Raw genomic sequence first — 113,201 nt, 5'->3', positions numbered from 1 at the left:
AGCGCGGCCCATAGCGGCACGCACCGACTTTACGCCGGCGCGGCCCCAAGCCTTGCGGCCTACCGGGCCGGCGGCCTTCTTGCCCGGGGCACCGCCGATTTCATCCGCCAGTGCCTTGGCCTGCGCATGAATATCAGCATCACGCTCGAGCTCCTTGTACTGCTTCAGCCCGTCCTCCGCGGACTTCATGGCCGCATCATAGGCGAACCGCTCCGAGGCGGTCAGATCCCGCTTTTCGTCGCCGGCCTTGGTTGCAATGCCCTTAGCCTCCTGCGCGCTCTTCAACGCTGCTGCCTTCAGCTTCTCTAGCTTTTCCTTGTGCATCGTTTTTCCTAACGATTAGCGCCGTCCACAAATGGGGATAGCTCACCCATGGGAACGGCAAAAAATGAATGTGAATACGGCCCGGTATGGAATAGCGGCCCCGGTGCAAGACAGGGCGGCGGACCTATAGCAGGGCCTAAAACGTCGGTACCTAGCGGCGCGGATTGAATACCGGCGGCTGGAAAGTCCTAGCGCGTCGCCTTCAGCCAACGGCGGGGGCTCCTTGAACTTGTCCCGTGCCCGGGATCCTCGTTCTTGGCCTTGGCCAGCTGCTGAACTAGTCGCGCTAGGACCAAGACTAGCTCGAACGTCGCGATTCTTTAGCCATGGCCGACAGGTACCCGGTCAGCTCCGCAGCGGACAGGCCGGCCAAATCTTCCGAGGCCCCGAACTCGTCCAGCTCGTGATCCGGGACGTTCAGGGATCCGAACCGCACTCCGGCCCGATATGCAGCACGCCAAGCCATTGGCACCATACCGGCGAGCGCCAGTGTTAGCGCTTGTAGCTCTTTGGGATCCATGGCAGACAGTAGCCCGGCCACGCCGGCCCCGTCGTTGGACTGCATGGCGCGCACTAGCCCGGCCGCGTCGCCGGCTGCCACACGCAGCTCGAGCGCGTTCTCGTTTGTGTTGCTCATCTTTTGTTTTCCTTGTCTAATCGCTGTGCGCCCGTCTCCGGGCCTCATTCCGTTTTTGTGGCCAGTCATCCGGCCGGGGGCCTGCTAATCCGTGTCCTTGTGCCACGCCCCGTCTCGTTGCGCAGTTTCGGCGCGCTCCGCAGCGTCCACCAGCATGTTCGCCAGCGCATAGGCTTTTTCCGGGCTTAGCCAAGCGTGTTTGTCCTCGATACGTAATCGGACACCGGGGACGACCTCGCTGCCGTTGTGCAGCGTCCACACGCCGGCACGCGCCCGCCGGCTGCTCGCCGGCTTCGCTTCATAACGTTTTTCGCTCACTTGCTGCCTACCTGCCGTTCTCGTTGTGCGTTCTCCGCGTAGGTGTCCTGCTCTTGTGCGGCCTTGGCCCGCTCCGCCACTGTGACCAGCCGGGCCGCCAGCTGCAGCGCCTTGTCCGGGCTCAGCACCGCTTGCATTTCCTCGATGCTCAGCCGCACCCCGTATGTGCGCCCCGTGTCTGCCTGCTCCTGCATCCATAAAGCGGCCTGCGCTCGCCGGCGCTGCCTAGCACGGCCGTGAAAATCCGGATCCTTCACTTGCTTGCCTCCTGCCGTTTACGCCAAGCGGCCGAGTTAGCCCGCGCCCGCACCTTGTTCTCAGGCCGCGCCCGATACTCCGCCGCCTTGACCCGAATATCTGCCCGATTACGCGCCCGCCAAATCGCGCTAACCTCAGCAACACACACCCGGCACCGACTTTTCCGGCCGTCCCGCGTTCCGCCCTGCCGCTGATACCCCTCGAGCGGCTTATCCTCACCGCAGCCACTACAGAACTTCCACGCGCCAGCCTCGAAGAATTGGCGCTCGCCGGTTGTACCAGTCATCGTTTGTAACCTCGTTTCAGATAGGGCCTGCAGATGTAGCAGGGGATCACGTCGCCGCGCTCGTTTTCACCGCGCCAGCCGTTATCGCAGATATGCGGCACTGGGCCGGGGGAACTCGGGGGCTCAGCCGGGGCCGGCGACAGGCCGAGGTCCGTAGGGTCCCGTTCCTCACGCATCACGGCCTCCGAGCTCTTGCCCGTGCGGCTCGCAGTACTGGCCATAGGTGCGCCGCGTGTATGGGGTCACCGGCGACGCGCAGCCGAACACGGTGCAGCGCATCTCCGCGGCCATTGTGTCCCGCCATGGATCCGAGCTGCCAACGGTCCCGCAGGCAGTGCAGCCGTTGGACGTGCCCCGGCCTACGCAGCTGCTGCAAGTGTTTCCGTGTTTTTTTGGTTGGTTGTCATCAAAAGAATTACTGTTCCGGACCGGTCCGTTCCGCTCCGTTCCGTTCCGTTCCGGGTCACGCGTATTGTCACGGCGTGACACAGCCACGGTGTCACGCCGTGACTCACTCAGTGACTCACCGCGTGACGCTTCAGACAACGCCGGCGGCATGTCCTTGCCAAGCCCACGGGCGGCCAGCTCCGCCTCGATCGCGTCATCTGTGAGCCCTTGGGCCTTCAATGCCTGCCGCTCACGAGCTCGACGCTGCCGGCGTGCATCATTGGCCCGTTTGTTGGTCAGATAGGCCGCCGAAGGCTGCTCCTGCATATGGTGAACGATCCGCAGATCATCCGGTCCGGTCCGCAGCCATAGGCCGGCCGCCAGCAACTCAGCCACGGCCGCGCCCGGATCCGCAGTCTCAGCGAACCGCCGAACGTCGCGCCGGTCCAATGTGCCGTCCGTTTCCCGGTCAACTGCATAGGCCAACCCTTCAACGTGGGTACGAAACGCAGCATCAGACAAGCGCGCTCGAGCCGCCTCTTTGGTGAACTCTTCACCGAGCTTTAGCCACGTCACGACAGACCACCACCGGCGAGCGCTGCTATTTGCGCGCTGCTGCCGAATACCGGGGGCTCGGGGATGAACTCGGGGGCCCGCTCAGGTATCGTGGAAAGCGTCGCCAAGACATGATTTATTAGTTGATTGCGGCCCCTGCCCTTCCCGGTGGGGGCCGTTTCCATGCGCGGGGTCATTTGGACGCGCCGCCAGCGAATGGGCGCAGCATACCGGCCAGTCTGTCCAGCTGCTCAGCAGTTAGCGGGGGAGCGGCCGCGAGGTTCTTCTCGATACAGGCCGCGATATTGGCCGCGGATAGGTTCCGGCGTGCGTTGCCGATGTTCTCGGGGTCGCCTTGACGCGTTGCATTGCCAAGGGCCGCTCGAGCTTGCAGTACTTCGGACATGAAAAAACTCCCGGGTGAGGGCACAACAAATGTGCCTACTTCACCGGGAGCTATCGCGCTACTTCTCCGATTGGAGCCCTGTACTGTCCGGATCTAAGGTGCCCGGGGACCTGCAAACAGATTACCTTAACCCTAAGCGTTTAGGCTTTAGGCCAAACGAAGCGCGGGAACGGACCGGGCGATTTATTCGGATCCAGCCAACGGCCCAGAGCCTCCAGCGTCATTTCTAAGAGCCTATGAACCGCTAGTCCCTGCCCTTCGGCACCACAATCCAGACACAGAACGCGCAGCGGCGGCGGGGTCTCCGGGTCAATCTCAGAAAGTTCTTCAGCTACATCGTCATCAACAGCTGTGAATATCTCCCCGCCGCGCGGCTCCAGCTTCAGTCCCTCACCTGCCAGCGCCAGACGGACGCGGGCTCTAGTGTCGTGGCCACCAGAACACTGCACATGCACCGGGACTGTGCGACGGCCACCGGCCGGCCGAGCAGTAGCGCTCACAAGTACCTGAATCTCAGTGGCTAAGGGGCCGGCCCATTCCGCACCGTCCCAGCTCATACCGCGCCGTCCTTCCACTCAATCTTCAGGGAGTCGGGGTCAAAGCCCTTACGGCCCCTAACGCCCGGGCAGACGGTAACAGTCATTAGTGCGGCGATAACTCCACGCCGGACCATCAGAGGGGCCGCGTCATAGGCTGCCACCGGATCCTCAGCCCGCAGAATATGGCTCAGAGATACGCTAGAACTACGGCGCGCCAGCCGGCCATTCAGTTGGTCCAGCTCAGCCCGGGCCTTATCTGCTGCCGTTTTGAATCGCTGCCCATCAATGAGTCCGTTATCGTAATCAGCCTCGAACGTTGCAAGACGTGCGCGGACCTCCAAAATTTCCGCAGCCAGCCTTTCGCCTTCAGGGTCATTCTTGACCAACCGGTCCCCAAAGTCTGCCCGTGCCAGCACCCTCCGAACCAGCTCCACCACCACTTCATCAATGGCCGGCATAGTCCGCGAGAAGCCGCAGACACGGCATCGATACCGGGCTTGGCTGAATGACTGCATGAAGCCGCCGCACTTGCTGCACAAGAACAAACCGGATCCGAGGTGCTGCCTGTCCGTGCCCTGCTGCAATCGGCGGCGGGGATCCGACAATCGCGCCTGTATCGCCTCGAAAGCATCCTCAGAAACTAACGGCTCCCAGCTACCGCGCTGCCCGGTCCGTTCACCTCGATAAATCGCATGGCCGGCGTAGCGCGGATTAGTGAGGATGCCCCGGACAGTTCGGGGGTGCCATGGGTTGCCGTGACGTGTTGGCACGTTATCGGCTGCAAGCGCCGCGGTAATTCCCCGCAGTGAGTCACCATGGGCGAACTGCTCAAAGATCCGCCGCACCACGGCCGCTTCATCCTCCACAAGTTCGCCACGCGACGTATAGCCCATCAGACGGACTCCCAAGGGCGGGCGGCCCTTCTCCGAGCGCTGCCGGGCGGCCCGGGCCTGCCTAGCGCTTTTCCGGTCCATCTCCTGCCGAGCCACGGCCGCCTTGATACGCGCAAACATGCGGCCGGCATCAGTCAGCAAATCAGCCTCACCATTAGCAGTGACCAAGGCCAGCCCTTGACCTTCGGCCGCGTCGATCCAGTCCTCCAGCTGCCGAGGCTGCCGCGTTAGCCGGTCCAAGTCGTAGCAGATCAGGGCATCGAACGCGCCCGCGTTGAAATCAGCGACCAGCCGCTCATACTCGGGGCGTTTTCGGCTCACGTTATAGGCACTAATCGAGTTGTCTACGTATTCACCAACGACCCGCCAGCCGCGAGACTCAGCAATGCGCAGGCAGTCCTCGCGCTGCCGCTCAACGGCTAATCCTTCGCCCGTAAAATCGCGGGAAACTCGCATATACAGGGCCGCTCGATAATTTGGAGTTGCACTCATGCCTTCTATTGTTGCATGATTGACGCATCCGGTGGAATTCCGCTTCAACGTCTAGGAGCTCGTGTTTCTGATGCGGCCCCACTTGTTTCGACAAGCGGGGCCGTTTCTGCGTTTGCCCGAGAACAACGGATGCCCGGTGGCTCTTCACATTCCGCCGGGGGAACCGCGCCCGTTGGAAGCATTGGTATGGAGGCAGTTCGGCAACTTGATCGGCTTCGCCGCTCGCCGGCCAGTAGCCGTCTCTTAGAACAGCGGCCAGGGTACCGCCGACATCTCACCACTCGGAGCCGGAAACCGACCTGCCGAGCGCAACCGGTCGCAGCGCGCGGCGAGCGATGCGATTTCTTCGGCGCTGAGCAAGTCCGCCAGGTTTCGGCCCAGATCCCCGTGCAGTCCTTCGCTGACGCGATCTATGCCGTCTACTTCGTCGGCGGTCAGGGCGTCTCCCAGCCATCCCCACAGCACCGTGCGCAGCTTGTGGTCACGGTGAAAGGTGAGCCCGTGGTCCACGCCGTGCCGGTGTCCGTCAGTCATGGCAAGGATGTGGTCGCCTTTGCGGTCGGCGTTGTTGACGATGACGTCGAACACCGCCATGCGTCTGAGCGCCGGCGAGTCTTCGTGAACGAGGGCGACCATCCGTCCGTCCTCATCTCGTCCCTGGAGAACGTGTTTCCAACCAGTCTCCGGCATGTGGTCCGCCGCGATCAGGTTCACGGCGTTTTGGGCGGGATCCTGCTCCTGCCAGAGCTGCACCATTCCTTCGCCCAGCGGACCATCGCGCAGCCAGGTGTGGGGCACGACGCCCCAGCCGAAGGCCTGAGAGACCAGGTAGGCGGCCACCTCCCGGTGGGCAAGCGTTCCCCGGGGAAAATCCCACAGCGGACTTTCGCCTGCCATCGGCTTATAGACGACCGCCACGTCGCCGATGCTGCCGAGAAACGTGGCGTTTGAAGCCGTCGTGATACGGCCGGTGAGCGTCAGCTCGGCGGCCACTAGGTCAGGTGTTGGCATCAGACTTCGGGAAGGGTGCAGGTGTGTCCATCAGCGTCCACGGGATATCCGCAGAGCGGGCACATGGGACGCCCAGCACCCACGATCTCGCGGGTGCGCTTGGCGAATGCGCGGGCGGTGCCGACCGGCATTCGCACGCGCAGCATTTCGGTCTCGTTGCCCCCGTCCTCCTGAAGCGCTTCGTCGTTGTCATCGGCATCGGGACCGTCATCGGTGATGGGGTGGGCCTCAATGACGATCTGGGCCGTGGTTGGGTCCCATCCCAAGCTCATGGCCCCGGTGCGAAACTGCTCCGCAACGGCCTCGAGCGGGTCGTTGTCGACAAGTTCAACGGGAGTACCCGTGGGAACGCTGAAGCGGTTGCCCTCGACGGTGATGAGCTGGTCGAGAATTTCGTCGATCTTCTCCGCGAGCAATGCGGACTGCTGTTTCTCCATGGCAATACTCACGACCTGCTTCCGTGCGCGCACCTGCAGGTAGAACGTACGCGCCCCCGGCACGCCAATGGCGCCAACGACGACCCGATCAGGCCAGAAAAAATCGTGAACACTTGTGGGCATATCAGTCATTCTAGGCCCATGAGCCTCATGGCGCCTTGTGCCCTGCGCCGCCGCCCACCGGCGCATCGCCAGAGCGGATGCCGTTCGACAACCATGACAGATCACCCGCATCGGTGTTTGTCGCGTAGACACTCGGCCGACTAGCGCCGTAGCGCACGATCGATATGGAGGCGGGACCCACGTTGATACGCTGAAACAGGTCAAGGTGCATGCCGAGCGCGTCAGCAAGGATCGACTTGATGATGTCACCGTGACTCACTGCCGCCCACACGGCCCCTGGCCCGTGCTCGGCTTCGAATGCTGCATCGTGGCGTCGAATCGCTGCCACTGACCTGGCCTGCATCGCGGCCAGGGATTCACCGCCCGGAAAGACGACGGAGGACGGCTGCGACTGGACAGCCGGCCACAAATCCTCGGTCTCGAGATCACTGAGCATACGGCCCTGCCACTGGCCGTAGTCGCACTCTGTGAGATCGAGGTCGACTGGCGCGTACGGCTCGCCGGTCTGGCGATCAAGGATGAACTGGGCGGTCTGCCGACAACGCTCAAGAGGGCTCGACACCACCCCAACCAATGGCACGGGTGCGAGCCGTTCTCCGGTCAGGGTCGCCTGGTCCCGCCCGATCTGGTCCAAGCCGACGCCGACTGCCCGACCTGCCAGCAGTCCGGTCGCGTTGGCGGTGGAGCGGCCGTGCCGCACGAGAATAACTGTCGCCATTTACCCAGCCTATCCACCCGCCGTCGACGAACCCAGCCCAGAAGCAGAGTGTCACCAACTTGGTGGCCAGCTGCAGCTATTCCGTTCAGATGTAGGCCCTTGATGTCGTCACGTTTTCGCGCGTCCTGCGCCAAGGTATCTCGCGACCTCGGGATCCGAGTCGAGCTCCGAAAACGTTGATCAGTTTTTCGGCCGGTGGGTAACACTGCGGGGAGGGGGCCCAGCATTCGGAACTTCAACAATTTCGGGGATACTGCTCCATTGCAGTGAGGCCGCACGCGGGCGTGGCAATTGACCTGCCCGTGCATTGAGTGCCTCGGTCCATGTGGAGCTTTCCACGGAACGGAGCAGGTTTATTGCGGGCGTGGGGTCCTTGGATCAAGAGAACTTGTCGGGTGGCCGGCGGATGGCAAATTCCGATTCAAAAAACACTCGATTCGTCACGGTCTGGATACCGCAAGCAGCATCTGCTGCGTGCGGTGCCTCCAATTATGGCGATTCCGCATCACTGATCGCTTGGACCCGCTAAAACCGCAGCGACCCCGGTGCAATCATTGGTTGTTTTAGTGCCACCAAGCATGTTTCCTATAGTCAGAACACTAATCGGAAAGGACAGCGGTTCTCAGGTACATTTCCACCAAGTGAAGGATTTCTCATGAACATGGAAAGTTTCGATTGGGCGGGTATGGCGCAGAAGGTCGCCATCGCCGTAATAATCCTGCTGGTGACTTGGCTATTGGCCAAGTTGGTCAAGTGGGTCATTGGAAAACTCGTGGGGCGGGTAAAGGGGTTGCAACGTCAGGGGAATGACGGGCAACAACTTGGGGAATCACTGGGCAAGGTTGCGGGACTGATCATCTGGCTCTTTGGACTGGTCGCCATCTTGCAGGTCTTCGCCCTTACCGAGGTCCTGTCGCCGGTTCAAGATCTGCTGGGCAAGGTCATGGCCTTCATCCCGAACCTCATCGGTGCGGGCATCATCTTCTTCATCGGCTACATGATCGCCAAGATTGTGCGGCAGCTGGTGACCACGGCTTTGGGCGCTGTTGATTTCAGCAGGCTGACTGCCAGGTTCAAGAAGGGACAGCCTGAAGTCGATCCCGTTGCCACTCATCAACAGAACGCCAAGATCATTTCCATCATCGGAAACCTGCTTTTCGCGATCATCATCATTGTGGTGGGCATCAGCGCGCTGCAGGTGCTGGGCATCGCCGCAATCTCCGATCCGGCCCAGCAGATGCTGACCATGATCATGAGCGCGATCCCGCAAATCATCGCCGCGCTGATCCTGCTGGCCATTGGTTACGTCATCGCAAAGTTTGTCGGCACGATCCTGGAAAGCACGTTGCAGGGAATCGGCACCGATTCGGTTGTGCACAAGTGGGGGATCGTTCCCGCCGACAAGAGCGCCTCGGGCATCATCGCGCTACTGGTGAAGATCGCCATCATGCTGTTCTTCGGCATCATGGCGGCACGTCAGCTGAACTTCCCCGAAGTCACCAACATCCTCAACGACATTTTGGCACTTGGCGGCAACGTGCTCTTCGGCGCTCTGATCATCGCCGCAGGATTCCTGATCGCCAACATCGTCGTCTCGATCGTCGGTCCGGGAACGGCGGCGACAGTGATCCGGTGGGCAACGATTGCGCTCTTCATCGCCATGGGCCTGAAGTACATGGGCATTGCGGATTCCATCATCAACATGGCCTTTGGCGCAGTGGTGATCGGCGGCGCACTGGCCGCGGCCCTCGCATTCGGCCTGGGTGGACGCAATGCGGCAGCTAAGGCACTGGAGAAGTTGGAACACAAGCAGCCGCCTCCGGCACCGCCGGCACATGCCGGGCCGGTGAACCCGCTGGGTTAGGCGCCGACAACTACTAACAGCGACGCCGGTACGCGGTGTTGCGAACGGCAGGGCGGTCCTGGGTATCCACGGGACCGCCCTTCTTGTTGCCGGGGGACACCCCCGCATCGCGCGTTGCCGCAGGACCGATATTCCGGTGGGATCAGGCGTGAATCTTTGCTGCGTGGACGCTGTGGGCGGGGAGCTCCCGGCGCCCCGCCAGCAAGTGTTCATGCGTGAGATAAGGCACGTTTAACACCAGGTTTCCCATTAGGACTAGAATGGTTAATTGGGTCAGTCGTGGCCCCGACCCCCGAGACCCAAATTCTCTAGAAGAAGTGAGCCTTTTCGCATGTCAGATACCACCATCATCGCTCGTGAAGACCTGCGCAACGTAGCCATCGTTGCGCACGTTGACCACGGCAAGACCACCTTGGTCAACGCAATGCTCCAGCAGACCGGTGCATTCGACAGCCACGGTGAAACCGAAGACCGCGTGATGGACTCTGGCGAGCTGGAACGCGAAAAGGGCATCACCATCCTGGCCAAGAACACCACCGTGTTCTACGACGGTCCGGCCGCCAACGGCCACAAGATGACCATGAACATCATCGACACCCCCGGCCACGCCGACTTCGGTGGCGAGGTCGAGCGCGGCCTGTCGATGGTTGACGGCGTCGTCCTTTTGGTCGATGCTTCCGAGGGTCCGCTGCCGCAGACCCGCTTCGTGCTGCGTAAGGCACTCGTTGCCAACCTGCCCGTCATCATCGTGGTCAACAAGACCGACCGTCCCGATGCACGCATCGACGGCGTCGTCTCCGATTCCATGGACCTGCTCCTGGGCCTGGCCTCCGACCTGGCAGACGAAGCTCCGGACCTGGACCTGGACAAGATCCTCAACGTCCCGGTCGTCTTCGCCTCGGGCAAGGCCGGTTTCGCCTCGGTGAACCAGCCCGCCGACGGCACCATGCCGGACAACGAGGACCTCGAGCCGCTGTTCGAGACCATCATCAAGCACGTTCCGGCCCCGACCTACACCGAGGGCGAAGTCCTTCAGGCACACGTCACCAACCTTGACGCCTCCCCGTTCCTGGGTCGCCTGGCGCTGATGCGCATCTTCAACGGCACCCTGCGCAAGGGCCAGCAGGTTGCCTGGGCCCGCCAGGACGGCGAGCTCAAGACCGTGAAGATCACCGAACTGCTGGCCACCAAGGGCCTGACCCGCGTCCCGGCGGAGTCCGCTGGACCGGGCGAGATCGTCGCAGTTGCCGGCATCGAAGACATCATGATCGGCGAGACCCTCACCGACATCGAAAACCCGAAGCCGCTGCCGCTGATCACCGTGGACCCGCCGGCAATCTCGATGACCATCGGTATCAACACCTCGCCGCTGGCCGGCAAGGTCAAGGGTGCCAAGGTCACCGCGCGCCAGGTCAAGGACCGTCTTGACAAGGAACTGATCGGCAACGTTTCGCTGAACATCCTTCCGACCGAGCGCCCGGATGCCTGGGAAGTCCAGGGCCGTGGCGAATTGGCACTGGCCATTCTCGTTGAGCAGATGCGTCGTGAAGGCTTCGAGCTGACCGTCGGCAAGCCGCAGGTTGTTACCAAGATGATCGACGGCAAGCTGCACGAGCCGATGGAGCACATGACCATCGACGTACCCGAGGAATACCTCGGCGCCGTGACCCAGCTGATGGCAGCCCGCAAGGGCCGCATGACCAACATGGCCAACCACGGTACCGGCTGGTGCCGCATGGAGTTCATGGTTCCGGCACGTGGCCTGATTGGCTTCCGCACCCGCTTCCTCACCGACACCCGCGGTGCAGGCATTGCCGCTTCGTTGGCCGAGGGCTACGAGCCGTGGGCCGGTCCGATCGAATACCGCATCAACGGTTCGATCGTGGCTGACCGTTCCGGCGTCGTCACCCCGTTCGCGATGATCAAGCTGCAGGAACGCATGTCCTTCTTCGTGCAGCCGACCTCCGAGGTCTACGAGGGCATGATCGTTGGCGAGAACTCACGCGCCGATGACATGGACGTGAACATCACCAAGGAAAAGCAGCTCACCAACATGCGTGCAGCTTCCTCGGATACCTTCGAGAACATGACCCCGCCGCGCAACCTGACTCTGGAAGAGTCCCTCGAATTCGCCCGTGAGGACGAATGCGTTGAGGTTACCCCGGATGCGATCCGTATCCGCAAGCTCATCCTGAACGCCGGCGACCGCGCGAAGTCTAACCGTGCCCGGGCAAAGTCCTAACAAGGCACCAGGGCTAACCGCCTCCACCTTGGGCAGCGTCCTGGCCGCTTTGGCGGCCGGGGCGCTTGCCGCCGTGGTGGGAACCATCCTTCATGCCTCGTTGGGCTATGCGGGAGACGTGCCGATTCCCTGGGGCGCCGCATTGGCCCTGCTGCTGACGGGCGCCCTGGTCTACTGGGTGGGCCTGCTGCGCGGCAAGCTGTGGGTCAGTGCGCTGGCCGGGCTGGCGACCTACGTGTTCGTGGCATTGATCTCGACCGACACGAACAACCAGATGATCGTCTCGACCCAGTTCTTCAAGATGCTTCCGGGCCCGGCATTGGCCGGCGGCATGTGGGTGTACGGCATCATCGTCCCGGTCATCGTGGCGATCCTGCTGGTCTCCCGGCAATTGCGCGCCGCAACACGTACCCGCGGCTGATCCCGGGTGCTGGCCGATAAGGCCGTCACCCAACGCAACACCAAGCCATATATGACAGGACCCCGCAGAGCACGCTCTGCGGGGTCCTGTCATTGGTTGGCGCGGGGGTTAGGCCGCGCCGGTGGTCTTCTTGGCGGACTTCACATCCAGGTGGTGTGCCAGGAACAACGAGGTGGCCACACCGTCGGTATCCGAGTCGCGCATGGCGTAGTCCTCGATCACTGCATGGATGCGTGACATCATTTCCTTCTGGGTGCTTTCGCTGAGCTTCAGGCCCACGCGCAGGACCTGGATTTCCTGCGGAGCCAGTCCGTCGATTTCCTGCAGGAACGTGTCGACGAGCAGCGGAGCGGCATCCGGCAGCTTGGTGCCCCACGACAGCTTGGTGCTTCGGTACGGCACTTCCTTGGCGCCGCGGTTGCCGCGGCGCGTCTCCTCGGCGGCGAGGAATCCGTTGGAGAGCAGCGTGCGCACATGGTGCAGCGACGTCGCCGGATTGATGTCCAGCATGTCGGCTATTTCCTTGTTGGTGCGCGATTCGTGCAAGCAAAGTCGCAGGATGCGAAGGCGGAGCGGGGAGCTCAACGCCCTGGCACGGGCCTGTACTTCTTCATCTGTGGCCATGGTTTAAGCATACGGGAAATCACGCCACTGATTGAATGTTTCAAATCGCTCGGCGTGTGTGTTTCGGGGGGCGCTGTCAACGGCGCTGCCGCCGGTCAGGCGGGGGAGGAACCGTCTTGGCGTGGGTAATCCGGGCGCGTTCGATGGACACCGGACCGCCGCGGGTCTCGAGGACCACATGGGTCTCGGTCACCGACTGCACGTTTCCCAGGGCATCGGACAGCCGCTCGCCGGCGCTTCCCTGCTCGTCGGGTGCCAGGCGATAGCGAATGACCACGCGGGTGCCCGAGGGAATCGTGGCGAAGAGATCCGGATCCATGTCTTGAGTCTAGGCCGGGGCGTAACATGACACCGTGAGTCAGGGATGGATGTGTGCGAGGCCACATTCATGGCGGGGGTGCCGTTCGACCGGGCAAAGCGGCCCCAACGGGACTAAGCTATTGGAGAGCATGCATAGCCGCGTGCCGCATGACCAGACAGTTCATGATCCGTTGTAAAGGAAGGCCCCGGGTACCGTGACCTACATCATCGCCCAGCCGTGCGTCGACGTCAAAGACAAGGCGTGCATCGAGGAATGCCCCGTGGATTGCATCTACGAAGGCGAACGCTCGCTGTACATCCACCCCGATGAATGCGTTGACTGCGGCGCCTGCGAACCGGTATGCCCGGTGGAGGCCATTTACTACGAGGACGATGTCCCCGACCAGTGGGCCGAGTACTACAAGGCCAACGTGGAGTTCTTCGACGAGGTCGGTTCCCCGGGCGGCGCGGCCAAGCTGGGCAACATGGGCATCGACCACCCCATCATTTCCGTCCTTCCGCCCCAGGCCCAGGACTGAACGCCACCACCATGCTGACGCTCCCTGACTACCCGTGGAACGCCCTTGCCCCCTACGCGGCCCGCGCCGCCGAGCACGAGGGCGGTGCCGTGAACCTTTCCATCGGCACCCCCGTGGACCCCACACCCGAAATCATCATCCGGGCACTGCGCGAGAGCGCGAACGCCCCGGGATACCCCACCACCCACGGCACGCCGGAGCTGCGCGAGGCCATCGTGAATTGGTTCGGGCGCCGCCGCGACGTGCGTGGCCTGGCCACGGACGACGTCATGCCCACCGTCGGCTCCAAGGAACTGGTGGCCTGGCTGCCGCTGCTCCTGGGCCTGGGGGCGGGCGACCTGGTGGTCCGCCCGCTGGTTGCCTACCCGACGTACGACATCGGTGCGCAATTGGCCGGCGCCGACTCCATCGCGGCCGATTCGCTGGCGGGGCTCTCTGAGGACGACCGTGCGCGCGTGAAGCTCGTGTGGGTGAATTCCCCGGGCAACCCCACCGGCATCGTCCGCGGCGCTGCCGAACTCAAGGCGCTGGTGGATGACGCCCGCTCGCTGGGCGCTGTCGTGGCCTCGGACGAATGTTACGCCGAGCTTGGCTGGGGCGAGCACGAGGACGGGGTGCCGAGCATCCTCCACGACTCGGTCTCCGGTGGCGACATGAGCGACCTGCTGTGCGTCTACTCGCTGTCCAAGCAGTCGAACCTCGCCGGATACCGTGCTGCCTTCGTGGCCGGGGCACCGAACCTGATGCCCGCACTGCTCAACAACCGCAAGCACGCGGGGATGATCGTGCCGGCCCCGGTCCAGGCTGCCATGGTCGCCGCCCTGAACGACGACGAGCACGTCAAGGTGCAAAAAGATCTGTACCGTGCACGCCGTGACCTCCTGGTTCCGGCCCTCGGCGCCTTCGGCTTGCGCATCGTGGACTCGGTAGGCGGGCTCTATCTGTGGTGCACCGCGGACGAGGACTGCTGGACCACCCTGGGACGGCTCGCGGACCAGGGCATCGTGGCAGGACCCGGCGCGTTCTACGGGACGGCCGGGGAGAAATTTGTCAGGATCGCGCTCACCGCCAGCGACGAACGGATCCACAGCGCCGTTGAACGGCTTAATGCGGCAGCCTGAACGGCAAACGTGACCAACCAATTAGTGTCAAGAGCCTACTAAACGGTAGCGTGACAGTGATTACTGACCATCGGATTCATCTGCATTCCGGTTAGGAGAGACAATGACGGAAAACAATTCTGCTCAGCTCAGCTTCGGCGGCAACAGCATCGAACTCCCTGTTGTGCCCGCGGTAGAAGGCAACAATGGCTTTAACATCGCCCCCCTGTTGAAGGCGACAGGCGGCGTGACGTACGACCCGGGCTTCATGAACACTGCGGCAACCAAGTCCGCGATCACCTTCATCGATGGCGATGCGGGGATCCTGCGCTACCGCGGTTACCCGATCGAACAGCTGGCCGAGAAGTCCAGCTTCCTGGAGACCAGCTACCTGCTGATCTACGGCAACCTGCCCTCGGCCACCGAACTGGAGGAATTCGACCAGAAGATCCGCCGGCACACGCTGCTGCACGAAGAGCTCAAGGGCTTCTTCGGCGGCTTCCCGCGCGACGCGCACCCGATGCCGGTGCTCTCCTCGGCCGTTTCCGCCCTCTCCACCTGGTACCAGGATTCGTTGGATCCGTTCAACGAGGAACAGGTCGAGCTCTCGACCATCCGCCTGCTGGCCAAGATGCCGGTGCTTGCCGCCTACGCGCACAAGAAGTCCATCGGGCAGGCACTGCTCTACCCGGACAACTCGATGAACCTGGTCGAGAACTTCATGCGCTTGAGCTTCGGCCTCGCCGCCGAGCCGTATGACTTGGATCCGGTCATGGTCAAGGCCCTTGACCAGCTGCTGGTCCTGCACGCGGACCACGAGCAGAACTGCTCCACCTCCACGGTGCGCCTGGTCGGTTCCTCGAACGCGAACATGTTCGCATCGGTCTCCGCCGGAATCAACGCACTCTTCGGCCCCGCCCACGGCGGCGCCAACGAGGCAGTGCTGAAGATGCTGCGCCAGATCCAGTCCGAGGGCCTGAAGCCCGCCGACTTCATGGAGAAGGTCAAGAACAAGGAAGACGGCGTCCGCCTCATGGGCTTCGGACACCGCGTCTACAAGAACTACGATCCGCGCGCCAAGATCATCAAGAACACGGCCCACGAGATCCTCGGGAAGCTCGGCGGCAACGACGAGCTGCTGGACATCGCGATGTCCCTCGAAGAGCGCGCGCTCAACGACGACTACTTCATCTCGCGCAAGCTCTACCCGAACGTCGACTTCTACACCGGCCTGATCTACAAGGCCATGGGTTTCCCGGAGAAGATGTTCACCGTGCTGTTCGCCATCGGACGTCTGCCGGGCTGGATCGCGCAGTGGCGTGAAATGATCCAGGATCCGGAAATGAAGATCGGGCGCCCGCGCCAGCTCTACATCGGCGAGTCGGAGCGCACCTACCCGAACCGCTAAGTCGGTCCGGAGCCGCAGCGGGGAAGGGATCCCGCCGCGCGAACCGCGGCAATGCAAGCCCAGGGGGCCGGCATCGTTGAAGGAGATGTATCCTTCAGCGGTGCCGGCCCCCTTTGCCGTGAACGGCCGGCTGCACGCTGATCCCCGGACTTGCGGGGCTTTTGTGCCATTTCGGGCTTATCCTAGATTTAGGCAGGGGATTTAACGGAAACGGGTGTGCACATATGGTGCTGGAGTCTGGTTCGGGTTGGAAGGTTTCGGCCGATATCGACAAGGAGATGTTGCTGGCGCTATATTTCCGGGATTTGGCGGCCATCGAGCCGATGGGGGCAATGTCCCTCGCGCCGCTGAGTCCCAGGGTCAAGCCGGCTGCCGCGCGGGAGCTGTCCGAGAATGCCGCCGGAGAACTGCGCCAGGAATGGCAAAGCTGGTGGGAGCAGATCCTGGCCAACGGCCAACCGACCATCGACATCCACGCGGAACCCGACTTTCCGGGCTTCTCCGATTCACCGAGCCTGCAACACCTCTTGCGTGCCCACTACGGCAACGCCTACACCTGGACGCAGAACAGGGTGGGGGAGTACCGGGATTACTGCGTCGACAACACCAAGGAGCGGCTCCAGCTCTTGGCGCATCTCTTCGCCGAACGGGAGCTGGAGGGCAAGAACCTCGATGACCTGCATCTGAAGCTGGTCGAGCTGCCGCTGGCCGAGCGTCGCGCCTGGTTCGTTGAACCGGACACGGTGATCCTGAGCCAGGAACTGATGCGGGATGCGACGCTTTTCCGCAGCTACCTGCAGCCCATTATCGACCTGATGACCTAGGCGCAGGGTTTCGGCGTTATTTCGCGGAACCTGCCAGGGAGATGATGACGTAGCCGTCCGTGGTCGCCGCCGGCACCCAGCGGCCCTCGGAGCGGTTCCACACCAGTCCCGCGTAGGAGACCGACTCGGTTTGGTGCTTCTGCGCGTTGGCCACGGCCCACTGGGCGATGGCCCAGCCCTGGTCGCCGCGTACGGCGATGCGCACGCGGTTTCCGGCCAGGTCGTCGGTCTTCTGGCCCGTGGCCGCCAACAGGTCGGCCGCCACCGTCGTGGCCGAGCCGGCACCATCCGTCGGGCGCAGCGTGCAATTGAGCGTCGAGGGGGAGGCCCCGGTGAGCGCCGAGGCAAAGGCGCTGGCCTCTTCCTCATGCTTGGCGTAGGCCTGCGGGTAGGCGGAGCGCTGCACCTTTTGCGCCGCGTCGGTCAGGGCCATCGACTCGTAGTCAAAGGTCTCCAGCTCCTGGAAGAAGCGGTTGGCGGCATAGACCGGATCCTGGACCTGCTCCTCGGTGCCCCAGCCCATGGACGGGCGTTGCTGGAACAGGCCGCGCGAATCCGGGCCGGCGTTGTCGCCGTAGTCGATGTTGGTGAGCTTGGATTCCTGCATCGAGGTGGCGATCCCGATGGTGGCTGCACGCGTGGGCATCTTCCGCTTGGTGGCCGCAGCGGCGATCACCGCGGCGTTCGAGGCCTGGTCCGGGGTCAAGGTGTGCAGCGTCGAACCCACCAGGGCGGTGCATTTCTGGCGTACCACCGTGGCATCGATCCCGATGAAGTTCACCGCGGCGTAGAGCCCACCGCCGATGAGCCCCATGGCAAGCACCAGGGCCAAAAAGGTGCGGCCCCAGCGTCGGGGCCCGCGGTGCCGACCATGATGCCGGTCGGCATGCCGCGAGCCCAACGAGAGCACGCGTTGGTGTGCGTCAGTTGGCATGCAGGACGCTGTTCAATTCCACATGTTGGCCGGCCCGCGGCAGCGCCTCCACGGCACCGGTGAGCGAGTTGCGGCGGAAGAGCAGGTTCGGAACTCCGGAAAGTTCAACGGCCTTGACCACGGTGTTCCCGAGCTGGACGCGGGTTCCGGCGGTGACGTAGAGGCCGGCTTCGACGACCGAGTCGTCCCCGATGGAAATGCCCACGCCGGAGTTAGCGCCAAGCAGCACGCGTTCGCCGATGACGATCCGTTCCTTGCCTCCGCCGGAGAGGGTCCCCATGATGGAGGCACCGCCGCCAACATCCGAACCGTTGCCCACCACGACCGAGGCGGAGATCCGGCCCTCGACCATCGAGGCGCCCAGGGTGCCGGCATTGAAGTTCACGAAGCCCTCGTGCATGACGGTGGTGCCCGATGCCAGGTGCGCACCCAGGCGGACGCGGCCGCCGTCGGCAATGCGGACCCCTGCGGGAACGACGTAATCGAGCATCCGGGGGAACTTGTCGACCCCGTAGACGGTCAGGGCACCGCGCGGGCGCAGGCGCAGGCGGGTGCGTTCGAAGTCTGCTACTGCGCAGGGTCCGAAGTTCGTCCACACGACGTTTTGGAGCAGGCCGAAGGCCCCGTCGAGGTTGACGTTGTTGGGGGTCACCAGTCGGTGGGAGAGCAGGTGCAGGCGCAACCAGACATCCGCGGTGTCAGCGGGGGCAACGTCGAGGTTGATTTCAAGGGCGATCACGGCCTGCGTGGTGCCACGCCCGTCATCGTCCCGGGCGGCGGCAGCCAGGTCCCCGGAAATCTGCGCGGCGTCTTCCAGGACACCGACGACGGGATTGGGGAACCACGCGTCCAGCACCGAGCCGTCGGCGGCATAGGTGGCCAGGCCGTGGGCCGAGGCGATCCTGAGGTCGTGTGTGGAGGCGTGCGTGGATGGGGTGTCTACCGGAGTCATGAATCAATCCTAGCGCGGCCCCGGGTACTAATCTTGGATTGTGCACAGCAAACCCAGCCCCGCAAACCCCGCCGCCCCCGCCACGCCCATTGACCTGGACCTGCGCGAAGACGTGGCGGACCTGACCGCCCGGCTGATGGACATCGAGTCCGTCTCCGGGAACGAGACCGCCCTGGCGGACGCCCTTGAAGCGGCCCTGCGCCGGATCCCGGGCCTGTCGCTGCACCGCGACGGGGACTCGATCGTGGCCCGCACGACGCTGGGCCGGGCGGAGCGGGTGATCCTGGCCGGCCACCTTGACACCGTGCCGCTGCCCACGACCCCCGGTGCCCGGGGGACAGTGCCGGTGAGCTGGGAGGGGGAGACCCTCTACGGCCGCGGCGCGACCGACATGAAGGGCGGGGTGGCGGTGCAGCTTGCCCTGGCTGCCACGCTGCAGGACCCGAACCGGGACGTCACCTACATCTTCTACGACCACGAGGAAGTCGAGGGCTCCAAGTCGGGCCTGGGCCGGCTCTTCCGCAACTGCCCGGAACTGCTCGGCGGCGATTTCGCCATCCTGCTTGAACCCACCGACGGCACCGTGGAGGGCGGCTGCAACGGCACCAGCCGCTACAAGGTGCGCACCCGCGGCGTCGCCGCCCACTCGGCCCGCGCCTGGATGGGCGAAAACGCCATCCACGCCGCCGCACCCATCCTGGCGATCCTGGCCGGCTACACGCCCCAGACCGTGGAGGTCGACGGACTGGAATTCCGCGAGTCGCTCAATGCAGTCCGCATCAACGGCGGCATCGCCGGCAACGTGATTCCTGACTACTGCGAGGTCGAGGTCAACTACCGCTTCGCCCCCGACAAGGACGTGGAGGCCGCCGAGGCCCACGTGTTCGAGCTCTTTGAGGGATTCGAGATCGTCCGCACCGATGGTGCCGGCGGTGCCCGGCCCGGGCTGCGGCATCCTGCAGCAGCCTCCTTCGTTGAAGCGGTGGGCCAGATCCCGAAGCCGAAGTTCGGGTGGACCGATGTCGCCCGCTTCTCGGCGCTGGGCATTCCCGCGGTCAACTTCGGTCCGGGCGATGCCCTGCTGGCGCATTCGGACGACGAACATGTCACCCGCACCGCCATCCACGACTGCCTGGCCGCACTGCGCCGCTGGCTAGGCGAAGCCCCCTCCGCCTAGCACCCCCCGGATCCCGGCGCGCCGCCGGGATCCATCACCGGCGCAAAAGGGCCGGGCGACATTCGACGTCTCGTGGATCACGAGACCGACTGCCGCCCGGCCCTTTTCGCCGTGCTGTGACCTGTCCGGGTTGGCCTAGGTGGCCGGACCTCCGGGAACCTTGGTGCTCAGGTCGGCGACCACCACCGGCACTGCCGGGTCCATGGGCTTGCCCGCGCTGATGCCGCGGCTGCTGAGCCGGCCCGCGACCACGGAGGCCAGCTTCGAGAGAGCGAAGTTGATCAGGATGAAGATGGCTGCCACCACCACGAGTGCCTGAAGCACGTTGGCGTTGCCCGTGCCGATGAGCCTGCCGTTGAAGAGCAACTCGTTGAAGTTGATGATGTACCCCAGCGCGGAGTCCTTCAGGATGACCACGAACTGGCCGATCAGCGCCGGCAGCATCGCGATGAGTGCCTGCGGGATCTCAACGTTGCGCAGCGACTGCCCGCGGGTCAGGCCAATGGCGATGCCCGCCTCGCGCTGGCCCTTGGGCAGGCCGAAGACGCCCGAGCGAATCAACTCGGCAACGATCGATCCGTTGTACAGCGTCAGGCCCACGACCACCGCGACGAACGGCGAGTCGCTGGGGGCCACGATCCCGGAGCGAGCCAGGATGATCCAGAGGAAGATCATCATCAGCAGCACCGGCACCGCACGGAAGAACTCCACGACAATGGAGCTGATCCAGTTGACCACCTTGTTGGTGGACAGGCGCCCGATGCCAAAGATGAACCCGAATATCAAGGACGTGACGATGGCAACTGCCGCGGCGCGCAGGGTGTTCAGCAGGCCGGGGACGATGTAGTTCTCCCAGATGGAGCCCTCACCGAACACCGACCACTTCTCGGCAGTCAACTGACCGGCATCGTTCAGGACCTTATACAGGTAGTAGACCAGAAGGATAGCCAGCAGCACGCCGATGACGTTGATGACGAGGACGCGGCGCCGGGCCTTGGGCCCGGGCGCGTCGAACAGAACGGATTCGGAGACTTTCATCGTGCCACCGCCAACTTCTTGGATAGGTACGTGGTGAGCAAGCCAACGGGGATCACGACGATCACGAAGAACACGGCGATGGTGAGGAAGATCAGGATCCCGACATCGGCGCGGAACTCAAGCATGGTCTTCATGAGGCCCGAGATCTCGGCCACCGAACCTGCCACGGCGACCGTCGTGTTCTTGATCAACGCGATCAGCACGTTGCCCAGCGGGGCAATGGCCCCGCGGAAGGCCTGCGGCAGGATGACCAGGCGTGCGGCGGGCAAGAAGCTCAGCCCGATGGCGCGGGCCGCCTCGGCCTGGCCCAGCGGCACGGTGTTGACGCCTGAACGAATGGCCTCACACACAAAGGCGGAGTGGTAGATCGTCAAACCGAGAATGGCGATCTGGAAGAAGTTGAGATTGAAATCCGAGCTGAACTGGACCCTGAACACGCCAAAGAGAACCAACACGCCAAAGGCCATGATGATGGTCAGCGGGGTGTTTCGGAAGATGTTCACGTAAGAGGTTCCGAAGGCGCGGAAGCTTGGTACCGGCGAAATACGCATCAATGCCAAGAGTGTGCCCAGGACCAACGACCCGATGGCTGCCCAAAATGTCAGCTGCAGGTTGCCCCAGAAGGCGGACATCATTTGTCCGCCGTATTCATCCCATAGGGAAAGGTAGCCTTGCATGGCTTACTCCTTTAGGGTGCGATTGAGGTAGGTCCCATCCGGCGCGGATCGCGCGCCGGATGGGACCTGTGATAACGATCAGTGTCTAGGCGCAGGCTTCGGGCTTCGGAGGGTTCATTTCGGCGTTGGGCGTGTAGCCGGTGCCCTCTGTGTTGGCCTGAAGCGCCTTTTCCCATTCGCCGGATTCGATCATCTTGGTGATGGCGGTGTTGATGTCGGCGCAGGTGGTGGCGTCCTTGCTCAGGCCTACACCGTACTTCTCCTCGGAGAAGGTGTTGCCCACAACCTTGAACTTGCCCTTGTTGGCCTCGGTGGCAGCAAGGCCGGCCAGGATGATGTCATCGGTGGTGACTGCGTCGATGCCACCGGTTTCCAGCAGTCCGAGGCAGTCGGCGTAGCCGCCCTGTTCAACCAGCGCCACGCCGGGGTAGGAGTCGGAGACCTTCTGTGCCGAAGTCGAACCCGTCACCGAGCAAAGCTTCTTGCCGGTCAAGGTCTCCGGGCCGGTGATGGAGGAGTCGTCCTGGCGGACCAAGAGGTCCTGGCCGGCGACGAAGTAGGGGCCGGCGAAGGCCACGCGCTCCTTGCGGGTGTCGGTGATCGAGTAGGTCGCGAAGATCATGTCGAGCTGCTTGGTTTCCAGCAGGGTTTCGCGGTTTGCAGACGGGGCGGAGACCCATTCGATCTTGTCTTCCGCGAAGCCAAGTTCATTGGCAACGTACTTGGCGACATCGACGTCGAAACCTGTGTAGGCCTCGCCGTCCTTGAAGCCGAGACCTGGCTGGTCGAACTTGATGCCGATCTTGATAGTGTCACCATCGGCGGTTTCGCCGCCGGATCCGCCACAACCGGTCAGGGCCAAGGCCCCGGCTGCTGCCATGGCTGCTACTGCTGAAATGCGAGACTTACGCATCGTTTCTCCTTGTTGTGATCAAGGATGAGAGCGAGTTTCCCATCCATCGAAGTAAGAGTGTCGTTGAACGTCTTTAGTTGGTGATGAGCTTGCCGAGGAAATCCTTGGCCCGCGCACTCTCCGGATTGGTGAAGAACTTATCGGGGGTGGATTCCTCGACGATCAGGCCATCGGCCATGAAAATCACGCGGTCGGCGGCCTTTCGGGCGAATCCCATCTCATGGGTCACCACGATCATCGTCATGCCTTCCTTGGCGAGGCCAATCATCGTGTCAAGGACTTCGTTGATCATTTCGGGGTCCAAGGCAGACGTCGGCTCGTCAAAGAGCATGACCTTCGGACGCATGGCGAGTGCGCGGGCAATGGCCACGCGTTGCTGCTGGCCACCGGAAAGCTGTGCGGGGAGCTTGTCTTTCTGGTTGGCAACACCGACGCGTTCAAGCAGGGACATCGCGAGCTTGTCGGCATCCGACTTCTTCATCCCCTTGGCCTTGATCGGGCCCAAGGTGACATTCTCCAGAATGGTTTTGTGTGCAAAGAGATTAAATGACTGGAACACCATGCCGACGTCTGCACGCAGCTTGGCCAGCATTTTGCCTTCTTCGGGCAACACCTTGCCATCGATTTCGATGGATCCGGTATCGATGGTTTCGAGTCGATTGATGGTGCGGCATAGGGTCGACTTCCCCGAACCGGATGGGCCCAGTACGACGACGACTTCTCCCTTGCTGACTTCAAGGTTGATGTTCTGTAGAACATGGAGGTGGCCATAGTGCTTGTTTACCCCGGAGAGCCTGACGATGGGAGTCAGGTCCGGGTTAGCGCTATTCGAGTGGGAATCAGTGCTCATGACAAGAACACTATCCGAAGTGACGCGCTTCACGACCATCATTTGGCCAGTCGATGCCAAATCTTTGCCTAAAGCGGCCGTGACGCGGCCGGTCGGACCGGGAATTGCCATTACAGTGGAGGGCATGCATCGCCAGAATTCGCAATCGAAGAGCTTTGATTCCCTGCCCGATCCGGCACGCCGAAAGGGTTCGGTGGTGTTGCGTCGCTCGCAAGCCAAAACCGAGCAGTCGGATGCCTATCTTCTTGATACGCGCGAGGATCAGGATTTCACCCACTCCGATCCGTGGCGAGTTTTGCGCATCCAGAGTGAATTCGTTGAAGGATTCGGCGCCCTTGCCGGTTTGGGGCCGGCGATCAGCGTCTTCGGCTCCGCCCGCACTCCGCGTGGGTCGGAGCGCTACAACCAAGCCGAGAAAATCGGCGAGCTCATTGCGGCCGCCGGGGTGGCAGTGATAACCGGTGGCGGCCCCGGGGCCATGGAGGCAGCAAACAAGGGTGCGGTTGCCGCCGGCGGCATTTCGGTCGGCCTGGGTATTGAGCTGCCCTTCGAAACCGGACTCAACGAGTGGGTCGACCTCGGAATCAACTTCCGCTACTTCTTCGCAAGAAAAACAATGTTCGTCAAGTACTCACAAGGGTTCATCGTCTTGCCTGGCGGTTATGGAACATTGGATGAACTCTTTGAGGCGCTGACCTTGGTGCAAACCGAAAAGGTGACCGGATTCCCCATTGTTTTGGTCGGCATCGCATATTGGAGCCCGCTTTTGGAATGGCTGCGAAACACCGTTGCGGTGGAAGGCGCTATTTCCGTTTCAGACCTTGACTTGGTTCACATCACCGACGACGTCGAAGAAGCTGTGGATATTGTTGTTAATTCGGCCAGGCCCAATGGCTTTGTCGCAGGGGACTAAGACCCGACGGCCGATCGCAAACTACTGAGGAGCGCAAGTTGGTTTACATGCTGCTGGTGGTCGCCATCGTCATACTCGGTGCCGCAGTGTTGATTGGTGTTGGAGTCCGGCGGACCCGCGCGGGCCAGGACGGGCGACGGTTTGAGCCCTTCAACGTCCCGATCCAAGGGCTGGTCGAGCCGGTGGCCAGTCTGCCGCCGGTGCTTCTTCCCGAGCGGCCGAGCGCCGAGGATGTCGAGAACGTGAGCTTTTCGCTGGGGCTCCGCGGATATCGATGCGATCAGGTTGATGAGGTCCTCGATGTCCTTTCGGCCGAGATTTCTCGGTTGCATGAGGTCATCGCGGCACACGGAAAAGGGCTTGTGATTAGCAACACGAGCCATTCTTCGGAATAATGGAACGTAGCAAGTTGAAAGCGGATCAAGAATTTCCGGGTTCGCCGATTAACTCACCATCGGGTGAAGGCCCAAAAAAATCCTTTACCTCAAATGAAAGGGAACAGCGCTAATGGCTGCGATGAAACCACGTACCGGGGATGGTCCGATGGAGGTCACGAAGGAAGGCCGTAGCCTGATCATGCGCGTACCGATTGACGGTGGCGGACGTCTGGTTGTTGAGCTCAATGCCGACGAGGCCGCCGAGCTGCGCGATTGCTTGGTAGGTGCCACCGAGTAGGACTTGGTGTCGGAATGCTGCGGGGCGGGGACTTGGCCGATACGGCCGGTTCCCGCCCCTTGGTGTGTCGGGCTGCGGTCGAAACCAAGGGGCGGGACTCCCTGTGGCACTTCGCGGGCTCCCGTGGTGCGGGGTGCTCGCTAGCCGATGCGGGCGGCGAGCTGGAGGCCGAGCCCGGTGGGGACCAGGGAGCTGACAAAGCGCTCATCCTCACGCAGTACGCGGGTCGCATTGCGCGTGGCCACGGTGCTGGGCTGGCGCACGGCCGGCTTGGGAACGCGATGCTGGTCGAAGGCGTCGTGCACGATGACCAGGCCGCCGACCTTGACCAAGCGGATGCCCTGGTTGACGTACTCCATGAGGTGCGTCTTGTCCGCATCGATGAACACCAGGTCGTAGGCGCCGTCGGTGAGCCGAGGCAGCACTGCCTGGGCACGGCCCGATATGGCGCGGGTGCGTGACCCGTCGACCCCCGCGTCGTGGAAGGCGGCGCGGGCGGCGGCCAGATGGTCGACATCGATGTCAATCGTCGTCAGCGCGGAATGCTTCCCCGCTCCGCGCAGCAGGCTGGTGCCCGAGACCCCGACGCCGGTGCCGATTTCCACCATGTTCCTGGCGCCGGAGATGGCGGCCAGGACGGAGAGGAAATTGGCCGTGGCCGCTCCCACGGACTCAACACCCAGCTCGCGGCCGCGCTCGCGGGCCCGCTCCAGCACCGCATCTTCCTGGGTCTGGGCCTGCGCGTATGTCCAGCTGCTAAAGATGTCCAGGTTCATGGTTGTGCGGCAAATCCTTCGAGTGGTGCGTTGCGGGCTGGTGGCCTTGCCCCGACCCGGAGGCGACAGTGGCAAGGGACGGCATCCCAGCTGACACCGCCAGCCCCCATCCTATCCTTGTGCCGGGCCCTGTCAGGGGCGAAACCGAAACATTGAAGCGGCACAGGTTGCTTTCAGCTTCCGCTCAGGAGCCTGCGCGAGACTTGTGGACGTGAACGCATCGAATTTCTCCTTGGCCAGCGACGTACGCTCCCTCGACGAGCCTGCCGAACTCGAAGTGCCGACGTGGGATGAAATCGTCAAGGACCACTCGCCGCGCGTCTACCGCCTGGCATACCGCCTGACGGGCAACCGGCAGGACGCAGAGGACCTGGCGCAGGAAACCTTCGTGAGGGTCTTCCGCTCGCTGCACACCTTCACCCCGGGAACCATCGGGGGCTGGCTGCACCGCATCACCACGAACTTGTTCCTGGACCAGGCGCGGCGCAAGTCCCGCATCCGCTTTGACGGGCTTGCCGAGGACGCCGAGGCCAAGATCCCCGGGACCGCACCCGGACCGGAACGCAGCTTTGAATACAACAACCTGGATATTGACGTCCAGGCCGCACTCGACGGGCTGAGTCCCGAATTCCGGGCGGCAGTGGTCCTGTGCGACCTCGAGGGTCTGTCCTACGAAGAAGTCTCCGAGGCGCTGAACGTCAAGCTCGGCACCGTTCGCTCCCGCATCCACCGTGGCCGTGGGATGCTGCGCGAAAAACTGGCGCACCGCAATCCGGCCACCAGGCCCGCAGCCACCAGGGCCTTGCCCAAGATCCGGCGGACGATCCCGGGAGTGCGCTAGGGCATGCATCGGTATGAACGCTGGATGGGCGACTACGTGGGCGGCCGGCTGAACGGTCGTCGCGCCAAGGCCCTGGAGAAGCACGTCCCGGGTTGCGCCGCGTGCTCGGCTGCGTTGAACACCTGGCAGCGCGGCCCTGTTTCCGCGCCGAAGTCCGCCGAAAGTCCCGCCGTGCCGCTGAACGCCCAGACCCTGCTCGGTGCCCACTACGCGCTACCCCACGAGCGCGGTGCGCGAGGTTCCCGGACGAACGGATTCGTGCCCATGGTGGTGTTGTTGCTGGTCTTCGCCCTGGTGGGCACGATCGCGGCGATGTCCTGGGTCCTGGGTGCACAGGCCGCGCAGGGTGCCTCCAAGGGCGATCCGGCGGAGTCCTGGAACGCCTCGGCCCGCACCCTGGATACGGATACCATCACCCAATTGCGCCAGGCCGGTTGGACCTGCCCGGTCATTGAAGCTGCGGGGTTCACCCTTACCTCCGCCAGCGGGGTGCTGGTGGGCGGCGAGGCGACGGTGACGCTGGTGCTCAGCGACGAGGAACACACCGTGGAGCTGGCCGAGACGCGCACCCTGGCCAGTGCCGTGAAGGCGCCGCTACAGACCACGAAGGCCGCTTCGACCAGCACCGATCCGACCTCCGGCATGCTGACCGAGCTGGGCCGTCGCCTGGGTGCCAAGGCGGCTGCCGCCGTCACGTATGCTGGGGGAACCGCCACACTGAACATGGAAGACGTGAGGTACGAAGTCTCCTCCGACATGTCCAAGGCCGACGTGGAACAGGTCCTGCAGCGGCTGGTGGTCGGTGAACATACGCGCATCGTGTCGCTGGATCCCTCCACCGAGAAATTATCGCAACGCCTGCTGCGGGGCTTCTCCCGCCTCATGGTTTTGGACTTCAAATAGGCAATGGCCTCATCGCAGCTCGAAAGCAGGTAGTCTACAAGGGTGTTTTTGGGAATCAATGGCAGTGAACTGCTGGTGCTTGCGGTGCTCGCGGTGGTTATTCTGGGACCCGAGAAACTGCCGGAGTATGCCGCGCAACTGGCGCGCCTGGTCAAGGAACTGCGCCGCATGGCCACCGGTGCCAAGGAGCAGTTGCGCGAGGAAGTCGGCGACGACATCGCCGACATGGACTGGCGCAAGCTTGACCCGCGCCAATACGACCCGCGCAGGATCATCAAGGACGCGCTACTCGAGGACTTCGAGGACGCGGTGTCGGCCGTGAAGGAAGCCCCGGTCGCGCGGCAGCGTTCGGTGACCACTGCGAAGGTTGCCCCGCTGGCCCCGCACGAGCCGGCGCCCTTTGACAGCGAGGCAACGTAGCCCAAGCCCGGTAGCGTAACCACGGCAGGCACTCCAGGCGGCATCCTTCGGGGGAGGCCGCCTTTTGTGTTGTCCGGGACCTGTCCGGGAACTGTCCGGGCCTGTCGTGGAACTGTCCGGGCCTCTAGGCCGGCAGGAAGCGTCGGGCAGGGCATGCGATCACGCCGGGGTGCTGAGTGTCCGGCTGCGGCTGCCAAGGGCCGGTCGTGGGGACCGGGGCTCCTAGCGCGGGGTGACGCCCAGCTTCAGTCCTGCCAGGCCGCGTGGGCGGTGCGTGAGGCCGCGGGCCATCTCGATGATCTGTGCGGCGGCGGGGGAGTCCGGGTGGGAAAGCACCAGTGGCACACCGGTATCGCCCCCGACGCGCAGCAGCGGGTCAAGTGCGACTTGCCCCAGCAGCGGGACCTCGGTGTCCAGCACCAGCGACAGGCGCTGCGCGAGTTCCGCCCCGCCGCCGGAACCGAAGATCTCCAGAAGCGACCCGTCGGGCAGCACCATGGCGCTCATGTTCTCGATGACGCCCACGACCTTCTGTCCGGTCTGGACGGCGATCGACCCGGCGCGCTCGGCGACCTGGGCCGCCGCCGCCTGCGGGGTGGTGACCACCACCAGCTCGGAACCGGGCAGAAGCTGGGAAACGGAGATGGCGATGTCCCCGGTGCCCGGGGGCAGGTCCAACAGCAGCACGTCCAGGTCCCCGAAGTGCACATCGGTCAGGAATTGCTCCAGCGCGCGGTGCAGCATCGGGCCGCGCCAGATCACGGGCTTGTTGTCGTCGATGAACATGCCGATGGAAATGACCTTCACCCCGTGGGCCACCGGCGGCAGGATCATCTCATCCACGCGGGTCGGCTTGGCCCCGGGGATGCCCAGCAGCCCGGGGATGGAAAAGCCGTGCACGTCGGCGTCGATGAGCCCGACGCGCAGCCCGTCGGCGGCCATGGCGCAGGCCAGGTTGGCGGTCAGCGAGGACTTGCCGACCCCGCCCTTGCCGCTGGCGATCGCGATCACGCGGGTCAACGAGGCCGGGTCGGAGAACGGGACGGAGCGGCTTTTGAGCGACTCGCGCAGGGCCGCGCGCTGCTCGGGGCTCATGACCCCAAGGGCGACCTCGACGCGGCCGACGCCGGGCACCGCGGACAGGGCGGCCGCGACGTCGTTTTCAATGGTGGAGCGCATCGGGCAGCCGGCGATGGTCAGCAGCACCGTGACCCGTGCGGTGCCCTCGGACAGGATGGCGGATTCGACCATGCCGAGCTCGGTGATGGGCCGGCGCAGTTCGGGGTCCTGGACGGCGGAGAGTGCTTCAAGGAGCCGGGGCTCGAGGGTCATGGCGTGTCGTTCCTCCGGGGGCGCGACCGGCGGCTAGGCGCCCGCGGGGGCACCTGCGGGATGAGGCCGGTGTTGGTCGAGCTGCGGTCGCGCCGCTTGGTGGTCTTGGCGCGGAGGTTCAGTTCCTCGCCGTCGGTGGTTTCCAGCAGGTCCTCGAGGGCCGAGCGCAATTCGGAGCGAACGTAGTCGCGGGTTGCCACGTCGCGCAGGGCGATGCGCAGGGCGGCGAGTTCCCGGGTGAGGTACTCGGTGTCTGAGAGGTTGCGTTCGGCCCGCCCGCGGTCCTCGGTCAGCGATACCCGGTCGCGGTCGTCCTGCCGGTTCTGCGCCAGCAGCAGCAGCGGGGCGGCGTAGGAGGCCTGCAGCGAGAGCATCAGCGTGAGCGCCGTGAAGCCCAGTGCCGCGGAGTCGAAGCGCCAGCCCTCCGGTGCCAGCGTGTTCCAGATCAGCCAGAACACGCAGAAGATGGTCATGTAGAACAGGAACTGCGGGGTGCCCATGAAACGCGCGAATTTCTCGGTGCTGGACCCAAACCTGTCGGGGTTGGGGGCAAAGCGCGGGAAGAAGCGGTTGCGGGCGGACATGGGGGTGTCGAGGCCTGTCGAGGCCTGGCGCTTCTCAGCCATGGGAACCTCCGTTCAGGGGTGGTAGGTCGGTGCCGATGGACGGTGCCGGGGCATCGGGTGCGGCGTCGTCGGGATGGTCGTCGTGGGTGCGCCAGTCATCGGGCAGCAGGTGGTCAAGCACGTCATCGACGGTCACCGCGCCGACCAGGCGCCCGTCGTCGTTCACCACGGCCAGCGAGGTGAGGTTGTAGCTGGCCAGGGTGCGGGCGACGTCGGCGACCCCCGCCTGGTCGTCGATGGGTTCGACGTCGGAGTCCAGGATGTTGCCCAGGGACTCCGGCGGCGGGGTGCGCAGCAGCGCCTGGATGTGCACGGCGCCCAGGTAGCGGCCGGTGGGCGTCTCCAGCGGGGGCCGGGTGACGAAGACGGTGGAGGCCAGGGCGGGGCTCAGCTCCTCGCGGCGCACCGAGGCCAGGGCCTCGGCGACGGTGGCCTCGGGGGAGAGGATCACCGGGACCGGGGTCATCATCGACCCGGCGGTGCCCTCGGCGTACTCGAGCAGGCGGCGCACGTCGCGCGCCTCCTCGGGCTCCATCAATTCCAGCAGTGCGTGCTTGGTGTCCTCGGAGAGCTCGCCCAACAGGTCGGCGGCGTCGTCGGGGTCCATTTCCTCCAGCACGTCGGCGGCGCGTTCCATGTCCAGGGCGGAAATGATCTGCACCTGTTCGTCGTCCGGCATCTCCTGCAGCACGTCGGCCAGCCGCTCGTCCTGGAGTTCGGAGGCGACCTCGACGCGGCGCTTTTGGTTCATCTCGTGCAGCGCGTCGGCGAAGTCGGCGGGCTTCATCTCGTCGTGGGCCGCGACATAGGTACTGGCTGCCTGCGGTTCGTGCAGCGCGGTGTGCACGATCGCGTCCCAGGGCACCAGCAGCCGCTCGCCGCGCGCCCGGCGCAGGCCCAGCAGACCGCCGGCGGGGTCTCCGCGGCGCACGTAGTAGTCGGAGATGATCCAGTCGCCGTTGCGTTCCCGGGCCAGGCCGATGTCCTCGACCACCGCGTTGCCGGAGCCGTCGGCGAACACCACGCGCCTGTCGAAGAGCTCCGCAGCCACCAGGATCTCCGCGCCGCGCTGCTGGAAGCGGCGCATGTTCACCAGGCCGGAACAGATGATCTGCCCCGACTCCATGGCCTGGATGCGGGTCATGGGCACGAAGACGCGTCGTTTGCCGGGCACCTCGACGACCACGCCGACGCACTGGGCGGGCTTGGTGGCCAGGCGGGAAACGACCACGACGTCGCGCAACCGGCCCAAGCGGTCGCCCAGCGGGTCGAAGACGTCCAGGCCCAGCAGGCGTGCGATGAAGACCTTCGTAGAATTGCTGCTCACGCTCTCTAGGCTACTGCCTGACGTGCACCCTTTGGCGGTTTGGTGCATGTGTTGAGCGCGACGTGGTGAAACCGCGGTTGTGGGCGGCATCGCTTTCACCTTCAGCGATCAAGCCAGGTGTTCGGGTGCGGCAGCATGCACAATGGATATATGTCATCCCCACTTGGTGCATCCCCGTCCAACCCGAACCTGCCCGGCTTGCCGCGCGGCGAGCTCTTGGGCCGCTACAGCACGTACCTGGATGCGCAGAAGGTGGTTGACTACCTGGCCGACCACGACTTCCCCGTCGCCAACCTCACCATCGTGGGCAATGACCTCAAGTCGGTGGAGCGGGTCACCGCGAAGCTCAGCTACCCGAAGGTTGCCGCCGCCGGCGCCGCCCAGGGCGCGATGTTCGGCGTCTTCGTGGGGCTGGTGCTGACGATCTTCAGCCCGGGGTCCAACGCGCTGGCGCAGATCCTGTCCTCGGTGGGCATCGGCATGGCCATCTGGATGCTGGTGGGCGTGGTGAGCTACTCGTTCCGGCGCGGCAAGCGCGACTTCGCCTCGCAGTCCCAGGTGCTGGCCACCAGCTACGACGTGGTGGTGGCTTTCTCGCACGCACATGCTGCCCGTGCCATGGCGGCCAACCTGCCCATGAGCCGCATGGCTGCGGACAACGGCGTGGGCGCGCACACCCCGCCGGCGCAGCCGCAGCCCCAGGTCCAGCCCCCGGTCCAGGCCGGAGCTCCCGCGGCGCCCGCTGAGCCGGGCGCCAGCGCCCCGACGTCGGGCAGCTACTCGGACTTGCCCGACGGGCGCCCGCAATTCGGCATCCGGATCCAGGACAACCAGCCGCCGGCCGCGGCCCCGGTGGCCCCGGTGGCCGAGGCCCCGGCGGCGCCTGCAGCCGACACGCCGGCAGCCGCGCCCGCTGCCGAGGAAACCGAATCGACAGATGTCACCGGGGACGCGGATCGCGAAACCGGTGCCGGTAGTGCAAGCGGGGAATCCACGCCGGAGGATGCGAAACACCCGGAACACGGCAAGCATCTCTAGGGCAAGCACCTCTAGCCGGCGGCCCCGCACCCGGGGCACGGACCCGGGCGGCAAGCCCAACAAGCACGAAACGCGAAGGCGGCCTTCAATCCAACGAGGATGAGGGCCGCCTTCGCGTTATGTGACAGGTTGGCCAGATCAGCCCTTCCGGACCTGTGCCATCCATTCCTCGACCTCGGCCGGGGTGCGCGGCAGTGCCGCGGAGAGGTTCACGCAGCCGTCGGCGGTGATGAGCACATCGTCCTCGATGCGCACGCCGATGCCGCGGTATTCCTCCGGCACGGCCAGGTCCTCGTTCTTGAAGTACAGGCCGGGCTCGATGGTGAAGACCATGCCCTCCTCGAGGATTCCGTCCAGGTATAGCTCGGCCTTGGCCTGTGCGCAGTCGTGCACGTCCAGGCCCAGGTGGTGGCTGGTGCCGTGGGGCATCCAGCGGCGGTGTTGCTGGCCCTCGGGGGAGAGCGCCTCCTCGAGCGTCACCGGCAGCAGGCCCCAGGCGTCGAGGTTCTGCGCCAGCACCGTCACTGCGGCAGTGTGCAGGTCGCGGAAACGGGTGCCCGGCTTGGCCACGGCGAATGCGGCGTCGGCGGCGTCGAGCACCGCCTGGTAGATCTTGCGCTGCACCTCGGTGTAGCTGCCGTTGACCGGCAGGGTGCGGGTCACATCGGCGGTGTACAGCGACTCGGCCTCGACGCCGGCATCCAGCAGCAGCAGGTCCCCGTCGTTGACGGCGCCGTTGTTGTTGATCCAGTGCAGCACCGTGGCGTTGTTTCCCGCGGCGGCGATGGTGTCGTACCCCAGGTCGTTGCCCTCCTCGCGGGCCCGGGCGAAGAACGCACCCTCGACCACGCGCTCGCCGCGTTCGTGGCCCATGGCGCGGTCCAGCGAGCGGACGACGTCGTGGAAGCCGTTGACCGTGGCTGCCACCGACTTCTTCATTTCAGCGATTTCCCACTCGTCCTTGACCAGGCGGATCTCGCTCAGTGCCTCGGAGAGTTCGCCGTCGAGGGAGTCAGAGACTTCCAGGTCCACTCCGGTGTTGATGCGGGAGGTGTCGACGAGCGCGTCGCAGTTCATGTCCACCTCGCGCAGCAGGCGGATGCGCATGCCGCCGAATTCCACGACGCCGGCGTCCTTGGTAATGGCAACCTCGAGGCCGGTCAGGTCCGCGGTTGGCAGACCCAGGCGCGCCTGCAGCAGCGGCAGGGTAGGGCGGGGTCCGATCCAGAACTCGCCGGTGCGGGCGTTGGAGTAGAACTCCTCCGAATCGCGCCCCGCCATCGGGGAGAAGTAGAGCGTGGAAACGTGGTTCGAGCCGTTGTCGCCCGCGCCCGTCTCGGTGGGTTCCAGCACCAGGACGGCTTCCGGCTCGTGGTCAAGGCCCAGCCCGGTGAGGTGGGCGAAGCCTGAATGCGGACGGAAGCGGTAGTCGGTGTCATTGGACCTGACCTTGTGCGGCCCGGCGGGAATGACCAGGCGTTCGCCGGGGAACTTGGCCGAGATCGCTGCGCGGCGGGCGGCCGCATACGGAGCGACCTTATCCGCGCCCGGAAGCGTGGAGTTTTCGGGGGCCCATGATGAGGCCATGAACTTCTTGAATGCCTCGGAGTTGGGGCGCTGGGAACGGTTGTTCACGCGCTCTTCGAGGGGCTGGTCGCTGCCGGTGGTGGTGGTTGCATCAGTGCTCATTGTCCAATCGTCTCAAAGGCCGGACACTTACGCCAAGACGCCCGGAGAACAACGAGGTGCCGGTGCCGGGGACTGGTTGTGTTGCTGGCGCGAACCGCACGCTTTCGCGGTGGACGGCCGCTGCCCATCGAGGTGCCGGGCGGCATCGGGTGTTCGTTGTCGGAAGAACACCGTGGGGCACTGCCGACGCTGTCCTGCCAAGGGGCTACCCTGAAAGACATGCGGATCGACCTTCATGCTCATTCACATGTTTCCGACGGGACGGAGCACCCCGCCGAATTGGTGGCCGCGGCCAAGGCCGCCGGCCTTGACGTGCTGGCGCTGACCGACCACGACCAGACGTCGGGGTGGGCAGCGGCCGGGGAAGCCGCACTTGAAATCGGCGTGGGGTTGGTCCCGGGCATGGAGATCTCCTGCAAGACCGAGGCCGGCGTCAGCGTCCACCTGCTCTGCTACTTGCACGACCCCGCGCATGCGGGACTGATCGAGGAAATCGAAAAGGCCCGCGACGCGCGCATTACCCGTGCGCGGCGAATGGTGGAGTTGCTCGCCGAGGATTATCCGGTGGATTGGGACCTGATCGCCCGCCACTCGATCCCCGGCGGGACGATAGGCCGACCCCACATTGCCGATGCACTGGTTACGGCCGGTGTGGTCCGCACCCGTACCGAGGCGTTCGCTGAGGTGCTGACAGCCCGGTCGCGCTACTACGTGGGCCACTACGCCATGGATCCGGTGACCGCGGTCAAACTGGTGCGCGATGCCGGTGGGGTGCCGGTCTTTGCGCACCCGGTTGCCTCCGCTCGCGGCCGGGTGGTGGGGGAGGAGACCTTCGAGCAGATGATCGAGGCTGGTTTGTTGGGCCTGGAAATCGAGCACCGGGACAACCCCGAAGAGGGGCGCAAATACCTGCGTGCGCTTGCGCTGGAACACGACTTGATCGTCACCGGGTCTTCGGACTACCACGGCACCGGCAAACCGAACCGACTGGGCGAAAACACCACCAGCCCCGAGATGCTGCAGCGGATTCTGGAAGCCGGGACCGGCTCCGCACCGGTCGGAATGCCCGATCTGTTCTAGCCATCCCCATCATGCGCACCGCTGCCGTTCCGGAGGGGACGCTGGCGGTGCGCCTTTTTGATCCCCGGTGAGGGATTTCCTGAGCTGCCGATGTGGTGGTCAGACGCGTACTTTTTCTCGTTCTGCGGTGTTGATTAGTTTTGAGCTTGGCGGATGGACAATAGCTATTCGGTAAGTGGTCATCCAGTCGCAAAGACATTACGAGTTCCACTATTCATAATTCGGCTGATGGTCGTAACGGCTCGAGTGAACGCACGGATATTGCGGAGTTGGAATCGGTCCGTAATCGTCCTCCGGGGTGGGCTTCCCCGGACACCTGCTACTATCGTTGTAGTTGCTTCACAGTTTGAAATGTTTTTGTTGAGCCTAGTTCCAACGTTTCACGAAGCAACTCGCAACCACGACGGTATGAACTTAGCCGTCATTTGGATGTAAATCGGTGTCGTGCACTGGTGAGGAACACCTCCCTGCGACCATAGTCCGATGTCCAAGTATCCGGCATGAAGACCGGGTGGTTATGCGCGCTCAGAATGCGTCCACGCCGGATGTCTGCTCGATTCGTGTATGCGAATTCGATTAATTGTGCCTTGTAGGCCAGCGCGCAATTTAGGAATTGTTGCCGGCGGCATTCCTACGAAGAGAGGATGGATATGGATCTCGAAAACGGGGATTATCAGCTTCTCGCAGGATGGGTTGTCCTGGGGTTGTTGGTGCTGTTTTACGGGGGGACATTTGTTATGTCCCTTATGATTGGCAAAAAGAAAGAAAACGCCGACGGTTATATGACAGCCGGAAACAAAATTGGTTTCGGCGTTTCCGCGGCGAGCATGACCGCCACATGGATCTGGGCATCCTCGATGTACGCCTCCGCGACATCGGGCTATACCTATGGCATTTCCGGGCCGATTCACTACGGTCTTTGGGGAGCATTGATGATTCTATTCATCTACCCCTTCGGCCGGAGGATCCGTGCGGTAGCGCCAAAGGCACACACCCTTGCCGAGGTCATGTATGCCCGCCATGGTCGTTCCAGCCAACTCATGCTGGCCGGATCCAACATCCTCGGTAGCGTCATTTCGCTGACCTCCAACTTCATTGCCGGTGGCGCACTCATCGCGTTGCTCTCTCCCTTTAGTTTCCGCCAGGGCATCATCGCGGTGGCTGCAGGGATCCTGCTTTACACCCTGTGGTCCGGGTTCAGGGCATCGGTGCTCACCGATTTTGCCCAAGTCGTGGCGATGCTCGGTGCCGTGGTGATCATTATTCCGGTGATCTTCTTCGCCGCCGGAGGCCCGGGTCTCTTTGAAACAGGCGCCTCAAACCTCACGGCTCAGCAGAGCGACTTCTTCTCTTCCGATGCGTTCATGAACCAGGGTGCGCCGTACATCGCGGCCGTGTTGGCGTACGCTATCGGTAACCAGACGATCGCCCAGCGTCTCTTCGCAGTTCGTGAAGACCTGATCAAGCCGACCTTCATCACGGCGACGATTGGCTACGGTGCAACCATTATCGGATTCGGCATGCTCGGTGTCATCGCCCTGTACGCAGGCGTCACCCCGATTGACGGGGACACCAACAACCTTATTCCGCAGATGGCCGTTACCTACCTTGGCCCGGTCCTGTTGTGTGTTTTCTTCATCATGATCCTGGGATCGCTTTCCTCCACGGCTGATTCCGACCTGGCTGCTCTTTCGTCAATCGCAATGGCCGACATCTACGGCCAGTCCGTTGGCAAGAAGAAGGCCAATCCGAAGACGATGCTGCTGGTCGGCCGGATAACGATGATTCTGGCCACCGCAGCCGGCTTATTCTTTGCGAGCGGGAAGATGAACATCCTTGATCTCTTGGTCTTCGTCGGCGCGCTGTGGGGTGCGCTGGTGTTCCCGGTCATTGCGAGCTTCTACTGGAAGAAGGTCACCAACATGGCCTTCACCGTCTCCTCACTGACTGCCCTGGCCATTTTCCTGCCGGTGCGCTTCGAATGGATCTCGATGTCCGGTCTGACCGGCTACGTCGTGGACGTCGTTTCCATCGTCGGAGTTGGCGTGGTCCTGGGACTGATGAGTTTCGGATTCTTCGGGCTGAAAATTGCCCGGATCATTGGTATCGCAGCAATCGTCATCGTCGCGCCGTTTGCCTTCGGTGTCCTGCACGAATACGCCGTGCTCAGCGGCTCGCTGGTCGCCTATTCGGTCTCGACGGTTGTCTGCTACCTCATGTCGGTGCGTTCCAAGCAGGAGTTCGACTTCAGCACCATCAAGGACCGTGTCGGTGACTTCGACCCCGTCGAGACGATCACGAACGATTCCGACCACCTAACCACTTCGAAGTAGAGGCAAGGAAAGAGGAGACTGTCATGAGTTTTTTTTGGTTGACCGTATATGTCTTGATCTGGCCCCTGGTCGTTGGCGGAACGCTTTTCGTCATCGTGCGGGCGTTCTACCGGGAATGGCGCCAGGCGCGCGCTGAGGGTCGAGGCATGGTTTAGGGCAGCGGGAGACAACGTCGGTCCAAGGACCAGCTGCGTTTCCAGCTAGTTCAAGTGCGGGGAGTCTGTCAGGATCACTGGCAGACTCCCCACTTACTCCCGTTAACATTCGTGTGCGGATACAAAATTCAATGTGCGTGATGGTTTGAGCTGCCCGGAATTTCGCCCCTAGGGACACATTAAACGTCTCCTGCTTGCGCTAGGGTCAGCATTCTCGGGTTACCACTGACCATACTTCTAGCGATCAGGTACAGCCACAGAGATGGAGAGACGGAGTTTGCTGGGGGTTGTCTGTCTGGCGGCTAGTCATCGAAGAGGGAACCACAGCCCGGTGCGGTGGAACCGTCGTTGCAGTTCTCCGCGACAAGAATCTTTTTCGTCCGCCAAACGCTCATCGTCAGTGGTGCACTGGGTACGTTTGCGACACCGGGGATCGGAGTCCATGGACCCCCTTCGGTCGAGTATTCGCCGCGGAACCGGGTGCTAAGTCCCACTCCAAAGTCTCCCGTTTCCCTATAAACATGGCTAGTGGTGGTCGGCTCATCAAAGCCGCGCTGAGCGACGGCGACGCCGGGAAAGCTTAGCCGCCGTGATATCCCATCTCCGTAGGACCAACCGTAGGAAATTGGGATTGCTCTGATTCGCACGTTCTGGTCAAATATTGCCACAGCGAAGCTCTGGGTTTTTGACTCCGCATACATGTGGGCGTGGCCATTACGCAGGGAAAAGCTCTTCGGCTGACTGATGATCGTCGATGCAAGGATTGGTAATTCTCGAAATCGCTCTGGAGTGACCTTTGCGATATCTAATTCGGCGCCTGGTATCTCAATGTTTGGCTCTCGGCTACAGTAGGAATCCGTTCCCACCAGCTGCCCTTTGCGTGGACCATTTACGGCATAGATGAATCTGAGTAATGGGTAGCTCCCATCAGTACACGGGGGATCCGGGTTCGCATCGCACCCCAAAGCTTGCATCAATGCAGGCTCACATTGGCGGAAGTACTCAACGCGATATTTTAGCTTCGGCCCATAGCTTACCTGCTTGGATTTCGTCTTATCTTTATAGAAGGAGCTCGGTGGCTTATTTGTCTCGCCCCCGCCTTCGCATCCGTCTTCATGCGTATGCGCGCTGTCCCCTCCGAATGACATTTCCGATTCGCATGCTGGATCCGCAATAGTTCCTAGTCCAAGGTCTGCGGCGATCGCCGTAGGTATCTGGAGACAGGCTAGTAGCAAAGCGGATGCTGAAATGCTTAGAATCACGGAGGTTAGCCGCAACATTATGGCTACTTTCCGTCTGGGTCGATGAACTCGACGTCCACCACAGACCACCCATTATTAAATACCAGATTGAAAGTTCCAGCTCTGGGAGAAGTTATAGCCGGGATCGTACTTTGGAGCTCTCCATTTGCCGAGTACACCAGGGTTCTCTCACGAAGAAACGTGAATCCGGATACGGAATTTCCTTTGGTGTTCCGGGCGAACGTTACGGACACATCTGTTCTTCCGCCAGCATGCCAACCGCCACGCCCGCGGTTTCCATCTGCTGGGTCAATTATCTGTGTCGCACAGAGGTAGCAGGTGCGTTCAGTGACAAGTTTGAGTGGCTTCGTGTCATAGGTAAGAACCGCGTAATCGACCAGCTCGAAATAGTGCTCCGTGAAGGCAACGATGCCTTCCTTGGAATTTTCCTTTGCAGCCTCGGGCATCTTGGGAAGAGGCCAGTTCTTCGCTGGCCCCTTGGAGCTGGCGGGAATGGGCTTGGGCGTTGGTTTCGCTGTGGGACTCGGTGATGGCGTCGGAGACGAACTCGTTGCCGTGGCAGTGGAAACTGAGGACGAGCTCGTGGGCTCGGCGGGGACGGCATTACCTGTGCATCCCGCTGCTGCCAGCAGTAGTGCACCCGAGGAGAAAGCGACGATGACTTGCTTGGTTTTCGTAAACATGCCTGAGGCCTACGATTCGGTCGGAGTCAATTAGCAGACAGCCTAGCCCGTTCGCGAGGGTTTCGGAGCGTTTTCCACAGGGTTCTATCGGCTTCGTGCCTGTTCGGGTGGCGATTGGACTAGTGACAGATGCCCCGGGACGTCGGAAGGCAAGGGTGGATCGGTGCGCGTGTCAGACGACCGAAACCGAGGTTTGATGCGTACTGGAGTGCTGACCGACCAGGATCGCATCCGGACAGGCTGAGGAACCCAACTCAGTCGATGTCATGACTCGCGGACAGCACTAAGCCCCGTACCACTTCGGAATTCGAGGTGTTACGGGGCTTGATGCCGTAAGAGTTTCAGTTTGCGGCCGATTGGAGCTGAACCGAGCAGCAGGACCGCGTGGATAGGTTAGTCCTCCAGGACCTGAAGCAGCGTGGCCTTCGGGATGCGTTTGCTCATCACGGAGATCGACTGGGGGTTTTCGTCCACGCAGACGAAGCGGCGGCCCAGTGCCTGCGCGACGGAACCGGTCGTGCCGGAGCCCGCGAAGAAGTCCAGGACCCAGTCACCCTCGCGAGAACTCGCGTTGATGATCCGGCGCAGGATGCCCTCGGGCTTCTGCGTCGGGTACCCGGTCTTTTCCTTGCCAGTCGGCGAGACGATGGTGTGCCACCAGACATCGGTGGGCAGCTTGCCGCGCTCGCGCTTTTCGGCGGTGACCAGGCCGGGGGCCATGTAGGGCTCGCGGTCGACCTCGGCGTTGTCGAAGTGGTACGTCTTCGGGTTCTTGACATACACGAGGATGTTGTCGTGCTTGGCCGGCCAGCGGGACTTGGCCCGTGCTCCGTAGTCGTAGGCCCAGATGATCTCATTCAGGAAGGACTCGCGCCCGAAGATCGAGTCGAGCATGACCTTGGCGTAGTGGACCTCGCGGTAGTCGAGGTGCACATACAGCGTGCCGTCGTCGGCCAACAGCCGCCAGGCCTCGCGCAGGCGCGGTTCCAGGAAGGACCAGTAGTCGTCGAACGCGTCGTCGTAACTGTGCAGGTCCCCGCGCAGGGTGGAGTAGCTCCGGCCCTGGAAGCCGACGCGGTCGCCCTCGCCGGCGGCAGCACGGACCGACGTCATGACCTGGCGCTTTTGCGTCCGGCCGGTGTTGAACGGCGGATCGACGTAGATCAGGGTGAAGGACTCGTCGGGCAGGGTGGGCAGGAACGTCGCGTTTTCGGCATGGACGATCAGGTTGGGTCCCGCCGGATCCCAGGCGGGGACGGGGGATGCCGCGGCGGGCCCATCGGCGTCCGGTGAAGGATCGGCGATGGGCCCGTCGGGAATGCTGGTCAACGTCATCTAGTTGCTTGGCGTCAATCTACTCGGCGTCGGTGCGGTTCACGACTTCGCCCTCGCGGCGGCGGGTGCGGCTGCGGTTGGGGCGGGTGCGTGCCGGGCGCTCGGCCTGCGGTGCGCCCTGGTCCGAAGACTCGGTGGTGCCGGCGTTCTCGGAGGCGGGGGCCGACTCGCGGTGGCGTTCGCCCTCGCGGGCCGGGCGGTCGGATCGGCCGCGGGAATGGCCGTGGCGTCCGCCGCGCTCCGAGCTGTTGCCGCCGCGCTCGCCGCCGCGCTCCGAGCGACGTCCACCGTCGGAGGAACGCGGGGAGTTCTTCTTGCCGGTCTCGCCCAGGTCCTCGAGCTTCTCCCCGGCCAGGCCCTCAAGCTTGCGCGCGTGGCGCGGCAGACGGCCCTTGGTCCCTGCCGGGATGTGCAGGTCGGTGAAGAGGTGGGCCGAGGAGGAGTAGGTTTCCACCGGTTCGGTGACGTTCAGGCCCAGGGCCTTGTTGATCAAGCCCCAGCGCGGGACGTCTTCCCAGTCAACGAAGGTCACCGCGGTGCCCTTGTTGCCGGCGCGGCCGGTGCGTCCGACGCGGTGCAAGTAGGTCTTCTCGTCCTCCGGGCACTGCAGGTTGATCACGTGGGTGACGTCGTCGACGTCGATGCCGCGGGCCGCGACGTCGGTGGCCACCAGCACGTCGACCTTGTTGTTGCGGAAGGCGCGCAGTGCCTGCTCGCGGGCGCCCTGGCCCAGGTCCCCGTGCATGGCGCCGGCGGCGAAGCCGCGATCGATCAGTTCGTCGGTCAGCTTGGCTGCCGAGCGCTTGGTCTTGGTGAAGATGATGGTGCGTCCGCGGCCCTCGGCCTGCAGGATGCGGGCCACGACCTCGTCCTTGTCCAACTGGTGGGCGCGGTAGACGACCTGGCGGATGTCCTTCTTGGTGATCGAGTCGTCGTCCGGGTCAGCGGCGCGAATGTGCGTCGGCTTGGTCATGTAGCGGCGGGCCATGGCGATGACCGGGCCGGGCATGGTGGCCGAGAAGAGCATGGTCTGGCGGGTCGCCGGGGTGGCGGCGAGCAGCGTCTCGACATCGGGCAGGAAGCCCAGGTCCAGCATCTCGTCGGCCTCGTCGAGGACCACAAGGCGCACGTTCTTTAGGTTCAGGTGGCGCTGGCGGTGCAGGTCGATCAGGCGCCCGGGGGTGCCCACGACGATCTCGACGCCGTTGTTCAGCTGCTCGATCTGCGGCTCGTAGGCACGGCCGCCGTAGATCGTGGCGATGCGGGCGTTGCGCTTGGTCGAGGCCTTTTCGATGTCGGCGGCGACCTGCACGGCAAGCTCGCGGGTCGGGGCGACGATCAGGGCCTGCGGGGCGCCGGGGGCCGGGAGCTTGTCGTAGCCCTCGTCGGTGGGGCCGACCACGCGCTGCAGCGCGGGGATGCCGAAGCCGAAGGTCTTGCCGGTGCCGGTCTTGGCCTGGCCAATGATGTCGTGTCCGCCCAGGGCGACAGGGAGGGTCATCGACTGGATGGGGAAGGGGTGCAGGATGCCGGCGTCGGTCAGGGACTCGACGATGTCGGCGCGGACGCCGAAGTCGGCGAAGGTCAGCTGGGGGAGTTCGTGCGGGGTTTCATCCGTGGACAGGGATTCTTCGATGTCCACTGCCTCGGACGCCGAGTCGGCGGTCAGCAGGTGTTCTGTATTCGACACAGGGGGTCTCATTCGTTTAGGCGCCTGGGACCGGGGTGCTCGACGACCGTCCCCGGCAAGGCCGGGGAAGTGGGGTCGGAGGTCCACCACAATCAGAGGTGCTTCCAGCGGAGCCGATCGCAGGCTTAGCTAGTGGTCAAGTGGGTCTGACCACGTGGGGCGCGGAAGTCGCTGGGTAATCCCGCATGAATTCTTTTCAAGGTACGCGACCGGGCATCCTTGTATACCGTTCAAGCATATCGTGAGTCCGGTCAATTCCGCGTATTGCCCCCGGAGGTCCGGGCTGCAGGGCCGTCCGTGGCCCGCTGCGCCGGGGACCCGCCGCACCGGGCCACGGCGCAGTTCTCAGGGGCCGACGATCCGGAAGAGCACCTTGCGGCTGGCCATGTCCGCGTGCACCAGCTCGGCCTCGACCTGCATCCCCGCCTCCGCCGTCCCCTCAAAGCGCGCCATGACAGCCGGGTCCTTCACCTGAAGGGTGCCGCCGGTGCGGTGGTTGCCGTTGCCCGAATCCTCGGTTCCGGTGATCGTCACCGCCGCGAAGCGTTCTCCCACCCGGTGGGCCAGCGAGGCGGCCTCCACGGTGTCCACGGCGGCGCGTTCGACGTTGTTGACGATGCGGTTCGAGGTGTTCATCAGGTCCGGAAGCTGGGGCAGCACCTCGCGCACTCCGGCCGGAACCTCCTGGCCGTGGACGGCGTAGGAGCAGATGAGCAGCGCGAAGCGGTCCACGAGCCGGCGCAACGGCGCGGTGGTGTGCGCATAGGGCGCGGCGATGGCTGCCTGGACAATGTCCTCGGGCACCTCGCCGTCCAGCACGGTGTAGGTGGCACCGCGGAACAGGCTCGTGGCCTGGTGCATGAGGGCCAGCTGGCGCGGGTCGGCCAGGTCCAGGGAGCGCAGGAACTCGCCATAGGGCTGCTCAGGCTCCCAGACCGTCCCCAGCGCCTTGGCCTGGAGCCGGAAGATCCTGATGTCCTTTTCCGCCGGCGGCGGCATGGTGCGCAACAGGCCCACCTTGGCCTGGAGCATGATGCGGGCGGCCTCCATCCCGGTCATCAGCGAGATCTGGGCGTTCCAGTCCTCCACCGGCAGCGGGGCGTCGGCCACGATGACATAGGTGCCGTCGACGCATTCGACCTCCTGGGAGGGGATGCGCAGCGACGCGCCGCCGCGGGCCCGTTCCAACTCGATGCGCTTGAGCCCGATCTCGCGCAGCAGCTGCAGCATCGCACTGGCGGTCCCGTCGTCAAGGGCAGCCTGGACATCGACATAGTTGAGCTTTTCGCGGCTGCGGACAATGGCCCGCTCCAGGGCGGTGTGGGTGACGGAGCCGCCGGCATCGAGGGTGAAGGCCCAGAGGTAGGCGCTGCGGTCCTGGCCCGGCAGCAGCGAACCAGCGTCCTCGCTGATGGACTCGGGGTGCAGCGAGATCCGTCGGTGCGGCAGGTAGACCGTCTGGCCCCGCAGTCGGGTCTCGGCATCGAGGCTGCCGCCCAGGGCGACGAATCCGGGCACGTCGGCGATCGCATAGTGCACCATGTAGCCGTCGCCGTTGCGGGCCAGGTGCACCGCCTGGTCCAGGTCGGTGGAGGTTGCCGGGTCGATGGTGACCAGTTCGATCTCGCGCCGGTCGATGGCCGGGCGCTCGAAGTCGGCGATGGCGCGCCGGGCCTCGGCGAGCACCTCGGGCGGGAACTCGCTGCGCAGGGCGAACTCGGTTTCCAGTGCCTGAAGGGCCTGGGCAAGTGCTGTGCTTCGTGCCTCGGGCGTGAGGGCGATAGATTGGTGGATCACATCGACAGCATAACCACCACGCCGGTGCCGGGTCGCGGTTGTGTCGCGCGTGTTGGGCCCCGAGTACGCTGAAGGCATGACCAAATCACCTTTGACCTTTGGTTCGGCCGCCGCTGCGGAAGACGCGGAACTGGCCCTGCTGGGGCTGATCGCGTACCAGGAACTCACGTCCTTCGAACACCTGTCCTCCGATGCGCGCCTGTCGCCGACACTGGTGGACAGGGAAACCCTGGGCCGTTTTGCGGTGACCGAGTTCGGGCATTTCGAGATGGTGCGCGAACTCATCGCCGATCGCGGCCTGGATCCGCAGGAAGTCATCGAGCCGTTCATGGCGTCGCTGGATGAGATGCACCGGCGGACCAAGCCGGGGGACTGGTACGAGTCCCTGACCAAGGCGTATGTGATCGACGGGGTCGCCGCCGACTTCTATGCGCTGATAGCCTCGGGCCTGGAGCCGGCGGCCCGCTCCCTGGTCGAAGAGGTCAAGACCGCGCAGGGAATCACCGACTGGCTGCGCGAGCGGCTGCAGCTGGCCATCGCGGACCATCCCGAGCGCGCCTCGCGCCTGGCCCTGTGGGGTCGTCGGTTGCTGGGGGAGGCGTTGACCCAGGCCCGCGAGATCGGCGAGACCTACGACTTCTGGGGTGCCTTGCAGGCCGAGGGCCGCAACGACCGCGGTCAGGAAATGACGGCGCTTTTTGCCCGGCTGGTGGAGAACCATTCGCGGCGCATGCGCCAACTGGGCATGACCGCCTGAGGCGTACCGGCGATCGCCACCACGGAACCGAGAGAAACGAGGAGAACCATGGACCTGGACAAGAACTCACCCACCCGTGTGCTGAGCACCTACGAGGTCGCCAGGGCGCTGAAGGAACTGCCGTCCTGGCGCGAACGCCACGGCGCGCTGGTGTGTGCGTGGGAGTTCCCGGATTCGCGCAAGGCCGTGGACTTCCTGGCCATCGTGGCGGAGGCCGCCGAACGCCAGGGGCACCATCCCGACGTGGATTGGCGGTGGAACACCATCTTCCTGAGCACCACCTCGCACGATGTGGGCAGCGAAATCACCCTGCGCGACGTGGCCCTGGCCACGCTGCTCGAATTCGCCGCCGCAGACTCCGCCGCCGTTGCGGCCCCGCAGCGCCACCAAGACGTGCACCTGGGCATCGACACCCGGGATCCGGCACGGCTGGAGGACTTCTGGATCGATGTCATGGGTTACCGCAAGGGCCGCGACGGGGACCTGGTCGACCCCGCGGGACGCAATCCGCGGATCTGGTTCCAGGAAACGGAAACGCCGAACCCCAACCGCATGCACATCGACAAGTACATTTCCCGCTCCGGGCTGGAGCATGCCCAGGCGGAGCTGGAAGCGAGCGCCGGCACGGGGGACAGGACGCACGAGCCAAGCTGGACCATCTACACCGATGCCGACGGCAACCGGGTCTGCCTGTGCACCTCGGATGGGGAACAACCGCCCGCCCTGGACCAACCCGCCCTGGACTAAGGGGCCGGGCCCAAGCCCGCGACGGCGCAGGCTTGGGCAACGCGGACTTAAACAACTCGAGGAGGACGGGTGCCCGTCCTCCTCGAGTCATCGAACGAAAGTGTCCTAGTGGGCGAAGCCCACGCGGCGAGCTTCCTCGACACCGATCTCCACATAAGCGATGCCCGAAACCGGGACCAGCATGAGGCGGCCCTTGGAGTCGGTGAGGCGAAGTTCCCCGCCCGATGCCAAGGCGTCGGACACGCGCTTGGCCAACTCCTCGGCGTTCTCGTCGGATTCGATTACGATCTCGCGGGCAACATTCTGAATTCCAATGCGAACGTCCATGGTGGCCTTCCTGGTTTGTTGCATGTGCCGGCGCCCGGTGGCGCCGACCAACATCTAGTGTTGAATTTACGTCAGGATTCCTTGGGGAATCGACCGATTCCGCGCCAAGCTAAACGCGACACCAAATCACTGGCCTCTTCCATGGGCACCTCATCGGCCATGTCAACCCAGTAACGGGCCGAAACCTGTGCCATCCCGGCCATGGCGCGGCCCATGAGCAGGGCCTGGGCCGGTGCGAGGTTCGTGTCTTCGGCAATGACATCGGCGATGCGACCGGCGAACTCGGCGTTGAACGCCTCGATGCGCCCGCCGATCTCCCGGTCGTTGAGCAGGTCGGACTCGAAGATGAGCCTGAACCCCTGGGAATCGCGGGCGATGTACTCGTAGTAGGCGCGAATCGTCGCGGTGACGCGCAGCTTGTTGTCGGTGGTGGAATTGATCGCGGCCTCCAGCAGGGAGCTGAACTCGTCCATGTGCGTATCCAGCAATGCGACGTACAGTTCCCGCTTGCCCGGGAAGTGCTGGTAGAGCACCGGCTTGGACACCTCGGCAACCTCGGCGATCTCGTCCATCGACGCCCCGTGGAAACCATGGGCGACAAAGACCTGGTGTGCCGCCTGAAGCAGCTGGCGGCGGCGGGCCGCACGCGGCATCCGGGCGGTCCTTGGGGGCCGATCGCCGAGGCTGGGGGGTATGGTCACGTCGGCCCTTTCGCGAAAGCTGGCCGCCCGGCGGCACCGGGCGACATTTCGCACAAGTCTACTCTTGGGTAACGACGGATCCCGGACCTGACGCATCGTGCCGCACAAGACTATGGTGAATACATGGATTCCAGCAGCGAGACCCGAACCCGGAACCGGAACGACTCCACGGGCAGGCCCCCGGCCCTCGTGGCGCCCGGGGACGAGCTCCTGCCCGAGGAGCTGATGCGCTATTCGCGCCAAATCATCATCCCGGAGATCGGGATGGCCGGGCAACGCCGGCTCAAGAACGCGAGCGTCCTGGTCATCGGCGCCGGGGGACTGGGCTCCCCGGCACTGCTCTACCTGGCCGCGGCGGGCGTGGGGACCCTGGGCATCATCGACGACGACGTGGTGGACCTGAGCAACCTGCAGCGCCAGGTCATCCACTCCACGGCAGCCGTGGGGGAGCTGAAGACCGAATCCGCGGCCAGGCGCATCCGCGAGTTGAACCCGCTGGTCGCCGTGAAGCTGCACAACCAGCGGCTGGACACCGCCAACGCCGTGGAGCTCTTCGGCCAATACGACGTGATCCTGGACGGCACCGACAACTTCGCCACCCGCTACCTGGTCAATGACGCAGCGGCGCTCGCCGGCAAGCCGTACGTTTGGGGTTCGATCCTGCGCTTCGACGGGCAGGTATCGGTTTTCTGGGACGAGTACGGGCCGAACTACCGCGACCTGTACCCGACACCGCCGCCGCCGGGCACCGTGCCCTCCTGCTCCGAGGGCGGGGTCTTCGGGGTGCTGTGCTCGCAGGTCGGCTCCGTCATGGTGGCCGAGGCCATCAAGCTCATCACCGGGGTGGGCCGCACGCTGCTGGGTAGGCTGCTGATCCTGGATTCCCTGGACATGACCTGGCGCGAGGTCTCGCTGCGCCCGGACCCACAGGTTGAACCGATCACCGAGCTGCTGGCCAGCTACGACGACTTCTGTTCCACCCCGACGCTGGACGCGGACGGGCTGCGGCTCACCGCGGCGCACAGCATCACGGCCTCCGGGCTGGCGGGGCTCTTGGAGGCGCGCGCCCTAGGGAAGGAAGACTTCCTGCTCATCGACGTACGCGAGCGCGGGGAGGCGGAGATCGTGTCGATCCCCGGTGCCATCCTGGCACCGCGCGGGGCGGTCCTGGCCGGAGAGATCGAATTGCCGCGCGACAAGGAACTGATCCTGCACTGCAAGTCGGGCGGACGTTCCTCCGAAGTCATGCGCTACCTGCTGCGCAACGACTACACCCGGGTGCGCCACGTCGCCGGCGGCATCATGGACTGGATCAGCGACGTGGATCCGAGCCTGCCGAGCTATTGAGCCCGGCGGCCGTCTAAGGGAAACGGCGGGCACGAAAAAGGCGCCGTCGGCAATCCTCAGGGGGCTTGTCGGCGGCGCCTTCGCGCGTTGTCCGGGGCTCTAGACGGCCCGGCTCAGCTGCACGAGGTCCGGGGTCCGGGCCTCGGCGGCGGGGGCGGGGGCGGCGTCGTCCGCCGCGGACCCGGTGACCGGGCAGCGCGAGTCGTTCTTCACCGACGGTGCGCTCGGCGACTCGACCTCGAGGCCGTAGAGCGTCTGCAGGGCCTCGATGTAGTCCCCGGCGCGTCCGGCTGCTGCCAGCTCGCGGGCACGGACCGTGGGCACGTGCAGCAGTTGGCGCATCATCCGGCGCATGGCGAATTCGACTTCCTCGGCCGCGGCGGTGCAGCCGTGCTGGGCACGGACCTTCTCCACCTCGGTCTCGAGCACCTGCTGGGTGTGCTTGCGCAGCGCGACGATGGCGGCGTCGGCGGCGCGCTCGCGCTGTTCCGCGGCGAAGGCCTCGGAGGCATCGAGCACGATGCTTCGGGCCTGGCGCAGCGACTGGGCCTGCTCCTCGGGCGCTGCCATGCGCACCGATTCGAGGTTGATCAAGTCCACGCCCTCCAAGGCTCCGAGTTCCGGGTCGAAGTCATGGGTCAGTGCCAGGTCGATGGCTACCAACGGGCGGGTGCCCCGCTCCAGGGCGGCGATGTCCGCTGCCATCAGGCGGTGGTCCGAGCCGCTGCAGCCGATGATGACATCGGCCTGCTCGAGGGCAGCCTCGAGGGTGGACTCGTCAAGGGCGGTTCCGCCGCGTTTGGCGACGAAGGCCTCGGCGCGACCGGAGGCGGAAAACACCGAGACGTGGTGGGCCGCGCGTTCGCGCAGCAGCGACAGGGTGGCCCCGGCGTAGGCGCCGGTCCCGAAGATCACGACGTTCTTGGTGGACCAGTCGGGGTCGCGGCTCAGGTCTGTGGCCAGCTCCAGGGCGACCGACACGACGGAGAGGCCGCGCGAACCCAGGGAGGTGCGCGATCCGACGTCCTTGGCGGTGCGCGAGGCGGCCTGGAAGAGTCGCACCAGCGAACCGGTCGCGGTTCCCGCTGCCTGCGCCTCATTGAGCGCACGGCGCACCTGTCCGGCGATCTCGCGTTCGCCGATGACGGCGGAGTCGAGTCCCGCGCCGACGGAGAAGAGATGCTCGATGACCTCGGTCTCGGTCTTGGAGACCAGCGCGGTGGAAATGACATCCTGGCTGAGCCCGGTGCTGGCAGCGATCTGGGAGATCACCTCCGACCGGGCGGCGGCCACGTCCTCGGACTGCGGGACTTCGCAGTAGATTTCGTAGCGGTTGCAGGTGGCCAGGGTGATGGCGCCGGCAACCGGGCTCGCCGAAGCGAGCACGACGGAAGCGACCTGGGAGGCGTCGGCACTAATCTTTGCCACGGTCTCGAGGTCGATGTCTGAATGAGAGGCAACGAGAGATAGTAAAACCACAGTGTGTCCAATCATAGCGCTTCTACGTCACGTAGAGCATCGCATGTGACAGGTTCGACCATCCCCCAGGCTGAATCAACAGCGTCCCCAATGAACAGTTCCCCCAAGTACCGCTTCCCCAATGAATCGGTTTCCCCATGATAGCCCCGTTATGTGCCGTGAGGCACTGGTTTCGTACCGGTTTTTTCCCCCCAAATCATGGTGCGTGTTCGCTGGGGGCGTGCGGATTACGATTCGGCGCAACATGTTGGCAGAATCAATGCCATGACGTTGAGCCAGAACCACCCGCTGATGGACGGTCGTACCGCCAATTCCCCGTTGATTTCCGCCTACCGCGGCCAGAAGCCCAGCCGCAGACCCGTGTGGTTCATGCGCCAGGCAGGCCGTTCGCTGCCCGAATACCGCAAGCTGCGCGAGGGCACCGAGATGCTCGAATCGTGCTTGCGTCCGGACATGGCCTCCGAAATCACCTTGCAGCCGGTGCGCCGCCACGACGTGGATGCCGGGATCTTCTTCTCCGACATCGTCATCCCGCTTAAGCTCGCCGGCATCGACGTGGACATCGTTCCGGGCGTCGGCCCGGTGCTGGGCGCCCCGGTGCGCACCGCGGCCGATGTGCGCGCGCTGCCCAAGATGGACGACGCGGCCCTGGACCCGATCCGCGAGGCCGTCGCGATGACCGTGGAGCAACTGGGCAACACCCCGCTGATCGGTTTCGCCGGCGCCCCGTTCACGGTGGCCGCCTACATGGTGGAGGGACGCCCGTCCCGCGACCACATGGGCCCGCGCACCATGATGCACGCGCAGCCCGGCGTCTGGGAGGAACTGGCCAACTGGGCAGCCGATGCTTCCGGCGCGTTCCTGCGCGCCCAGATTGAGGCCGGCGCCTCCGCCGGACAACTCTTCGACTCCTGGGCCGGGTCGCTCTCGCTGGGGGACTACACCAACTTCGTGGCACCCGCCTCGGCGCGTGCCCTGGACCTCGTGCGCGACACCGGCGTCCCGCTGGTGCACTTCGGCACCGGCACCTCCGAACTGCTCGGCGCGATGCGCAACGTGGGCGTCGACGTCATGGGCGTTGACTACCGCCTGCCGCTGGACGAGGCCAACCGCCGCCTGGGCGGGGACATCCCGCTGCAGGGCAACATCGACCCGGCCCTGTTGACCGCACCGTGGGAGGTCCTCGAGGCCCACGTGCGCGAGGTGCTGGCCGCCGGCGACACCGCGCCGGCGCACGTGGCGAACCTGGGCCACGGCGTGCCGCCGGAAACCAACCCGGAGACCCTCACCCGCGTGGTCGAGCTGATTCACTCGATCCCGGTGGCAGGGCGTTAAGCTAGAACCACCAGCAGTACCGCCGGGGTGCGGTGCGCGGGCCTCCGCGCGAAGGCCACGCGCAGCGCACCCCGGACCCGTCAGTTACACCTTCGTTTTCCCGGAAAAGAGTTGATGGTGCCAAACGTCCCAGAGCAGCCCCGCAGCGGCTCGGCCGACGAGGTCGGCGCAACCAGCCACGGGCGCGTGCGCCAGGAACCGGCCGACGCCGGGACGCCGGCGAAAGTATCCGGCCGGGATGTCGACGGCGACCAGGCGCCCGCCGCAGGGCAGGCGCCCGCCGCAGGGCAGGCGCCCGCCAAGGCCAGGCCCACCCAGGTCGCCTCCACTGCGGCTGCCCACGCCCTGCGCCTGCTGAACCGGGCCCGCGGCACCGAGGCCCACCCACCGGCACCAAGTGTTCCCGACGCCCCGTTGGCAGTGGTCGTCGGCGGCGGGATCTCCGGGCTGGTGGCCGCCCGGGAACTGGCGGCCAGCGGCCACCGCGTCCAGCTGCACGAGGCAGGACCCGTCTTCGGCGGCTGCGTGGGACTCCACGAGGTCGCCGGGCTGGCACTGGATGCCGGCGCCGAATCCTTCGCCACCCGCTCCACCGCCGTCGCCGACCTGCTGGGCGAACTGGGCCTGGGTGATGACATCGTCACGCCCGAACCCGGGGGAGCCTGGCTCTACCTCAAGCGCGGGGCGGAGAACGTGGTCCTGCCGCTTCCCGCCACCGGCATCCTGGGCATCCCCGGGGACCCGTGGGCCGAGGAGGTGCGCCGCGCCGTGGGCCGTGCCGGCGCGCTGCGTGCCGCCGCCGACTTGATCACCCCGGTCTCCAAGAAGATCCTCGAGGGCGACATGTCCCTCGGCGCCCTGGTCCGCTCCCGCATGGGCTCGGCGGTGCTGGAGAACCTGGTGACCCCCGTGGTCTCCGGGGTGCACTCGGCGGACCCCGACACCCTTGACGTGGACGCCATCGCGCCGGGGCTGCGCGCGGCCGTGCACAAACACGGCTCGCTGGCCCGCGCCGTCGCAGCCATGCGTGCAGCGGCCCCTGCCGGATCCGCCGTCGCATCCGTCTCCGGGGGCATGAACCGCCTCGCCGCGGCGCTGGTCGCCGACCTCCAGGCCGCGGGCGTCCAGCTGCACGCCAACAGCCCGGTGGCAGGCATCGCGCCGGGCGCCGGGGGCACCGGCTTCCGCATTGAGCTGGCCCCGCGGGCCGCCGCCGCCTCCGCGGCCAAGGACGCCAAGCACGAAAAGGAATCGCGGCACGAACGCCACGAGCGCCAGGCCCACGAGGCCGGGGCCGGGGCCGCCGGGGCCGGACAGCGGCGCGAAGTGCTTGCCGACCGCCTCGTCATGGCCACCGGCGGCGAAACCGCCGTCGATCTTTTGCGCGGCATCGACGCCGGGTTCGCCGAGCACCGCCCGGCTCCGGGTGCCGGCATTTCCCTGGTCACCCTGGTGGTCGACAAGCCCGAACTCGACGACGCCCCGCGCGGCACCGGACTGCTGGTGGCCCCCACCGTCGATGACGTCGGGGCCAAGGCGCTGACCCACGCCACCGCCAAGTGGCACTGGCTCGGGGACGAATCGGGCCCCGGCTCCCATGTGCTGCGCCTGTCCTACGGACGACTCAACGACGTGGCCTCCGCCCTGGTGAACGCCGATGACTCCTCGCTGCGCAACGCGGCGCTGAAGGACGCCTCGGTGCTGCTGGGAATCGAGATCACCGCCGGGGACATCCTGGGCTTCGACGTGGTGCGCTATTCCGGAGCGCTGCCCTTCGCCACCACCGGCCATGCCAAGCGCGTTGCCCTGATCCGCGAACTCGCCGCCACCCACCAGGGGCTGGACATCGTCGGGGCCTGGCTGGCTGGCACCGGCCTGGCCTCCGTCATCGCCGACACCCGCAAACGGCTGCGCATCACCGTCAGCTGAGCCTTCCACCCAGAGATTCGTTTCACTTACGATTACCGCTTCGCCCCCACGGGCGGAGCACCGCCAAGAAAGCAGGAGATCCAAACCATGAGTGCAGTGGAATCCAACTCACCCGTCATCCGCGACCGCGAAGCAGCGGGTTCCGACGCGACCATGTACTACACCCTGTGGACCGTCTTCAAGCGCGATTCGGACCTGGACCGCCACGAGGGCGTCGAGGCGTTTGACGCGCTCATCGCCGAGCTCGCCGCCGAGGGAGTGACCCTGCGCGGCACCTACGACGTCTCCGCCATGCGCGAGGACGCCGACGTGATGACCTGGGTCCACGGCCCGACCGCCGAGTCCCTGCAGGCAGCGGTGCGCAAGATCCGCCGCTCCTACCTCTTCGCCGAGACCTCCATCGTCTACTCGACCATGGGCGTGCACCGCGAGGCCGAGTTCGCCAAGGACCACTCGCCGGCCTTCGCCCGCGGCGTGGCCCCGGAGACCTGGATGACCGTCTACCCGTTCGTGCGCTCCAACGACTGGTACCTGCTGGACCCCAAGGAGCGCGGCAAGATGCTGCGCGACCACGGCATCCTGGGCCGCGAGTTCCCCGAGGTGCTGGCCAACACCGTCGCCGCCTTCTCCTTCAGCGACTACGAATGGCAGATCTGCCTCGAGGCCCCGGACATGATCGACCTCGTCGACATGATGCGCCACCTGCGCTACACCGAGGCCCGCAACCACGTGCGCGAGGAAACCCCGTTCTACACCGGTCGCCGCATTTCCACCGCCGAGGTCGCCGAGGTCCTGCGATGAGCCAGGATTTCGATCCTCGCACCGGATACGACGCCAACGGCGTGATGGAACCCAAGGCGTACGACGCGATCCTGCTGGCGTCCTTCGGCGGCCCCGAGGGCCAGGAGGACGTGATCCCGTTCCTGCGCAATGTCACGGCCGGCCGCGGCATCCCCGACGAGCGCCTCGAGGAGGTCGCCACCCACTACCGGGCCAACGGCGGCGTCTCCCCGATCAACGCGCAGAACCGCGCGTTGAAGGCGGCCCTGGAGGCCGAGTTGGCCGCCCGCGGCATCAACGTGCCGGTCTACTGGGGCAACCGCAACTGGGCGCCGTATGTCGCGGAAACCATCGAGCAGATCCATGCCGAGGGGCACCGCACGGTGCTGATGCTCTCCACCAGCGCCTACTCCGGCTACTCCTCCTGCCGCCAGTACCGCGAGGACCTGGGCGTCGCCCTGCGCGAGACCGGGCTGGAGGGCAAGCTCGAGGTGGACAAGGTGCGCCAGTACTTCGACACCCCCGCGTTCGTGAACCCGTTCATGGACGGGCTGCGCGACTCGCTGGCCAACGTCCGGGCGCAGCTGGCGACGGCCGGCAACCCGGAGGGCGAGATCAGAATCGTCTTTGTCACCCACTCCATCCCGACCTCCGACGCCCAGGCCGCCGGCCCGCGCGAGATGGTCGCGCAGTTGGACACCGACCTGTACTCGGCCCAGCACCTGGCGGTGGCCGACGCGATCCTGGCCGGGGTGCCCGAGGCCGCCGGCCTGGAGCACTCCCTGGTCTTCCAGTCCCGCTCCGGCGCCCCGCACGTGCCGTGGCTGGAACCGGACATCAACGATGCGCTCACGCAGTACCTGGCCGCCGGCGTCGCCGGGGTCGTGGTGATGCCCATCGGCTTCGTCTCGGACCACATGGAGGTCCTCTGGGACCTGGACACCGAGGCGAAGGAAACCTGCGCCGAACTCGGCCTGGCCTTCCACCGCGCCCCGACCCCCGGGACCCACGCCACGTTCGTCTCCGGCATGGTCGACCTGGTGGCCGAGCGCCTGGCCGGCCCCGACGGAAGCGCGCTGAAGCCCGGACGCGCCTCGGTCGCCGAGCTCGGCCCGTGGTTCGATGTGTGCCGCCCCAACTGCTGCGTGAAGGTGATGCGCGACGGGAGCACCAAACCGACCATCGCCGCCGTCGACTCCGAGGTCGGGGTGCCTGCATCATGAGCGCCGAACGCTTCACCATCGGCACCCGCGGCTCTGCGCTGGCCACCACGCAGACCGGGAACGTCGCCGCGCAACTGCACGAGATCTCCCAGGTCCCCTACGACACCGTGCTGGTCAAGACCGAGGGGGACGTGACCACCGGTCCGCTGTCCCAGCTCGGCGGCACCGGCGTGTTCGCCGCCGCCCTGCGCCAGGCGCTCTACGAGGGCAACTGCGACCTTGCGGTGCACTCGCTCAAGGACCTGCCCACCACGCAGCCCGAGGGCCTGGTCATTGCCGCCACGCCGAAGCGAGCGGACGTTCGCGACGCCTTGTGCGCCCGCGACGGGCTTTTCCTGGCCGAATTGCCCGAGGGAGCCACCGTCGGCACCGGATCCCCGCGCCGCGCCGCCCAGGTGCTGGCCTTCCGGCCGGATCTGAAGATCGTGGACATCCGCGGCAACGTCGGCACCCGGCTGGGCCGGGTCAAGGGCTCGCCGGCGCAAAAGGACGACGGGGGAGTGGGGCGCACCGCCCAGGGCGACCTGGACGCGGTCATCCTGGCCGCCGCCGGCCTGGAGCGCCTGGGCCTGGAATCGCACATCACCGAGTACCTGGACCCGGAGATCATGCTCCCGGCCCCCGGCCAGGGCTCCCTGGCCGTGGAGGTGCGGACCGGCGGCAGCGGACACCCGTCCGTCGACGCGGCCTTGGAAACCATGGACGACGGCGACACGCGCCTGGCCATCACCGCCGAGCGCGCGCTGCTGGCCCGCCTCGAGGCCGGCTGCGCCGCGCCCATCGGCGCGCTGGCCACGGTGCACGGCGAAGTCCTGGTACTCGACTCGGTGGCTTGCCGTCCGGACGGCACCGACACCATGCGCCGCTCCGCCACCACGCAAACGCTCACCGTCGACGGCGCCCACGCCCTGGGCGTGGCGCTGGCCGAGCAATTGCTGCGCGAGGGCGCTGCCGACCTGGCGGGACTCTAGTCGCCACCATGAACGCTGATTCAGTGCTCGCCGGCCGCACCGCCCTGCTGCTGCGCGACCCCGCGCGGGCCGCGGAAACGGTGGCGCGGCTGGCGGCGCGCGGCGCGTCCGCGGCCGTGTGCAGGCTCATCGACTTCGAGCTGCCCGCCGACACCGGCGTGCTGGATGCCGGGGTGCGCCGGCTGCTGGACGGCGAGTTCGACTGGCTGGTGCTCACCTCGGTGAATACGGCCAGGGCCCTTGAACTCCGCGCCCGGGCCCTGGGCCTGGAACTGCGCATTCCGCGAAACACGCGGGTTGCGGTGGTCGGCGAGGCGACGGCGCGCGCCGTGAAGGCGCTGGGCGCGTCCGTGGACTTCATGCCGGAGCACGACCATTCGGCGCGCGGCATGCTCGCCGAGTGGGAGGAACTCAGCTCCCCGCCCCCGGCCGGCAAGGCGCACACCGCATTCATGCCGCAGGCTGACATCGCCTCCCCGACGTTGCGCGACGGCTTCACCGCCAGCGGCTGGGACGCACATATCGTCATCGCCTACCGCACCGTCCCGGCCCCCGCAGATCCCGAATTGGCCCTGCAGCCCCCGCTGCCGGACCCCGACCTGCCCCACGGCAGCCACACCCTGGCCCGGGACCAGCTGCCCGCCGCCGTGGACCGGCTGGATGCGGTGTTCTTCACCTCTCCGAGCACCGTGGACCAGTTCCTGTCCCTGGTCCCGGCACCCGGGGCGAACCTGGCGCTGGTGGCAATCGGCGACAGCACCGCTGCCCGCCTGCGCGCCCACGGGCTGGAGCCGACCGCCACCGCCGGTTTCCCGACCCCCGAGGGCCTCATCAACGCCTGGGAGCAATCCCTGCAGCCCGCGCAAGAACCCCCGACCTAGGGGGGATCCCGCGGCGCCGGCCCGAAGTCGGCGCCGCACACCCCCCAGCTTTCGAACCACCGCCAGCCTTCGAACCACCCCCGCCTTCAAACCCCCAGTCACGAGCTTCACAAGGAGCCAGAATGTCATTCCCCGCCCGCAGGCCCCGTCGCCTGCGCACCACCCCAGCGATGCGCCGGCTTTCGGCCGAGCTCGTGATGGCCCCGCAGCAGCTGATCCTGCCCGCGTTCGTGCGCGAGGGGCTCACCGAACCGAACCCGATCACCTCCATGCCGGGGGTTGTCCAGCACACCATGGACACGCTTAAGGCAGCCGCCGCCGAGGCCGTCACGCTGGGCCTGGGAGGTATCATGCTCTTCGGCATCCCGGAGACCCGCGACGCCACCGGCAGTGCGGGCGTGGACCCGGCCGGCATCCTGAACCGCGGGATCGAGGCAGTGCGCGCCGAGGTCGGCGACGAGCTGGTCATCATGTCCGATGTCTGCCTGGACGAATTCACCGACCACGGCCACTGCGGCGTGCTCGATGCGGCGGGCAATGTCGACAACGACGCCACGCTCGAAATCTACGGCCGCATGGCCGTCGCGCAGGCCGAGGCCGGAGCGCACATGCTCGGCCCTTCGGGCATGATGGACGGCCAGGTAGCGGTGATCCGCCAGGCGCTGGACGACGCCGGTCACCAGGATGTCTCCATCCTCGCCTACGCCGCGAAGTACGCCAGTGCGTTCTACGGCCCGTTCCGCGAGGCCGTCGATTCCCAGTTGAAGGGCGATCGCCGAACCTACCAGATGGATGCCTCCAACCGCCGCGAGGCGATGATCGAGGTCGAGCTGGACCTGGCCGAGGGCGCCGACATGGTCATGGTCAAGCCGGCCATGAGCTACCTGGACGTGCTGGCCGACGTGGCCGCCATGTCCCCGGTGCCGGTCTCCGCCTACCAGATCTCCGGCGAGTACGCGATGATCGAGGCCGCCGCCGCCAACGGCTGGATCGACCGCCGCGCCGCCATCACCGAATCCGTGCTGGGCATCCGCCGCGCCGGGGCCGACACCGTGTTGACCTACTGGGCCAGCGAGCTCGCCCAGTGGCTGAAAGAAGGAAAATAATGACCAGCTCCGCAGAACTCTTCGCCACCGCCCAGCAGCTCATGCCCGGCGGGGTGAACTCCCCGGTGCGCGCCTTCGGCTCGGTCGGCGGGGTTCCCCCGTTCATGGTCGGTGCCAAGGGCGCCTACCTGACCGACGCCGATGGCAACTCCTACGTCGACCTGGTCTGCTCCTGGGGACCGGCGTTGCTGGGCCACGCCCACCCCGCCATCCAGGATGCGGTCCACGCGGCGGTCGACCGCGGCCTGTCCTTCGGCGCCTCCACGCCCGACGAGGGCAAGCTGGCCCGCCTGGTGATGGATCGCTTCGGCGGCGTCGAGCGCATGCGCATGGTCTCCACCGGCACCGAGGCCACCATGACCGCGGTGCGCCTGGCCCGCGGCTACACCGGCCGCGACCTGATCGTGAAGTTCGCCGGCTGCTACCACGGCCACCTCGACGGACTGCTGGCCGCCGCCGGCTCCGGCCTGGCGACCCTGGCACTGCCCGGCTCAGCAGGAGTCACCGCGGCCACCGCCGCCGAAACCCTGGTGCTGCCGTACAATGACCGCGAGGCCATCACCACCGCGTTCGCCGAGCACGGGGAACGGATCGCGGCGGTCATCACCGAATCGGCACCCTGCAACATGGGTGTTGTCACCCCGGAAGCCGGCTTCAACAAGTTCCTGGCCGAGACCACTCGCGCCAACGGCGCGCTGCTGATCTTGGATGAGGTGCTCACCGGGTTCCGCGCCTCGGACGCCGGCTACTGGGGACTGACGGGCCGCACCGAGGGCTGGACCCCGGATCTCTACACCTTCGGCAAGGTCATCGGCGGCGGCCTGCCCACAGCTGCCCTGGGCGGCCGCGCGGAGGTCATGGACTACCTGGCCCCGCTGGGCCCGGTGTACCAGGCCGGCACGCTCTCGGGCAACCCGGTGGCCATGGCCGCCGGCATTGCCCAGCTGACCAACGCCACCGCCGAGGTCTACGCGCACATCGACGAGAAGTCCCTGCAGCTGCAGGCGGCCCTCACCGAGGCACTGGGTGCCGCCGGTGTCGACCACTCGATCCAGCGTGCCGGCAACCTGTTCTCGGTCGCCTTCGGCACCTCGGAACACGGGGTGCACAACTACGAACAGGCCCAGGCGCAGGAAGCATACCGCTACGCACCGTTCTTCCACTCGATGCTGGAAGCGGGAATCTACCTGCCGCCGAGCGTATTCGAGGCCTGGTTCCTGTCCTCGGCGCACGACGATGACGCCATGGAAAAGATCTTCGCTGCGCTTCCGGCTGCCGCACGCGCGGCGGCATCGGCGGTTCCCACCGTCTAGCCCCAACAAGTGCTGTGAAAGCCCCCGGATGCTGCCGTGTCAATCGCTTGATGCAGCAGTTTCCGGGGGTATTTTCATTTGTTCGGGTACTTCACGCCGCGTTGAGAATAAAATTTGGTGAGGTCTAGGCCACTTTCCCCTCCGGCTTTTCTGCGGGGCCGCGGCCTGTGGGGGAAAGCGGCACAGCCGTCTACGGGAATGCAGGGAACAGTAAAACGGTACGTCAGATATCGATTGTTTGACCTGTTCGGGTGTGGGGGCGGGTGCTCTGATTCCCGGCGCAGGGACGCACCCGGGGCGATCGGTTCGCCAGGGCGTATTGGCGACGCGGCTACGCTTGTCCGGTTAGTTTTCGCGTTTCGTTGCCGCCGAGGAATTCAGTGAGCCTTTTTCGTACCAAACCCGTGGAGAGTTTCCTGGCAGACGCCGCGGAACCGGGACGACAGCTCAAGCGGTCCCTGAACACTTGGGATCTGATGATCATGGGTGTCGCAGTGTCGGTGGGCGCCGGAATCTTCTCCGTGGGCGCACGGGCCGCAGCAAGCTTTTCCGGTCCCGCAGTCACGCTGTCATTCGTGATCGCCGCACTGACCTGCGCCATGGCCATCATGTGCTACGCGGAATTCGCGACGGCGATCCCCGTCGCGGGTTCGGCTTATGTGTTCTCCTACGCCACCATGGGCGAGTTCGTCGCGTGGATCATCGGTTGGAACCTGATCCTCGAACTTTTCACGGCGACTGCGGTGATCGCCAAGTATTGGGGTATCTACCTCACCGAAGTTTTCCAGCTCGTGGGAGTACACCTCTCACCCACCATTGACCTAGGCATCGTCACCATGAGCTGGGGACCATTGCTGATCGTTGCGCTGTTCACGCTGTTGCTCGTCATGGGCACCAAGCTGTCAGCCACGGTCGGGAATGTGTTCACCATCATCAAGATCGCCGTCGTGCTCTTTGTCATCGTCGCCGGTCTGTTCTACATCAAGGCGGAGAACTTCACTCCGTTCATCCCGGAAGCCATTCCGGCCACGGGGGATGGCACCACCGACGTGCTCAAGCAGTCGCTCTTCGCCTTTGCCACGGGTGCCGCTCCGGCACAGTACGGCATGATGGGTGTGCTGGCCGGAGCCGCGCTGGTCTTCTTCGCGTTCGTCGGCTTCGACGTCGTGGCAACCAGCGCCGAAGAGGTCACCAACCCGAACAAGACGCTGCCCCGCGGCATCTTCGCCGGCCTTGCCCTGACCACGCTGCTGTACGTGGGTGTCTCATTCGCACTGACGGGCATGGTGTCCTACAAGGATCTGGCAGCGGTCGAAACCCCGACGCTGGCCACCGCGTTCTCGCTGGTAGGCAACGACGGGGCAGCATCGGTCATCGCCGTCGGCTCGCTCATCGGCCTAACCACAGTGGTCATGGTGCTGCTGATGGGGCTCTCGCGAGTGGTGCTGGCCATCAGCCGCGACGGGCTGCTGCCGCACTCCCTGTCCAAGACCAGTGCCAAACGCGGCACCCCGGTGCGCATCACCGTAATTTGCGGTTCCCTGGTTGCCCTGGTGGCCGGGTTCACCCGAGTGGACGTGCTCGAGGAAATGATCAATATCGGCACGCTTTCGGCGTTCGTGATGGTCAGCCTGGGCATCATCGTGTTGCGCCGCAAGCGCCCGGATCTCAAGCCGGCCTTCCGGGTACCGTTCGGTCCGGTCATCCCAATTGTCTCGGCCCTGCTGTGCACCTATCTGATGCTCAACCTGGCCGTCGAGACGTGGATCTACTTTGTTGTGTGGTTGGTTCTCGGCGTGCTGATCTACTTCGGCTACGGACGCAGCCACTCTCGCCTTGACGAAAAGCATGCGGATCAGGTGGCGGCGATGGAAGAGATTGCTGAGCCGGAGCTTGCGGCCAAGTAGGACGTAAGAGCGGCTGGCTGCCTGGCTAGCCAGTTGCGGTAGCGGTTAATCTGTGACCGACGGTGTATTAAGTCTCTCTGATTCAGAGGCAGGCGCCGGCGCCGTTGATATCTTCGCGCAGCACCGGGGTATTGGCCCGGGGCACGCACTCCGATCAGGGCTTCGGCCTTCAACTTAGTCGCATTTGACGAAGGCAAGCATTGCACCGGAAGGGAACTCGCTGGCCTGCGTCATGCCGAGCGACTCGTAGAACGCCTTCTGCCCGGGCTCATCGTCGGTCAACAGGACTTTCTGCCGAACGCCTGGATATTGCGCGAAGATCAGCTCGGCAAGCCCGCGGCCAATCCCTGCCCGGTGGTGATCCGGGTGGACAAGAATATCCTGCAGGTAGCAGATCGAAGCGCCATCGGAAATGCTCCGGGCCAAGCCGACCAGCTGGTTGCCGACGTGGACAACAGCTACCGTGTGCGATCCTTGAATCGCGGCCAACAGGGTATCGGGGGAGTTCGTGTAGGCGCTCCAGCCGACTGCGTTGTACAAACCGATCAGCTCGATGGCCTCGATCTGCTTAGTGAGTGAATACGCAATGTTCTCCATTCCCGTTGTTCTATCACACCGCGCATATGACAGTAGGGAGGCGTTGGCCGCGTGCCGCGACTGGGTCAGTGGACCACGGTGACCTACGCGATGAATGGAGAAGATCAGGCAGCTGCGGTTTCCGGATGGAAGACCCAGTTCCGCCTGGGTAATCGCAGCGGATCCCGCGATGCGGGCAGCACCACATGGGGGATTTGGGCGATCACAACGACCTCAAAATGCCCCGCATGGTAGGCAGTGTGGCAGCGGATGCACAATAACAACCCGTTGGACACATTGGTCTTCCCACCTTCGGAAAACGCCTTGATGTGGTGGACTTCAGTGCGGTGCACCGGCATCGAACAACCGGGATTTGCACAGCCGCGGTCGCGGGCGGCGATGGCCCGCTTCTGCGCCTTGGTGAAGTAACGAATTTTCCTGCCAAGATCCAGCGGCTGGCTGTTGCCGCCCATGACCAGCGGCAGGATTCCAGCATTGCAGGCCAGCCGACGCGCTGTTGCAGCGGAAACGAGTTCTCCGTGCTGGGTGAAGCCGGGTTCGGTGGTGATCCCGGCCAGGGCATCGTAGGTAATCGTCACCAGGATGTCTATGCGGGAGCCCATCGGCATCCACACGTCCTCGGGTGTTTGCGGGTCGATCAATCTGGTGATTGCGTCGAACACCACCTGGTAGAGCCTGCGTGCGCGCAACCTGGCGTTTGTTTCCTTGGCGGTCTCCCCGGGGAGCGGTGCTTCCTCGGGAGAGATGACAATCGGGTGGCCAACGTCGTTGAAGCCCGCGCGTGGGCGTTGGTCGACCGGCGTGTCGGGGTTTGCCGCCCAATCGGGGATGGGGAGGAAGTCCTGGTCGAAGGGGGTGCCGAGTGTACCGGGAGTGCCCGATGCGGTGAATCGGACACCAGCGGTGGAAGGATTGTCGTCCGTGGACATGTCCGTGGCATCCTCCGAGGAGCCGCTGCCGTCGGCGTCGTCCTCGGGGGAGCTCGCGGTATCGGCGTCGGCGGTAGTGGGGATGCAGTCCATGGCCTCGTCCTCGCCGGGCTCATCGGCATTGCCACGATCGGTGGGGACGGGGAGCTGGCCGGAGGAAGTGCGGGGGTTGTTCTGATCGTCGGCCAAGCTCATCAGTTGTTCGTGGCCCACGGCGTCGGTGGTCAACTCCCAGACATAGCCGGTGGGCCGTTTGCCCTTGAAACGCAGGTTGAGGTTGCGCTCCATGATGGCTTCCTCGCGGTCGAGAACACTGCGGTCAAGGTCGACGGATGCCCGCTTGATCAACTTTTCGACGGTCTTCTGTCCGGCGGTGGCCAAGGTGCCTGCTACCAGGGCCTCGAGCTTGGTGCGAACGTCGTGGGGATCCGGTTGGATTTCGATGGAGGGCTCGAGTGCCGCGAGCTTGGCCGCGGCGCTGGCAATGGCGCGCGGATCGACTGAACCCGACGCCAGGATACTGCCCAATTGTGGGTAACTGGCCGGGGCACTCTGCCCGTCGGCATCGAGATGCGGCAGCAGCCGATCGTGGGATTTCACGCGGTGCTCGGCAGTGAAGTAGTCGAGATTGAACTGGGACTCCAGAAACTCTGGGGTGCCTTTGTGCAGCGGTTTGCGATCGGCGGCGCTCACGGCGTCGGCAGGAAGCTGCGTATCTCCGTGGGCGAAGGGCTCCGGTGCGGCCAACACTCGGTTGAGCTCGGCCAGCGCGCCGTCGGTCAACGTATTGACCTCGGTCATGTCGCACGAGCCCGCGGCGATGATTTGCGCGTGGCTGCCCGCATGGGCGAAGCGCTCGGATAGTCGCGCAAAGGCCGCGGCGCGGACCGGAGAGCCACCGATGGACCGATCCGCAGCATCAACGGTCCGGCGCAGCAGGAGTTCGAGCGCTGCAAGGGTTCGCAACGGGTCGATGGGCGTGCCGGCATTCGGGGTTGGGCCGGTGGTCCCGGTTCCCAGTGCCCCGTTGAGCGCGGTCAGTGCCGCGTCGATGATGCCGGTGGCTGTGCCCATGTCTCCCATGATGCGCCTGGCGCCACGCGTGTGGGTGGCACGTGGCGGGGTTGTGGATAAGCGCCGGGTGCACTCGGGCGTTGCCGGCAGCGGAGACGGAGGGGAGCAACGCCTGTGGCGACCAACGTCGGGCACCAGGCAGGATGCGCCGGGCCTGCGGTGGGAAATGAGGCGATTCAGAGACAAAGAACGCGCTGTTCCCCCCTCCAGCCGCAAGGCAGAAGCAGGGGGAACAGCGCGTTCTCGGGTTCACTGCCCGGCCGCGATTGCCGCCGGGAGTGGGGTGGGGCCTAGAAGGCGGGGATGACGCTTCCGTCGGTCCAGGTCTTCTTGATGTAGTCTCCAACCTCGGCCGAGTGGAGAAGCTCTTCGAGCTTGGCGATGGCCGCGGTCTTTTCGCCTTCACGCCAGGTGAGGAAGTTGGCGTTCGGGTTGTCGATGGCCGATTCCTGGGCAACGACCTCGTCCAGGTTCAGCTTCGCCTGGGCGATGTAGTTGCCGTTGATGATGGACAGGCCGATGGTCGGATCCTCGGCGTAGAACTTGGGAACCTGTTCGGAGTTGACTTCCTTGAACGTCAGCTTCTTCGGGTTCTTGGCTTCGTCGCCCTCAAGGGTCAGTGCCGAGTCGGTGTCCTCGAGGCCGGTGAGCACGCCGGCGGTTTCCAGGACGCGCAGGCCGCGCAGCTGGTTCACCGGGTCGTTGTTCAGCAGCACGGTGGAGCCCTCGGTGACCTCGGCGATGTCCTTGAACTTCTTGGAGAAGACGGTCAGCGGCTCGACGTGGATGCCCGCGCCGTGCTCGAACTTGTATCCCTTGGACTTCACCTGGTCTGCGAGGTATGCCTCGGTCTGGAAGTAGTTGGCATCCAGGGTCTTGTCGGCCAGTGCGATGTTCGGCGTCTGGTAGTCGTCGATTTCGGTGATTTCCAGGTCGATGCCCGCATCCTTGGCCAGGTTCTCATCGATGTACTGGAGGATCTGGGCATGCGGGATCGGGCTGGAGCCGACCTTCACAATGGTCGGGTTGGCCGGGTCGAGGGTTGCTTCCGCGCTGGGGGTGGTGGCAGTGCCGCCTCCGCAAGCCGTCAGTGCGAACAACGTGGCGACACCGGTCAGGGCAAGTGCGAGTTTCTTACGCATGGGATGCGCTTCCTTTTCATCAAGTTCCGGTGTCGGCGACAGCGGAAAACAAACGCAGCTAGCGGCTACTGGCTGCGCGCCGGCGGGATGAGCCGTCGGAATTCTTTGGTGCCGGGGCAGGGCCCCGACGGTTTAGCGGTGGTCGACGAGGCGGGCCAGCCGGTCGCCGAGGATCTGGACCAGCTGGACCAGGAGAACCATGATCACGATGGTCACGATCATCACGGTGCCGTCATAGCGCTGGAAACCGTAGTTGTAGGCCAGACGGCCCAGGCCGCCACCGCCGACCAGACCGGCCATCGCGGAGTACCCGATGAGCGTGACGACGGTGGTGGTGGTTGCCGCGATGATCCCCGGCAGTGCTTCCGGGACCAGGACCTTGCGGGTGACCTGCATCTTCGTCGAACCCATGACCAGGGCCGCATCGATCTTTCCGGTGGAGACGTCGCGCAGCGCGGATTCCACCAGGCGGGCGAAGAACGGGATGGTGCCGATCGTCAGCGACACCGAGGCGGCGACCGGGCCCAGCGAGACGCCGACCAGCAGGGTGGCGAACGGGATCAGGGACAGCATCAGGATGGCAAAGGGGATGGAACGGGTGATGTTGGTGATGACGCCGGAAAGCAGCAGATTCAACCAAGGAATCGGGGTCAACCCGCTCTTGGCGGTGTTCAGCAGGAGAACGCCCAGCGGCAGGCCCACCAAGACTGTGAAGAAGCCGGAGATGCCCGTCATTTGCAGGGTCTCGAGGAACGCCGGCCACATGGCCTTGGTGATGCCGGGGTTGGTCATCAGGTCATTGAAGAAGTCCATTGCTTACTTGCCCTCCTTCACGGTGACTGCGACGCCGTTGGCGAGCAGGTGGTTGGTGATGCCGGTGATGTCTGCTCCCTCGGGAAGCTGGATGCGAATGTGCGCGAATTGGTGTTCGCCGAGATGCTCGACGGAGCCGGCCAGGACGTTTACGTCGGTGTTGAACGTACGGGCAATCGAGGAGATTACCGGCTCGGTTGCCTGGGTGCCGGAGTACAGAAGGTCCAGGACGGTTCCGGCGGGAAGGCTGTCCGGCAATTCACCGGGCATCGGCAACAACGCCTGGGAGAGACGGCCGGCCGGGTCGGCGACGACCTTTTCGATGTCCCCGTGCTCGACGATGCGGCCGGCTTCCAGCAGCGAGACCGAGTCACAGGCCTGCTTCACGACGTTCATTTCGTGCGTGATGATCAGAACCGTGAGGTTCAGGCGGTCGCGGACCGACTTGATGAGCTCGAGGATCTCGTTGGTGGTCTTGGGATCCAGGGCGCTGGTTGGCTCATCACAAAGCAATACGTCGGGATCCGACGACAGGGCGCGGGCGATGCCCACGCGCTGGCGCTGGCCGCCCGAGAGCTGGGCAGGGTAGGCGTCTGCAAACTGGGTCAGACCGACGAGCTCAAGCAGGGCGGTGACCTTTTCGGTGATCTTGGCCTTGGGTGTGCCGATCAACTCCAGCGGGAAAGCCACATTCTGCGCCGTGGTGCGCGAATCCATGAGATTGGCGTGCTGGAAGACCATGCCGATGCGTCGCCGTGCGGTGCGCAAATCGGCATCGGACACGTTGGCCAGTTCCTTGTTGTTAACGGCGACCGACCCGGAGGTGGGTCGGTCCAGCAGGGTGAGGCAACGGACGAGCGTTGATTTTCCTGCTCCGGAATGGCCGATGATGCCGTGGATTTGGCCGGCGTCGACGTGCAAGGAGACACCATCCAGGGCGACGACTTCGCGTCCGCCCTGCCGGTAGACCTTGCGCAGGTCGGTGACTGTGATCAAAAGGGGTGTCCTTAGCAATCAAAAAGAAAAGGGGTACTGGCCATTCAACCACTATCGAATGAATGCGGCGCAATCATGGACATAGTTGGCCATATTTTGCAACCGTTGTCCATAAATGCGGGATCATTCGTCTGATTCACGTGGAATCCAGGCCATTCTCGAAGAAATCGCCGATTGCCCGCGGCAAAAACGCTACGAGGGGTTACCCGATCGTAGGGTGATCTGTGTCACGAGCGTTCTGCGCCTGGGAAATGTTGCCTTCTGTTGCGCCGAAGGCCCGGCATCTGAGACTCCGATGGTCGGACTCCCGGTGCCGTTGATGCCTTTCCCGGCGCTCTTCCGCAGCGAGGACGGAAGGTGCCTTTGCCCACCGAAAACGCCAAAGGCGACCCCATGCAGGGTCGCCTTCAGACTCATTCGCAACGTGGGGGGGCTAGGCCTTGACCGGCCACTGCCCGTCGACGACGGCAGCTGGGTCCTTGCGGCGGAAGAACTCCTGCAGGCTAGCTGCTTGCTCCTTAGCCCAGTCGACCTGGAAATCGTGCAAGTCCGCAGCATCAATCTGCAGGTTCGGGTACTTGGCGGCCTGCGCATCGGCAATCCCGATGGTGGCTGCGGCATCGGCTGCCGACGTGTGTGCGTTCACCAGCTGAACGCCATAGAACTCGCTCATCACCGAGAGGTTTCGCTTGCCGCGGCGGTACTTGTCCACCTGCTTGTCCAGGACGTACGGGTCGATGACCGGCGAGGCGACAAGCGGGTCCAGCAGGTGGCGCTTGGCCTCTCGGTCAAGAACCGTGAAGTCATACGCGGCGTTGAAGGCCATGACAGGCATGGTCTGGAACAGATCGGCAAGGAAGGCCGAGATCTCGGCAACGGCCGTGGCGGAGTCCATTCCCTCTGCCTGGGCCTTGGCGGTGGTGATGCCGTGGATCGCCGCTGCCTCTTCAGGAATCGCCACGCCGGGGTCGACGAGCCATTCCCTGGTCTGCAGGATTTCCGAGCGCCCGTTGACCACGACGATGGAAGCGGTGACGATGCGGGCGTCGAGTGGATCGCGACCAGTGGTTTCCAGGTCGAATGCAGCGCGGGGGAGATTGTGCCAAGAATTCATGAAACCAACGCTACCGGGAACCAGAGACACTTTGGCCCACCGCAGCACGAGCGTGGATGAACACCCTGCGAGAGACCGGATAATGGAGTGATACGTGTGGGGAAAGGGAAAGGGGACAATCGTTGACTCAACCAGGCCAAGAGCCGCTGCGGGACCAAACCGGCCAAGCTGACGGCGGTACTGCCGGGTTGGACTATGACGAAGCCGTCTTTGCCCTCGTTGCGCTGATTCCCTCCGGGAAGGTCCTTTCCTACGGCGACATTGCGGAGCTGCTCGGTTCCGGCGGCCCGCGCCAGGTCGGCAAGACGATGGGCCGCGGCGGAGACGATGTCACCTGGTGGCGGGTCATCCGCTCCAACGGGACCCTTCCGGCGGACTTGCAGTCGATCGCCAACGTGCACTGGGACCGGGAATCCACGCCCCGCACCGCCTCCGGTGTCCGTATGGCGAAGGCCCGCTGGCAACCCTCCGAGGCAGACCACGCGCGCATTGACCGCGTGGCCGAACTGCTGCCGATTCCAAAACGTCACCCGCGAATGATCTGATGGAGCACATGGACACCCTCGCATCCACCCGCGATATCGCGCTTACCGCCGCGGACCACGCCTTGGTCGCCGATGCCGCGCAGCAGGAATTGCTGGAGCTCGAACCCGGCCACGGACCGGTGTTGGTGTTGGGCGGACCCGGGACCGGGAAGACCACGACGCTGCTGCGAGTGCTCACGGCGCGGCTGGACACCGGGCTTGATCCGCAGCACGTGCTGGTGCTTTCCCCTACACGCTCCGCCGCAGCCACGCTCCGCGACGACCTCTCCGCCGGCACCGACAAGACGTTCTCCGAACCTGCCGTGCGCACCTGGTCTGCCTACGCGTTCGACCTGATCCGCAGGGCCCGGCTGGACGGGCTGCTGCCGGCATTGCAACGGCCACCCCGGCTGCTTTCGGGACCCGAGCAGGACACCTTGATCGGGCACCTGCTCGAGGGCCATGCCCTGGGAATCACGACAGGCCCGGAGTGGCCCGAATCCCTGGGTGAGGCGATCGGCACCCGGGGATTCCGCAAGGAGCTGCGTGAACTCTTCGACAGGATTTCCGAGCACGGGCTCGAAGCCGGGGCCCTGCAGGACCTTGGCGAGTCCCTGGGCCGCCCCGAATGGATCGCCGCCGCCCAGTTCTACCAGGAGTACCGCGACCTCTTGGACCTGGGCAGTGCCGAGGCCTTCGACCCGGCCGGACTGCTGGCTGCCGCCGCCGGCATCCTGGAATACAACCCGGAGTTCCTGGCCGCCGAGCATGAACGCCTGCACCTGGTGATGGTCGATGACCTGCAGGAAGCCAACCCGGCGCAGCATCGCCTGCTGTCGCTGCTGGCCCGCGGGCGCGACTTGGTGGCCTTTGCCGCACCAGACAATGTCGTGCAGGGATTCCGTGGCGCACGCCCGGACATGCTGGGCGAATTCGGTGCCCGCCTGGGTACCGAAAACTATCCGGCGCGCACGATCGAGCTGACGACTTCCTATCGCCTGAACGAGGAGCTCGCGTTCGCCTGGGGCCGAGTGGCCAGACGGATTCCCGTCGCGGCCGGCGGCGCCGGGAGGATCCTTGATGTGCCCGAGGACGGGAACACGGATCACTCCTCCGCAAGCCAAGTGGCCGAAGCCGGAGCGCGAGGCGTGTCGGACAGCGAACCCGACGCGCCGGAGGTGCCCGCGCCGGGCAACCTCGAGGTGCTGCTGGTGGACTCGCCCATCCACGAACAGCGCCTCGTCGCCCAGCGGCTGCTGGAAGAACACCTGATCCACCACCGGCCGTTGGACACCATGGCGGTGATCCTTCGCAACGGGTCACAGGTCCGCTCCATGGCCAAGTACCTGGCCGGGACCGGCATCGCGGTGAACACCCCGCCCGCGGAAACCCCGCTGCGCGAGGAACCCGCGGTGCGTCCGCTGCTGGACTTGATGCAACTGGCACTGGCACCGGAGGCGCCGCAGGATCCGTTGTTGCTACAGGAACTCTTGATGTCCCGCTACGCCAACGCCTCGGCACTGGACGTGCGGCGGTTGCGCCAAGGACTGCGCCGCCACGAGGTCGCGGCCGGAGGCAACCGCTCCAGCGCCGAACTGCTCACCGGGATGCTGGACCAGCTGGAGCTGCTCGAGACCATGGGCCGCGAGGCAGCAGGGGCCAGGCGCCTGGCCAGGATGTACCAGGCGCTCCGCACCGAACTGGCGAGCAACGACGTCAACGCCGAGACCGCTCTCTGGTCGTTGTGGGCGGCAAGCGGCATGGCCCAGAAATGGACCGATGCTGCGCTGGCCGGCGGCATCCTGGGAACGCGTGCCGACCACGACCTCGATGCCATGCTGGCCATCTTCCAATCCGCCGAACGCTTCGTTGACCAGCTGCCCGGTTCCTCCGTGGCGCAGTTCGTGGAGCACGTGCTGGGCCAGGAGCTGCCCATGGACACCCTGGCCAACAGGGGCGGGTCCGCCGCCTCCGTCCAGGTTCTCACCACTGCGGCGGCCGCCGGGCGCGAATGGGACCTGGTGCTGGTGCCGGGCATGCAGGAAGGCATCTGGCCCAACACCAAGCTCCGCGGCGAGCTGCTGGGCGGGGGAGCGCTCAGCGACGTGATCGAACACGGCCCGCAGATTCTCCCCGTCCGCAATGTCGCCTCCCTCATCCGCGAGACCCGCGCCGACGAACTGCGCACCTTCGCCAATGCGATCTCGCGCGCAAAGTCCAAGGTCCTGGCCATCGCCGTGGCCTCCGAGGACACCGCGCCCTCGTCCTTCCTGGACATCGTGGACCCCGACGGGGCGATCCAGGGCCGCCGGACGATCTTCGTCCCGCGACCCCGGACCCTCGGCGCCCTGGTGGCGGAGCTGCGCCAGGCCGCCGAAGCCACGGCCCTGGACGAAGCCAGGGCGCCGCTGCACCACGACGCCACCACCGTGCTTGGAACCCTGGTCGCCGCACCGCACCCGGTCCGCGGGGCGCATCCCGCCGGCTGGTGGGGACTGGCCGAATCAACCTCCAGCGGACCCGTGGTCCCGCCCGGTGACCCGGTCAAGGTTTCCCCCTCGAAGGTCGAGGCCGTGATGAACTCACCGCTCAACTGGTTCGTCCAGGCAGCCGGGGGAGAGGCAGCAACCGACTTTGCCCGCTCGCTGGGCACCCTGGTGCACTCCATCGCCGAGGAACACCCCGAGGCCAGCGGAGGCGAATACCTGCGAGTGCTCGAGGAGCGCTGGGGCGAACTGGAAATGCCGGGGAACTGGGAAGGCGCCCGGGACAGGGAACGCGCCGAATCGATGCTCAAGAAGCTGGCACAGTACAACGTCATGATGCGCACGGAAAACCGGCGACTCATCGGCCGGGAGATCCCCTTCGAAGTCACGATCCCCGCACCTCCCGCCATCGAGGCTCCTGCCACCGACACTTCGACGCCGGCCGATCCCAGCGCACCGCGCGCGGCCTTGCTGCGCGGGGTCGTGGACCGCGTGGAGGCCGACGCGGACGGCAACCCGTGGGTCGTTGACCTGAAGACCGGTAAATCCCAGCCCAGCGGCAAGGACGTGGAAAAACATCCGCAGCTTGGCGCCTACCAGGCCGCCGTCATCAACGGTGCGCTGGACGGGAAGACCGCCGAGGAACTCACGCGCGTTCCGGCCGGTGCGTCGCTGGTGCAATTGGGAACCGGCACCAAGTCCCCGCGTGAACAGGCCCAGCCCGCCATCACCGACGAGGACTGGGCCACCCCGATGGTTTTGTCCGCTGCCCAGTTGATGGGGGATGCAGACTTCCTCTCCCGCCACGACCCGGCCCGCGGAGGACGCAGCGGCAGCAACTGCCGGTTGCCGGGAATTTGTCCATTGTGTTCTGAAGGAAGGCAGGTCACCGAGCCGTGAGCCGCACCGAAGCAGCAACGTCGCCGGCCGATGAGCTGGCCGGATTCGACTCGCCCGCCACGGATCAACGGGTGTATTCGCCCGAGGAGCTGGCCGATATCCTGGGCCAGCACCAGCCCACCCCCGAGCAGTCTGCGATCATCTCCTCCCCGCTGGAGCCGCTGCTGGTCATCGCCGGCGCCGGGTCGGGCAAGACCGCCACGATGGCCGACCGGGTCATTTGGCTGGTGGCCAACAACAAGGTGCGTCCCGAGGAAATCCTCGGCGTGACCTTCACCCGCAAAGCCGCCGGTGAGCTGGCCCAGCGCATCCGCGGGCAGCTGGAGAAGCTGGCCCGTTCCGGGTTGCTGGAGCTCGAGGACGAGGGCCTGCTGGATCCTTCGGTGTCCACCTACCATTCCTACGCCAACACGCTGGTGAAGGAACACGGTCTGCGCATCGGCGTCGAGTCCGACACCGCGCTTTTGGGCACCGCACAGGCCTGGCAGGTTGCCGCGGCAGTGGTCGAGGGGTACACCGGGGACTACGAGCACCTGGCTTCGTCCAAGAACACGCTCATCGACGCCGTGGTGACCTTCGCCGGGGAATGCGCGGAGCACCTGGTGTCCCCGGTGGACGCCAAGGAATGGATCGATACGCTGGTCGGGCGGCTCGAGGCGCTGCCCTACCGCGTCGACAAGCCCGCAGCACCCTCCCAGGAGGCCCGCAAGCTGCTGGACAAGCTGCGCACCCGTTCCACCATCGCCGAACTGGCAGTTGGATACGCGCAGGCCAAGGCTGCCCGCGGAGCCCTCGACTACGGCGACCTGGTGGCGCTGGCCGCCCGCATCGCCAGGGAAATCCCCGAGGCCGCGCACAGTGAACGAGCGCGCTTCAAGGTGGTGCTGCTCGACGAGTTCCAGGACACCTCGCACGCCCAGATGGTGCTCTTCTCCTGCATCTTCGGCGACGGGCACGCGCTGACCGCGGTGGGGGATCCCAACCAGTCCATCTACGGCTTCCGCGGAGCCTCGGCCGGGCAGCTCTTCCGTTTCCCCACGGAATTCCCCGCCCGTACCCACGGCTCAGGCGTGGACGGGGGCGAGGGACTGCGCCCCGCCTCGGTGGCGTATCTAAGCACCGCCTGGCGCAACTCGGTCAATGTCCTCCAGGCAGCCAACGCTGTTTCCGCGAAGCTGAACTCGGTAGCACCATCCGGGATTTCGGTGCCGTCTCTCAAGCCCAGCGCCTTTGCCGGAACAGGAAAGGTGGAACTGGCCCGCTACGCCACCGGGTCCCAGGAGGCGGCAGCACTGGCCCGGCGCTTCGTCGCCGAGCGCAATTCCTTCTTCGCCGAGAACGGGCGCAGCCCGTCCATGGCGGTGCTCTGCCGCACCCGCTCGCAGCTGACCCCCATTTCCCGCGGTTTGGAGGACGCCGGGATCCCGTACGAGATCCTGGGCCTCGGCGGGCTGCTGAGCATGCCCGAGGTCACCGACATCGTCGCGACGCTCAACGTGCTGGTTGACCCCAACCGTTCGGACCACCTGGTGCGGCTGCTGGCCGGGGCGCGCTGGCGCATCGGTCCTGCCGACCTGATGGCCTTTGCCGACTGGTCGCGCTTCCTGGCCAGGCGCCGCGAGTTTGCGCTGAAGGACGGCAGACCGGAGAACCTTGACGCGCCCGAAAGCGCCGAGGAAGTCACCCGCGGGGAGGCCAGGGCTGAATTGAACGACGCCGCGAGCCTGATCGAAGCCCTGGACCACCTGCCGCACCCGGACTGGGTCTCCGGCGACGGTCGCGCCCTGACTCCCGAGGCCCTGGCCCGGTTGCGCACGCTGCGCGACGAGTTGCGTTACCTGCGCGGCTTTATCGACGACGACCTCGAGGCGCTGCTGCGCGAGACCGAACGGGCCATGGGGCTGGACATCGAGGTGGCGGCGAAGCCCGGGGTCGGCATCCACGAGGCCCGGCGCCACCTTGACGCCTTCGCCGACATTGCCCAGGACTACGCCAGCACCTCTGCACGCGTCGACCTTGCGGGATTCCTGACCTGGCTGGAGGCAGCCGCCGAAAAGGAGGGCGGGCTGGCGATCGTGCCCGGTGAATCGAATCCGGACGCGGTGCAGCTGCTGACCATCCACGCATCCAAGGGCCTGGAATGGGACGTGGTTGCTGTGACGGGGATGAACGATGGCGTGTTCCCCAGTGCCAACGATTCGCGCTGGACCAGCGGGGACGCGGCACTGCCGTGGCCATTGCGCGGGGACAAGCACGACCTGCCGCAGTGGGACACCGACCAGGAGTGCCTCTTCGATGTGGTCAAGGCCGAGGGGATGTTCAAGTCGGAGGTGTTGGCCCACGCCGAACTGGAGGAACGGCGCCTGGCCTACGTTGCGCTGACCCGGGCCAAGTCCTTGCTGATCTGTTCGGCCACCGCGTGGACCGGCACGCGCACCAAGCTCACCGAGCCCTCCGGTTTCCTCCTGGACATGCTGCCGCTCGTCGATCCGCCGAACCCCACGGCCGCATCCACGACGTGGGTGGCGGACGAAGACGCGCCGGAGGCCAATCCGTTCCGCGAGGCGCCGCTGGAGGCCAGATGGCCGTACGATCCGTTGGAAGGACCGATTGTTACAGGCGGCGGGATGCAACGCCCCCGGCCACCGGGACGCCGCGCCAAACTTGAAGCCTCGGCCACGGCAGTACTCCAGGCCGCCCGGCACGCTTCCGACGGCACCGTGGCGCGGGCCGATCCGTCAGCCGAATCCAAGGATGGTGAAGGCTTCCCCGCGCAGCAAGGGATCTGGCAGACCCCCACTGGAGAGAGCTGGTTCAAGGAAGCCGAGCTCTTGCTGGCCCGGAAGGCACAGGAGGCAGCCGAAGAACGGACCACGGTGATCCCGAAGCACGTGCGTGCCTCGGTCTTCGTGGACTTGGCCACCGACGCCTCAGCGGTGCTGGCCGAGCTGCGTCGCCCCGTGCCGCGCCGCCCGGGTACCGCTGCCCGCCGCGGCACTGCGTTCCACGCCTGGCTGGAGGAGTACTTCGACTCCACCGGGATGCTGGAACTGGGTGACTACATGGAAGCCGCCGACGCGTACATCGACGACGCGCTTGACCTGGAGGACATGAAGAACGCCTTCCTGGACTCCGAATGGGCCAACCGACAGCCGGCATTCGTGGAGGCAGCCATCGAGACGCGCATCGGCCCGGTGTCGGTGCGTGGCCGCATTGATGCGATCTTCCAGGAACCCGACGGGGCCTGGCTGCTGGTGGACTGGAAGACCGGGAGGGTGCCGCGCGGCGAGGAGCTGCGGATCAAGGCCCTGCAGCTGGCGGTGTACCGGCTGGGCTGGGCGCGGCTGCGTGGCATTGACGTGTCCGAGGTCCGTGCGGCGTTCTACTACGTGGGTTCCGGCACCACCATCCGGCCGCACGACCTGGCGAATGAAGCCGAACTCGAGAGCCTGATCAGCAATTCAATGAGAGCGCTGAACGGCTGATTGCCGACCCTTCGTGGGGCAAACGCAAGAGGCGGCTACGGTCGGAAACGATCCGATCGTCCCCGCCCGTTGGCGTTGCGACTTAGAGGCCCGGGACGCTGACCACATCGGACTTGGCCGGAGTCTCGTGCGGCTTGACGGCATTCCACTCGCTGAAGGTCATGAATCCGGTGCCGTCGCTTGCGGATCCGGTTGATTCAATCTTCAGCAGGTGGGGTTCGCCCTCGGCGGCGATCCAGAAAATGGTGTCGCTGCCGGTGTACTTGAAGGCCTTGGCGCCGTTGAGGTCGTCGAGGGACTTCTTGTTAATCTTTGGGGCTTCCATCGTTCCGAGTTCATCGGTGTCCATCGATGCAAGGAAGGAACCCACCGTGAAGTCCCCGAACTGGTCGGCGTTCTTCGTTGAAATCCACTTGTCCGCTGCGACTGAATTGAGCTTCTTCGCGGCCTCGGCCCCTGCTGTTTGGGTCAGAAATGCCTTGTTGGGCTTCATGTACGAGACGTTGTCGACGGTCAGTAGTTCGATGGAGGCGTCGTCCTGGTTCATTTTCATCAGGGAATTGGTCCCGTCGACGGTGCCCGAAAGCTCGAAATTGCCTTTCTCGGATCCGTTGGCGATGTCACCGATGACGGTTGCCGAGGTGGCCTTCTTAATTGCGGCGGACGTCTTGGGGAAGATTTCCTTGGCCTCCGGCACCACGATTTCCGCTTCCACGGGGCCGGCCTCGGATCCGGCAGTCGTCGCACCGGCGGGCTGTTCCACGGCGGCCGAACATCCGGTCAGGGCCAGCAATACCCCGGCGGTTGCTGAGAGCAGCATGGTGCTGTTCTTGAAATTTTTCATAGGTTTGTCCCCGCTATGCATAGGAAGTTGGAAGTCGCTCACCGACGTCAGGAAGAGCAAACCTGACTCTATCAAGTGGACTTAATATGAAGCGATCCGTAACAGGAGGTTCGTCAACACAGATGCCTCCCTGCTATTTAGGGTGGGCAGGCTGGACGGGGATCGCGGTGGTGTCGCTCCCTGCGGAATCCTTTTCCCTACCGTTCGGGGTCTGCTCTCCGGACGTCAAGGTGCCATCTTCGGTGACGTTCGCCTTCGACGTGTTCACGGGGGCTTCAGCCGAAGTGGCGGATTCGTTGGTATCCGCCGTATCCTTCTCGTCCTTTGTTTCCTTGGCGTCGGTGTCCTGGCCCGGCGCTGTGTCCGGGGAGGACGAGGCCTTGGATTGCTTGTCCGTCGATCCCGGCTCGGAGTCGCCCCTCGACTCCGAGCCGGTCTTAGGGGAGCTGGCAGGTTTTGGCGGGGCAGCGGCCGGGACCGGCGGTACGGCAGGTGGCGTCGGTACGGCGCTCACGGGGGAGGGCACGATCCTAAGGGCCGACGTTTCCGGCTCGGCAGGACTCGATGAGTTATCCGCATCGGGCCCGGCATCGTCCACTGGCGCGATGCCGGATACGGTGACTTTCTTGGCGACGGGCAACTTTTCGGCGACGCTGACGGGTTCGGGCTGTTCGTCGGTCGCTACGGCGCGCGCTGCACGCGGGGGCTCGACCACGGAGATCGGCTGCCCGCCATACTCGGCAATATCCGAATCGAGTTCCTCGAGCATGATTTTTGCCTCGGCTATGCGCTCGGCGTCGCCGCCGGCAATTGCCTTGACCAGCCACTGGGCCAGCGCAAACTCGGCTGCCAGTGCGGCACGACGCATGATGTGTGGATCGGCGCGGTCCCCGCGCACTGCAACGTAGCTTTCGAAGGCTGCCTCGGCGAAGGACTGCTCGTGCACGGCCGCGAGCCAGGCGAAGTCGTCGGCCGGATCCCCGACCTGCAGGTCGGTCCACCCGGTGACGGCAACGACCTTGGCGTCCTGGACCAGCAACTGGTCCTCGTGCAGGTCCCCGTGGATGACGGTTGCGTTGAAGCGCCACAGGGCCACGTCTTCCAGCGCGTGTTCCCAACGGCGCAAGAGCCGCGAGGGGATCATGCCGGTGGTCGCCGCGGCGTCGAGCTCGTTCAGGCGGCGCTGGCGAACCTGCTCAGCCGTGTAAGAGGGCAAGTCCGCCCGGGCAATTGCGGAAGAGGGCATCGAGTGGATGGCTGCCATGACCGACCCCAGGTCGCGGGCGCAGCGTGAGCCCTGGGACACCAGGTCCTCGAGGGAGTACTGCTTGCCGGGAACGTGGTTGTACACGAAGGTCCGCAGCGGGCCCTGTCGCACGGTTCCGGCGACGGAGGGCAGCTGGAAGGGCAGCGAGGCGCGAATGCCGGCGGAAAAGGCGCGCAGGGCGGCCAATTCCGTTTCGAGGCGCATGCTGGCTTCCTCGTGGCGCGGGGAGCGCACGCGCCACCGGTTCTTGGCGGCATCGACAATGAGCACCGAGTCGAAATCGTTGCCGTCGTCCGGCAGCGATGCCACGCCCGTGGGCGCCAAGCCGGGGACCGCGGCGGTGGCGATGGCAGCGAGTTCCATGGGAGAGCGTTTCACATCCTCCACCGTAGACCGCAAGCCGTGCCCGCGTCCTGCGGTGCGGCGGCGAGTCGCATGTTTTGCGTTCAACTCCTTCCGGTTGCTCCTCGCGGGGAGGTCGGAGGGACGGTGCCCCGCGCCACGGGAAGGTGCGCCGATGGCCACAACCGGTGCCCTGAAGTAGGCGTTGGGCCGCAACTCTCAGTACGGTTGGTGCTATGAGCGATACCGTGCAGAACCCTGTGACCAGCTTCCCGGCGCTAGGAGCCCTGCCCTTGGCGCGTGCCACCACCGACCGCGGTTGCGAGCGGCGCACCGACGAGGGCTGGCTCGATGTCCTGCGCGCTGATCCCGCAACCCGCCACCTGGTGCTGGTTGGCGGTCGTGCCAGGGTGCTCGATGGTGAATTGGTGTTGATTGAGCTGGCCGCGGTGCCGGCCGGCGGCACGGAGATCTACCTGGGTTTTGACGGCACTTCCGAAATCGTGCTGCATTCCTTCCACGATGCCCCTGTCACGTCCGACGGCCAGCCGTCGGCCGGTTCCACGGATCCGGAGCAGTGGCTGGGGCTGCGCGACGTCGCCGCCGGACTCGGTGCCCGCGACGCGGGGCTCTTCGTCGAGGCCGTCGCCATCGCCAATTGGAACCACGCGGTGAACTTCTGCCCGCGTTGCGGCGGCAAGCTGGACCTGCGCGCCTCGGGCTGGGTCAAGCACTGCCCGGCCGAGGACCTGGAGCATTTCCCGCGCACCGACCCTGCGGTCATTGTCGCCATCACCGACGAGGATGACAGGTTGCTGCTGGGTGCCAACAAGGCATGGGGCGGGACGCGCTTCTCGACCCTGGCCGGATTCGTGGAGCCGGGCGAGTCCCTGGAATCCGCCGTCATCCGCGAGGTCGCCGAGGAATCGGGGGTCGTGGTGCGCAACCCGCGCTACATGGGCTCGCAGCCCTGGCCGTTCCCGCGCTCGCTGATGCTCGGCTTCACCGCCACCGCCGTTGGCACCGAGCTGGTCCCCGACGGGGAGGAGATCATCGACCTGCGCTGGTTCACCCGCGAGGAACTTGCCGAGGCCGTCCGCTCCGGCTCCATCGGAGTTCCCACCGGAACCTCCATCGCCAGTGCCCTGGTCGAACACTGGTACGGCGGCGTGCTGCCCGAACCCGAACGGCTGGCAAACTAGAACATGACGGAGACGACCGACATGGGGGCCCTGGAAGAACGCATCCTCGCCGGGCTGGACGAGGAACAGCGACAGGTTGCCACCACCCTGCGCGGGCCGTTGTGCGTGCTGGCCGGCGCCGGAACCGGCAAGACCCGCGCCATCACCCACCGCATCGCCTATGGCGTGCACACCGGGGTGTACAAGCCCTCCTCCTTGCTCGCGGTGACCTTTACCGCCCGCGCCGCCGCCGAAATGCGCTCGCGCCTGCGGGAGCTGGGGGCCGGGGCCGTGCAGACCCGCACCTTCCACGCCGCTGCCCTGCGCCAGCTGCAATACTTCTGGCCGCAGTCCATTGGCGGGCAGCTGCCGTCCATCGTCGACTACAAGGCGCCGTTGATCACCGAGGCCGCCCGCCGGCTGCGCACCACCGCGGACCGTGCGACGGTTCGGGACCTGGCCAGCGAGATCGAGTGGGCCAAGGTCTCGATGCTCACCCCCGAGTCCTACGTGGCAGCCGCCGCGGACCGCGGGCAGCCCGGCGGGCTGGATCCGATCACCGTTTCGCGGATCTTCCAGGCCTATGAGGACGTCAAGACCGATAGGCAGTTCATCGACTTCGAGGACGTCCTGCTGTTGACCGTGGCGATCCTGGAGGACGACGAACGGGTCGCCGCCTCGGTACGCGGACAATACCGGCACTTCGTGGTCGACGAGTACCAGGACGTTTCCCCGCTGCAGCAACGGCTGCTGGACTTGTGGCTCGGCGGGCGCGACGAACTCTGCGTGGTGGGGGATGCGTCCCAGACCATCTACTCCTTCACCGGCGCCACCCCGCGCCACCTGCTGGATTTCACCGCCACCTATGAGCAGGCCCCGGTGGTGAAGCTGGTGCGCGACTACCGCTCCACCCCGCAGGTGGTGCACCTTGCCAACCGCGTGCTTGCCGCCCGCCGCCCCGAACCCGGGGTCCCGGACCGTGACATCAACTGGCCCACCCCGCTGGAACTCATCGCCCAGCGCGAGAACGGGCCCGAGCCCACCTTCTTCGAGGCCAAGGACGATGAGGCCGAGGCCTCGGAGATCGCCCAGCGCGTCAAGAAACTTATTGCCGAGGGCACCCCCGCGTCCGAAATCGCGATTCTCTTCCGCACCAACGGGCAGTCCGCCGCCTACGAGCAGGCGCTGGCCTCGGCCGGTGTGGGCTACCTGTTGCGCGGCGGGGAACGCTTCTTCGCCAGGCGCGAGGTGCGCGACGCGATGCTGCAATTGCGCTCCGCCGCCCGCCACGCCACCACCGAGGTCGACGGGGCAACCGTCCCGCAGCTGACCCGCGACATCCTGGTTTCGCTGGGCTACAGCGCCACGGCACCTGCCGCCTCCGGCGCAGTGCGCGAAAAGTGGGAGTCGCTTTCCGCCCTGGTGGCGCTCGCCGACGAGATGGCGGAGGCCCGAGCAGGTTCCGAGGTCCCGTTCACGCTGCACACCTTCGTGGCCGAGCTGGAGGAACGCGCAGCCAGCCAGCACGCCCCCACGGTGCAGGGGGTCACGCTGGCCTCGCTGCACGCGGCCAAGGGCCTGGAATGGGACGCGGTGTTCCTGGTCGGGCTCTCCGAGGGCCTGATGCCGATTTCCTTCGCCGACGACCAGGCCGGATACGACGAGGAACGGCGCCTGCTCTACGTGGGCATCACCCGCGCCCGCGTTCACCTTGGCCTGTCCTGGTCGCTGGCGCGCACCCCCGGAGGGCGGGCCAACCGCCGGCCCTCGCGCTTCCTGGACGGGTTGCGCCCGGCGGGAACCTCCCGCGTCGCCTCCGCGCCCAAGGCCGCCCGGCGCCGGAGCCCGGCGGGACCGCCGAAGTGCAGGGTCTGCGGGACACTGCTGACCAGCGCCACCGAACGCAAGCTGGGCCGCTGCGGCAATTGCCCGGCGGGGTACGACGAAGCGGTGTTCGATTCGCTGCGTGCCTGGCGGCTGCAGGTGGCCCAGGCCAACTCGCTTCCGGCCTTCGTGATCTTCACCGATGCCACGCTGATGGCCATTGCCGAGTCCAAACCCGACGGTCTTGCCGGCCTGGGCCAGGTGTCCGGCGTCGGCAAGGGCAAGCTGGAGCGCTACGGCGAGGCCGTGCTGGCCATCCTGGCCGGCGAGACAGTGGACTAGAAGCGAAGCTCAGGCCGCCAGCGGGTCCAGGCAGGTGCAGCGGGACCTGGCCCTGGCCGGCACGGAGGTGATGGAGCCGGTGGGAAGGTCGCAGACGGTCATGGATCCGGCCGCCGCCGGGATATTGATGCGGTCCAGGGCCATCAGCACCGCCATGGCCGCAAGGCCGGCGGCCACGGCGGCCAGCGAGGCCTCGGGGCGCAACGCCGGTGCCCGTGCGGCAGACTCCCGGGCGTCGAGCATCCGCAGCGTGGGGTCGCATTGTTCCCACGCGCATGCGGCGCACATGGTGAGCCCGTCGATGACCATCGGACCCAGGTGCATTCCCGAATCGGTGAACAGCACCGGCAGCATCGCGGCATCGACGGCCAGGGATTCCAGCGGCGGCAGCATGCCGCCTGCCATCACCACCGCCATGTCCAGGGCCGCTGCGTCGGGACTGCGACCGGCGGCATCCGCCACCACCAGGTGCGGGTATGTCGACTGCAGGGCCCGGGCCGTGGCACGGGCACGCGGGGCCCCCACGCCGGTGATGCCCGTGGTCCCTGCACCCAGGTCCCCGGCATCCAGCGGGGAACCGTCGCAGAGCATCAGGGACCCGACGCCGGCGCCGGCCAGGACATGGGCCAGCAGCTGGCCCATCCGCCCGCAGCCATAGAGAGCCACCTTGGCCTCGGCGCGGCGCCGCAGCACCGGGACGGCATCCATTTGGTATGCGGCTCCCCATTGCAGGACATCGGGCACCAGGCGCGCCCCAAGCCCGGATCCCGTGCCAAGCGCACCGACAGGTTCCGCTCCTTCCGCGAGCGGAGGCTGTGTGGGGGACTGGACCAACGCCGGGCCCAGCATCGCCAGGATCTCTGTCCGCCGCCGCTCATCAGGCAGGTCGGGCGCGGGGCCTGCAGGGCGCGGGCCGTGCTCGCAGAGGGAGAGCACAAAACGCTTTTCCGCCGGAGTGAGCCCGGTTATCCACCGTGCGCGCTGCCCGGTGCCAATCTGGATGACGCCCTCCACTAGGCTAAGTACCTGCAAGCCCGGGTTGATCCTCATGATGTTTCTCCTTGGGGGAACGGCGGCACCGGCACGATTCCCCGTCGCCGGCGCCCTGAATGAACCCATCGTGGCACCGGCCGCGGGGGACTCGCCGGCTATCCACACCCTGGAGCGGGAAAGTGCCCCGGCACCCGGGGGGACCGGGCATCGGCACAGGCAGCGGCACCACGCAGTGGCGGAAAGGACACCAACATGCGAACCCAACCATCGACCATCGAGTACGTGGACGAGAAGGGCACCCCCATCCGCGTGGTGCGCTCGGCCAAGCGCAAGAAGACCATCTCCGGGGCGTGGAAGCAGGACACCATGGTGGTCTCGGTGCCAGCTGGCCTGACCGAGCACGCCGAACGGCTTTTGGTGGCCGACATGGTGAAGAAGGTCATGCGCAAGGTCGCCCGCGGCTCCGCGACGGATCCGGACGCGCAGCTGGCGGCCCGGGCCCGGGAAATGGATGCCCAGCTCTTTGGCGGGCGTGCCGATCCATCCTCGGTGTCCTGGGTGTCAAACCAGAACCGGCGCTGGGGTTCGGCCAGCTTGAACAGCCGCCGGATCCGGCTCTCGGACCGGCTTCGCGCCATGCCCCAATGGGTACAGGACTACGTGCTGGCCCACGAACTCGCCCACCTGGTGGAACCGCGCGACGGCCACGGCCCGCGGTTCAAGGCGGCGCTTTCACGCTACCCACGGGTGCACGATGCCAACATCTTCCTCTCCGGGGTCAGCCACGGCTACCATGCAGCGGCCAAGCCCGGGGCCCATGCACCCGGTGACCTGCCTTTGGGCGGGGAGGATGACATCGACGACTTCGATGATCTTGACGGCGGGTTCGGGGAGTTCGGCCAAGCCGCCGGGTAGGACTGCCCGCTGCCGGACCCAAGCGGCTTCGGCATTCCGGGTGGCCATGACCTTTCAGCCGGTCAGTCCCAACCGTCAACGACAGGGGGGTGCCCGCGCACATCGGCGCGGGCACCCCCCTGTCGTTGGTCACATCTACTTGTCGCCGGGGCTCTCCGGTTCCGGACCCTTCTCGGCCCCGGAGTCGGTGGGGGAATCTGGCTTCCCGCCTTCCTCCGGGGTGTCCGAGGCATCGTCCTTGCCGGCCTCGGGTTCGTCGAAGCCGCCGGCCAGCAACTTGCTCAGCGCCGCATCGATGTCGTCCATGCTGGCCTCGGCCAGCTGGCGACGGGACGTGAATCCCTGCGGGTCCTTGAGATCCTCGTCGGTGGGCAGCAGGTCGGGGTGCGCCCAGATCCCGTCGCGTCCCTCCAGCCCGCGTTCCTCCAGCAGGTGCGCCCAGAGGGCAGCTGCCTCGCGCAGGCGGCGTGGGCGGAGTTCCAGGCCCACCAGGGAGGCGAAGGCGTTCTCTGCCGGCCCGCCGGCTGCCCGGCGGCGACGGATGGTCTCGCGCAGGCCGGGGGCGCCGGGCAGGTTCGCCGCGGCGGCGGCCACGACCTCGTCGACCCAGCCCTCGATCAATGCCAGCACCAGTTCGAGTTTGGCCAGCGCGGTTTCCTGGGCAGCGGTGCGCTTGGGCATGAACAGGCCCTCGCCCATCAGCGACTGGAAGGATTCGGGGTTCATCGGGTCGATGTCCCGCACTGCTTCCTCGATGCGCGACATGTCGATGTGGATGCCGCGGGCGTAGGACTCGACGGCGGAAATCACCGAGGAACGCAGCCATGGCACGCGGTTGAACAAGCGAGCGTGGGCGCATTCGCGCAGCGCGGCAAAGAGCAGGATTTCCTGCTCCGGGATCTCCAGGCCCTCGCCGAAGGCGGCGATGTTGGTGGGCACCAGGGCAGGTGCCGATCCGGCCAGCGGCAGCCCGATGTCGGTGGCGCCGAGCACGTCCTTGGCCAGGCCGCCGACGGCGGTGCCCAGCTGCATGCCGAACATGGTGCCGCCCAGTTGCTGCAGCATGCCCTGTGCCCCACCCATCATCGGGCGCATCTGCTCGGGGATCTGCTCGCCCAACGCTGCAGTGATGGCCTTGCCCACGCTCAGTGCGACGGGTTCGGTCAGCGACTTCCACACCGGCATGGTCTTTTCCACCCATTCGGCGCGGGAGAAGGCCCGGCATTCGCTGCCGTCGGCCTCGAACACGGTTGCGGCATCGAGCCACATCTCGGCCAGCCGGGCGGCGTTTGCCACGGCCGAGGCGCGGTTCGCGGAAATGGAGGGGTCGTTGGAGGCGATGGACTGGCGGGCGGCATCGGTGGCCATCTTCCAGTTCACCGGGCCGCCGTCGCCCTTGGCCATCGCTGCCATCATCGCCTGGGCCTGCGCCATCATCTGCGCCATGGCCTCGGGGTTGTCGGACAGGCCCATGGCCTCGCCCAGCCCCGCGGGAAGGTTCTTGGGGTCAAATCCGCCGGCGCCGCCAAAGAGAGAGCCGAACATCTCGGAGAACGGGTCCTTCGCGTTCTCGTCATCGTTTTCGGAGTCGTCGGGTCGGTTTGATGGGGGATTTTCAGCCATGGTTCAACGGTACCCCCGGGCCGCGGCATCAACACATGAACTGGAGTTGCAGTTCGCTGTGGGCACATCGGAAAACACTGTGAAGTCCTCGGTGGTCCGGCGCCGACGACGCCCGGTCCTGCAAGGGGCTTGTAGGCTGGAGGATGCCACGTCGCAAGGTGCACACCCCCCCTGCGCCGCGAGCGCGAACACGAGCAATGAAAGAGGGAGTCGTGCCAGCAGTGCATGAAGGACCAGGACCGGAGCACGGCCGGCACACCGACGTGGCCCCGGCAGCACACCCGGACCCGGACGGCGCCGACCACCGGCCGCTGACCCACCGCTGGCCGGCAACCGATCCCGGCCAGGGCCTGCTGCGCCACAAGCGCGCGGGGGCCGGCTGGCTCGCCATGGTGATCATCGCGGCGGCCACGCTGCTGCCCACTCACTTCGTGGTCGAATCCGCGGGTCCGGCGCTGAACACCATCGGCAGCGTGGAGGGCACCAGGCTGCTCGACATCAGCGGGGCCACGACCTACCCCACCTCCGGGCAATTGGACATGACCACTGTGTACGTCCAGGGCGGGGGGCAACAGCGGTTGCCGTTCTTCAGCGTGCTGTGGGGCTGGATCAACCCGGACGAGGACGTGGTGCCCGAGGAGACAGTGCTGCCGCGCGGCACCACCACGACCGAGCAGAGCGAACAAAACACCCTGATGATGGACGATTCGCAGCAGCTCTCCACCGCCGCGGCCCTGCACGAGCTGGAGATCCCCTACTCCAGCCACCTGGGCGTGGTCGGGTTCGCCACCGAGCGGAATTCCGGTGCCCTGAAGGTCTCGGACCGGCTCGAGACCATCAACGGCCAGGAAATCACCGACCTTGAATCGCTGAAGAAACAGCTCGACGCGGCGGGGGAGTCGCCCAGCAGGTTGGGCATCATCCGCGACGGCAAGCCGATGACTGTCACGGTGGGCACCGACGCCGGACCGGCTGGCCAGCGGCAGCTGGGGATCTTGCTCTCGGGCAGCTTCGACTTCCCGCTGGAGGTGAAGTTCGGGCTGGAAAACGTCGGCGGTCCCAGTGCCGGCATGATGTTCGCCCTGGCGATCGTGGACCAGCTGACCGAAGGTGAAATGACCGGGGGCAAGCACTTTGCCGGCACCGGCGCCATCACCGCCGAAGGAAAGGTCGAACCCATCGGCGGGATCGCGCAAAAGCTCGTCGGCGCCAAGGACCAGGGGGCCGAGTACTTCCTGGCCCCGGCGGAGAACTGTGCCGATGTCGCAGGCCGGGTCCCCGACGGGCTCGATGTCATCAAGGTAGCCACCCTTGCCGAGGCCCGGGCGGCCGTCGAGGGGATCGCCGCAGGCCAGGACCCCGCCGCGTTCCCTTCCTGCGGATAATCGGCACCCGGGGCCCGCGGCTGCGATGTGCCTCGGTGCGGGTCACAATCACCTCACATTTCCGCGACATCATCCTTAGGGGTGCTTCGCCGGGCGCCGATGCAAGGCAGAATGGGAACAAAGACACATTTCAGGCGCGTTTCCCGCGCGCCGAACGTTCCAATGGTGAGGTAAAAATTGAGTTTTGGCACTGGCAGTCCCTTTGAGGGCCCCCCGCGGGGCCCCGAAGGACGACCCGACCCGCAGCCCCGTCAGCGACGCCCATCCCCGCTGATGCCCACGATCATCGTCATCGGTATCCTTGTTGCCGTTTTCGTGTTCGTCTCCAGCGTCTACGCGGATGTGCTCTGGTACAACCAGCTCGGCTTCGAGCGCGTGTTCTGGACCGAGTACCTGTCCAAGGCCGCGATCTTCATCGTGGCATTCCTGCTCATGGCCTTCGCGATCTGGATCTCCCTGCGCCTGGCCTACCGTTCGCGGCCGGTCTACGCGCCGGACGGGCAGCGCCAGGACGCGATGTCCAAGTACCAGTCGCAGCTTGAGCCCATGCGCCGCCTGCTGATGATCGGTGTCCCGGTCGTCATCGGCGTCTTCGCCGCCACTGCGGTGACCTCGCAGTGGCAAGAGGTGCTGCTCTTCTTCAACCAGGTCGACTTCAACGAGGCCGACCCGCAGTTCGGCATGGATCTGTCGTTCTACATGTTCTCGCTGCCGTTCATCGGCCTGCTCAACGGGTACCTGATCTCGGTCGTGCTCATTGCCGGGATCGCCGGCCTGCTCACCCACTACCTCTACGGCGGAATCCGCGTTGAGGAGCGCGGCGGCATTGTCATCGGCAAGCCCGCACGCATCCACATTGCCGTCTTCGCCGTCGGCTTCCTGCTGCTGCAGGCAGTGAACTTCTGGGTCGACCGCTACTCCACGCTGCTCTCGCAAAACGGCCGCGTTGCCGGTGCCCTGTACACCGATGTGCATGCCGTCATCCCGACCAAGACCATCCTGGCCATCGCCGCGGTGCTGGTGGCGATCACCTTCATCGTCGCTGCCATCATGGGCCGCTGGCGCCTGCCGATCATCGGCACCGCCATGTTGCTGGTGACGGTCATCATCGCCGGCGGCATCTACCCGTTCATCGTTCAGCAGTACCAGGTCATTCCCTCGGAAAAGACGCTGGAACGCGAGTTCATCCAAAAGAACATCGACATGACGCGCAAGGCCTACGGCCTGGATTCGGTGGACGAAACCGACTACGACGTCGAGTTGAACCCGCAGAAGAACGCCTTGGCCCAGGACCGGGCCACCACCACCAACATCCGCCTACTGGACCCGAACCTGGTCTCGGCCGCGTTCGACCAGCTGCAGCAGTTCCGTACCTACTACAAGTTCACCCCGACGCTGAACGTGGACAGGTACGAAATCGACGGCACCGTCGAGGACACCGTGATCGGCGTGCGCGAAGTGAACGTCGACCCGACCGACACCTGGGTCAACCAGCACATCACCTACACCCACGGCTACGGCCTGGTGGCAGCCTTCGGCAATCGCGTTGCCGCCGGCGGGCGCCCGGACTTCATGCTCTCCGGCATCCCCACCCAGGGCGTGCTGGCCAGCGACGAGACCTACGAGCCGCGGATCTACTTCGGCGAGATGTCCCCTGACTACTCGATCGTCGGGGGACCCGACGACTGGGAGCCGCGCGAGCTTGACCGGCCGGCCTCCGGCTCGGGCAGCCAAGACACCCGCAACACCTTTGACGGCGACGGCGGACCGGCGGTCGGAAACTTCTTCAACCGCCTGGTCTACTCGCTGAAGTTCGCCTCGACCGACCTGTTGCTCTCCGACGCGATCAACTCGGACTCGCAGATCCTCTACGACCGCAACCCGAAGCAGCGCGTGGAGAAGGTCGCCCCGTACCTGACCGTGGACTCCAACGCCTACCCGGCGATCGTCGACGGGCGGGTGCAGTGGATCGTCGATGCCTACACCACCTCGAAGAACTACCCGTACTCCAAGCAGCAGGCACTGGATTCGGCGGTCACCGACTCGTTGACCGGCGGCACCCGTGCGGTGTCCCAGACCGGGCAGATCAACTACATCCGCAACTCGGTCAAGGCCACTGTCGACGCCTACGACGGCTCGGTCACGCTGTACGCCTGGGAGCCGGAAGAGCCACTGCTGCAGGCATGGCAGAAGGTCTTCCCGACGAACATCAAGTCCTACAAGGACATGTCCGCCGAGCTGATGAGCCACGTGCGCTACCCCGAGGACCTGTTCAAGGTGCAGCGCGAACTGCTCGCCACCTACCACGTGACTGATCCGGGGGGCTTCTACGACGCCAACGATGCCTGGTCGGTCCCTTCCGATCCGACGCAGTCCAACGCGAGCATCAAGCAGCCCCCGTACTACCTGTCGCTGCGGATGCCGGGCCAGGACAAGGAAGCCTTCTCGTTGACGTCGACCTTCATCCCGCAGACCGCCTCCGGGGGACAGCAGCGCAACGTGCTCTTCGGCTTCCTGTCCGCGGAGGCCGATGCCGGAACCGAGGCGGGAGTGAAGGCCGAGGGCTACGGCAAGCTTCGGTTGCTTGCCATTCCGCGCGAGCTCTCCGTGCCCGGCCCCGGCCAGGCACAGCAGAACTTCGACTCCAACGCCACCGTGTCGCAGGCGCTCAACCTGCTGCGCCAGGGCGCCTCGGAAGTCAAGAACGGCAACCTGCTCTCGTTGCCGGTTGGCGGCGGCATCCTTTACGTCCAGCCGGTCTACGTGCAGTCCTCCGGACAGACTTCCTACCCGACATTGCGCAAGGTACTGGTTGCCTTCGGCGACAGGGTCGGATTCGCGGACACCCTTGGCGAGGCGCTTGACCAGGTGTTCGAGGGAACCTCGGGCGCGGTCACCAGCGAAAACGGTGATGGTGAAGGCAACGGCGAGGAACCCGGGACTCCTCCGGCGACCCAGACCGCCGAGCAGCAGCTCAGCGCGGCACTGCAGGCCGCCAACGCTGCCATCACCGCCGGCCAGGCCGCGCTTGCCGAGGGTGACTTCGCCAAGTACGGCGAGGAGCAGGCCAAGCTGCAGGATGCGCTCGAGCGCGCCACCGAGGCACAGGATGCACTGACAGGTGCCGCGGCACCGACGGATGCACCCGCTACCGATGCACCCGCTCCCGAGGCCCCGGCCTCAGAGACCCCCGCGCCGTAAGGCGAAGGGATCTATCCGCATCAAGGTGTCGCCTTGCCACGTATGTGAGCAGGGCGACACCTCCAGGATTTGCTTACTGTTCACCCAATCGGCGATGATTGTTATATCGCCGCGGGGTGGAGCAGTTCGGTAGCTCGCCGGGCTCATAACCCGGAGGTCACAGGTTCAAATCCTGTCCCCGCCACGAATGAAGGACCCCGACCAGGGAAACCCGGTCGGGGTCCTTTACTCTTTCCTGATGGGTGTCGCTGGTGGAAGTTAATTTCATTGAAGTTGTTCCCCGATGCAGAAAAACGTTCCTGCGTCGCTGGCGTGGGTCGAACATGCTGACTGGAATGTCAACCATCGACGAATCCACGGCTCGATTAGGCGTGAGGGGAGCGCGCTGGTATCGTTGTATTTACCGACGCGGGGTGGAGCAGTTCGGTAGCTCGCCGGGCTCATAACCCGGAGGTCACAGGTTCAAATCCTGTCCCCGCCACAAAGAAACGATCCGTGGTCCTGATTCAGGACCACGGATCGTTTGGTTTAACAGCAAGTGCCGAAGCCCCGCGGACACACTGGCCTGTCGGTCCGAAGCAGGTGTTCTAGCTGAATGACCAGGCAGTCAGTTATTCGTCGCTGAGGGTTGAAGTTTCCTCGAAGTGATGGCCGGGGTGCGATGCTTCCGAAGTAGCGAATTCGAGTCTAAGGCTTGCACGTGAGGGTGGCCCGCCAGCAAAGAGAACGCTGGGCAATGGTGCTTCCCGGTTCATTTGCATGACGAGATGGAAAACCTAGTGGTCGTGACTCTCTCCAACTGGTCCGACCTGCGTCCCTTGAGCCGGATGTGAACGGTGTCTATGTCTGATGGTCCGAACTCAGGGCGCCTTTCGGGCCCCTCCCCGAGGTTCATTCGTCGTTTCCGGGCCGTGTTCCGGCGATCACATCTTGGGTCTGGTCGACGATTTGTATTTATTGGAAATGCAGTGTGACATGGCGTTTTGCCTTCCCGTCGGTCCGACGCAATAGACTTGGCTGGTAAATGGTCAGCTCGGCGTAAGTCGGGCTTTGTCGAGTCCATCTGAGGTAGGGCCAACATGCCGGAGCAGCCAACGTCGAAAAACGGTGTGCCAGCGAAGAACACCGTCCCAGTTGACGTCGCGAGCGATGCGATCGGTGGGACGCCCGGGGCCGCAAAGGAAGCGGTAGCCGCTTCGCCAAGCTCCCTTGCACGTTCTCCCAAGCCCGGACCGCCCAAGAAAAACCAAGTCACGCCCTACAACGTGCAAAAAGTTTCCAAGGGCAAGCCCGGCGGAAAAAAGAACTCCAATTCTGGAGCAGGAATAGACGGGCCTTCCCCGCGATTTGTGGCGAGCCCTGCCAAGCCCGTCGTCGACTCAATTAGCAAGACCAAGTCCGCCGGTGCCGTACCCGCTCCGGGTCTGGCGAAGACGGTGGCTCCTGCCAAGTCCGCCGGTGCCGTATCCGCTCCGGGTCTGGCGAAGACGGTGGCTCCTGCCAAGTCCGCCGGTGCCGTATCCGCTCCGGGTCTGGCGAAGACGGTGGCTCCTGCCAAGTCCGCCGGTGCCGTGCCTGCTCCGGGTCTGGCGAAGACGGTGGCTCCTGCCAAGTCCGCCGGTGCCGTATCCGCTCCGGGTCTGGCGAAGACGGTGGCTCCTGCCAAGTCCGCCGGTGCCGTGCCTGCTCCGGGTCTGGCGAAGACGGTGGCTCCTGCCAAGTCCGCCGGTGCCATACCCGCTCCGGGTCTGGCGAAGACGGTGGCTCCTGCCAAGTCCGCCGGTGCCGTGCCTGCTCCGGGTTCGGCCAAGCCGGTTTCGCCCGCTGCTCGGCAATCCGTCTCATCAACGGCCAAAACCCCGAATTCGTCTTCCGCGAAGCCCGGTGTCCGACAGGTTCCCACCAAAGCCGCGGCGGGCAAGAAGCCCTTCGTTGCAGCTGGCCCGGTCAAGAAGACGCCCGTTGGATCTGCGGCGCTTGCCAATCGACCTGACGCTCCGAACGAACCAAAGAAGAATGAGGTTGCCGGGCCTCTAAAGCCCGGGACGTCTCCTACCGCGACATCCGGCACTCTCCCGATTGCCAAGCCCGCACAAGCAGCACAGGACATTGGAAAAGCCACGGCACGGGATTCTTCGGCGGGCGACCGGCCCGCAGCCTCCCTTGATGGCACTAAATTGACCAGCGCTCCGCTGAAACCCGTTGGCGCGCCGACGGCCAAGCCTGGCGTTGCGGCCAAGGAAACGAACACCGAAAAAGCAAACGAAGCGTCAAACCAAACAGAATTCGAAATAGCGGCCCGCACCGTCTCTAAATCCACAAAATCTGGAAGCGCATCTCCCGCGGCACCCGAGACCGGTGGAAGCAACCCGGAATTCCCAGCTGCCAGGGCGGACTCGACCCCACCCGCCACCCCGGATACCTCGAAAACGGCCGAGACGACAACTGCCGATGAGGCGATTATTGAAGCAGCCGGTGCCGAGGAACCGACGAACCGCGAGCCGGCTGCCGAGCGCGATGAGTCGAATTCGTGGCCCGCCGAGGTCAACGAGAACGTTGGACCAGCCGACTCGTCGAGGCCAGCAGAAGAGTCCACGATTTCCGATGCGGATGCAGGCCAGGACCGTGCCGGAGCCGGCGGCGGCATCATGATGGCGCTGATGATCGTTTCGTTTATCCTGGAAGTCGCGCTATTGGGCGCACTGGGCATCTGGGCCATGACAATGCTGCCCTTCAGCCCCCTCGTGGCCGTCATCATCGCAGTGATGCCCGTATTCATTTTCTGGGCACTCTTCATGTCGCCAAAGGCAAACTTGCGATTGCCACAGCCATACCACGCGGTAGTGGCCCACCTGCTCTTTGCCACGGGTGCCGGATTGCTCGCCATTGCCGGTCAGCCGGTGCTGGCCGTGTGCATGGGTGTACTGACGGCTATCAGCCTGGCATTGACGGTGGCTGTCCGGGGCCAGAACGTGGAGAGTCGCAAGAAGGCCACCGGCCGCCGCGCTGCGCGCTAATGTGTGTGGCTCAGGCTAGGACCTCCGTGGAGAGTCCCGGTAGGGTCGCACGGTGGGTCTCAGGGCAGCAACGTCGCCGCGAGTCCTCCGAACACACCGGCTGCAAGCCCGGCACCGAAGGTCAGAGCAAGGTAGGTGAAGGCCATGTCGCGGTTGCCAGAGCGCCACAACGACACCGCGGCCACCATGAAGGTGCTCATGGTGCTCAAGCCGCCGCCGATGCCCAGGATCAATGCCATGACCAGTAGGCCCGGTACCCCGGACAGGCTGCCCGCGGCCCAGTCAACCCCGTGGTTGTTCGCCCAGGAAGCCGCGGCACCAACCAGGAAACATGCTGCGGTGTTCGCGGCCAAGATGCCCAGTGGGAAGATCCCGCCGCCGGATCCGGCCCTGCGATGCTGGGCGCCGGAGACGGCAATGTCCAGTACGTAGCGACCCAGGGCACCGATGGCGCCAGCCAGCGCAATGACCAGGAAGCCGCCCATGCCCCATGAGCTCATGGTGCACCCCCGCCGTCCGGATCCGCGGCGGGCGGCGATGCCTGAACTGACTGTGTCGACTTTTGCCGGCCAGCCAGGGCGCGCTCGACCCACCACATCGCTGCCCATGCGGCAGCAGCACAGAGTATCAGGGATACGACCAGATCCAGCGCGGCCCGGGCCGGGGTGGAACCCAGCGCAAAAAGGACCAGCGCCGAAAAGGTGGTGAAGGCCCCAAGGAATCCGGTGCCGACCCCAGCGCGCAGCCAACCTGGAGCGCGGCGGGTGATCTGCCAGTAACTGGTCAGCGCAGCCAAGGCAGCGGTGCCGGCGACGTTGATCGCCAAGGTAGTGGCCGGGAAGCCCGGGGCATCGGGGAACCAGAGTCCAAGCCCCACGCGCAGGGCTGCACCGCAGAAACCGCCCACGGCCACGGCAACCAGGTTTACTCCGTGGGCGCGCGACGTCGACTCGGCTGGCCTTGTGGTGCCCACGCCGGTTGGTCCGTTCGGTGCGCCCACGTCAGGTTCCCGTTCCTCGGCGGCTATGCACCAAGGGGTGCAGGAAGCACCCACAGCATGGTCGCGTCGATGTTGCTGAGCTCCGGGTGGGGCAACACGATGGTGCTGCCGGGGGAGATGCCCAAATCGGTGCACCGACGCAGCAGCTCCGGATCTTCGTCGCTGATTCGGCACAGGATCGCCAGGGTCGGTGATCCGTTCGCCTCGAAGCGGTCGAGCCGGATGGCCGGCGGCATCTCCAGGGTGCCGTCGGGGCCGGGGATCGGGTCGCCGTGCGGATCCGCTGCCGGGTGCCCCAGCCGTGCGGCCAGGGCCTCGATGAAGCGGGTGGAAACGGTGTGCTCGAGCAGTTCGGCCTCCTCATGCACCTCGTCCCAGCCGTAGTCGAGCTCATCGAGCAGGAACGTCTCAATCAGGCGGTGCCGACGCACCACGCTCAACGCAGCCAGGCGGCCGGAATCGGTGAATGTGATGGCCCCGTAGCGCGGGTGGACCATCAGGCCCTTGCCGGCGAGCTTGGACACCATCGCGGTGGCCGAAGCCGGGGCGACTCCTAGCTGTGCGGCAATGGTGCCGGTGGTGACCGGGTCGTCTTCCCACTCGGTCAGCGAGTAGAGCGCCTTGAGGTAGTTTTCCTCGCTGGAGGTCAGGCGTGTCGGGAGCATCAGCGGCCCAGGTTCAGGATTTCCAGTGCGGCGTCGTGGACCAGGCCGTTGCTGGCCACGGCGTTTCCACCGTTGCAGCCCTCAACGCCCTCGACGGAGGTGAAGCGGCCGCCGGCCTCGCGGATAATGGGCACCAGTGCGGCCATGTCGTAGAGGTTCAGTTCGGGTTCGCAGGCCAGGTCGACGGCGCCCTCGGCCACCATGCAATAGGACCAGAAGTCGCCATAGGCGCGCGTGCGCCACAGGGCGTCGGTGAGGTTGAGCATGTTCTGCAGCTGGTCGCGCTCCTTCCAGCCGGAGAGCGAGGAATACGACAGCGAGGCGTCCTCGAGCTTGGCCACCGAGGAGACTTTCAGCTTGTGGGCACTGGCCATGGAGCGGCCGGTGTAGGCGCCCATGTCCTTGGCCGCCCACCAGCGCCGGTTCAGCGCCGGTGCGGAGACCAGGCCGACGACGGGCTCACCGTCGTCGATCAACGCGATCAGCGTGGCCCACACCGGGACACCGCGCACGAAGTTCTTGGTCCCGTCAATGGGGTCGATGACCCAGTGCCGGGTGGACTTGCCGGTGGTGCCGAATTCCTCGCCGGTGATGGCGTCGCGCGGCCGGGCACGGGAGATGTGCGACCGGATGGCTTCCTCCGCCGCCTTGTCGGCATCCGAGACCGGGGTCAAATCGGGCTTGGTCTCCACCACCAGGTCCACGGCGTTGAAGCGCGAAAGGGTCAGGGCGTCGACCGAGTCGGCAATGACGTGGGCCAGGCGCAGGTCATCGTTGTAGGTCATGACATCGGTTTTCATACCCTCAAACCTATCCCACGAGGCGGCGGCAGCACTGCAAGATGTCGGTACGGCGGCGTCACGTGATGCCCGGCCGCACCGTGGTGTGGGCTGGGGCACCATCGGGCCCGCGCTGCTAGGCGGTGCCCAGTTCCTTGGCCTCTGCGGTTTCGTCCTGTCCGAGCAACCGGCGGAAGGATTCGAGCCGGGCGATGCCCACCGGGCCCGCTTCCCCGGAGGCGACCCACGCATCGAGGGCGCACTGCGGCTCGGCGGCCTTGTGGGTGCAGCCGCGGGCGCACTTGTTGGCGATCGGGACCAGGTCGTCGAAGGCGTTGAGGATGTTTTCCGGGTCCACCAGCGCGAGCCCGAAGGAGCGGATGCCGGGGGTGTCGATGATCCAGGAACCGGCCGGCGCGTCGTCGATGCGCAGTGCCAGCGCGGAGGAAGAGGTGTGTCGGCCGCGGCCGGTGACGGCGTTGACGTTGCCGGTGGCCCGCTGCGCCCCGGTGAGGGCGTTGACCAGGGTGGACTTGCCCACGCCCGAGTGCCCGATGACCACCGAGACCTTGGAGGCCAGATGCTCGCGCAATTCCTCCACCGGGGTGCCGGCCAGGCGTGCCGAGAGCCCGTCGGCCGAGCGTGCGTCGATGCCGGTGGCCGATTCGTCGGTGGTGCGCGAGACGACGATGTCGATGTCCAGGTGCCGGTAGTTCTCCAGGAACGGCTCGGGGTCGCGCACATCGGCCTTGGTGATGCACAGCAGCGGATGGATCCCCGCGTCGAAGGCGGCGACGATGGCCCTGTCGATGAATCCGGTGCGTGGCTCCGGGTTCGCTGCCGCCACCACGATGACCAGCTGGTCCACGTTGGCCACCACGACTCGCTCCACCGGATCGGTGTCATCGGCGCTGCGGCGCAGCAGGGTGCTGCGGTCCTCGATGCGCACCAGCCGAGCCAGCGTGTCGGGCTCCCCGGAGGTGTCGCCCACCAGCGCCACGAAATCCCCTGGCACCACCGGGTTGCGGCGCAACTCGCGGGCGCGGGCGGCAATCACGATCCGCTCCTCGGGGGTGTCCTCGTCGAGGATGGCCCGGTAGCGGCCGCGGTCCACCGTGATGATCCGGCCGATGAGCGCATCCTCGTAGGCGGGGCGGTCCTTGGTGCGGGGGCGTGATCCCTTTTTGTTGGGGCGGATGCGGACATCCGATTCATCCCATTCCCGTGCGTTGCGTGTCATGTGCTTAGCGTGAGGCCTTCCCGCTGGCGGCCAGCGTGGTCCAAAGTGTGGGGAAATCGGGCATGGTCTTGGCGGTGGTCGCGATGTCAACGACCTCCACCCCGGGAACCGCCAGGCCGATGATGGCACCGGCGGTGGCCATGCGGTGGTCGGCATAGGTGGCGAAGCTGCCGCCGTGCAAGGGGGCGGGTTCGATGAGCAGTCCGTCCTCCAGCTCGGTGACCCTGCCGCCGAGGTTGTTGATCTCGGTGGCGAGCGCGGCGAGCCTGTCGGTCTCGTGCCCGCGCAGGTGCGCGATGCCGGTCAGCCGGGACGTGCCGGTCGCCAGAGCGCAGATGGCCGCCAGCGTCGGGGCGAGTTCGGACGAGTCGGCATAGTCGATGCCCGAAATCTCTGCGGGACCCGTGAGCTGGAGCGTGCCGTCCTGGTGGTGCGTGATGCGCGCGCCCATGCGGGTGAGGATGGTGCGCCACTGGTCCCCGACCTGGGTGGTGGTGCTTGGCCAGTGCGGGATGCGCACGGTGCCGCCGGTGACCATGGCCGCTGCCAGGAACGGCCCGGCGTTGGAGAGATCCGGTTCCATGGTGCGTTCGAAGGCGCGGATCCTGCCGGGTTCGACCCTCCAGCTGCGCTCGTCGGGGCGGGTGATGACGACGCCGAGCTCGCGCAGGGTCTGCACCGTCATCTCGATGTGGTCCGGGCTGGCGATGCGTCCCTCCGCGGCGACGATCTCCACCCCGTGCGTGGTGCGTGGGGCCACCAGCATCAAGGCGCTGATGAACTGCGAGGAACCGGAGGCGTCGATTTCGATGCGCCCGCCTGCCAGGGATCCGGTGCCGTTGACCGTTGCCGGAAGCAGCCCGGGTTCCCCGTGCCCGGTGACCTGGACCCCGAGGTCGGAAAGGGCGGTGAGCACCGGGGCCATCGGGCGCAGGCGCGCGTGCGGGTCCCCGTCGAAGGTGAAGGAGCCGCGCGCCAGTGCCGCCAGCGGCGGGACGAAGCGCATGACGGTTCCGGCCAGGCCGCAGTCGATGTCGACCTGGCCCATCTGCGCCTCCAGGTCCATCGGGGTGATACGCAGCTGGACGGTGCCGTCGGGGGAGTCGACGCTTTCGATGCCGGTGCCCAGGGCGCGCAGGGCGGCGATCATCAGGTCCGAGTCGCGGGAGGCCAGCGCGTTGGAAATGCGCGAGGGCCCGTCGGCCAGGGCGGCGAGCAGCAAGTACCTGTTGGTCAACGACTTGGACGCCGGGACGATGACGGTGCCGTCAACGGGTTGTGCGGGGTGCGGGGCGTCCCACGTGGTGTCCATGGTGTCTTGGTTGCTCAACGGCTGCCTCCGGGTGTCAAGGGTGGGGGGTGTGCCGCGGGACGGGCGGCGGTGATTGGGGGAGTGGGAATGTGGGTGTCATGGTCGGTGGCGGCGCCGTTGCCGCCGATCGTTGTTTGACGGCCGTGTGCCGCCAAAAGCTTGCTCATCGGGTGCAGGCATTCGGTGCGGTGCGCGGCACCGGGGCCGTGCGCCGGGAAAATGCTTTCCCCCGTGGCCCCAATTCTAGCCGCAGGAGGCTACCGCCGGTGGAATAGAGTCGCGCCCTTGCGTGTTACCTCCTATGTGGCACGTTTGCTGCGTTGCGGAACGCAGAGGGCGGTGTCATGGGCAAGAGAACCAACCATGGCAAGAAGCGGAGGACTTATGGGAGTACTGCTGGCGGAATCCCCGGCCCCGAGCGAACCCCGGCTGCGCGTAGACTTGGCCGTGATGACCGAGAATATACAGGGCACCGACACTGTACCGGTAGCCAATGAGACCGAAGCACAACGGCGCGAGCGCTTCGAACGCGACGCGCTGCAATATGTCGACCAGCTCTACTCCGCGGCGATGCGCATGGCGCGCAACCCCACGGACGCCGAGGACCTGGTCCAGGAGGCCTACACCAAGGCGTATTCGGCCTTCCACCAGTACAAGCCCGGGACGAACCTAAAGGCCTGGCTGTACCGGATCCTGACCAACACGTACATCAACCTCTACCGCAAGCGTCAACGCGAGCCATTGCGCACCGGGACCGACACCGTCGAGGACTGGCAAATGGCCAAGGCCGCGGAGCACACCCCGGCCGGGCTGCGTTCGGCCGAGGTCGAGGCCCTTGACCACCTGCCGGACTCGGACGTGAAGAACGCGTTGCAGTCGATTGCCGAGGAGTTCCGGTTGGCGGTGTACTTCGTGGACGTCGAAGGTTTCCCCTACAAGGATGCCGCCGAGATCCTCGGTGTACCGATCGGCACGGTGATGTCACGGCTACACAGGGGCCGTAAACAATTGCGAGAATTGCTCGCCGACTACGCGCACGAACGCGGCATCGGTGCAGCACCAAAGACACAAGGGGCACCCACGCCCGGAGCGGAGAAGAAATAATGGGTGACTGCCATTCGCTGGGCGACTGCGACGACAATCGCATCGTCCGCCTCTACGAGTACCTTGACGGTGCGCTGTCGCTGAAGGATCTCAACGAGGTCAAGGCACACCTGGAGCATTGTGAGGAATGCGCCGAGGAGTACGACTTGGAGTGCATCATCCGCTCCGTTGTGCGCCGCAGCTGCCAGGAAATCGCGCCCGACACGTTGAAGTCGAAGATCATCACGCGGATTTCCGAGATCCGCGTGGAATCCGGCCACGCCTAGGGGCTACTGGCCCGTCCGACACACGTCAAAAGGGCCGGACCCCGGTTCGCCATCTTTCGATGGTTCCGGGGTCCGGCCCTTTCGCAGTTAACATTCCTGCCCGGTTTTCACCGGGCCGGAGGCAGCTGTTTAGGTGTTGGGGCGCTTGCCGTGGTTGGCGCCGCCGCGCTTGCGATCCTTACGCTTACGTGATCGTTTGCTCATGTGAGGACTCCTTTGTGATCTTGGTCCCAGGTTGGACTTCGTCCAGTCTGCCACACCCGCGAACCCGGACCCAACAACCGGTGCCGTCGCCGCGGGAAAATCTCAGCTGGCGCCGGGTTCCGGCAGCCCCAGCCAGGTGTACCAGCCGCGGTGCAGCACCAGCCAGGCCATCAGCCCGTAGCCTGCCTGCCCTGGCAACCCGCCGTTCACCGACAGGTCATTGCGCCACTGCGCGTGGTTCTGCAGCGGGGTGAAGGTGTCGACGTAATGGTGCTTGCGGCGCGTGGCCACGTCCGCGTACACGTGGGAGAGCTCGGCGAGGCGGGCGTTGCGCTCGGGATCCAGTCCCGGGGCCGGGCCCACGACCAGGGCCTTGATGCTCATTTGCGAGGCGGAATCCAGGATGTTGGCCAGGTTCAGCCGGCTGCGCGCGGTGGACAGGCCCAGGTCCAGGTCCCGGTCCGAAAGCGCGATAATCAGGCGGTTGTCGACGTTGTCGCCGAAACGGCGTGACGCCTCGTCGAACCAGCGGGTGCTCAGGGCCTCGGATCCCTCTCCGGGGGCAGCGAGCGTGTAGCTCTCGATGCGGACGTCGGTGTTCGAGGTGCGTGCCAGCACCCGGCCGTACCAGCCCAGGGCCCGCGGGTCCCCGTGTCCGGCCAGGAGCTCGTCGCCGATGGCGGTAAGTCGAATAGTGCGGTAATCCACGAATGACCTTTCTCAGGGCGCGTACCAAACAACACTAGCAGTCGGTTAAGCGACCTCGGGGCGGGACACCGTCAGTGTCCCGCCCCGAGGGAGGGTATTCACGCGCGGAGCCCAGCGAAGTGGACTCCGCGCGTGTCGTGCTGCCTTAGCGCGTGAACGCCGCGGTGAGCAGGCGGGCCTGCTCGACCTCGTGGCGCTTGTGCGTGCCGGTGGAGGTCGCGGCGGAGGCCTTGCGGGCCACCAGGCGAACGGGCTTGCCCAGCTCGGCGGGCAGGTTCAGCCCGACGAAGGGCCACGGGCCCTGGTTGGCCGGCTCGTCCTGCGCCCAGACGACCTCGGCGTTCGGGTACTTGGCCAGTTCCGCGGCGATTTCCTCGGCGGGCAGCGGGTAGAGCTGCTCGACGCGAATGATCGCGGTCTTGGTGTCGTTCGCCTTGGTGCGGGCGGCTGCCAGGTCGTAGTACAGGCGGCCGGAAACCAGCAGCACGCGATCAACGTCTGCCGGGTTCAGGTTCGCGGTGTCGCCAATGACTTCCTGGAAGGTGCCGGTGGTGAAGTCCTCGACTGCGGATGCGGCGGCCTTCAGGCGCAACAGCTGCTTCGGGGTGAAGATCACCAACGGCTTGCGCGGACGGGCGTAGGCCTGCCGGCGCAGCAGGTGGAAGTGGTTGGCGCCGGTGGAAGGCTGGGCCACGACCATGTTGTTTTCCGCGCACATCTGCAGGAAACGCTCGATGCGGGCCGAGGAGTGGTCCGGGCCCTGTCCCTCGTAGCCGTGCGGAAGCATCATGACCAGCGAGGAGCGCTGGCCCCACTTCTGTTCGGCGGAGGAAATGAACTCGTCGATCACGGTCTGGGCGCCGTTGACGAAGTCGCCGAACTGCGCCTCCCAGAGCACCAGGGCGTCCGGGCGTTCCACCGAGTAGCCGTATTCGAAGCCCAGTGCCGCGTATTCGCTCAGCAGTGAGTCGTAGATCCACAGCTTGGCCTGGTCCTCGGAGAGGTTCAGCAGCGGGTACCAGGTGGCGCCGTTGAGACGGTCGTGGAAGACCGCGTGGCGCTGCACGAAGGTGCCGCGACGCGAGTCCTGGCCCGCCAGGCGGACCGGCACGCCTTCCATGGACAGGGTGCCGAAGGCGGCGATTTCCGCCATGCCCCAGTCGATCCCGCCCTCGCGGCTCATCTTTTCGCGGCGCTCCAGGAGCACCTTGAGCTTCGGGTGGACGGTGAAGTCCTCCGGGATGGCCAGGTGGGCGGCGCCGATGTGCGCCAGGGTCTCGGCGCTGATGGCCGTGTCCCGCGGTGCGGCGACGGAGGCGTCGTCAGCTCGCTGGGCTGCCGGCAGCTCCAGGTCGTTGATCGCCGAGGTGCCCGGGGTGATGACGGGGATCGGGCTGGTCTGCGCGGCGTGGGTCTCGGCGAAGACGCGTTCCAGGCGCTCCTGGTAGTCGCGCAACGCCTGGTCGGCCTCGTCCTGCGTGATGTCGCCGCGACCGACGAGGGCCTCGGTGTACAGCTTGCGGGTCGAGCGCTTGGCCTCGATGAGGTTGTACATCATCGGCTGGGTCATCGACGGGTCGTCGCCCTCGTTGTGCCCGCGGCGGCGGTAGCACACCATGTCGATGACGACGTCCTTGTTGAAGCGCTGGCGGTAGGCGAAGGCCAGCTGGGCCACGTGGACCACGGACTCCGGCTCGTCGCCGTTGACGTGGAACACCGGTGCCTGGACCTGCTTGGCCACGTCGGTGGCGTACACCGAGGAGCGCGAATCGGTCGGGGCGGTGGTGAAGCCGACCTGGTTGTTCACGATCACGTGGATCGAGCCGCCGGTCTTGTAGCCCTCGAGCTGGGAGAGCGTGAGGGTCTCGCCGACCACGCCCTGTCCGGCGAAGGCGGCGTCGCCGTGCACCAGGATCGGCAGGACGTTGAAGTCCTTGGATCCCTCGCGGTCCTGCTTGGCGCGCACGATGCCCTCGAGGACCGGGTTCACGGCCTCCAGGTGCGAGGGGTTGGCCGCCAGGTAGACCTTGGTCTGGTTCCCGGCGTCGGAGGTGTAGGAACCCTCGGTGCCCAGGTGGTACTTCACGTCGCCCGAACCCTGGACCGAGCCCGGTGTCGCGGTGCCCTCGAATTCGCGGAAGACTTGGGAGTAGGTCTTGCCGGCGATGTTGGTGAGCACGTTGAGGCGGCCGCGGTGGGCCATGCCGATGGCGACCTCTTCCATGCCGGCGTCTGCGGCATCGGAGATGATGCCGTCAAGCAGCGGAATCAGGGATTCGCCGCCCTCCAGCGAGAAGCGCTTCTGCCCGACGAACTTGGTCTGCAGGAAGGTCTCGAAGGCCTCTGCGGAGTTCAGCTTGGAGAGGATGCGCAACTGCTCTTCGCGGGTCGGCTTGGTGTACGGGTGCTCCAGCTCGTCCTGGAACCACTTGCGTTCCACCGGATCCTGGATGTGCATGTACTCGATGCCGATGGTGCGGCAGTAGGCATCGCGCAGCACGCCGAGGATGTCGCGCAGCAACAGGCGGTCCTTGCCGCCGAATCCGCCGGTGACCCATTCGCGGTCCAGGTCCCACAGCGTCAGGCCGTAGGTCTGGATGTCGAGGTCAGGGTGGCGGCGCTGGACGTATTCCAGCGGGTTGGTGTCGGCCATCAGGTGGCCGCGCACGCGGTACGAGTGGATCAGCTGCTGGATGCGCGCGATCTTGTTGACCTGCAGGTCGACGTCGACCTGGTTGTCGACTGCCCAGCGGACAGGCTCATAGGGGATGCGCAGTGCTTCGAAGATCTCGTCGTAGAAGCCCTGTTCGCCCAGCAGCAGGGATTCGACCAGCTTCAGGAATTCGCCCGAGCCGGCGCCCTGGATGACGCGGTGGTCGTAGGTGGAAGTCAGGGTGATGACCTTGCCGACGCCCTGCAGTGCAACGGTCACGTCCGCGGCACCGCGGAAGGCTGCCGGGTACTCGAGGGCGCCAACGCCGACGATGGTGGCCTGGCCCTTGGAAAGGCGCGGCACCGAGTGCACGGTGCCGATGCCGCCGGGGTTGGTCAACGAGACGGTGGTGCCGGCGTAGTCATCCGCGGTGAGCTTGTTGGCCCGTGCGCGCTTGATCAGGTCCTCGTAGGTGTCCCAGAACTCGTTGAAGCTCATGTTCTCGGCGGCCTTGATGTTCGGCACTGCCAGCATGCGCGAGCCATCGGGCTTGGGCATGTCGATGGCGATGCCGAAGTTCACGTGGGCCGGCGTGATGGCCATCGGCTTGCCGTCGACCTCGGCGTAGGTGACGTTCTGCGAAGGGAAGAGCTTCAGGGCGCGGATCACGGCGAAGCCGATGATGTGCGTGAAGGAGATCTTGCCGCCGCGGGCGCGCTTGAGGTGGTTGTTGATGACCACGCGGTTGTCGATCAGGGCCTTGGCCGGGACGGCGCGCACCGTGGTGGCGGTCGGGACGGTCAGGGACTGCTCCATGTTGGTGGCAATCGCCTTGGCCGGGCCGCGCAACGGGGTGCGCTTTTCCTCGCCCATGGCACCGGGAGCGGTGGCCTTGGGGACCTGTGCGGGGATCGGCTGCGACTTGGTGGCCGGGGCCGGGTCGGCCGGGACGCGCGGGGCGGCGGCTGCGGACTTGCCCGCGGCGGAGGATTCAGCGGAGGAGCTGGGCGTGCTGCTGGAAACGTCAACGACGCGGGCCTGGGTCGCGGCGCGCGGTGCGCCGGCCGGGGTGGCAGCAGCGGCCGGGGCCGGCGCAGGAGTCGCCGCAACCGGTGCCTCTGCGGCCGGGGGTGCGGCTGCCTGTTCCGAATTGAGGGACGCGAAGATGTCCCACCATTTCTTGTCTACCGAGTTCTTGTCCTTGAGGAACTGTTGGTACAGCTCATCGACTAGCCATTCGTTCCCGCCGAACTCTTCGGTGAGTCGGTGGTGCGATTGATCTGGCACGGTATTACGCCTCTTCTCCCTGTATTTCCGTTTGTCCAAGCGCCGCCGAGGGGGATGACCACCAAGGGGCATAGTTCTAGACCTGCTTAGTAGTCTAGTGACAATTGGACCCCGGATGGGAACCAATGAGCCGGGTATCACATGCGCGTCGCCTTGAAGGGCCGGGTTGGGTGTCCCGATGACGCTGAGCGCCCTTTTCAACCGGCGACAAGCCTCCGGGCGCGGCGGCGGACCTCGCGCGCGGTCGCTCGCCAGATCGAACGCCTGTGTCGTAGTTCAGATACACTGAATTTGTTATGGACAGCCACTCTCTGTGCCGGCCAGTCGTGAAATCACGCGGTGCCGGCCACACATGTCATTGCCCGCCTAATTCCGCTTCGCTATCGGAGCCTTCCAGTTGCGGTCACTCAGACGCTAGACTTCGGGGCCCCGGCGCTGCCGCCCTCCGAGGCACAACCGCCCACGGGGCGGTGAAACGCTAGATGGAATGGTTGCTGCTGGCCCTGGGCCTGCTGCTGATCCTGGGCACCGGTTTCTTCGTCGCCGTCGAGTTTTCCCTCGTCGCACTGGACCAGGCCAACGTCCAGGAAGCCGTCGACAAGGGCGACACCAAGGCCGTGGCCCTGCTGCAATGCCTCAAGTCCCTGTCCACCCAACTTTCCTCCTGCCAATTGGGCATCACGCTGACCACGCTGCTGACCGGCTACGTCATCGAGCCTTCCGTGGGCAAGCTTCTCCAGGAACCGCTTCTGGCGCTGGGACTCGGCGACTCCGCCGTGCCGGTCAGCCTGGTGGTGGCCATGTTGCTGGCCACGCTGCTCTCGATGGTCATCGGCGAGCTGGTCCCCAAGAACCTGGCCATCGCCAAGGCCTTCGACATCGGGCGCGCCGTCGCCCGCCCGCAGTTGATCTTCACCGCCATCTTCAAGCCGGCCATCATCGTGCTCAATGGCTTCTCCAACAAGGTCCTGCATCTCTTTGGCCTCGAGGTCAAGGAAGAGATTTCCGGGGCCCGTTCCCCGGCCGAGCTGGTCTCCCTGGTGCGCCGCAGTGCGGAAATGGGCACGCTGGACAAGGATGCGGCGCTGTTCCTGGACCGGACCGTGCGTTTTTCCGAACGCTCGGCGGCCGATGTCATGACACCCCGCATCCAGATGCAGACCATCGAGCACACCGCGCACGTCCACGAGGTCATCGAGCTGGCCAAGGAGACCGGGTACTCCCGCTTTCCCGTCACAGACGGCTCCTCCGACGAGATCAAGGGCGTCTGCCACGTCAAGACCATCATCGCCATTCCGCGTGACAAGCGGAACGGCAAGGAGGTCGGCGAAAACAAGACCCCGGTGATCTTTGTCCCCGAAACCGTGCACCTGGACACGCTGCTGGTGCAGCTGCGCAGTGCCAACCTGCAAATGGCCATCGTGCTTGACGAATATGGCGGAACCGCCGGAATGGTCACCTTGGAAGACCTGATTGAGGAAATCGTCGGCGAGGTCGCCGACGAACACGACTCGGCCCCGCCCGAGGTCCGGCAGCTGTCCGACGGCTCCTGGATGATCCCGGGCATGTACCGCCCGGACCAGCTCAACGAGCTCATTGGCGAGGTGGAGATCCCCGACGACGCGGCCTACGAAACCCTGGGCGGGTTCGTGATGGCCGAGCTAGGCCGGATCCCGTTCCTGGGGGATGCGGTCGACACCGAGGGCGGCGTATTCACCGTCACCGCGCTGGACAAGCGTCGCGTCGCCGAGCTGCATTTCGTGCCGCGGATCGTGAGCGCCTCCAGCGACTCCAGCGCTTCGAGCGCATCGAGTGCCTCGAGCGCTGCCTCGGCGTCCAGCCCGGATGAAGCCAGGGGGCGTCGGGCATGAACGACTTTGCCGGCCTTTTCTGGCTGATCATTCTGTTGCTGGGCAACGCGTTCTTCGTGGCGGCGGAATTCGCCGTCATGTCGGCGCGCCGCTCGCAGATCGAACCGCTGGCCGCCGCCGGGAACAAACGCGCGATCCTCGCGCTGAAGGCCATGGAATCGGTGTCCATCATGCTGGCGGTGTGCCAATTGGGCATCACCGTGTGTTCGCTGCTGATCCTGAACGTCGCCGAACCTGCCATCCACCACCTACTGGTGGTGCCGCTGGAATTCGTGGGCGTGTCCGAGGCCCTGGCCGGGACCATCGCCTTCCTTCTGGCGCTGCTCTTCGTCACCTTCCTGCACGTGACTTTCGGCGAGATGGTGCCCAAGAACATCTCGGTGTCGATGGCCGACAAGGCGGTGCTGCTGCTGGCCGGGCCGCTGCTGCTGCTTTCCGTCGTCGTGCACCCGGTCGTGGTCTCGCTGAACTGGATCGCCAACCAGTTCCTGCACCTGATGAAGGTCGAGCCCAAGAACGAGGTGAACTCCGCGTTCACCGCGGCCGAGGTGCAGTCGATCATCGCCAGCTCGGCGCTCTACGGCACGCTGGAGGCCGACGACGCACTGCGGCTGCGCAAGGCGCTGGAGTTCTCCGACCTCACGGCCGCCGGGACCATGGTCGCGCGCGATCGGGTCGTGGCCCTGCAGCGCGGCACCACGGTGCAGGAGTTCGAGCGCACCGTGGGGCGGACCGGCTTCTCCCGCATCGTCATCGCCGAGGCCGGCGAGTTCAAGGGCTACTGGCACATGAAGGACGTCATGGCGCTGCCCGACAGCCAGTACCGCCAGCCGGTCTCCGGCATCGAGCTGCGGCCCATGGGCGTGGTGGCCCCGGACACGGAGATCGAGGACGCGCTGGAGCAGATGCGGGCCGACGGCAAGCACCTGGCCCGCGTGGTCGAAGCATCCGGTGCGACCCTGGGAATCCTGTTCCTGGAGGACGTGCTGGAGCAGCTGGTTGGGGAGATCGACGACCAGAACCAGAAGCGGGGCATCCGCCGGGAGAACCGCAGCGCCCAATAATGCGAATGGATCGCAATTGAGATAGTCTGGAGTCCTGCATTTCCCCGAAAGGCCCCGCAACCACCGCATGAACAAGCCACTTCGCGCCCTCACCGTCGCCGCCTCGATCCTGTTGCCTTCGGCCTGCGCCAACGGGGTGCCGGCGCGGTTTGCGGGCCGGAGGTTGGCGTGGGCGCCATGGTGGAGCAGACCTCGCAGGACCAGTATTCCCACGGGGCCAAGGTCCGGGATCACGGGGTCCCGGTGCCGCAGCTGACTCAAACCCTGCCCTACGGGCGGGACCACATCTCCTGGATGGAATCCAACGTGCAACAACTCGAGGTGGCTCTTGGCCGCTAACCCCAGCACCGGGGCGACGACGCCCGAACCCGTGGTCAGCATGCGCAACGCCTCGCTGCGCTTTGGCGACCGCCTGCTCTGGGACGGTCTGGACCTGGACATCGCCCCGGGCGAGTTCCTGGCCGTGCTCGGGCCCAACGGCTCGGGCAAGACCACCATGCTGCGCACCCTGATGGGGCTTCAGGAGCTCTCCGGGGGAACCGTCCGGGTTGCCGGCAAGCCGGCAACCCGGGGCTCGCGGCAGGTGGGCACCATCCCGCAGCAGCGTTCCTTCGACGACAACACCCCGCTGCGCGCCCGCGACCTGGTGGCCCTGGGCATCGACGGACACAAGTGGGGCATCCGGTTGGGCCGCAAGTCCATGCGCCGGCGCGTGGACCAGCTGCTGGAACTGGTCGGCGCCACCTCCTACGCCGAGCGTCCCGTCGGGGTGCTTTCGGGTGGGGAACAGCAGCGGTTGCGTGCCGCGCAGGCGCTGGCAGATGACCCGCGGCTGCTCTTGTGCGACGAGCCGCTGCTCTCCCTCGACCTGCACCACCAGCAGGCCATCTCCTCACTGATCCACCGGCAGGCCTGCGACCACGGCGCCGCGGTGGTCTTCGTGACCCACGAGATCAACCCGATCCTGCAATACGTGGACCGTGTGCTCTACCTGGCCGGCGGACGCTTCCACATCGGCACCCCCCAGGAGGTCATGCGCTCCGAGGTCCTCTCCGAGCTCTACGGATCGCCCATCGAGGTCTTCGAATCCAACGGCCGCATCGTGGTGGTGGGCATGCCCGAGACTGTCACCCACGCCAATCCGCAGCAACGCACGCACCCGCTTCAAGGAGCCTAGGAACCATGGACCTATCCGAGATCTGGAGCACCGTCTTCAGCTTCGAAGACTACGCCGAGATCCTGCCGCTGGTCTCCAACTCGCTGATCGCCGGTGCCCTGCTGGGCCTGGTCGGCGGGATGATCGGCATCTTCGTGATGCTGCGCGACATGGCCTTCGCGGTGCACGGCATCGCAGAGCTTTCCTTTGCCGGGGCTGCCTTCGCCCTGCTGATCGGCACCAACGTCGTGGTCGGCTCGCTGGTCGGCTCCGTGCTGGCCTCGCTGCTGCTGGGGATCATGGGAGCCGCGGCCAAGGACCGCAACTCGATCATCGGCGTGTTGATGCCCTTCGGGCTGGGCCTGGGGATCCTCTTCCTGGCTCTCTACCAGGGCCGCAGCGCGAACAAGTTCGGGCTGCTCACCGGACAGATCGTCGCGGTGGACACGGTGCAGCTGGGCGTGCTGGCCGTCTGCTCGGTGATTGTGATGGTGGCGCTGGTGGCCATGTGGCGCCCGCTGACGTTCATTTCCGTGGACCCCGCGGTGGCGGCGGCGCGCGGGATTCCCGCCGCCCGGCTCTCCGTCGCCTTCATGGTGGTCCTGGGCCTGGCGGTGGCCCTGTCGATCCAGGTGGTCGGCGCGCTGCTGGTGCTCGCTCTGCTGATCACCCCGGCGGCCGCGGCCATCCGGGTGACCTCCAACCCGGTGCTGACGGTGTCGCTCTCGGTGGCCTTCGCGATGACCTCGGTGGTGGGCGGCATCCTGCTGGCCCTGGCCGGCTCGTTGCCGATCAGCCCGTACGTCACCACGATTTCCTTCCTCATCTACCTGGTGTGCAGGCTCATTGCCTGGCGCCGGCACCGGGTGCGCCATTCGGAGAAGATGGCAGCCGTCGCCGCCTAGGGCCGCCGACCGAGTCGCGACAAACACCGAAGGCGTGTGCCCGGCACCCCCTGGAGGGAGCGGGGCACACGCCTTCGTCTTGTCCGCGGGTTGTCCGCCGGTTGTCCGTCGGTTACCCCGAGGATGGCTGTTGGTGCTCCCTGTTACTGCTGGGCCTCTGCCGACGGGCGTTGCTCAGGCCTTGGCGTCGGCGGCCTTGGCCGCGGAGCAAGAGGGGCACAGCCCATAGATCTCCACGGTGTGCGTGGGTTCGGTAAAGCCGTTCTCCTGGGCCACCCGGGCCGCCCACTTCTCCACCGCCGGCGCCTCGACCTCGACGGCCTTGCCGCACTTGCTGCACACCAGGTGGTGGTGATGGTGCTCGATGACGCACTGGCGGTACATCGCCTCGCCCTCGTTGTTGCGCAGCACGTCGACCAGGCCGTCCTCGGCCATCGACAGCAGCAGGCGGTACACCGTGGCCAGGGAGACCTTGTCGCCCTCGTCGACGAGCCACCGGTGGAGTTCCTGCGCCGTCACAAAGTCATCGACCGTCTCCAGCGCGGCGTTGACCGCCAGGCGCTGCTTGGTCACCCGCTGTTCGGAACTGCGCCGTTCGGTCGCAGGATTCGTCATTTGTTGGAGCACTCCTTGTAGATCGGCACATTGCCACCGGGTACGTTCCGCGGACACCGATTCCGGCACCGCGCCGGGACGCACCTCCGGTTGACACCTCGAGTTTACCAGCGGGTGCGCCGGAGTGGCGCGGGTGGAGCCGGGACCCGGCGCCCGGCCCACTGGTGCCCCGGGTCCCGGCATGCATAGGCTGGGGCCATGGAGATCACCAAGTTCAACCACGCCTGCATCAAGGTGGCGTCATCCAACCGGGCCCTGCTCATCGATCCGGGCAACCAATCGCCGTTGGATGCGGCGCTTGCGGGTGTCGAGGCCATCCTGGTCACCCACGAGCATGCCGACCACCTCGACCTCGAGCCGGTGCTGCGCGCGCTGGCTGCCAACCGGGGCCTCACCGTCCATGCCCCAGTTGCGCTGGCTTCCACGGTGCTGGCCGCTGCCAAGGCGGCGGGCGTCCAGGATGCGGAAGCACGCATCCACGGGGTCGGGCCGGGTGCCTCCTTCGAGGCTGCGGGATGGAGATCTCCACCCACGGCGGCATGCACGCGGTCATCCACCACTCCCTGCCGGGGGTGTCGAACATCGGGTACTTCATCGACAGCAGGCTCTTCCACCCCGGCGACAGCTACCAGGTGCCCGAGGGGATCCCAGTGCACACGCTGCTGGTCCCCGCGCACGCGCCCTGGGCCAAGATCGGGGAGACCATCGAATTCCTGTCCATCATCGCGGCGGCGCAAAACTTCCCCATCCACGACGGGCTGCTCAACGAGCGTGGCCTGGCGCTGGTGGACGGGCACCTGGGGCGCGTGGCAGCCGAGCGCGGGCTGGACTACCGCCGGATACCCAATGGCGAGGCGGTCTCCCTGGACTCCTGAAGCCGTGGCCGGTGCCGCGGATCCCGGGGGCCGCTAGTCCCAGCTGCCGGAGGCCAGCAGGCGCTCGATCCGCCCGGCATAGGGAGCCGGATCCAGTCCGGCGGCCTGAAGCCAGTCAGCGTCGTAATAGGACGTGGCGTAGCGTTCCCCGTTGTCGCAGAGGAGCGTGACCACCGACCCCTTTTCGCCGGCGGCCAGCATGTTCGCCACGACCTGCCAGGCCAGCCAGAGGTTGGTGCCCGTCGAGGGCCCGGCGCACAGGTGCGCGAATTCCTGCAGGTGGCGCATCGCCGCCACCGAGGCGGCGTCGGGCACCGTGGCCAGGAAATCGATGATGCCCGGCACGAAGCTGGGTTCCGGACGGGCCCGGCCGATGCCCTCGATCCGGCTGGCGCGCCCGGTGGCGGTTCGCGGATTCCCGCCCGCGTTGGCTGCCTGCCAAGCCGGCAGGAACGCCGAGCCTTCGGGGTCCGCGACGGCCAGACGGGTGTGGTGACGGTGGTAGCGGGCGTAGCGCCCGATGGTCGCAGAGGTCCCGCCGGTGCCGGCGCCCACCACGATCCATGCCGGCACCGGGTGTTCCTCCATGGCCAGCTGGCCGAAGATCGACTCGGCGATGTTGTTGTTCCCGCGCCAGTCCGTCGCCCGCTCGGCGTAGGTGAACTGGTCCATGTAGTGCCCGTTGGTCGCCGCGGCCAGCCGTTCGGATTCCGCGTACACGCTTGAGGGGTCATCGACCAGATGGCACCTGCCGCCGGTGGCCTCGATCAGCGCGATCTTCTCCGGGGAGGTGCTTGCTGCCATGACCGCGATGAAGGGCAGGCCCAAGAGCTTCGCGTAGTAGGCCTCGGAGACCGCGGTGGAACCGGAGGAGGCCTCCACGATCGTGGTGCCCTCAGTGATCCATCCGTTGACCAGTCCGTACAGGAACAGGGAGCGGGCCAGCCGGTGCTTGAGGCTGCCGGTGCGGTGCGTCGATTCGTCCTTCAGGTACAGGTCGATGCCCCACTGGCGGGGCAGGTCCAGCCGGTGCAGGTGGGTGTCGGCCGAGCGCATCGACTCGGCCTCGATCGTGCGTACCGCCGCATCCACCCAATCGCGGGTCGCGGAGGGCCGGGGGAGCGAAATCAAAGACGTTGTATCCACCCGAGCAAGCCTACCCAACCAACCGCTGCGGCGCGTCCGGCGGCGTGACCGGATGGCCGCCGAACCGAACCGAGCCGAACCGAGCCGAGCCGAACCTTGCGGACCGGTGCGGGGCAGGGGGCCGGGGAACTAGGCTGGGATCCACGGGGCCGGCGCGCCCCGGCGACACCGACAAGTTCACTGACACGTAACCAAGGAGCACTGACGCATGAGTGGGGAACGTCGGACATTGATCACCGCAGGGGAGCTGGCCAAGGTCCAGGAGGCCGGCGGGGACACGGTGCTGCTCGATGTGCGCTGGGCGCTGGGCGATGCCCGCGGCAGGGAGCACTACGAGGCCGGACACATCCCCGGCGCCGTCTTCGTCGACCTGGAGACCGAGCTCTCCGCGGCGCCCAGCCCGGAGGCCGGGCGCCACCCGCTGCCCGATGCGCGCAACTTCGCGGCATCCGCGCGCAGCTGGGGCATCAACACCGGCTCCGCCGTGGTGCTGTACGACGCCACCGGTGCCCTGGCCGCCGCCCGCGGCTGGTGGCTGCTGCGCCACGCCGGCATCGGCAACGTCCGGGTGCTCGACGGGGGACTGGATGCCTGGGTCGCCGCGGGGCGCGCGCTGGAAACCGGGAACAACACCGCTGTCCCGGGCAACGTGCGGCCGGGCTGGGGGCAGATGCCGGTCATCGACATCGAGCAGGCTGCGGCGTTCCCCGGCCACGGGATCCTGCTGGACTCCCGGGCCGCCGAGCGCTACCGCGGCGAGGTCGAACCCGTCGACCCGCGCGCCGGGCACATCCCCGGAGCGCTGAACCGACCCACCACAGGGAACCTCGATGCGGGCAAGCGCCTGCTGGAATCGGCGGAGCTTGTCCGCGCGTTTGCGCAACTGGGCGTGAAGCCCGGCGCCGGGGCAGCCGACGTGGCGGCGTATTGCGGATCGGGGATCACCGCCGCCCACCAGGTCCTCGCGCTGGAAACCATCGGGGTGCATGCCGCGCTGTTCCCCGGCTCCTGGTCCCAGTGGAGCGCCGACCCCGCGCGCCCCGCGGCCACCGGACCGACGCCGTGATCTGCCGGGAAGCCGCGGACCTCCGGACTGCCGGCCCCGGCGCCCCGGTGAGCGCTGGGTTCGGGACATGATCGGTCGCCCGAAGCCCCCTGGGCTGGATGCCGCCGCGAAGATCCGGGCGCGTGCTCGCAGCCGGCAGGGACCGGCGGCCATGATGCCGGACGCCGTGTCTGCGCTGGGAGTTAGGGTGGCCGGGGGACCGCTGGTGCCCCTGGAGATCCGCCGCCGCGAACCGGGGCCTCGCGACGTGGTCATCGATATCCTCTTCTGCGGTCTGTGCGATTGCGACGTGCGGGAGGGGCGCAAGGAAGGGCCGGCCGCGCGCCTTCCCCTGGTCCCGGGACACCAGATCGTCGGCGTCGTGGCCCGGACCGGTGCCGGGGCCGCGGACCTGGAACCCGGTGCCCGGGTCGGCGTGGGCGCGCTGGTCGATTCGTGCAGGGAATGCGCGCCATGCCGTGCCGGACAAGAGCAGCTCTGCGCCGGGTCGGTGGCGACCTATGGCGCGCTCGATCCGCGCACCGGCGATTACACCCACGGCGGGTACTCCAAGCGCATCGTCGTCGACAGGGACTTCGTCCTGCGGATCCCGGCCGCGCTGGACCTGGCCGTCGCCGCTTCGCTGCCCTGCGCCGGGATCCGGGCGTACTCGACGCTGCTGCACCCCGGGGTGGGACCAGGCAGCACGGTGGGCGTCCCGGACCCGGGCGGACGCGGCGCCCTGGCCGCCAGGCTGGCGGCGGCCATGGGGGCGGCTGTGAACGTGCCGGCCGCTGCGGATCCACTTCAGGTGGTCATCGACACCGGGCCGAGGGTCCCATCGTTGGTAGGCTCGGTGGCAGAAACCCGCCAGTTGCTCGAATTCTGCGCGAAACACCAAGTGGCACCCGGCTTTGAGCTGGTTGGTGCGCAGGGGCTCAACAAGGCATGGGAGCGGATCCTTGCCGCGGACGTGCAACACGGGTTTGTCCTGGACCTCGCCACATTGGGCGGGAACGACTAAGGAGGGTGCATGAGCACGCTGTTTACCAAGATCATCAACGGCGAGATCCCCGGCCGCTTCGTCTGGAAGGACGAGCAAGCCGTGGCGTTCCTGACCATCGGGCCGATCACGCACGGCCACACCCTGGTGGTGCCGCGCGCGGAAGTCGACCACTGGGTCGACGCACCGGCCGATTTGATGAACCACCTCATTGCGGTGGCCGGGCACATCGGCCGCGCCCAGGTCCGCGCGTTTGGGTCCGAGCGTGCCGGCTTGATGGTCGCCGGTTTTGAGGTCCCGCACCTGCATGTGCACGTCTGGCCCACGAACTCGCTGGCCGACTTCGACCTGACGCGGGCTGAGAGCAACCCCGATCCGGCCATG

101 protein-coding genes, 2 tRNA genes and 1 pseudogene (2 of these 104 only partly in view) are annotated in these 113,201 nt (G+C 65.8%); 53 read left to right on the top strand and 51 right to left on the bottom strand.

All coding sequences use genetic code 11. The features are described 5' to 3' along the window. The 10 genes from ABD687_RS05950 to ABD687_RS05905 all read right to left on the bottom strand — a co-directional run. Positions 1 to 324 carry the beginning of a phage major capsid protein gene (locus ABD687_RS05950; protein WP_310292794.1) on the bottom strand. The gene continues 954 nt to the left of window position 1, outside the view, so the window shows 324 of its 1,278 coding nt (coding positions 1-324); it begins with the start codon at positions 322 to 324; the stop codon falls past the left edge of the window. A gap of 298 nt (positions 325 to 622) precedes the next feature. Then, positions 623 to 961: a hypothetical protein gene (locus ABD687_RS05945; RefSeq protein WP_310292796.1), complete on the bottom strand. Its 339-nt coding sequence runs from the start codon at positions 959 to 961 to the stop codon at positions 623 to 625. 84 nt (positions 962 to 1,045) lie between these two features. Further along, positions 1,046 to 1,279, bottom strand: coding sequence for a hypothetical protein (locus ABD687_RS05940; protein ID WP_310292798.1), 234 nt, complete (start codon positions 1,277 to 1,279; stop codon positions 1,046 to 1,048). After that, positions 1,276 to 1,473, bottom strand: a complete 198-nt coding sequence (locus ABD687_RS05935) for a hypothetical protein (RefSeq protein ID WP_310292801.1) — start codon at positions 1,471 to 1,473, stop codon at positions 1,276 to 1,278. Before ABD687_RS05935 ends, ABD687_RS05940 begins: the two co-directional genes overlap by 4 nt. Before the next feature lie 518 nt (positions 1,474 to 1,991). Continuing rightward, positions 1,992 to 2,786, bottom strand: a complete 795-nt coding sequence (locus ABD687_RS05930; RefSeq protein WP_310292804.1) for a hypothetical protein — start codon at positions 2,784 to 2,786, stop codon at positions 1,992 to 1,994. 172 nt (positions 2,787 to 2,958) lie between these two features. Further along, positions 2,959 to 3,171: a hypothetical protein gene (locus ABD687_RS05925; RefSeq protein WP_310292808.1), complete on the bottom strand. Its 213-nt coding sequence runs from the start codon at positions 3,169 to 3,171 to the stop codon at positions 2,959 to 2,961. Positions 3,172 to 3,724: 553 nt separating this feature from the next. After that, on the bottom strand, positions 3,725 to 5,095 hold the full coding sequence (locus ABD687_RS05920) for a recombinase family protein (protein WP_310292811.1): 1,371 nt from the start codon (positions 5,093 to 5,095) through the stop codon (positions 3,725 to 3,727). 243 nt (positions 5,096 to 5,338) lie between these two features. After that, the gene (locus ABD687_RS05915) at positions 5,339 to 6,106 is read right to left on the bottom strand and encodes an SCO1664 family protein (protein WP_302265520.1); all 768 of its coding nucleotides are present in this window, start codon (positions 6,104 to 6,106) and stop codon (positions 5,339 to 5,341) included. Further along, positions 6,106 to 6,666: a DUF3090 domain-containing protein gene (locus ABD687_RS05910; protein WP_264270915.1), complete on the bottom strand. Its 561-nt coding sequence runs from the start codon at positions 6,664 to 6,666 to the stop codon at positions 6,106 to 6,108. The genes ABD687_RS05915 and ABD687_RS05910 overlap by 1 nt, the downstream gene beginning before the upstream one ends. A 25-nt stretch (positions 6,667 to 6,691) precedes the next feature. Beyond that, positions 6,692 to 7,384, bottom strand: a complete 693-nt coding sequence (locus ABD687_RS05905) for a histidine phosphatase family protein (protein WP_264270916.1) — start codon at positions 7,382 to 7,384, stop codon at positions 6,692 to 6,694. A gap of 655 nt (positions 7,385 to 8,039) precedes the next feature. Between ABD687_RS05905 and ABD687_RS05900 the strand changes: the two genes are divergently transcribed. The 3 genes from ABD687_RS05900 to ABD687_RS05890 all read left to right on the top strand — a co-directional run bounded on the left by ABD687_RS05900 (position 8,040) and on the right by ABD687_RS05890 (position 11,911). Then, a complete protein-coding gene (locus ABD687_RS05900; RefSeq protein ID WP_264270917.1) occupies positions 8,040 to 9,248 on the top strand; it encodes a mechanosensitive ion channel in 1,209 nt (402 codons plus the stop codon). A gap of 331 nt (positions 9,249 to 9,579) precedes the next feature. Then, complete coding sequence (typA, locus tag ABD687_RS05895) at positions 9,580 to 11,490, top strand: translational GTPase TypA (RefSeq protein WP_264270918.1); 1,911 nt, start codon at positions 9,580 to 9,582, stop codon at positions 11,488 to 11,490. A 28-nt stretch (positions 11,491 to 11,518) separates the two neighbouring features. Continuing rightward, on the top strand, positions 11,519 to 11,911 hold the full coding sequence (locus ABD687_RS05890; RefSeq protein WP_302265526.1) for a hypothetical protein: 393 nt from the start codon (positions 11,519 to 11,521) through the stop codon (positions 11,909 to 11,911). Between the two features lie 108 nt (positions 11,912 to 12,019). On the opposite strand, the gene ABD687_RS05885 is transcribed toward ABD687_RS05890, so the two are convergent. After that, positions 12,020 to 12,535 (bottom strand): helix-turn-helix domain-containing protein, encoded by a 516-nt coding sequence (locus ABD687_RS05885; protein ID WP_264270920.1) that lies wholly within the window; start codon positions 12,533 to 12,535, stop codon positions 12,020 to 12,022. Positions 12,536 to 12,611: 76 nt separating this feature from the next. Beyond that, complete coding sequence (locus ABD687_RS05880; protein WP_264270921.1) at positions 12,612 to 12,854, bottom strand: putative acetyltransferase; 243 nt, start codon at positions 12,852 to 12,854, stop codon at positions 12,612 to 12,614. Between the two features lie 196 nt (positions 12,855 to 13,050). Here ABD687_RS05880 and fdxA point away from each other — a divergent pair, with 196 nt between their 5' ends. The 4 genes from fdxA to ABD687_RS05860 all read left to right on the top strand — a co-directional run bounded on the left by fdxA (position 13,051) and on the right by ABD687_RS05860 (position 16,706). Beyond that, complete coding sequence (gene fdxA, locus ABD687_RS05875; RefSeq protein ID WP_264270922.1) at positions 13,051 to 13,374, top strand: ferredoxin; 324 nt, start codon at positions 13,051 to 13,053, stop codon at positions 13,372 to 13,374. A gap of 11 nt (positions 13,375 to 13,385) precedes the next feature. Further along, a complete protein-coding gene (dapC, locus tag ABD687_RS05870) occupies positions 13,386 to 14,495 on the top strand; it encodes a succinyldiaminopimelate transaminase (RefSeq protein WP_310292826.1) in 1,110 nt (369 codons plus the stop codon). A gap of 103 nt (positions 14,496 to 14,598) precedes the next feature. Then, complete coding sequence (locus ABD687_RS05865) at positions 14,599 to 15,882, top strand: citrate synthase (protein WP_264270924.1); 1,284 nt, start codon at positions 14,599 to 14,601, stop codon at positions 15,880 to 15,882. 224 nt (positions 15,883 to 16,106) lie between these two features. Beyond that, on the top strand, positions 16,107 to 16,706 hold the full coding sequence (locus ABD687_RS05860; RefSeq protein ID WP_264270925.1) for a hypothetical protein: 600 nt from the start codon (positions 16,107 to 16,109) through the stop codon (positions 16,704 to 16,706). Positions 16,707 to 16,722: 16 nt separating this feature from the next. Here ABD687_RS05860 and ABD687_RS05855 read toward each other — a convergent pair whose 3' ends face one another. Together ABD687_RS05855 and dapD are read right to left on the bottom strand one after the other, a co-directional pair. Continuing rightward, positions 16,723 to 17,520 (bottom strand): hypothetical protein, encoded by a 798-nt coding sequence (locus ABD687_RS05855; protein WP_425566785.1) that lies wholly within the window; start codon positions 17,518 to 17,520, stop codon positions 16,723 to 16,725. A gap of 109 nt (positions 17,521 to 17,629) precedes the next feature. Then, positions 17,630 to 18,592 carry a 2,3,4,5-tetrahydropyridine-2,6-dicarboxylate N-succinyltransferase gene (gene dapD, locus ABD687_RS05850; RefSeq protein WP_310292834.1) on the bottom strand — a complete coding sequence of 321 codons (963 nt, stop codon included), beginning with the start codon at positions 18,590 to 18,592 and terminating at the stop codon, positions 17,630 to 17,632. Between the two features lie 37 nt (positions 18,593 to 18,629). Between dapD and dapE the strand changes: the two genes are divergently transcribed. Then, on the top strand, positions 18,630 to 19,769 hold the full coding sequence (gene dapE / locus ABD687_RS05845; RefSeq protein ID WP_310293514.1) for a succinyl-diaminopimelate desuccinylase: 1,140 nt from the start codon (positions 18,630 to 18,632) through the stop codon (positions 19,767 to 19,769). A gap of 135 nt (positions 19,770 to 19,904) precedes the next feature. Here dapE and ABD687_RS05840 read toward each other — a convergent pair whose 3' ends face one another. From ABD687_RS05840 to ABD687_RS05825, 4 genes are all read right to left on the bottom strand, one after another. After that, complete coding sequence (locus ABD687_RS05840; protein WP_264270928.1) at positions 19,905 to 20,807, bottom strand: amino acid ABC transporter permease; 903 nt, start codon at positions 20,805 to 20,807, stop codon at positions 19,905 to 19,907. After that, complete coding sequence (locus ABD687_RS05835) at positions 20,804 to 21,484, bottom strand: amino acid ABC transporter permease (protein WP_264270929.1); 681 nt, start codon at positions 21,482 to 21,484, stop codon at positions 20,804 to 20,806. Before ABD687_RS05835 ends, ABD687_RS05840 begins: the two co-directional genes overlap by 4 nt. A gap of 85 nt (positions 21,485 to 21,569) precedes the next feature. Beyond that, a complete protein-coding gene (locus ABD687_RS05830) occupies positions 21,570 to 22,397 on the bottom strand; it encodes a glutamate ABC transporter substrate-binding protein (protein WP_264270930.1) in 828 nt (275 codons plus the stop codon). Between the two features lie 73 nt (positions 22,398 to 22,470). Beyond that, positions 22,471 to 23,247: an amino acid ABC transporter ATP-binding protein gene (locus tag ABD687_RS05825; protein ID WP_372342943.1), complete on the bottom strand. Its 777-nt coding sequence runs from the start codon at positions 23,245 to 23,247 to the stop codon at positions 22,471 to 22,473. A 124-nt stretch (positions 23,248 to 23,371) separates the two neighbouring features. Between ABD687_RS05825 and ABD687_RS05820 the strand changes: the two genes are divergently transcribed. The 3 genes from ABD687_RS05820 (at position 23,372) to ABD687_RS05810 (ending at position 24,835) form a co-directional block, all read left to right on the top strand. Beyond that, on the top strand, positions 23,372 to 24,160 hold the full coding sequence (locus ABD687_RS05820) for an LOG family protein (protein WP_264270968.1): 789 nt from the start codon (positions 23,372 to 23,374) through the stop codon (positions 24,158 to 24,160). A 47-nt stretch (positions 24,161 to 24,207) separates the two neighbouring features. Then, entirely contained in the window at positions 24,208 to 24,555 is a 348-nt protein-coding gene (locus ABD687_RS05815; RefSeq protein ID WP_302266440.1) for a DivIVA domain-containing protein, read from the top strand. A gap of 112 nt (positions 24,556 to 24,667) precedes the next feature. After that, positions 24,668 to 24,835, top strand: a complete 168-nt coding sequence (locus ABD687_RS05810) for a DUF3117 domain-containing protein (protein ID WP_264270931.1) — start codon at positions 24,668 to 24,670, stop codon at positions 24,833 to 24,835. Between the two features lie 140 nt (positions 24,836 to 24,975). On the opposite strand, the gene ABD687_RS05805 is transcribed toward ABD687_RS05810, so the two are convergent. Then, positions 24,976 to 25,611: an O-methyltransferase gene (locus ABD687_RS05805; protein WP_310292840.1), complete on the bottom strand. Its 636-nt coding sequence runs from the start codon at positions 25,609 to 25,611 to the stop codon at positions 24,976 to 24,978. A 232-nt stretch (positions 25,612 to 25,843) separates the two neighbouring features. On the opposite strand from ABD687_RS05805, the gene sigE reads away from it, so the two are divergent. From sigE to ABD687_RS05790, 3 genes are read left to right on the top strand one after another with little or no spacing between them, the layout of a single operon-like run. Beyond that, on the top strand, positions 25,844 to 26,452 hold the full coding sequence (gene sigE / locus ABD687_RS05800) for an RNA polymerase sigma factor SigE (protein WP_264270970.1): 609 nt from the start codon (positions 25,844 to 25,846) through the stop codon (positions 26,450 to 26,452). A 3-nt stretch (positions 26,453 to 26,455) separates the two neighbouring features. Beyond that, on the top strand, positions 26,456 to 27,355 hold the full coding sequence (locus tag ABD687_RS05795) for a zf-HC2 domain-containing protein (protein ID WP_310292843.1): 900 nt from the start codon (positions 26,456 to 26,458) through the stop codon (positions 27,353 to 27,355). A 42-nt stretch (positions 27,356 to 27,397) separates the two neighbouring features. Continuing rightward, a complete protein-coding gene (locus ABD687_RS05790) occupies positions 27,398 to 27,775 on the top strand; it encodes a sec-independent translocase (protein ID WP_302265537.1) in 378 nt (125 codons plus the stop codon). A 222-nt stretch (positions 27,776 to 27,997) separates the two neighbouring features. Here the strand turns inward: ABD687_RS05790 and ABD687_RS05785 are convergent, their stop codons facing one another. The 3 genes from ABD687_RS05785 to ABD687_RS05775 are packed head-to-tail and all read right to left on the bottom strand — an operon-like array spanning position 27,998 to position 31,060. After that, positions 27,998 to 29,107, bottom strand: a complete 1,110-nt coding sequence (locus tag ABD687_RS05785; RefSeq protein ID WP_264270935.1) for an Mrp/NBP35 family ATP-binding protein — start codon at positions 29,105 to 29,107, stop codon at positions 27,998 to 28,000. Continuing rightward, entirely contained in the window at positions 29,104 to 29,733 is a 630-nt protein-coding gene (locus ABD687_RS05780) for a DUF1003 domain-containing protein (protein ID WP_310292848.1), read from the bottom strand. The genes ABD687_RS05785 and ABD687_RS05780 overlap by 4 nt, the downstream gene beginning before the upstream one ends. Next, positions 29,726 to 31,060, bottom strand: coding sequence for a magnesium transporter MgtE N-terminal domain-containing protein (locus ABD687_RS05775; protein WP_264270937.1), 1,335 nt, complete (start codon positions 31,058 to 31,060; stop codon positions 29,726 to 29,728). Before ABD687_RS05775 ends, ABD687_RS05780 begins: the two co-directional genes overlap by 8 nt. Positions 31,061 to 31,210: 150 nt before the next feature. Here ABD687_RS05775 and ABD687_RS05770 point away from each other — a divergent pair, with 150 nt between their 5' ends. Beyond that, positions 31,211 to 32,098: a YflT domain-containing protein gene (locus ABD687_RS05770; RefSeq protein ID WP_310292852.1), complete on the top strand. Its 888-nt coding sequence runs from the start codon at positions 31,211 to 31,213 to the stop codon at positions 32,096 to 32,098. Positions 32,099 to 32,236: 138 nt separating this feature from the next. Here ABD687_RS05770 and ABD687_RS05765 read toward each other — a convergent pair whose 3' ends face one another. Then, complete coding sequence (locus tag ABD687_RS05765) at positions 32,237 to 33,787, bottom strand: aminopeptidase P family protein (protein WP_310292855.1); 1,551 nt, start codon at positions 33,785 to 33,787, stop codon at positions 32,237 to 32,239. A 219-nt stretch (positions 33,788 to 34,006) separates the two neighbouring features. Between ABD687_RS05765 and ABD687_RS05760 the strand changes: the two genes are divergently transcribed. The 3 genes from ABD687_RS05760 to ABD687_RS05750 all read left to right on the top strand — a co-directional run bounded on the left by ABD687_RS05760 (position 34,007) and on the right by ABD687_RS05750 (position 37,355). Beyond that, positions 34,007 to 34,867, top strand: a complete 861-nt coding sequence (locus ABD687_RS05760; RefSeq protein WP_310292857.1) for a PHP domain-containing protein — start codon at positions 34,007 to 34,009, stop codon at positions 34,865 to 34,867. Positions 34,868 to 35,517: 650 nt separating this feature from the next. Continuing rightward, a complete protein-coding gene (locus tag ABD687_RS05755) occupies positions 35,518 to 37,200 on the top strand; it encodes a sodium:solute symporter family protein (protein WP_310292860.1) in 1,683 nt (560 codons plus the stop codon). A gap of 23 nt (positions 37,201 to 37,223) precedes the next feature. Continuing rightward, entirely contained in the window at positions 37,224 to 37,355 is a 132-nt protein-coding gene (locus ABD687_RS05750) for a putative transporter small subunit (RefSeq protein ID WP_310292863.1), read from the top strand. A 1,285-nt stretch (positions 37,356 to 38,640) separates the two neighbouring features. On the opposite strand, the gene ABD687_RS05745 is transcribed toward ABD687_RS05750, so the two are convergent. From ABD687_RS05745 to ABD687_RS05730, 4 genes are all read right to left on the bottom strand, one after another. Next, positions 38,641 to 39,300 (bottom strand): DUF6318 family protein, encoded by a 660-nt coding sequence (locus tag ABD687_RS05745; protein WP_310292865.1) that lies wholly within the window; start codon positions 39,298 to 39,300, stop codon positions 38,641 to 38,643. A gap of 393 nt (positions 39,301 to 39,693) precedes the next feature. Further along, positions 39,694 to 40,635, bottom strand: a complete 942-nt coding sequence (locus ABD687_RS05740; protein ID WP_264270945.1) for a DNA-methyltransferase — start codon at positions 40,633 to 40,635, stop codon at positions 39,694 to 39,696. A gap of 19 nt (positions 40,636 to 40,654) precedes the next feature. Next, positions 40,655 to 42,337 (bottom strand): DEAD/DEAH box helicase, encoded by a 1,683-nt coding sequence (locus ABD687_RS05735; RefSeq protein WP_344760970.1) that lies wholly within the window; start codon positions 42,335 to 42,337, stop codon positions 40,655 to 40,657. Between the two features lie 333 nt (positions 42,338 to 42,670). Then, a complete protein-coding gene (locus ABD687_RS05730; protein ID WP_302265563.1) occupies positions 42,671 to 44,122 on the bottom strand; it encodes a ribonuclease catalytic domain-containing protein in 1,452 nt (483 codons plus the stop codon). Positions 44,123 to 44,198: 76 nt separating this feature from the next. On the opposite strand from ABD687_RS05730, the gene ABD687_RS05725 reads away from it, so the two are divergent. Both ABD687_RS05725 and ABD687_RS05720 read left to right on the top strand, forming a co-directional pair. Beyond that, complete coding sequence (locus tag ABD687_RS05725; protein ID WP_302265567.1) at positions 44,199 to 44,879, top strand: ferritin-like fold-containing protein; 681 nt, start codon at positions 44,199 to 44,201, stop codon at positions 44,877 to 44,879. A 48-nt stretch (positions 44,880 to 44,927) separates the two neighbouring features. Next, positions 44,928 to 45,626, top strand: coding sequence for a 4a-hydroxytetrahydrobiopterin dehydratase (locus tag ABD687_RS05720; RefSeq protein ID WP_302265570.1), 699 nt, complete (start codon positions 44,928 to 44,930; stop codon positions 45,624 to 45,626). A 105-nt stretch (positions 45,627 to 45,731) separates the two neighbouring features. Here the strand turns inward: ABD687_RS05720 and ABD687_RS05715 are convergent, their stop codons facing one another. Next, a complete protein-coding gene (locus ABD687_RS05715; protein ID WP_264270950.1) occupies positions 45,732 to 45,953 on the bottom strand; it encodes a DUF3107 domain-containing protein in 222 nt (73 codons plus the stop codon). 71 nt (positions 45,954 to 46,024) lie between these two features. Continuing rightward, positions 46,025 to 46,606, bottom strand: coding sequence for a TetR/AcrR family transcriptional regulator (locus tag ABD687_RS05710; protein ID WP_264270951.1), 582 nt, complete (start codon positions 46,604 to 46,606; stop codon positions 46,025 to 46,027). A 171-nt stretch (positions 46,607 to 46,777) separates the two neighbouring features. On the opposite strand from ABD687_RS05710, the gene moeB reads away from it, so the two are divergent. Then, positions 46,778 to 48,001, top strand: a complete 1,224-nt coding sequence (gene moeB, locus ABD687_RS05705; RefSeq protein WP_377700309.1) for a molybdopterin-synthase adenylyltransferase MoeB — start codon at positions 46,778 to 46,780, stop codon at positions 47,999 to 48,001. Between the two features lie 99 nt (positions 48,002 to 48,100). Here the strand turns inward: moeB and ABD687_RS05700 are convergent, their stop codons facing one another. Beyond that, positions 48,101 to 49,480 carry a glutamyl-tRNA reductase gene (locus ABD687_RS05700; RefSeq protein WP_310293522.1) on the bottom strand — a complete coding sequence of 460 codons (1,380 nt, stop codon included), beginning with the start codon at positions 49,478 to 49,480 and terminating at the stop codon, positions 48,101 to 48,103. A gap of 264 nt (positions 49,481 to 49,744) precedes the next feature. Between ABD687_RS05700 and hemE the strand changes: the two genes are divergently transcribed. From hemE to ABD687_RS05655, 9 genes are all read left to right on the top strand, one after another. Next, positions 49,745 to 50,815: a uroporphyrinogen decarboxylase gene (hemE, locus tag ABD687_RS05695; RefSeq protein ID WP_264270953.1), complete on the top strand. Its 1,071-nt coding sequence runs from the start codon at positions 49,745 to 49,747 to the stop codon at positions 50,813 to 50,815. Between the two features lie 117 nt (positions 50,816 to 50,932). Next, positions 50,933 to 52,744: a protoporphyrinogen/coproporphyrinogen oxidase gene (locus tag ABD687_RS05690; RefSeq protein ID WP_310292874.1), complete on the top strand. Its 1,812-nt coding sequence runs from the start codon at positions 50,933 to 50,935 to the stop codon at positions 52,742 to 52,744. 87 nt (positions 52,745 to 52,831) lie between these two features. Further along, positions 52,832 to 53,545 carry a hydrogen peroxide-dependent heme synthase gene (gene hemQ, locus ABD687_RS05685; RefSeq protein WP_372342947.1) on the top strand — a complete coding sequence of 238 codons (714 nt, stop codon included), beginning with the start codon at positions 52,832 to 52,834 and terminating at the stop codon, positions 53,543 to 53,545. Beyond that, positions 53,542 to 54,747, top strand: coding sequence for a ferrochelatase (locus ABD687_RS05680; protein ID WP_310292876.1), 1,206 nt, complete (start codon positions 53,542 to 53,544; stop codon positions 54,745 to 54,747). The genes hemQ and ABD687_RS05680 overlap by 4 nt, the downstream gene beginning before the upstream one ends. Next, on the top strand, positions 54,744 to 55,718 hold the full coding sequence (gene hemC, locus ABD687_RS05675) for a hydroxymethylbilane synthase (protein WP_264270955.1): 975 nt from the start codon (positions 54,744 to 54,746) through the stop codon (positions 55,716 to 55,718). The genes ABD687_RS05680 and hemC overlap by 4 nt, the downstream gene beginning before the upstream one ends. Positions 55,719 to 55,726: 8 nt before the next feature. Beyond that, positions 55,727 to 56,599, top strand: a complete 873-nt coding sequence (locus ABD687_RS05670) for a uroporphyrinogen-III synthase (protein ID WP_310292879.1) — start codon at positions 55,727 to 55,729, stop codon at positions 56,597 to 56,599. Between the two features lie 122 nt (positions 56,600 to 56,721). Beyond that, positions 56,722 to 57,705 carry a porphobilinogen synthase gene (hemB, locus tag ABD687_RS05665; RefSeq protein WP_310292881.1) on the top strand — a complete coding sequence of 328 codons (984 nt, stop codon included), beginning with the start codon at positions 56,722 to 56,724 and terminating at the stop codon, positions 57,703 to 57,705. After that, complete coding sequence (hemL, locus tag ABD687_RS05660) at positions 57,705 to 59,018, top strand: glutamate-1-semialdehyde 2,1-aminomutase (protein WP_264270958.1); 1,314 nt, start codon at positions 57,705 to 57,707, stop codon at positions 59,016 to 59,018. Before hemB ends, hemL begins: the two co-directional genes overlap by 1 nt. A gap of 380 nt (positions 59,019 to 59,398) precedes the next feature. Further along, complete coding sequence (locus ABD687_RS05655) at positions 59,399 to 60,925, top strand: amino acid permease (RefSeq protein ID WP_264270959.1); 1,527 nt, start codon at positions 59,399 to 59,401, stop codon at positions 60,923 to 60,925. A 174-nt stretch (positions 60,926 to 61,099) separates the two neighbouring features. Here the strand turns inward: ABD687_RS05655 and ABD687_RS05650 are convergent, their stop codons facing one another. The 6 genes from ABD687_RS05650 to ABD687_RS05625 form a co-directional block, all read right to left on the bottom strand. Then, positions 61,100 to 61,522 carry a GNAT family N-acetyltransferase gene (locus ABD687_RS05650; RefSeq protein ID WP_264270960.1) on the bottom strand — a complete coding sequence of 141 codons (423 nt, stop codon included), beginning with the start codon at positions 61,520 to 61,522 and terminating at the stop codon, positions 61,100 to 61,102. Positions 61,523 to 61,626: 104 nt separating this feature from the next. After that, complete coding sequence (locus ABD687_RS05645) at positions 61,627 to 63,525, bottom strand: HNH endonuclease signature motif containing protein (RefSeq protein WP_310292883.1); 1,899 nt, start codon at positions 63,523 to 63,525, stop codon at positions 61,627 to 61,629. Positions 63,526 to 63,815: 290 nt separating this feature from the next. Continuing rightward, on the bottom strand, positions 63,816 to 64,667 hold the full coding sequence (locus ABD687_RS05640) for a MetQ/NlpA family ABC transporter substrate-binding protein (RefSeq protein WP_264270962.1): 852 nt from the start codon (positions 64,665 to 64,667) through the stop codon (positions 63,816 to 63,818). Positions 64,668 to 64,799: 132 nt separating this feature from the next. Further along, positions 64,800 to 65,480 (bottom strand): methionine ABC transporter permease, encoded by a 681-nt coding sequence (locus tag ABD687_RS05635; protein WP_264270963.1) that lies wholly within the window; start codon positions 65,478 to 65,480, stop codon positions 64,800 to 64,802. 3 nt (positions 65,481 to 65,483) lie between these two features. Further along, positions 65,484 to 66,476: a methionine ABC transporter ATP-binding protein gene (locus tag ABD687_RS05630; protein WP_264270964.1), complete on the bottom strand. Its 993-nt coding sequence runs from the start codon at positions 66,474 to 66,476 to the stop codon at positions 65,484 to 65,486. A gap of 433 nt (positions 66,477 to 66,909) precedes the next feature. Then, positions 66,910 to 67,590 carry a 3'-5' exonuclease gene (locus ABD687_RS05625; protein ID WP_264269211.1) on the bottom strand — a complete coding sequence of 227 codons (681 nt, stop codon included), beginning with the start codon at positions 67,588 to 67,590 and terminating at the stop codon, positions 66,910 to 66,912. A gap of 122 nt (positions 67,591 to 67,712) precedes the next feature. On the opposite strand from ABD687_RS05625, the gene ABD687_RS05620 reads away from it, so the two are divergent. From ABD687_RS05620 to ABD687_RS05610, 3 genes are read left to right on the top strand one after another with little or no spacing between them, the layout of a single operon-like run. Further along, positions 67,713 to 68,135: an MGMT family protein gene (locus ABD687_RS05620; protein ID WP_264269212.1), complete on the top strand. Its 423-nt coding sequence runs from the start codon at positions 67,713 to 67,715 to the stop codon at positions 68,133 to 68,135. An 8-nt stretch (positions 68,136 to 68,143) separates the two neighbouring features. Further along, complete coding sequence (locus tag ABD687_RS05615; protein WP_310292888.1) at positions 68,144 to 71,500, top strand: ATP-dependent helicase; 3,357 nt, start codon at positions 68,144 to 68,146, stop codon at positions 71,498 to 71,500. Continuing rightward, entirely contained in the window at positions 71,497 to 74,985 is a 3,489-nt protein-coding gene (locus tag ABD687_RS05610; protein WP_310292890.1) for an ATP-dependent helicase, read from the top strand. The genes ABD687_RS05615 and ABD687_RS05610 overlap by 4 nt, the downstream gene beginning before the upstream one ends. Before the next feature lie 82 nt (positions 74,986 to 75,067). Here the strand turns inward: ABD687_RS05610 and ABD687_RS05605 are convergent, their stop codons facing one another. Beyond that, positions 75,068 to 75,805 (bottom strand): hypothetical protein, encoded by a 738-nt coding sequence (locus tag ABD687_RS05605; protein ID WP_302265608.1) that lies wholly within the window; start codon positions 75,803 to 75,805, stop codon positions 75,068 to 75,070. Between the two features lie 157 nt (positions 75,806 to 75,962). After that, positions 75,963 to 77,474: a macrolide 2'-phosphotransferase gene (locus tag ABD687_RS05600; protein WP_302265611.1), complete on the bottom strand. Its 1,512-nt coding sequence runs from the start codon at positions 77,472 to 77,474 to the stop codon at positions 75,963 to 75,965. 200 nt (positions 77,475 to 77,674) lie between these two features. On the opposite strand from ABD687_RS05600, the gene nudC reads away from it, so the two are divergent. Together nudC and ABD687_RS05590 are read left to right on the top strand one after the other, a co-directional pair. Then, on the top strand, positions 77,675 to 78,640 hold the full coding sequence (gene nudC / locus ABD687_RS05595; RefSeq protein ID WP_302265614.1) for an NAD(+) diphosphatase: 966 nt from the start codon (positions 77,675 to 77,677) through the stop codon (positions 78,638 to 78,640). 3 nt (positions 78,641 to 78,643) lie between these two features. Beyond that, positions 78,644 to 80,785, top strand: coding sequence for an ATP-dependent DNA helicase UvrD2 (locus ABD687_RS05590; protein ID WP_302265617.1), 2,142 nt, complete (start codon positions 78,644 to 78,646; stop codon positions 80,783 to 80,785). Between the two features lie 9 nt (positions 80,786 to 80,794). On the opposite strand, the gene ABD687_RS05585 is transcribed toward ABD687_RS05590, so the two are convergent. Next, on the bottom strand, positions 80,795 to 81,835 hold the full coding sequence (locus ABD687_RS05585) for a ThiF family adenylyltransferase (RefSeq protein ID WP_302265619.1): 1,041 nt from the start codon (positions 81,833 to 81,835) through the stop codon (positions 80,795 to 80,797). Positions 81,836 to 82,030: 195 nt separating this feature from the next. Here ABD687_RS05585 and ABD687_RS05580 point away from each other — a divergent pair, with 195 nt between their 5' ends. Next, positions 82,031 to 82,693, top strand: a complete 663-nt coding sequence (locus tag ABD687_RS05580; protein WP_264269220.1) for a M48 metallopeptidase family protein — start codon at positions 82,031 to 82,033, stop codon at positions 82,691 to 82,693. A gap of 135 nt (positions 82,694 to 82,828) precedes the next feature. Here ABD687_RS05580 and ABD687_RS05575 read toward each other — a convergent pair whose 3' ends face one another. Further along, on the bottom strand, positions 82,829 to 84,316 hold the full coding sequence (locus ABD687_RS05575) for a zinc-dependent metalloprotease (protein ID WP_310292895.1): 1,488 nt from the start codon (positions 84,314 to 84,316) through the stop codon (positions 82,829 to 82,831). 212 nt (positions 84,317 to 84,528) lie between these two features. Between ABD687_RS05575 and ABD687_RS05570 the strand changes: the two genes are divergently transcribed. From ABD687_RS05570 to ABD687_RS05550, 5 genes are all read left to right on the top strand, one after another. Then, positions 84,529 to 85,701 (top strand): YlbL family protein, encoded by a 1,173-nt coding sequence (locus tag ABD687_RS05570; RefSeq protein WP_344760969.1) that lies wholly within the window; start codon positions 84,529 to 84,531, stop codon positions 85,699 to 85,701. Positions 85,702 to 85,974: 273 nt separating this feature from the next. Next, positions 85,975 to 88,902, top strand: a complete 2,928-nt coding sequence (locus ABD687_RS05565; RefSeq protein ID WP_264269223.1) for a UPF0182 family membrane protein — start codon at positions 85,975 to 85,977, stop codon at positions 88,900 to 88,902. Positions 88,903 to 89,012: 110 nt separating this feature from the next. Then, positions 89,013 to 89,086, top strand: a tRNA-Met gene (locus ABD687_RS05560). Positions 89,087 to 89,309: 223 nt separating this feature from the next. Beyond that, positions 89,310 to 89,383: transfer RNA gene (locus tag ABD687_RS05555), tRNA-Met, on the top strand. Positions 89,384 to 90,251: 868 nt separating this feature from the next. Beyond that, on the top strand, positions 90,252 to 91,919 hold the full coding sequence (locus ABD687_RS05550; RefSeq protein ID WP_310292902.1) for a DUF2568 domain-containing protein: 1,668 nt from the start codon (positions 90,252 to 90,254) through the stop codon (positions 91,917 to 91,919). Positions 91,920 to 91,978: 59 nt separating this feature from the next. Here ABD687_RS05550 and ABD687_RS05545 read toward each other — a convergent pair whose 3' ends face one another. From ABD687_RS05545 to aroA, 6 genes are all read right to left on the bottom strand, one after another. Then, a complete protein-coding gene (locus ABD687_RS05545) occupies positions 91,979 to 92,419 on the bottom strand; it encodes a fluoride efflux transporter FluC (RefSeq protein WP_310292904.1) in 441 nt (146 codons plus the stop codon). Then, the gene (locus tag ABD687_RS05540) at positions 92,416 to 92,919 is read right to left on the bottom strand and encodes a fluoride efflux transporter FluC (protein ID WP_310292906.1); all 504 of its coding nucleotides are present in this window, start codon (positions 92,917 to 92,919) and stop codon (positions 92,416 to 92,418) included. Before ABD687_RS05540 ends, ABD687_RS05545 begins: the two co-directional genes overlap by 4 nt. Before the next feature lie 23 nt (positions 92,920 to 92,942). Next, positions 92,943 to 93,584, bottom strand: coding sequence for a metal-dependent transcriptional regulator (locus ABD687_RS05535; protein ID WP_310292910.1), 642 nt, complete (start codon positions 93,582 to 93,584; stop codon positions 92,943 to 92,945). Next, entirely contained in the window at positions 93,584 to 94,384 is an 801-nt protein-coding gene (gene hisN / locus ABD687_RS05530) for a histidinol-phosphatase (RefSeq protein WP_264269228.1), read from the bottom strand. The genes ABD687_RS05535 and hisN overlap by 1 nt, the downstream gene beginning before the upstream one ends. A gap of 115 nt (positions 94,385 to 94,499) precedes the next feature. Then, the gene (gene rsgA, locus ABD687_RS05525; protein WP_264269229.1) at positions 94,500 to 95,603 is read right to left on the bottom strand and encodes a ribosome small subunit-dependent GTPase A; all 1,104 of its coding nucleotides are present in this window, start codon (positions 95,601 to 95,603) and stop codon (positions 94,500 to 94,502) included. Positions 95,604 to 95,607: 4 nt separating this feature from the next. Continuing rightward, a complete protein-coding gene (gene aroA, locus ABD687_RS05520; RefSeq protein ID WP_302265638.1) occupies positions 95,608 to 96,933 on the bottom strand; it encodes a 3-phosphoshikimate 1-carboxyvinyltransferase in 1,326 nt (441 codons plus the stop codon). A gap of 432 nt (positions 96,934 to 97,365) precedes the next feature. Between aroA and ABD687_RS05515 the strand changes: the two genes are divergently transcribed. Together ABD687_RS05515 and rsrA are read left to right on the top strand one after the other, a co-directional pair. Further along, entirely contained in the window at positions 97,366 to 98,019 is a 654-nt protein-coding gene (locus tag ABD687_RS05515; RefSeq protein WP_264269231.1) for a sigma-70 family RNA polymerase sigma factor, read from the top strand. Further along, positions 98,019 to 98,285 (top strand): mycothiol system anti-sigma-R factor, encoded by a 267-nt coding sequence (gene rsrA / locus ABD687_RS05510; protein ID WP_264269232.1) that lies wholly within the window; start codon positions 98,019 to 98,021, stop codon positions 98,283 to 98,285. Before ABD687_RS05515 ends, rsrA begins: the two co-directional genes overlap by 1 nt. A 129-nt stretch (positions 98,286 to 98,414) precedes the next feature. Here the strand turns inward: rsrA and ABD687_RS20695 are convergent, their stop codons facing one another. The 3 genes from ABD687_RS20695 to ABD687_RS05500 all read right to left on the bottom strand — a co-directional run bounded on the left by ABD687_RS20695 (position 98,415) and on the right by ABD687_RS05500 (position 103,137). Further along, the gene (locus tag ABD687_RS20695; RefSeq protein WP_372342882.1) at positions 98,415 to 98,489 is read right to left on the bottom strand and encodes a 50S ribosomal protein bL37; all 75 of its coding nucleotides are present in this window, start codon (positions 98,487 to 98,489) and stop codon (positions 98,415 to 98,417) included. Between the two features lie 102 nt (positions 98,490 to 98,591). Continuing rightward, positions 98,592 to 99,197: a GDSL-type esterase/lipase family protein gene (locus tag ABD687_RS05505; protein ID WP_264269233.1), complete on the bottom strand. Its 606-nt coding sequence runs from the start codon at positions 99,195 to 99,197 to the stop codon at positions 98,592 to 98,594. A 145-nt stretch (positions 99,198 to 99,342) separates the two neighbouring features. Continuing rightward, entirely contained in the window at positions 99,343 to 103,137 is a 3,795-nt protein-coding gene (locus tag ABD687_RS05500) for a multifunctional oxoglutarate decarboxylase/oxoglutarate dehydrogenase thiamine pyrophosphate-binding subunit/dihydrolipoyllysine-residue succinyltransferase subunit (RefSeq protein ID WP_302265639.1), read from the bottom strand. 482 nt (positions 103,138 to 103,619) lie between these two features. Here ABD687_RS05500 and ABD687_RS05495 point away from each other — a divergent pair, with 482 nt between their 5' ends. From ABD687_RS05495 to ABD687_RS05475, 5 genes are all read left to right on the top strand, one after another. Further along, positions 103,620 to 105,008 (top strand): hemolysin family protein, encoded by a 1,389-nt coding sequence (locus ABD687_RS05495; protein ID WP_310292916.1) that lies wholly within the window; start codon positions 103,620 to 103,622, stop codon positions 105,006 to 105,008. Further along, a complete protein-coding gene (locus ABD687_RS05490; RefSeq protein WP_310292919.1) occupies positions 105,005 to 106,072 on the top strand; it encodes a hemolysin family protein in 1,068 nt (355 codons plus the stop codon). Before ABD687_RS05495 ends, ABD687_RS05490 begins: the two co-directional genes overlap by 4 nt. A 168-nt stretch (positions 106,073 to 106,240) precedes the next feature. Next, positions 106,241 to 106,411, top strand: coding sequence for a hypothetical protein (locus ABD687_RS05485; RefSeq protein WP_344760968.1), 171 nt, complete (start codon positions 106,241 to 106,243; stop codon positions 106,409 to 106,411). A 40-nt stretch (positions 106,412 to 106,451) separates the two neighbouring features. Continuing rightward, positions 106,452 to 107,249 carry a metal ABC transporter ATP-binding protein gene (locus ABD687_RS05480; protein WP_310293526.1) on the top strand — a complete coding sequence of 266 codons (798 nt, stop codon included), beginning with the start codon at positions 106,452 to 106,454 and terminating at the stop codon, positions 107,247 to 107,249. Positions 107,250 to 107,254: 5 nt separating this feature from the next. Beyond that, positions 107,255 to 108,133 carry a metal ABC transporter permease gene (locus ABD687_RS05475; RefSeq protein ID WP_264269238.1) on the top strand — a complete coding sequence of 293 codons (879 nt, stop codon included), beginning with the start codon at positions 107,255 to 107,257 and terminating at the stop codon, positions 108,131 to 108,133. A 174-nt stretch (positions 108,134 to 108,307) separates the two neighbouring features. Here ABD687_RS05475 and ABD687_RS05470 read toward each other — a convergent pair whose 3' ends face one another. After that, positions 108,308 to 108,748, bottom strand: a complete 441-nt coding sequence (locus tag ABD687_RS05470; RefSeq protein ID WP_264269239.1) for a Fur family transcriptional regulator — start codon at positions 108,746 to 108,748, stop codon at positions 108,308 to 108,310. 198 nt (positions 108,749 to 108,946) lie between these two features. On the opposite strand from ABD687_RS05470, the pseudogene ABD687_RS05465 reads away from it, so the two are divergent. Together ABD687_RS05465 and ABD687_RS05460 are read left to right on the top strand one after the other, a co-directional pair. Beyond that, a pseudogene (locus ABD687_RS05465) lies at positions 108,947 to 109,222 on the top strand (MBL fold metallo-hydrolase); the annotation flags it as partial. A gap of 41 nt (positions 109,223 to 109,263) precedes the next feature. Beyond that, positions 109,264 to 109,623 carry an MBL fold metallo-hydrolase gene (locus tag ABD687_RS05460; protein WP_310293559.1) on the top strand — a complete coding sequence of 120 codons (360 nt, stop codon included), beginning with the start codon at positions 109,264 to 109,266 and terminating at the stop codon, positions 109,621 to 109,623. 33 nt (positions 109,624 to 109,656) lie between these two features. On the opposite strand, the gene ABD687_RS05455 is transcribed toward ABD687_RS05460, so the two are convergent. Beyond that, complete coding sequence (locus ABD687_RS05455; RefSeq protein ID WP_310293527.1) at positions 109,657 to 110,679, bottom strand: PLP-dependent cysteine synthase family protein; 1,023 nt, start codon at positions 110,677 to 110,679, stop codon at positions 109,657 to 109,659. 298 nt (positions 110,680 to 110,977) lie between these two features. On the opposite strand from ABD687_RS05455, the gene ABD687_RS05450 reads away from it, so the two are divergent. From ABD687_RS05450 to ABD687_RS05440, 3 genes are all read left to right on the top strand, one after another. Beyond that, positions 110,978 to 111,835, top strand: coding sequence for a sulfurtransferase (locus ABD687_RS05450; RefSeq protein ID WP_310292924.1), 858 nt, complete (start codon positions 110,978 to 110,980; stop codon positions 111,833 to 111,835). Between the two features lie 67 nt (positions 111,836 to 111,902). Then, entirely contained in the window at positions 111,903 to 112,838 is a 936-nt protein-coding gene (locus ABD687_RS05445; protein WP_310292926.1) for an alcohol dehydrogenase catalytic domain-containing protein, read from the top strand. A gap of 9 nt (positions 112,839 to 112,847) precedes the next feature. Then, positions 112,848 to 113,201 carry the 5' portion of an HIT family protein gene (locus ABD687_RS05440; protein ID WP_310292928.1) on the top strand. 75 nt of this gene lie beyond the right edge of the window, so the window shows 354 of its 429 coding nt (coding positions 1-354); it begins with the start codon at positions 112,848 to 112,850; its stop codon lies beyond the right edge, outside the window.

The organism is Paeniglutamicibacter sulfureus (genome assembly GCF_039535115.1).
GTDB classification, from domain to species: domain Bacteria; phylum Actinomycetota; class Actinomycetes; order Actinomycetales; family Micrococcaceae; genus Paeniglutamicibacter; species Paeniglutamicibacter sulfureus.
Note: the sequence above shows the minus strand (reverse complement) of the source record. Positions and strands in the feature narration are given on the sequence as shown.

What these genes read in the sequence shown, in the direction of transcription:
- ABD687_RS05605 (WP_302265608.1), bottom strand. Translation starts at nt 75,805, where the DNA reads ATGCTGCTCTCAGCAACCGCCGGGGTATTGCTGGCCCTGACCGGATGT.
- ABD687_RS05860 (WP_264270925.1), top strand. Translation starts at nt 16,107, where the DNA reads ATGGTGCTGGAGTCTGGTTCGGGTTGGAAGGTTTCGGCCGATATCGAC.
- dapC (WP_310292826.1), top strand. Translation starts at nt 13,386, where the DNA reads ATGCTGACGCTCCCTGACTACCCGTGGAACGCCCTTGCCCCCTACGCG.
- ABD687_RS05820 (WP_264270968.1), top strand. Translation starts at nt 23,372, where the DNA reads ATGCATCGCCAGAATTCGCAATCGAAGAGCTTTGATTCCCTGCCCGAT.
- ABD687_RS05515 (WP_264269231.1), top strand. Translation starts at nt 97,366, where the DNA reads ATGACCGAGAATATACAGGGCACCGACACTGTACCGGTAGCCAATGAG.
- ABD687_RS05470 (WP_264269239.1), bottom strand. Translation starts at nt 108,748, where the DNA reads ATGACGAATCCTGCGACCGAACGGCGCAGTTCCGAACAGCGGGTGACC.
- ABD687_RS05900 (WP_264270917.1), top strand. Translation starts at nt 8,040, where the DNA reads ATGAACATGGAAAGTTTCGATTGGGCGGGTATGGCGCAGAAGGTCGCC.
- ABD687_RS05865 (WP_264270924.1), top strand. Translation starts at nt 14,599, where the DNA reads ATGACGGAAAACAATTCTGCTCAGCTCAGCTTCGGCGGCAACAGCATC.
- ABD687_RS05480 (WP_310293526.1), top strand. Translation starts at nt 106,452, where the DNA reads ATGCGCAACGCCTCGCTGCGCTTTGGCGACCGCCTGCTCTGGGACGGT.
- ABD687_RS05830 (WP_264270930.1), bottom strand. Translation starts at nt 22,397, where the DNA reads ATGCGTAAGTCTCGCATTTCAGCAGTAGCAGCCATGGCAGCAGCCGGG.
- ABD687_RS05590 (WP_302265617.1), top strand. Translation starts at nt 78,644, where the DNA reads ATGACGGAGACGACCGACATGGGGGCCCTGGAAGAACGCATCCTCGCC.
- nudC (WP_302265614.1), top strand. Translation starts at nt 77,675, where the DNA reads ATGAGCGATACCGTGCAGAACCCTGTGACCAGCTTCCCGGCGCTAGGA.
- ABD687_RS05635 (WP_264270963.1), bottom strand. Translation starts at nt 65,480, where the DNA reads ATGGACTTCTTCAATGACCTGATGACCAACCCCGGCATCACCAAGGCC.
- ABD687_RS05755 (WP_310292860.1), top strand. Translation starts at nt 35,518, where the DNA reads ATGGATCTCGAAAACGGGGATTATCAGCTTCTCGCAGGATGGGTTGTC.
- ABD687_RS05760 (WP_310292857.1), top strand. Translation starts at nt 34,007, where the DNA reads ATGCGGATCGACCTTCATGCTCATTCACATGTTTCCGACGGGACGGAG.
- ABD687_RS05720 (WP_302265570.1), top strand. Translation starts at nt 44,928, where the DNA reads ATGGACCTGGACAAGAACTCACCCACCCGTGTGCTGAGCACCTACGAG.
- ABD687_RS05585 (WP_302265619.1), bottom strand. Translation starts at nt 81,835, where the DNA reads ATGAGGATCAACCCGGGCTTGCAGGTACTTAGCCTAGTGGAGGGCGTC.
- ABD687_RS05565 (WP_264269223.1), top strand. Translation starts at nt 85,975, where the DNA reads ATGCCCACGATCATCGTCATCGGTATCCTTGTTGCCGTTTTCGTGTTC.
- hemQ (WP_372342947.1), top strand. Translation starts at nt 52,832, where the DNA reads ATGAGTGCAGTGGAATCCAACTCACCCGTCATCCGCGACCGCGAAGCA.
- ABD687_RS05535 (WP_310292910.1), bottom strand. Translation starts at nt 93,584, where the DNA reads ATGCTCCCGACACGCCTGACCTCCAGCGAGGAAAACTACCTCAAGGCG.
- ABD687_RS05780 (WP_310292848.1), bottom strand. Translation starts at nt 29,733, where the DNA reads ATGGCTGAGAAGCGCCAGGCCTCGACAGGCCTCGACACCCCCATGTCC.
- ABD687_RS05935 (WP_310292801.1), bottom strand. Translation starts at nt 1,473, where the DNA reads ATGCAGGAGCAGGCAGACACGGGGCGCACATACGGGGTGCGGCTGAGC.
- ABD687_RS05785 (WP_264270935.1), bottom strand. Translation starts at nt 29,107, where the DNA reads ATGACCCTCGAGCCCCGGCTCCTTGAAGCACTCTCCGCCGTCCAGGAC.
- ABD687_RS05680 (WP_310292876.1), top strand. Translation starts at nt 53,542, where the DNA reads ATGAGCCAGGATTTCGATCCTCGCACCGGATACGACGCCAACGGCGTG.
- hisN (WP_264269228.1), bottom strand. Translation starts at nt 94,384, where the DNA reads ATGAAAACCGATGTCATGACCTACAACGATGACCTGCGCCTGGCCCAC.
- ABD687_RS05835 (WP_264270929.1), bottom strand. Translation starts at nt 21,484, where the DNA reads ATGCAAGGCTACCTTTCCCTATGGGATGAATACGGCGGACAAATGATG.
- ABD687_RS05735 (WP_344760970.1), bottom strand. Translation starts at nt 42,337, where the DNA reads ATGAGACCCCCTGTGTCGAATACAGAACACCTGCTGACCGCCGACTCG.
- hemL (WP_264270958.1), top strand. Translation starts at nt 57,705, where the DNA reads ATGACCAGCTCCGCAGAACTCTTCGCCACCGCCCAGCAGCTCATGCCC.
- ABD687_RS05905 (WP_264270916.1), bottom strand. Translation starts at nt 7,384, where the DNA reads ATGGCGACAGTTATTCTCGTGCGGCACGGCCGCTCCACCGCCAACGCG.
- hemB (WP_310292881.1), top strand. Translation starts at nt 56,722, where the DNA reads ATGTCATTCCCCGCCCGCAGGCCCCGTCGCCTGCGCACCACCCCAGCG.
- ABD687_RS05580 (WP_264269220.1), top strand. Translation starts at nt 82,031, where the DNA reads ATGCGAACCCAACCATCGACCATCGAGTACGTGGACGAGAAGGGCACC.
- ABD687_RS05615 (WP_310292888.1), top strand. Translation starts at nt 68,144, where the DNA reads ATGGACACCCTCGCATCCACCCGCGATATCGCGCTTACCGCCGCGGAC.
- ABD687_RS05840 (WP_264270928.1), bottom strand. Translation starts at nt 20,807, where the DNA reads ATGAAAGTCTCCGAATCCGTTCTGTTCGACGCGCCCGGGCCCAAGGCC.
- ABD687_RS05625 (WP_264269211.1), bottom strand. Translation starts at nt 67,590, where the DNA reads ATGAATTCTTGGCACAATCTCCCCCGCGCTGCATTCGACCTGGAAACC.
- ABD687_RS05945 (WP_310292796.1), bottom strand. Translation starts at nt 961, where the DNA reads ATGAGCAACACAAACGAGAACGCGCTCGAGCTGCGTGTGGCAGCCGGC.
- ABD687_RS05855 (WP_425566785.1), bottom strand. Translation starts at nt 17,520, where the DNA reads ATGGGGCTCATCGGCGGTGGGCTCTACGCCGCGGTGAACTTCATCGGG.
- ABD687_RS05455 (WP_310293527.1), bottom strand. Translation starts at nt 110,679, where the DNA reads ATGCGCTCGGCCGACACCCACCTGCACCGGCTGGACCTGCCCCGCCAG.
- ABD687_RS05885 (WP_264270920.1), bottom strand. Translation starts at nt 12,535, where the DNA reads ATGGCCACAGATGAAGAAGTACAGGCCCGTGCCAGGGCGTTGAGCTCC.
- ABD687_RS05825 (WP_372342943.1), bottom strand. Translation starts at nt 23,247, where the DNA reads ATGAGCACTGATTCCCACTCGAATAGCGCTAACCCGGACCTGACTCCC.
- ABD687_RS05770 (WP_310292852.1), top strand. Translation starts at nt 31,211, where the DNA reads ATGTCATCCCCACTTGGTGCATCCCCGTCCAACCCGAACCTGCCCGGC.
- rsrA (WP_264269232.1), top strand. Translation starts at nt 98,019, where the DNA reads ATGGGTGACTGCCATTCGCTGGGCGACTGCGACGACAATCGCATCGTC.
- ABD687_RS05650 (WP_264270960.1), bottom strand. Translation starts at nt 61,522, where the DNA reads ATGGAGAACATTGCGTATTCACTCACTAAGCAGATCGAGGCCATCGAG.
- ABD687_RS05765 (WP_310292855.1), bottom strand. Translation starts at nt 33,787, where the DNA reads ATGAGCACTGATGCAACCACCACCACCGGCAGCGACCAGCCCCTCGAA.
- ABD687_RS05460 (WP_310293559.1), top strand. Translation starts at nt 109,264, where the DNA reads ATGGAGATCTCCACCCACGGCGGCATGCACGCGGTCATCCACCACTCC.
- ABD687_RS05575 (WP_310292895.1), bottom strand. Translation starts at nt 84,316, where the DNA reads ATGGCTGAAAATCCCCCATCAAACCGACCCGACGACTCCGAAAACGAT.
- ABD687_RS05445 (WP_310292926.1), top strand. Translation starts at nt 111,903, where the DNA reads ATGATCGGTCGCCCGAAGCCCCCTGGGCTGGATGCCGCCGCGAAGATC.
- ABD687_RS05750 (WP_310292863.1), top strand. Translation starts at nt 37,224, where the DNA reads ATGAGTTTTTTTTGGTTGACCGTATATGTCTTGATCTGGCCCCTGGTC.
- ABD687_RS05925 (WP_310292808.1), bottom strand. Translation starts at nt 3,171, where the DNA reads ATGTCCGAAGTACTGCAAGCTCGAGCGGCCCTTGGCAATGCAACGCGT.
- ABD687_RS05815 (WP_302266440.1), top strand. Translation starts at nt 24,208, where the DNA reads ATGCTGCTGGTGGTCGCCATCGTCATACTCGGTGCCGCAGTGTTGATT.
- hemE (WP_264270953.1), top strand. Translation starts at nt 49,745, where the DNA reads ATGACGTTGAGCCAGAACCACCCGCTGATGGACGGTCGTACCGCCAAT.
- moeB (WP_377700309.1), top strand. Translation starts at nt 46,778, where the DNA reads ATGGATTCCAGCAGCGAGACCCGAACCCGGAACCGGAACGACTCCACG.
- ABD687_RS05745 (WP_310292865.1), bottom strand. Translation starts at nt 39,300, where the DNA reads ATGTTTACGAAAACCAAGCAAGTCATCGTCGCTTTCTCCTCGGGTGCA.
- ABD687_RS05450 (WP_310292924.1), top strand. Translation starts at nt 110,978, where the DNA reads ATGAGTGGGGAACGTCGGACATTGATCACCGCAGGGGAGCTGGCCAAG.
- ABD687_RS05910 (WP_264270915.1), bottom strand. Translation starts at nt 6,666, where the DNA reads ATGCCCACAAGTGTTCACGATTTTTTCTGGCCTGATCGGGTCGTCGTT.
- ABD687_RS05915 (WP_302265520.1), bottom strand. Translation starts at nt 6,106, where the DNA reads ATGCCAACACCTGACCTAGTGGCCGCCGAGCTGACGCTCACCGGCCGT.
- dapD (WP_310292834.1), bottom strand. Translation starts at nt 18,592, where the DNA reads ATGACTCCGGTAGACACCCCATCCACGCACGCCTCCACACACGACCTC.
- ABD687_RS05495 (WP_310292916.1), top strand. Translation starts at nt 103,620, where the DNA reads ATGGAATGGTTGCTGCTGGCCCTGGGCCTGCTGCTGATCCTGGGCACC.
- hemC (WP_264270955.1), top strand. Translation starts at nt 54,744, where the DNA reads ATGAGCGCCGAACGCTTCACCATCGGCACCCGCGGCTCTGCGCTGGCC.
- ABD687_RS05805 (WP_310292840.1), bottom strand. Translation starts at nt 25,611, where the DNA reads ATGAACCTGGACATCTTTAGCAGCTGGACATACGCGCAGGCCCAGACC.
- ABD687_RS05545 (WP_310292904.1), bottom strand. Translation starts at nt 92,419, where the DNA reads ATGAGCTCATGGGGCATGGGCGGCTTCCTGGTCATTGCGCTGGCTGGC.
- ABD687_RS05725 (WP_302265567.1), top strand. Translation starts at nt 44,199, where the DNA reads ATGACCAAATCACCTTTGACCTTTGGTTCGGCCGCCGCTGCGGAAGAC.
- typA (WP_264270918.1), top strand. Translation starts at nt 9,580, where the DNA reads ATGTCAGATACCACCATCATCGCTCGTGAAGACCTGCGCAACGTAGCC.
- ABD687_RS05810 (WP_264270931.1), top strand. Translation starts at nt 24,668, where the DNA reads ATGGCTGCGATGAAACCACGTACCGGGGATGGTCCGATGGAGGTCACG.
- ABD687_RS05645 (WP_310292883.1), bottom strand. Translation starts at nt 63,525, where the DNA reads ATGGGCACAGCCACCGGCATCATCGACGCGGCACTGACCGCGCTCAAC.
- ABD687_RS05795 (WP_310292843.1), top strand. Translation starts at nt 26,456, where the DNA reads ATGCATCGGTATGAACGCTGGATGGGCGACTACGTGGGCGGCCGGCTG.
- ABD687_RS05740 (WP_264270945.1), bottom strand. Translation starts at nt 40,635, where the DNA reads ATGACGTTGACCAGCATTCCCGACGGGCCCATCGCCGATCCTTCACCG.
- ABD687_RS05640 (WP_264270962.1), bottom strand. Translation starts at nt 64,667, where the DNA reads ATGCGTAAGAAACTCGCACTTGCCCTGACCGGTGTCGCCACGTTGTTC.
- ABD687_RS05715 (WP_264270950.1), bottom strand. Translation starts at nt 45,953, where the DNA reads ATGGACGTTCGCATTGGAATTCAGAATGTTGCCCGCGAGATCGTAATC.
- ABD687_RS05710 (WP_264270951.1), bottom strand. Translation starts at nt 46,606, where the DNA reads ATGCCGCGTGCGGCCCGCCGCCGCCAGCTGCTTCAGGCGGCACACCAG.
- ABD687_RS05880 (WP_264270921.1), bottom strand. Translation starts at nt 12,854, where the DNA reads ATGGATCCGGATCTCTTCGCCACGATTCCCTCGGGCACCCGCGTGGTC.
- ABD687_RS05670 (WP_310292879.1), top strand. Translation starts at nt 55,727, where the DNA reads ATGAACGCTGATTCAGTGCTCGCCGGCCGCACCGCCCTGCTGCTGCGC.
- rsgA (WP_264269229.1), bottom strand. Translation starts at nt 95,603, where the DNA reads ATGACACGCAACGCACGGGAATGGGATGAATCGGATGTCCGCATCCGC.
- ABD687_RS05920 (WP_310292811.1), bottom strand. Translation starts at nt 5,095, where the DNA reads ATGAGTGCAACTCCAAATTATCGAGCGGCCCTGTATATGCGAGTTTCC.
- ABD687_RS05475 (WP_264269238.1), top strand. Translation starts at nt 107,255, where the DNA reads ATGGACCTATCCGAGATCTGGAGCACCGTCTTCAGCTTCGAAGACTAC.
- ABD687_RS05490 (WP_310292919.1), top strand. Translation starts at nt 105,005, where the DNA reads ATGAACGACTTTGCCGGCCTTTTCTGGCTGATCATTCTGTTGCTGGGC.